The 115,343-nt window shown below is 35.9% G+C and carries 93 protein-coding genes and 1 other RNA gene (1 of these 94 running past the window's edge); 57 read left to right on the top strand and 37 right to left on the bottom strand.

From position 1 onward, the window contains the following. The 5 genes from C8N37_RS19315 to C8N37_RS19295 form a co-directional block, all read left to right on the top strand. Positions 1-16, top strand: partial view of a hypothetical protein gene (locus C8N37_RS19315; RefSeq protein ID WP_108160466.1) — the end only. 1,733 nt of this gene lie to the left of the window's left edge; only the last 16 of its 1,749 coding nucleotides appear in the window; the start codon falls outside the window, past its left edge; the stop codon is at positions 14-16. 274 nt (positions 17-290) lie between these two features. Next, a complete protein-coding gene (locus C8N37_RS19310) occupies positions 291-1,046 on the top strand; it encodes a hypothetical protein (RefSeq protein ID WP_108160465.1) in 756 nt (251 codons plus the stop codon). A gap of 98 nt (positions 1,047-1,144) precedes the next feature. Next, entirely contained in the window at positions 1,145-1,513 is a 369-nt protein-coding gene (locus tag C8N37_RS19305) for a hypothetical protein (protein WP_108160464.1), read from the top strand. Positions 1,514-1,624: 111 nt separating this feature from the next. Next, positions 1,625-2,116: a hypothetical protein gene (locus tag C8N37_RS19300; protein WP_108160463.1), complete on the top strand. Its 492-nt coding sequence runs from the start codon at positions 1,625-1,627 to the stop codon at positions 2,114-2,116. A gap of 244 nt (positions 2,117-2,360) precedes the next feature. Further along, on the top strand, positions 2,361-4,727 hold the full coding sequence (locus tag C8N37_RS19295) for a glycoside hydrolase family 3 N-terminal domain-containing protein (RefSeq protein ID WP_108160462.1): 2,367 nt from the start codon (positions 2,361-2,363) through the stop codon (positions 4,725-4,727). A gap of 103 nt (positions 4,728-4,830) precedes the next feature. Here C8N37_RS19295 and C8N37_RS19290 read toward each other — a convergent pair whose 3' ends face one another. The 8 genes from C8N37_RS19290 to C8N37_RS19255 form a co-directional block, all read right to left on the bottom strand. Then, positions 4,831-5,862, bottom strand: a complete 1,032-nt coding sequence (locus C8N37_RS19290; protein WP_108160461.1) for a sialidase family protein — start codon at positions 5,860-5,862, stop codon at positions 4,831-4,833. A 268-nt stretch (positions 5,863-6,130) separates the two neighbouring features. Continuing rightward, positions 6,131-7,714, bottom strand: a complete 1,584-nt coding sequence (locus C8N37_RS19285; RefSeq protein ID WP_108160460.1) for a SusD/RagB family nutrient-binding outer membrane lipoprotein — start codon at positions 7,712-7,714, stop codon at positions 6,131-6,133. 11 nt (positions 7,715-7,725) lie between these two features. Continuing rightward, positions 7,726-11,052 carry a SusC/RagA family TonB-linked outer membrane protein gene (locus C8N37_RS19280; protein ID WP_108160459.1) on the bottom strand — a complete coding sequence of 1,109 codons (3,327 nt, stop codon included), beginning with the start codon at positions 11,050-11,052 and terminating at the stop codon, positions 7,726-7,728. Positions 11,053-11,074: 22 nt separating this feature from the next. Then, on the bottom strand, positions 11,075-12,250 hold the full coding sequence (locus tag C8N37_RS19275) for an ROK family protein (protein WP_108160458.1): 1,176 nt from the start codon (positions 12,248-12,250) through the stop codon (positions 11,075-11,077). A gap of 318 nt (positions 12,251-12,568) precedes the next feature. Further along, positions 12,569-14,005, bottom strand: coding sequence for an alpha-L-fucosidase (locus C8N37_RS19270; RefSeq protein WP_108160457.1), 1,437 nt, complete (start codon positions 14,003-14,005; stop codon positions 12,569-12,571). Positions 14,006-14,084: 79 nt separating this feature from the next. Further along, the gene (locus C8N37_RS19265) at positions 14,085-15,671 is read right to left on the bottom strand and encodes a SusD/RagB family nutrient-binding outer membrane lipoprotein (protein WP_108160456.1); all 1,587 of its coding nucleotides are present in this window, start codon (positions 15,669-15,671) and stop codon (positions 14,085-14,087) included. Between the two features lie 11 nt (positions 15,672-15,682). Then, a complete protein-coding gene (locus C8N37_RS19260; protein WP_108160455.1) occupies positions 15,683-18,931 on the bottom strand; it encodes a SusC/RagA family TonB-linked outer membrane protein in 3,249 nt (1,082 codons plus the stop codon). A 23-nt stretch (positions 18,932-18,954) separates the two neighbouring features. Beyond that, entirely contained in the window at positions 18,955-20,130 is a 1,176-nt protein-coding gene (locus C8N37_RS19255) for an ROK family protein (RefSeq protein WP_108160454.1), read from the bottom strand. A gap of 323 nt (positions 20,131-20,453) precedes the next feature. On the opposite strand from C8N37_RS19255, the gene C8N37_RS19250 reads away from it, so the two are divergent. From C8N37_RS19250 to pnp, 3 genes are all read left to right on the top strand, one after another. Beyond that, a complete protein-coding gene (locus C8N37_RS19250; protein ID WP_108160453.1) occupies positions 20,454-21,668 on the top strand; it encodes an acyltransferase family protein in 1,215 nt (404 codons plus the stop codon). A gap of 207 nt (positions 21,669-21,875) precedes the next feature. Further along, positions 21,876-22,154: a 30S ribosomal protein S15 gene (rpsO, locus tag C8N37_RS19245; RefSeq protein WP_021191167.1), complete on the top strand. Its 279-nt coding sequence runs from the start codon at positions 21,876-21,878 to the stop codon at positions 22,152-22,154. 284 nt (positions 22,155-22,438) lie between these two features. Continuing rightward, the gene (gene pnp / locus C8N37_RS19240) at positions 22,439-24,610 is read left to right on the top strand and encodes a polyribonucleotide nucleotidyltransferase (protein WP_108160452.1); all 2,172 of its coding nucleotides are present in this window, start codon (positions 22,439-22,441) and stop codon (positions 24,608-24,610) included. A gap of 98 nt (positions 24,611-24,708) precedes the next feature. On the opposite strand, the gene C8N37_RS19235 is transcribed toward pnp, so the two are convergent. Beyond that, positions 24,709-25,035: a DUF493 domain-containing protein gene (locus C8N37_RS19235; protein ID WP_108160451.1), complete on the bottom strand. Its 327-nt coding sequence runs from the start codon at positions 25,033-25,035 to the stop codon at positions 24,709-24,711. 68 nt (positions 25,036-25,103) lie between these two features. Then, a complete protein-coding gene (locus C8N37_RS19230; protein WP_108160450.1) occupies positions 25,104-27,386 on the bottom strand; it encodes a GH92 family glycosyl hydrolase in 2,283 nt (760 codons plus the stop codon). A 150-nt stretch (positions 27,387-27,536) separates the two neighbouring features. Here C8N37_RS19230 and C8N37_RS19225 point away from each other — a divergent pair, with 150 nt between their 5' ends. Next, positions 27,537-28,541 carry a LacI family DNA-binding transcriptional regulator gene (locus tag C8N37_RS19225; RefSeq protein WP_108160449.1) on the top strand — a complete coding sequence of 335 codons (1,005 nt, stop codon included), beginning with the start codon at positions 27,537-27,539 and terminating at the stop codon, positions 28,539-28,541. On the opposite strand, the gene C8N37_RS19220 is transcribed toward C8N37_RS19225, so the two are convergent. After that, on the bottom strand, positions 28,525-29,010 hold the full coding sequence (locus C8N37_RS19220) for a methionine-R-sulfoxide reductase (protein WP_108160448.1): 486 nt from the start codon (positions 29,008-29,010) through the stop codon (positions 28,525-28,527). The two genes, C8N37_RS19225 and C8N37_RS19220, sit on opposite strands and share 17 nt — an antisense overlap. Positions 29,011-29,367: 357 nt before the next feature. On the opposite strand from C8N37_RS19220, the gene C8N37_RS19215 reads away from it, so the two are divergent. The 16 genes from C8N37_RS19215 to C8N37_RS19140 all read left to right on the top strand — a co-directional run bounded on the left by C8N37_RS19215 (position 29,368) and on the right by C8N37_RS19140 (position 46,454). Further along, positions 29,368-30,630, top strand: coding sequence for a c-type cytochrome (locus C8N37_RS19215; protein ID WP_108160447.1), 1,263 nt, complete (start codon positions 29,368-29,370; stop codon positions 30,628-30,630). A 38-nt stretch (positions 30,631-30,668) separates the two neighbouring features. Further along, positions 30,669-33,674, top strand: a complete 3,006-nt coding sequence (locus tag C8N37_RS19210; RefSeq protein ID WP_108160446.1) for a TAT-variant-translocated molybdopterin oxidoreductase — start codon at positions 30,669-30,671, stop codon at positions 33,672-33,674. Between the two features lie 29 nt (positions 33,675-33,703). Next, positions 33,704-35,179: an NrfD/PsrC family molybdoenzyme membrane anchor subunit gene (nrfD, locus tag C8N37_RS19205; RefSeq protein WP_045755004.1), complete on the top strand. Its 1,476-nt coding sequence runs from the start codon at positions 33,704-33,706 to the stop codon at positions 35,177-35,179. Positions 35,180-35,184: 5 nt separating this feature from the next. Next, on the top strand, positions 35,185-35,721 hold the full coding sequence (locus tag C8N37_RS19200; RefSeq protein WP_108160445.1) for a DUF3341 domain-containing protein: 537 nt from the start codon (positions 35,185-35,187) through the stop codon (positions 35,719-35,721). After that, entirely contained in the window at positions 35,705-36,343 is a 639-nt protein-coding gene (locus tag C8N37_RS19195) for a c-type cytochrome (RefSeq protein WP_373866218.1), read from the top strand. The genes C8N37_RS19200 and C8N37_RS19195 overlap by 17 nt, the downstream gene beginning before the upstream one ends. Before the next feature lie 19 nt (positions 36,344-36,362). After that, positions 36,363-37,598: a quinol:cytochrome C oxidoreductase gene (locus tag C8N37_RS19190; protein WP_108160443.1), complete on the top strand. Its 1,236-nt coding sequence runs from the start codon at positions 36,363-36,365 to the stop codon at positions 37,596-37,598. Between the two features lie 42 nt (positions 37,599-37,640). Further along, a complete protein-coding gene (locus C8N37_RS19185; RefSeq protein WP_108160442.1) occupies positions 37,641-38,972 on the top strand; it encodes a cytochrome c oxidase subunit II in 1,332 nt (443 codons plus the stop codon). A gap of 28 nt (positions 38,973-39,000) precedes the next feature. Beyond that, complete coding sequence (locus C8N37_RS19180; protein WP_186812860.1) at positions 39,001-40,866, top strand: cytochrome c oxidase subunit I; 1,866 nt, start codon at positions 39,001-39,003, stop codon at positions 40,864-40,866. A 76-nt stretch (positions 40,867-40,942) separates the two neighbouring features. Continuing rightward, positions 40,943-41,986: a COX15/CtaA family protein gene (locus tag C8N37_RS19175; protein WP_108160441.1), complete on the top strand. Its 1,044-nt coding sequence runs from the start codon at positions 40,943-40,945 to the stop codon at positions 41,984-41,986. A 76-nt stretch (positions 41,987-42,062) separates the two neighbouring features. Further along, a complete protein-coding gene (cyoE, locus tag C8N37_RS19170) occupies positions 42,063-42,971 on the top strand; it encodes a heme o synthase (RefSeq protein WP_108160440.1) in 909 nt (302 codons plus the stop codon). Beyond that, positions 42,971-43,558 carry a cytochrome c oxidase subunit 3 gene (locus tag C8N37_RS19165; RefSeq protein ID WP_108160439.1) on the top strand — a complete coding sequence of 196 codons (588 nt, stop codon included), beginning with the start codon at positions 42,971-42,973 and terminating at the stop codon, positions 43,556-43,558. The genes cyoE and C8N37_RS19165 overlap by 1 nt, the downstream gene beginning before the upstream one ends. A gap of 9 nt (positions 43,559-43,567) precedes the next feature. Continuing rightward, on the top strand, positions 43,568-44,302 hold the full coding sequence (locus C8N37_RS19160) for a cytochrome c oxidase subunit 3 (RefSeq protein WP_108160438.1): 735 nt from the start codon (positions 43,568-43,570) through the stop codon (positions 44,300-44,302). Positions 44,303-44,328: 26 nt separating this feature from the next. Beyond that, complete coding sequence (locus C8N37_RS19155; protein WP_108160437.1) at positions 44,329-44,706, top strand: cytochrome C oxidase subunit IV family protein; 378 nt, start codon at positions 44,329-44,331, stop codon at positions 44,704-44,706. Positions 44,707-44,711: 5 nt separating this feature from the next. Further along, positions 44,712-45,440, top strand: coding sequence for an SCO family protein (locus C8N37_RS19150; RefSeq protein ID WP_108160436.1), 729 nt, complete (start codon positions 44,712-44,714; stop codon positions 45,438-45,440). A 1-nt stretch (position 45,441) separates the two neighbouring features. After that, positions 45,442-45,984: a DUF420 domain-containing protein gene (locus tag C8N37_RS19145; RefSeq protein ID WP_108160435.1), complete on the top strand. Its 543-nt coding sequence runs from the start codon at positions 45,442-45,444 to the stop codon at positions 45,982-45,984. A gap of 8 nt (positions 45,985-45,992) precedes the next feature. After that, positions 45,993-46,454 carry an ABC transporter ATPase gene (locus tag C8N37_RS19140; protein WP_108160434.1) on the top strand — a complete coding sequence of 154 codons (462 nt, stop codon included), beginning with the start codon at positions 45,993-45,995 and terminating at the stop codon, positions 46,452-46,454. An 81-nt stretch (positions 46,455-46,535) separates the two neighbouring features. Here C8N37_RS19140 and mtgA read toward each other — a convergent pair whose 3' ends face one another. After that, a complete protein-coding gene (mtgA, locus tag C8N37_RS19135; RefSeq protein WP_108160433.1) occupies positions 46,536-47,264 on the bottom strand; it encodes a monofunctional biosynthetic peptidoglycan transglycosylase in 729 nt (242 codons plus the stop codon). Positions 47,265-47,526: 262 nt separating this feature from the next. On the opposite strand from mtgA, the gene mutS reads away from it, so the two are divergent. Beyond that, positions 47,527-50,136, top strand: a complete 2,610-nt coding sequence (gene mutS / locus C8N37_RS19130) for a DNA mismatch repair protein MutS (RefSeq protein ID WP_108160535.1) — start codon at positions 47,527-47,529, stop codon at positions 50,134-50,136. On the opposite strand, the gene C8N37_RS19125 is transcribed toward mutS, so the two are convergent. After that, the gene (locus tag C8N37_RS19125) at positions 50,133-51,335 is read right to left on the bottom strand and encodes a hypothetical protein (protein ID WP_108160432.1); all 1,203 of its coding nucleotides are present in this window, start codon (positions 51,333-51,335) and stop codon (positions 50,133-50,135) included. The two genes, mutS and C8N37_RS19125, sit on opposite strands and share 4 nt — an antisense overlap. Positions 51,336-51,432: 97 nt before the next feature. On the opposite strand from C8N37_RS19125, the gene C8N37_RS19120 reads away from it, so the two are divergent. Together C8N37_RS19120 and C8N37_RS19115 are read left to right on the top strand one after the other, a co-directional pair. Next, the gene (locus C8N37_RS19120) at positions 51,433-52,140 is read left to right on the top strand and encodes a tRNA1(Val) (adenine(37)-N6)-methyltransferase (RefSeq protein WP_108160431.1); all 708 of its coding nucleotides are present in this window, start codon (positions 51,433-51,435) and stop codon (positions 52,138-52,140) included. A gap of 1 nt (position 52,141) precedes the next feature. Next, a complete protein-coding gene (locus C8N37_RS19115; protein WP_108160430.1) occupies positions 52,142-52,636 on the top strand; it encodes a metallophosphoesterase family protein in 495 nt (164 codons plus the stop codon). Between the two features lie 9 nt (positions 52,637-52,645). On the opposite strand, the gene C8N37_RS19110 is transcribed toward C8N37_RS19115, so the two are convergent. Then, positions 52,646-52,981 (bottom strand): MerR family transcriptional regulator, encoded by a 336-nt coding sequence (locus C8N37_RS19110; protein WP_108160429.1) that lies wholly within the window; start codon positions 52,979-52,981, stop codon positions 52,646-52,648. 230 nt (positions 52,982-53,211) lie between these two features. On the opposite strand from C8N37_RS19110, the gene C8N37_RS19105 reads away from it, so the two are divergent. Beyond that, positions 53,212-53,553, top strand: coding sequence for a hypothetical protein (locus C8N37_RS19105; protein WP_108160428.1), 342 nt, complete (start codon positions 53,212-53,214; stop codon positions 53,551-53,553). A gap of 74 nt (positions 53,554-53,627) precedes the next feature. Here the strand turns inward: C8N37_RS19105 and accD are convergent, their stop codons facing one another. The 5 genes from accD to dprA all read right to left on the bottom strand — a co-directional run bounded on the left by accD (position 53,628) and on the right by dprA (position 57,592). Further along, complete coding sequence (gene accD, locus C8N37_RS19100; protein WP_045752497.1) at positions 53,628-54,470, bottom strand: acetyl-CoA carboxylase, carboxyltransferase subunit beta; 843 nt, start codon at positions 54,468-54,470, stop codon at positions 53,628-53,630. 121 nt (positions 54,471-54,591) lie between these two features. Continuing rightward, positions 54,592-54,689, bottom strand: an RNA gene (gene ffs / locus C8N37_RS19095) — signal recognition particle sRNA small type. An 84-nt stretch (positions 54,690-54,773) separates the two neighbouring features. Then, positions 54,774-55,001, bottom strand: a complete 228-nt coding sequence (locus C8N37_RS19090; RefSeq protein WP_108160427.1) for a DUF6814 family protein — start codon at positions 54,999-55,001, stop codon at positions 54,774-54,776. After that, complete coding sequence (locus C8N37_RS19085) at positions 54,994-56,475, bottom strand: MFS transporter (protein ID WP_108160426.1); 1,482 nt, start codon at positions 56,473-56,475, stop codon at positions 54,994-54,996. Before C8N37_RS19085 ends, C8N37_RS19090 begins: the two co-directional genes overlap by 8 nt. Positions 56,476-56,500: 25 nt before the next feature. Then, positions 56,501-57,592 (bottom strand): DNA-processing protein DprA, encoded by a 1,092-nt coding sequence (gene dprA, locus C8N37_RS19080; RefSeq protein WP_108160425.1) that lies wholly within the window; start codon positions 57,590-57,592, stop codon positions 56,501-56,503. A 213-nt stretch (positions 57,593-57,805) separates the two neighbouring features. Between dprA and C8N37_RS19075 the strand changes: the two genes are divergently transcribed. Continuing rightward, on the top strand, positions 57,806-58,036 hold the full coding sequence (locus C8N37_RS19075; protein WP_108160424.1) for a hypothetical protein: 231 nt from the start codon (positions 57,806-57,808) through the stop codon (positions 58,034-58,036). Between the two features lie 249 nt (positions 58,037-58,285). On the opposite strand, the gene rsmG is transcribed toward C8N37_RS19075, so the two are convergent. Together rsmG and C8N37_RS19065 are read right to left on the bottom strand one after the other, a co-directional pair. Further along, entirely contained in the window at positions 58,286-58,921 is a 636-nt protein-coding gene (rsmG, locus tag C8N37_RS19070) for a 16S rRNA (guanine(527)-N(7))-methyltransferase RsmG (RefSeq protein WP_108160423.1), read from the bottom strand. 23 nt (positions 58,922-58,944) lie between these two features. Next, a complete protein-coding gene (locus tag C8N37_RS19065; protein ID WP_108160422.1) occupies positions 58,945-60,090 on the bottom strand; it encodes a glycosyltransferase in 1,146 nt (381 codons plus the stop codon). Positions 60,091-60,291: 201 nt separating this feature from the next. Here C8N37_RS19065 and tgt point away from each other — a divergent pair, with 201 nt between their 5' ends. From tgt to C8N37_RS19050, 3 genes are read left to right on the top strand one after another with little or no spacing between them, the layout of a single operon-like run. Further along, positions 60,292-61,422: a tRNA guanosine(34) transglycosylase Tgt gene (gene tgt, locus C8N37_RS19060; protein ID WP_108160421.1), complete on the top strand. Its 1,131-nt coding sequence runs from the start codon at positions 60,292-60,294 to the stop codon at positions 61,420-61,422. A gap of 22 nt (positions 61,423-61,444) precedes the next feature. After that, positions 61,445-62,524: an LptF/LptG family permease gene (locus C8N37_RS19055; RefSeq protein WP_108160420.1), complete on the top strand. Its 1,080-nt coding sequence runs from the start codon at positions 61,445-61,447 to the stop codon at positions 62,522-62,524. Positions 62,525-62,536: 12 nt separating this feature from the next. Next, entirely contained in the window at positions 62,537-63,448 is a 912-nt protein-coding gene (locus tag C8N37_RS19050; RefSeq protein WP_108160419.1) for a DMT family transporter, read from the top strand. 130 nt (positions 63,449-63,578) lie between these two features. On the opposite strand, the gene C8N37_RS19045 is transcribed toward C8N37_RS19050, so the two are convergent. The 3 genes from C8N37_RS19045 to gltB all read right to left on the bottom strand — a co-directional run bounded on the left by C8N37_RS19045 (position 63,579) and on the right by gltB (position 72,781). Next, positions 63,579-66,524: a VIT domain-containing protein gene (locus C8N37_RS19045; RefSeq protein WP_108160418.1), complete on the bottom strand. Its 2,946-nt coding sequence runs from the start codon at positions 66,522-66,524 to the stop codon at positions 63,579-63,581. Positions 66,525-66,793: 269 nt separating this feature from the next. Next, complete coding sequence (locus C8N37_RS19040; protein ID WP_108160417.1) at positions 66,794-68,251, bottom strand: glutamate synthase subunit beta; 1,458 nt, start codon at positions 68,249-68,251, stop codon at positions 66,794-66,796. Between the two features lie 15 nt (positions 68,252-68,266). Then, positions 68,267-72,781, bottom strand: a complete 4,515-nt coding sequence (gene gltB, locus C8N37_RS19035) for a glutamate synthase large subunit (protein WP_108160416.1) — start codon at positions 72,779-72,781, stop codon at positions 68,267-68,269. A 322-nt stretch (positions 72,782-73,103) separates the two neighbouring features. Between gltB and C8N37_RS19030 the strand changes: the two genes are divergently transcribed. From C8N37_RS19030 to C8N37_RS18995, 8 genes are all read left to right on the top strand, one after another. Continuing rightward, the gene (locus C8N37_RS19030; RefSeq protein WP_108160415.1) at positions 73,104-74,201 is read left to right on the top strand and encodes a mandelate racemase/muconate lactonizing enzyme family protein; all 1,098 of its coding nucleotides are present in this window, start codon (positions 73,104-73,106) and stop codon (positions 74,199-74,201) included. A 131-nt stretch (positions 74,202-74,332) separates the two neighbouring features. After that, positions 74,333-75,313, top strand: a complete 981-nt coding sequence (locus C8N37_RS19025) for a deoxyhypusine synthase family protein (RefSeq protein ID WP_021188785.1) — start codon at positions 74,333-74,335, stop codon at positions 75,311-75,313. A 9-nt stretch (positions 75,314-75,322) separates the two neighbouring features. Further along, a complete protein-coding gene (locus C8N37_RS19020) occupies positions 75,323-75,880 on the top strand; it encodes a hypothetical protein (RefSeq protein WP_108160414.1) in 558 nt (185 codons plus the stop codon). A gap of 65 nt (positions 75,881-75,945) precedes the next feature. Then, a complete protein-coding gene (gene rdgB, locus C8N37_RS19015) occupies positions 75,946-76,524 on the top strand; it encodes an RdgB/HAM1 family non-canonical purine NTP pyrophosphatase (protein WP_108160413.1) in 579 nt (192 codons plus the stop codon). After that, positions 76,521-77,486, top strand: a complete 966-nt coding sequence (locus tag C8N37_RS19010) for a glycosyl transferase family 90 (RefSeq protein WP_108160412.1) — start codon at positions 76,521-76,523, stop codon at positions 77,484-77,486. Before rdgB ends, C8N37_RS19010 begins: the two co-directional genes overlap by 4 nt. 195 nt (positions 77,487-77,681) lie before the next feature. Continuing rightward, a complete protein-coding gene (locus tag C8N37_RS19005) occupies positions 77,682-78,506 on the top strand; it encodes a helix-turn-helix domain-containing protein (protein WP_108160411.1) in 825 nt (274 codons plus the stop codon). A gap of 80 nt (positions 78,507-78,586) precedes the next feature. Next, on the top strand, positions 78,587-79,165 hold the full coding sequence (locus C8N37_RS19000; RefSeq protein WP_108160410.1) for a DUF417 family protein: 579 nt from the start codon (positions 78,587-78,589) through the stop codon (positions 79,163-79,165). A gap of 155 nt (positions 79,166-79,320) precedes the next feature. Further along, complete coding sequence (locus tag C8N37_RS18995; RefSeq protein WP_211322312.1) at positions 79,321-81,993, top strand: multicopper oxidase domain-containing protein; 2,673 nt, start codon at positions 79,321-79,323, stop codon at positions 81,991-81,993. Between the two features lie 115 nt (positions 81,994-82,108). Here the strand turns inward: C8N37_RS18995 and C8N37_RS18990 are convergent, their stop codons facing one another. Continuing rightward, complete coding sequence (locus C8N37_RS18990; RefSeq protein ID WP_244914481.1) at positions 82,109-84,430, bottom strand: OstA-like protein; 2,322 nt, start codon at positions 84,428-84,430, stop codon at positions 82,109-82,111. 127 nt (positions 84,431-84,557) lie between these two features. Here C8N37_RS18990 and tilS point away from each other — a divergent pair, with 127 nt between their 5' ends. The 7 genes from tilS (at position 84,558) to C8N37_RS18955 (ending at position 89,208) form a co-directional block, all read left to right on the top strand. Further along, positions 84,558-85,883 carry a tRNA lysidine(34) synthetase TilS gene (gene tilS, locus C8N37_RS18985; RefSeq protein WP_108160409.1) on the top strand — a complete coding sequence of 442 codons (1,326 nt, stop codon included), beginning with the start codon at positions 84,558-84,560 and terminating at the stop codon, positions 85,881-85,883. Between the two features lies 1 nt (position 85,884). Further along, positions 85,885-86,379: a hypothetical protein gene (locus C8N37_RS18980; RefSeq protein ID WP_108160408.1), complete on the top strand. Its 495-nt coding sequence runs from the start codon at positions 85,885-85,887 to the stop codon at positions 86,377-86,379. Positions 86,380-86,471: 92 nt separating this feature from the next. Next, on the top strand, positions 86,472-86,795 hold the full coding sequence (locus C8N37_RS18975) for a DUF4834 family protein (RefSeq protein ID WP_021188792.1): 324 nt from the start codon (positions 86,472-86,474) through the stop codon (positions 86,793-86,795). A 35-nt stretch (positions 86,796-86,830) separates the two neighbouring features. After that, positions 86,831-87,934, top strand: a complete 1,104-nt coding sequence (recF, locus tag C8N37_RS18970; RefSeq protein ID WP_108160407.1) for a DNA replication/repair protein RecF — start codon at positions 86,831-86,833, stop codon at positions 87,932-87,934. Beyond that, a complete protein-coding gene (locus C8N37_RS18965) occupies positions 87,927-88,253 on the top strand; it encodes a DUF721 domain-containing protein (protein ID WP_108160406.1) in 327 nt (108 codons plus the stop codon). The genes recF and C8N37_RS18965 overlap by 8 nt, the downstream gene beginning before the upstream one ends. 23 nt (positions 88,254-88,276) lie before the next feature. Then, on the top strand, positions 88,277-88,849 hold the full coding sequence (locus tag C8N37_RS18960; protein WP_108160405.1) for a Crp/Fnr family transcriptional regulator: 573 nt from the start codon (positions 88,277-88,279) through the stop codon (positions 88,847-88,849). Positions 88,850-88,893: 44 nt separating this feature from the next. After that, on the top strand, positions 88,894-89,208 hold the full coding sequence (locus C8N37_RS18955) for an SRPBCC domain-containing protein (RefSeq protein ID WP_108160404.1): 315 nt from the start codon (positions 88,894-88,896) through the stop codon (positions 89,206-89,208). 125 nt (positions 89,209-89,333) lie between these two features. Here C8N37_RS18955 and C8N37_RS18950 read toward each other — a convergent pair whose 3' ends face one another. From C8N37_RS18950 to sucC, 3 genes are all read right to left on the bottom strand, one after another. Continuing rightward, positions 89,334-89,954 carry an L-threonylcarbamoyladenylate synthase gene (locus tag C8N37_RS18950; protein ID WP_021188797.1) on the bottom strand — a complete coding sequence of 207 codons (621 nt, stop codon included), beginning with the start codon at positions 89,952-89,954 and terminating at the stop codon, positions 89,334-89,336. A gap of 100 nt (positions 89,955-90,054) precedes the next feature. Further along, positions 90,055-91,500, bottom strand: a complete 1,446-nt coding sequence (gene asnS, locus C8N37_RS18945; RefSeq protein WP_108160403.1) for an asparagine--tRNA ligase — start codon at positions 91,498-91,500, stop codon at positions 90,055-90,057. Positions 91,501-91,684: 184 nt separating this feature from the next. Continuing rightward, complete coding sequence (gene sucC / locus C8N37_RS18940) at positions 91,685-92,878, bottom strand: ADP-forming succinate--CoA ligase subunit beta (protein WP_108160402.1); 1,194 nt, start codon at positions 92,876-92,878, stop codon at positions 91,685-91,687. Positions 92,879-93,051: 173 nt separating this feature from the next. On the opposite strand from sucC, the gene C8N37_RS18935 reads away from it, so the two are divergent. The 4 genes from C8N37_RS18935 to C8N37_RS18920 all read left to right on the top strand — a co-directional run bounded on the left by C8N37_RS18935 (position 93,052) and on the right by C8N37_RS18920 (position 96,040). Continuing rightward, on the top strand, positions 93,052-93,708 hold the full coding sequence (locus C8N37_RS18935; RefSeq protein ID WP_186812875.1) for an ABC transporter ATP-binding protein: 657 nt from the start codon (positions 93,052-93,054) through the stop codon (positions 93,706-93,708). Between the two features lie 148 nt (positions 93,709-93,856). Continuing rightward, complete coding sequence (locus tag C8N37_RS18930; protein WP_108160400.1) at positions 93,857-94,345, top strand: ATP-grasp domain-containing protein; 489 nt, start codon at positions 93,857-93,859, stop codon at positions 94,343-94,345. 5 nt (positions 94,346-94,350) lie between these two features. After that, positions 94,351-94,896 carry an HAD family hydrolase gene (locus tag C8N37_RS18925; protein ID WP_108160399.1) on the top strand — a complete coding sequence of 182 codons (546 nt, stop codon included), beginning with the start codon at positions 94,351-94,353 and terminating at the stop codon, positions 94,894-94,896. 136 nt (positions 94,897-95,032) lie between these two features. Further along, positions 95,033-96,040 carry a LacI family DNA-binding transcriptional regulator gene (locus C8N37_RS18920; RefSeq protein WP_094771777.1) on the top strand — a complete coding sequence of 336 codons (1,008 nt, stop codon included), beginning with the start codon at positions 95,033-95,035 and terminating at the stop codon, positions 96,038-96,040. 76 nt (positions 96,041-96,116) lie between these two features. On the opposite strand, the gene lpdA (C8N37_RS18915) is transcribed toward C8N37_RS18920, so the two are convergent. Further along, positions 96,117-97,505: a dihydrolipoyl dehydrogenase gene (lpdA, locus tag C8N37_RS18915; protein WP_108160398.1), complete on the bottom strand. Its 1,389-nt coding sequence runs from the start codon at positions 97,503-97,505 to the stop codon at positions 96,117-96,119. Positions 97,506-97,760: 255 nt separating this feature from the next. On the opposite strand from lpdA (C8N37_RS18915), the gene C8N37_RS18910 reads away from it, so the two are divergent. Further along, positions 97,761-98,054, top strand: a complete 294-nt coding sequence (locus C8N37_RS18910) for a DUF3817 domain-containing protein (RefSeq protein WP_108160397.1) — start codon at positions 97,761-97,763, stop codon at positions 98,052-98,054. A gap of 20 nt (positions 98,055-98,074) precedes the next feature. On the opposite strand, the gene C8N37_RS18905 is transcribed toward C8N37_RS18910, so the two are convergent. The 7 genes from C8N37_RS18905 to C8N37_RS18875 all read right to left on the bottom strand — a co-directional run bounded on the left by C8N37_RS18905 (position 98,075) and on the right by C8N37_RS18875 (position 107,204). Next, positions 98,075-98,482: an acyl-CoA thioesterase gene (locus tag C8N37_RS18905; protein WP_108160396.1), complete on the bottom strand. Its 408-nt coding sequence runs from the start codon at positions 98,480-98,482 to the stop codon at positions 98,075-98,077. A 67-nt stretch (positions 98,483-98,549) separates the two neighbouring features. Continuing rightward, positions 98,550-99,956 carry a dihydrolipoyl dehydrogenase gene (gene lpdA / locus C8N37_RS18900; RefSeq protein WP_108160395.1) on the bottom strand — a complete coding sequence of 469 codons (1,407 nt, stop codon included), beginning with the start codon at positions 99,954-99,956 and terminating at the stop codon, positions 98,550-98,552. Positions 99,957-100,136: 180 nt separating this feature from the next. Then, positions 100,137-100,742, bottom strand: coding sequence for a plastocyanin/azurin family copper-binding protein (locus tag C8N37_RS18895; RefSeq protein WP_244914479.1), 606 nt, complete (start codon positions 100,740-100,742; stop codon positions 100,137-100,139). Beyond that, on the bottom strand, positions 100,711-102,315 hold the full coding sequence (locus C8N37_RS18890; RefSeq protein ID WP_108160394.1) for a response regulator: 1,605 nt from the start codon (positions 102,313-102,315) through the stop codon (positions 100,711-100,713). The genes C8N37_RS18895 and C8N37_RS18890 overlap by 32 nt, the downstream gene beginning before the upstream one ends. Before the next feature lie 7 nt (positions 102,316-102,322). Continuing rightward, on the bottom strand, positions 102,323-102,889 hold the full coding sequence (locus tag C8N37_RS18885) for a chemotaxis protein CheB (RefSeq protein WP_108160393.1): 567 nt from the start codon (positions 102,887-102,889) through the stop codon (positions 102,323-102,325). 62 nt (positions 102,890-102,951) lie between these two features. Beyond that, on the bottom strand, positions 102,952-103,761 hold the full coding sequence (locus C8N37_RS18880) for a CheR family methyltransferase (protein ID WP_108160392.1): 810 nt from the start codon (positions 103,759-103,761) through the stop codon (positions 102,952-102,954). An 11-nt stretch (positions 103,762-103,772) separates the two neighbouring features. Continuing rightward, entirely contained in the window at positions 103,773-107,204 is a 3,432-nt protein-coding gene (locus C8N37_RS18875) for a response regulator (RefSeq protein ID WP_108160391.1), read from the bottom strand. 390 nt (positions 107,205-107,594) lie between these two features. Between C8N37_RS18875 and floA the strand changes: the two genes are divergently transcribed. From floA to C8N37_RS22980, 4 genes are all read left to right on the top strand, one after another. Further along, positions 107,595-108,584, top strand: coding sequence for a flotillin-like protein FloA (gene floA, locus C8N37_RS18870; RefSeq protein WP_108160390.1), 990 nt, complete (start codon positions 107,595-107,597; stop codon positions 108,582-108,584). Positions 108,585-108,737: 153 nt separating this feature from the next. After that, a complete protein-coding gene (locus C8N37_RS18865) occupies positions 108,738-110,033 on the top strand; it encodes a DUF3472 domain-containing protein (RefSeq protein ID WP_108160531.1) in 1,296 nt (431 codons plus the stop codon). A gap of 483 nt (positions 110,034-110,516) precedes the next feature. Next, a complete protein-coding gene (locus tag C8N37_RS22985) occupies positions 110,517-111,035 on the top strand; it encodes a KdsC family phosphatase (protein ID WP_147051554.1) in 519 nt (172 codons plus the stop codon). A 3-nt stretch (positions 111,036-111,038) separates the two neighbouring features. Then, complete coding sequence (locus tag C8N37_RS22980) at positions 111,039-111,617, top strand: Maf family protein (RefSeq protein WP_147051555.1); 579 nt, start codon at positions 111,039-111,041, stop codon at positions 111,615-111,617. A 34-nt stretch (positions 111,618-111,651) separates the two neighbouring features. Here C8N37_RS22980 and C8N37_RS18855 read toward each other — a convergent pair whose 3' ends face one another. Beyond that, positions 111,652-114,570, bottom strand: a complete 2,919-nt coding sequence (locus C8N37_RS18855) for a TonB-dependent receptor domain-containing protein (RefSeq protein WP_244914478.1) — start codon at positions 114,568-114,570, stop codon at positions 111,652-111,654. Positions 114,571-115,343: the final 773 nt, after the last annotated feature.

The following is a 115,343-nucleotide window of genomic DNA, read 5'->3' as shown; positions in this document are numbered from 1 at the left end:
TGCGCAAGTAAGTTAGGGGATGGCGAAATCTCTTCGATGTTCTTTATTGAAATTTCTTAAAGATTTTCGTTAGGGAAAAAGAATTCTGAGGCACCTATATTATATATAAATCAAATGTGAGCTCGATCGCTGTACGGATTATGAGTTTCCTGTTCTATCTCTCAAAACAGAGTTGGACATATTATGGGGGCTAAAGGGAACTGCTCCATGAACAAGAAGTAAAGCAAGGAGTTTTGTATATGGGTCTATTCTTCAGATATAAAACTATTATTAATTAAAATCAAATAATTATGAAAAATACAGATTCGGAACCTATCGTAATACCAACGAGTTTTAGATATGCTTGTGAACTTTTTGGTATTTCCGTGCCGGATTTTTTACAACTGTATGTGAATCATTTTTCATATATCGATCAGAACTTCCATGACAACTCGGTCTATAACTTAGTGACTAAATCTTTTGATTATATACGCCATGAAGATGAAGGACAAAATCAACCATTATCTATTGAACTGAATGAAATAGATCGGGCTCGAGGTGTGAAGCTCATACAACGTCAAATCAAATTGTCCATCAATAGAAATTATAGTTATTCGCAAAGGAGAAGCAAAGGGAGGTTGTTGACTCATCAACTTTATGAGATCTTTTCTAAGGGAATTGAATTAAAGGAGGTTGTTTATCTTGATGAGGAGACCACGATTACTTTGAATAAAGATTTAATGTTTAAATCAATGCTTACAGGTATTTCGGCTACACAGTTTTTAAATCGAATCATGAAATGTGTGGCTATTCCTGAGCATTTGGCGAGAATGCATTTAAATAAAGCTGTCTATAATCCAGTTTTAGGGGTATACATGCGTGTATATGACGGCTATGGTAGTATTTGTGATCAGGAATATCAAAAATCTCCTAAATGTCGATTACTTATTATGGAAATTCAGGAGTTGGATAAGCGCTATTTCTTTTGTCGAGATCTACAGCAACGAACTATTTTTTATCAAGAATGGTTGGATAACTATCTAAAAATTGATCATTCAATTTATTAGCATTGAATTGTTGATAAACTTCGATTTGTTTTGCCGAATCACTGTAAAAAACGCCTAAAATGCTATTACAAATATAACCTCATTTAAAATTTATTCTTATGAAAAACTTAGAAACTATTAAGCTTACCCAAGAGTTTAAGCAATTTTGTGATATTTTTAATTTTACGCCCGAGGAGGTGCTTCAAGCATTTATTGATCAAGTTGATATCGCACAGTATATGTGTTTTCCTTTGGATCCAGATCGATGGGCTAATTTGTTTATGATGGAATATCTGCTTAAGTATACAGATTCGGAGGATACGCTAAGAGCATATGGCGAATTTGGAGAAAAGTGGGTTAGGATTATGGAAGCTGGAGGTAATAATGTTGTTGAGCATACTAGAAAACTTTTAGAGGATTGGCATCAATCAGTTTTGGAAGATCGTATTAACAAAATTATGAATGGAGAGTCGGATGATGATCAATGAAACTATGCGTCGCGCTATTGTAGCTTCATAAACAAGCGCTCTAGTCCTTTGCCATTTTTTTGTAGCAGTTTTTGCAAGAGCTACGTTATCAGGATACTAACACTATAAACTATGATAAAAAAAATAATCTATGCGATTGTTCTCTTGTCTTTATTGACAAACTGTGGAAAAGATAAGGGTACGCCAATTTATGATGATCCGAAAGACATTCAAAAAATATTATCTACCTATATCTGGCAGCCCATACATGTTAATGAGGGTTCTGAAAATCAGTTGGTCAACTATAAACCTGATGACTGTGAAATGGACAATAGCTATCGTTTTTTGTTCGAAGAAAAATCCAATCAGATGAAGTTAGATAGAGGTAGAAAAATTTGTGAAACGAATGCGGGGATTCTCGAACAACTTGTCTTTAAAGGAAAAAATACAAATGCTTTTACTTTCAATGAAGAAAAATCTACAATCAAATTTTCTGATAGTGATGAGTATTCTTCCTATCTCTTAGCTATTGAAGGAACTAGATTGATCATCACTTATCAAAATAATAATCCGGCTGCGTTTGTTGTTCCTGTAAAATATTATTTTAAAGGAGTTAAGGAGTAGGGGAACGGATTGGAGTTCATATTTTGATCAGGAATATGGTTTTAATAATTCTAATATAACATAAAAGGATGATGAGTAGCGTGCTCAAAATGTTGAGTTACTATCTGGACTACTTCAGAGCAGCCATCCTTTTTTATATCGTGTATTTTTCTTGATATTATTTCACTGGAGTGCTTTTTTTTAAAGCTAAAACGTTATTTTAGTGGTTTACAAACCGACTACTTATTGTTTTTATAAATTTAGAATGAAACTTAGCAGCATTTTTTTTAGTGGAATGATCTTTTTCACCATTCCTAATCTACAAGCACAGCAAATCCCTTATAAAAATAGTAAGATCCCCGTTGAGAAAAGGGTTCAGGATCTTTTAGGCAGAATGACAAAGGATGAAAAAGTTGGTCAGTTGTCTAAATTATTGGGCTGGGAGATGTATGATAAAGGAACTCATGGTGTTTCGGTTAGTGCTAAATTAAAAAAAGCGGTAAAGGATCAACATATTGGTTTGCTATGGGCGACCTTTCGTGCTGACCCTTGGACACAAAAGACTCTTTCAAATGGATTGAGTCCAGTTGAAGCGGCTCGTGCGACAAATGCGATTCAACGCTATATGTTGGACAGTACACGCTTGGGTATTCCGTTGTTGTTATCGGAGGAGGCGCCGCATGGTCATATGGCTATCGGTGCTACTGTTTTTCCAACAGCTATTGGACAGGCAAGTACTTGGAATCCTAATTTGATTCAACAGATGGCGGCGACTATCGCAAAGGAAACTTATGCGGTAGGTGGTAAAAATGGCTATGGTCCTGTATTGGATCTCGCTCGTGACCCACGTTGGTCGCGTACTGAGGAAACTTATGGTGAAGATGCTTATCTGATCGGTCAGATGGGGAAAGCAATGATTAAAGGGTTTCAAGGTGATATGCTTGGTCAAGAGGATAAAATTATTGGAACACTTAAGCATTTTGTTGCCTATGCTGTCCCAGAGGGGGGGCATAATGGTGAGGCTGTTTCTATTGGTGAAAGAGCTTTGAGACAACATTTTTTGTACCCTTTTGAACAAGCTGTAAAATCAGGGGCTGGTTCAGTGATGACCGCCTATAATAGTATTGATGGTATTCCTTGTTCGTCTAATCCGTGGCTTCTGAAGGATATTTTACGTCAGGAATGGGGATTTAATGGCTTTGTTGTTTCGGACTTATTGAGTATATCGGGATTGAATGGTGGGCATGCGACAGCTTCTACTGGTGCTGAAGCTGCTTCACAAAGTTTACATGCAGGTCTAGATGTTGATTTGAGCGGTACTGGATATGGTACTAATCTGCAGCAAGCAATAAAGGATGGACTTGTTGAGGGTTCTGTGCTGGATACTGCTGTCGCTCGGGTATTGCGTATGAAATTTAATTTAGGCTTGTTTGATCGTCCTTTTGTGGATGAAAAACTGGTTGGTAAGAAGGTAGGAACGGAAGCAAATCGGGCTATAGCTCGAAAAGTAGCGCAAGAATCTATTGTATTGCTTAAGAATGAAGGTAATCTTTTGCCGCTTAAAAAAACAATTAAGCGTATTGCTGTTGTTGGACCTAATGCTGATAATGTCTATAATCAATTGGGGGATTATACTGCTCCTCAAGCTGATGGTAAAGTGAAGACCGTATTGGATGGTATTCGTGCTGCGATGGGCAAAGGTACTCAGATTGATTATGTGAAAGGATGTGCTATCCGGGACACTTCAAATAGTCATATTCAGGAGGCAGTGGCAGCAGCTAAATTGTCCGATGTTGTAGTCGTTGTACTAGGAGGTTCTAGTGCGCGAGATTTTAAAACTTCTTATCAGGCTACTGGTGCCGCAAATGTGGATATCAATGCGGTGAGTGATATGGAAAGTGGTGAGGGTTTTGATCGTGTTTCATTGGATATGATGGGTGATCAATTGCGATTGATCCAGGAATTAGGGAAAATTGGTAAGCCTATTGTCTTAGTGACGATCATGGGCAGACCTTTGAATCTCAATTGGGCTGCGGTACATGTGCCTGCTATCGTAAATGCTTGGTATCCTGGGCAAGAAGGTGGATTGGCGATTGCGGATGTGCTCTTTGGAGATTATAATCCAGCAGGTCGTCTACCTGTATCTATTCCTCGCTCTGTAGGACAATTGCCGGTACATTATAATCATAATAAACCGAAGCACCATGATTATGTCGAGATGACGGCTAAACCTTTATATGCATTTGGCTATGGATTGAGCTACAGCAAATTTGATTATTCTAATCTTTTGGTTGATCTGAAAGAGGAAGAAAATGATTTTGTGTGTACAGTTTCTTTTGATGTGGAAAACAAAGGGAAGTTTAATGGTGATGAGGTGTCTCAATTGTATGTAATAGACGAAGTTAGTTCTGTCGTGACGGCTGTAAAGCAATTGAAACGTTTTGAACGTAAAACGATTGGAGCGGGAAAGCGTGAGCAAATTTCTTTTCAGCTCACGAAAGAGGATCTAAAATTATGGGCTGTGGATAATAGGTGGAAAACGGAGAAGGGAAAATTTAAATTACTGATTGGGTCTGCATCGGATGATGTGCGCCTTGAAGGGGTTCTTGAATTGAAAAAAGATTATTTGTAATCTAAAATAGAAGATGTTCCGAAATGGGAAGGGTATTTTTTGCAGAGATAGTGTCCTTCTTTTCTAAAACAATAAGTGTGGCTTTCTTTGCCACACTTATTGTTTATTTTAAGACGATGTGCTTAATACTCTTTCTATTCCAAGTGTAGGTAATGTGAATCAAACCTTGTGGGTCTTGTATGATGGTCGGGTAGGAGTATTCATCTCCATTTTGACCGTCTTCTAATATCAATACGTCTCTCCACTTGAGACCATCTTTTGATAATGCTACTCGAAGCTTAGTACGCCCCTCCCACCAATCTTTTCCGGCAAGATCTGGATTATAAACGATCATAAACTGACCATTTTTTAAACGTATGGCATCTGTTGCAGCATTTGGATTAAGCAAATTTGTAGCTTGCCAAGGTTGCCAGGTCTCTCCATTATCATTGGAAAAGGAACTCATGACTTTGTTTTCTTTACTGCGACATAATACTTGAATTTTTCCATTCTTATGTTTTAAAGTACTAGGTTGTATGACCTGAACTGGACTTTCATGATTAATTTCAACGATCGACCAAGTGTTTCCACGATCTTTACTGATCTCTATATGTGCTTTCCAGATTTCATCTTTTGACTCGGTGCTTGACGGTGATAATATTATTCCGTTGTCTAAAGTGATTGGTTTATTTTTGATTGGCCCAAGAATATTTGCGGGTAGTGCTTTTGCTGTTGACCATGAATTTCCTTTGTCGAGCGAATATTTAGCATATCCTTTCCATTCTCTAGGGTTTAGTCCAATTTTATAATAGAGATATAGCGTGTCAGACTGGGGATGCTGATATAACACGGGATTCCATGTTGGATACTGTTTTTCATTAAGAGTACCATCGGCAACCTGAACTGGTGCTTCCCATGTTCCATTGGTATAGTGAGAAGTCCATATGACTACATCGGGGTTGGACTCGTGTGTTCCACCAAACCAAGAGGCAATTAAACTATCTTTACCTATCGATTCGATAGTCGAAGCATGGCATTGTTTGAAAGGAACCTGACCTTCTTTGAAAATCTGAGATGATGTTAATAATACGGGTTGATAGCTTCTACATGAACAAATTATAAGTAGGATGACAATGGATAGGGCTAGTTTATTCATAAATATATGTGTGTTGGCATTTGATGTATTCAAATTGTAAAGTTTTGCAATTTGAGTCTTATATCCAAATTTATCTATTCTTTTTGTTCGATTTATTTTTATTGTTTATCAAGTTGAGTGCTATCCTATATTCCGATCGTTATTTTTGGATTTAGAGAATGAAGGATTATTTATTAGTTTTTGTGATTCTTGTAAAATAGTCATCTTGATAAAAAAGTCTAAAACAAAGAAAGCCACGTGAGTGGCTTTCTTTGAGTAGTTTATTTTTTTAATTAATGTCCCAGAAAAGTTTTATGGTTTGCTTATCTTGATCTTTTACAACAGTGTAATTTTGCTGATTATATGCTATTTCAGAAGTTGGCAAAGTCCATTTTACGGGAATAACCTTATTAATGTCTGAGTTTTGAACAGGTATATTAAATTCAGGATAATTTAATCTTCTTACTTCAGACCAAGCTTCGACAGCTTGGAGTAGATTGAAATGAATCCATTTCTGTGTAGCGATTAGCTGTATTTTATTAGATGTAGCATCCCAATTGAGGTTTGATAAATAGGTTTTGATCTGTTCTTCTGTTGGAGCAGTCGCCGCAGGTGTGGTATTATCATCACTTCTACTACGTACCATCACATATAAACTAATAGATTCTTTGACTGCATTTTCAAAAGTTGTTTTTGCAGCGTTTAAGTTTCCTTTTTTACTATAATACTCCGCTAATAACAAGTTAGCTTCCGTTGCACTCATCAGTATTCCTGGAAAGAATTTGTTGCGAGAGTAAGTTGAACGATTGTAAATGGAAATAGTTCCGTTGCGGGCTAAATCTAATTGAGATGAACTTGGTAATGATTGATCTAATCCTGTAAATTTATTATTTGCTTTTGCTCCTAATTCAAAGATAAATGGCAATCGTGGGTCAACTTTAGTATTCATCTCGTCAATCATTTTCTTGCCAGCTAAATTTGCGTACCATGTTCCCTCTGCTTCAAATGCGTCTTTTATGCCATCTGACGTAATCTTTGATCCTGAATCAAAAATATCAATTTGTGAATTTTCACTATTCACTAATGGTAGTGGGAAATCATTTTGATTTTCTATTATTTCTTGAATTTCAGTTGCTGCTCTTGATGAAAATTGTGAACTAGCTGATACACGATATAACATACGTAATCTTAAAGCATTACAATATTTTTGCCATAATATTAGTTTTCCATTATTAATAATATCCTGTGCTTCGAAAGATCTAACAATATTAGTTGGTACAGTGATGTTTTTTAATTCAGTACTAATACTTTTTAAATCATCTAGCATCGTTGTATAAATATCTGTAGCTTTATCGTATTTGGAATATGATTTAGTATAATCGCCTCCATTTGTACTTAATTTTCCTGCCTCAGTCCAAGGAATATCACCATATAAATCGACCATTTGTTGTGTTTGATCATAGTACAATACCCGAGCAGTTAATAAGAATATACGTTTTTCATTTTTTTCAACATCAGTTAGCCCGGTGTAAAGTTTTTCTAATTCTTTGAATTGTGTCAACCCTTTATAATATTGGATCCATCTATCCTCGGTGGCGGCAGCTCCAACTGTTAGTTGATTAGCTTCATTGATCCATCCGCTAGTTTGGATATATCTATTGATTGTTGGTCTTAAAGTAACAAATAGATTTCTATATGTAGGAATTATTAATTCTTTAAATCCGAAAATAGTTCCAGTATATTGTTTCTCGACTGTTGTTTCAGTTACTTTTGATGGATTTCTATATAAATCGTCAAATGAACTTTTTGAACAAGAAGAAATGGTTGTCAGTGCCATTGCACTTAATCCCATCATAAGAATATGTTTTTTCATGTTTTTCTTTTTTAGAAGCTAGCACGTAGCATTAAACCATATGTTCTTGTTGCAGGGCTTGTTCCTGCATTAGAAACATTATTAATCCAGTTGGATCCACCTGTCATTTGTTCTGGATCTAAATCTTTTATACTTCTGTAAATAAAGAATAGATTACGTCCAAAGGCAGAAAGTTGAATGTTTTTAGCTTTTAATTTATTGGCTACTGCGGTAGGTAATCGATATCCCAATGATATCTCTCTCATTTTAATATAATTATTTTTCTGAACGTATAATTCGTATCGTGAATTTGAATACTGCGGACCGCCCCAGTTATAAGTTTCATTATAGTATGTTCCTTGAGAAATTATATTGCTGTTTTTTGTACCGTCTGTACGTACCCCATCCATAAGCATACCGTCATGATAAACTGTTTCTCCATTTGGACCTTGTGCGGCATTTGTTGCAATACCTTGTGTCCCTACTTTATAGTAACTTAAACCACCGTGTTCTGCATCCATACCAGTTAAACTTTCTTCTAGTAGTCCTCTACTAATCATCCAATTAATACCAGTTGGCATGACATGTCCTCCCCATCTAAAGTCCAGTAATGCATCTAGTGTAAATCTTTTATAAGTAAAAGTGTTAATAAAACCTCCAGTAGCCTTAGGCATTGCATTACCTGCCTTTATCCAGCTATTTGCATCAACTTGATAGATACCATTGTCCTGTACAATTTTATTTCCATTGTCATCCATTTTTAGTGGATGTACCATGATATCTCCCATGGGTTGCCCAACTCTGGATACAAGTTGAGCAGCTTGACCATCATAATCTCTATGTAGTAATTCGCCTGCCCCACCAGGTAATTCTTTGATAATGTTTTTGTTCATGGAAAAATTTAGAATGGTATTCCATTTGAAGTTCTCATGTTGTATAGGAGTACCACTTATTGCAAACTCCCATCCAGAATTGCGAAGGGAACCAACATTGGCAAGAATAGATGATGCACCAGATGAGTATGGTAATGTATAATTTAAAATTTGATCTTTAACCAAACCATTATAATAGGTTATATCTAATCCCAATCTGCCGTTTAGCATTTTGGTTTCAATACCAAATTCTACTTCATTTTTGGTCTCGGGTTTTATATTTTCATTTCCAAATGCTTCTGTTGGTACAGTTGTATATAGTACAGCTGGCCCATTTGCTACCTGTGATCCAAGTGTTTCTTGGGTGTAAAATAGTGCACTCTTATAGATATCTGGATAATTTCCTACAACTCCCCATGATCCTCTCAATTTAGCGTAACTAAATAGACTAGGAAGTTGAAAAGCATCTGAAAGAATTAAACTTGAATTTACTGAGGGGTAGTACAATACATTATTTTTAGGATTCATTGTTGATATTGTTTCCCTTCTTAAAGTACCTTCTACAAACCAGTAATCTTTGACATTTAGATTTAACGTACCAAACATTGCTTCACGTAGCATATTGTTCTTGTAATTATATTTATCTGATCTGACAGGTTGATTAACTGAGGCATTTACATCAAACCAATTTCGAACACTTAGTCCAATTTTTGTTTCATTTTGAACATAAGTATCTTCTGTTTTAGTTGCGGTATAACCAGCTACTGCACCTAGTTTAAAATCTGATGTGATTTGTTTACTATATGAAGCTAATAAGTCAGTATAATATATGTTTGCATTTTGATTACCTAAGGAATAGAATCCTGAGTTTTCATAAGCTAGAGGTCGCTCGTTAGGTTGTTTGTCTTCTGTTTTTTGAGAAGTTACATCTGCAGAAAATCTACCACGGATGAATAAATTGTCTGTAATGTTATAAGTAGCTGTATAAGAACCAATTAACCTGTTGGAATATTCATCATATTGTTTAGCTCTTGTATTCCAATAATAATCTAATACGTCTGATCTATAGCCAAAGTGTTTTAAGTTTTCTGATGGTGTTAAACTTTGATTTGTACCCGTAACAAATTTGTAACCGAGGCTAGTCTGGTATTTTTCAGCATACCAGTCTGGGTTATCAAATGTAGAGATCATCCCCGTGAAATTGTTTATTAGACGATCTGTTAGGAGGGGTCTATTATGTGTATGTTGATTAACAAAATTGACAACAATATCATTTTTTAGTTTTCCCCAAAGTGTAAATGAGTTGTTTAGATTGAAAATATTTTTTTTATTGTAAGATCCAAAAGAAGTCATTTGGTTATCTTGTCTCGTAATTGAAAATCGAGTACTTGAATTCTCTGTAGTATTTCCAATTGCTAAGTTGAAGATCGTATTGTTAGGATTATTAAAAAGTTTCCCATATGAATTTTGCGCAGTATATGGTCTTACCACTCCATCCCAAGATACAATATTTTGGCCATCGAATTTTGGACCAAAATTAACAGTTGCATCCATTACGCCACGATTAACGCCATTAACAGCATCCTCAGCACCATAATAATAAAACATATCATCAGATTGATTAATATTATTATATGATTTATTAAAACCTGGTCCTCTTACGTCTTGAAATCTAGGTAAATAGGCGATTTGGTCATGTGTATAAGTTGCGTTGAAGTCAATAGTAAAACCTTTTCCGGCTTTTCCTGATTTTGTAGTGACTAAAACAACTCCATTCATCGCTTCAGATCCATATAACGCTGCTGCAGAAGCACCCTTCAAAATACTGATGTTTTCAATATCCTCCGGATTCAGATCTTCTAAACCGTTACCGCGAGCACGTTGGTCACCCCAATAATCGGAGTTATTAAAAGTTGTTTGGCGCATTGGAACTCCATCAATTATGACTAAGGGCTGTGAGTTTCCTGTAATGGAGTTTGTTCCCCGAATATTGATGTTAATCCCTGAAGTTGCTCCACCTGGCGCCGCTGAAATACGGACACCTGGTGCTTTACCGTATAATGCTCCGGCAAAGTTAGGACTTCCTGTTTTGGTAAGTTCTTCAGCTCCAACTGTACTCATGGCATAACCCAGCTCTTTTGGAGCTCTTTTAATCCCCATTGCTGTTACGACTACTTCATCTAATGCTGATGCATCATCTGCTAAAGTAACATTAATCGTTTTAGTTGAGGCAACAATAATTTCCGTTGTTTTATAACCAACGTTAGAGAATCGTAATGTTTCCCCTTGTGCGGCTTGAATGGTAAAACTACCATCTGCAGCTGTTTGTGTTCCGCGTGCTGTTCCTTTTACGGAAACCGTTACGCCGGAAACAGGTCCTGTAGCATCTGTTACCTTTCCTATAACAGATTGCTGTGCGAATAGGGTAGAGGCACTAAATAAGGTGCATAACGCTAATCCCGCACTTTTTGTGTAAAAATAACTCATACGAATTGGTTGAATAATTTAATTAGTTGGTTTTTATTAGTGTTTGTATTAAGTTTTCGATAATAAAGGCTGCTGTTCCCACACTCTGAGCCTGTTTATTGGTTTCTGATATTCTGATTTGTGTTGCTTGGGCCAATCTTGGTATACAAAATTCGTTGATGGCTGTTTGGATTTGAGGCATCAGGATTGTCCCTGCTTTTGCGCCTCTTCCACTGATGATAATGACCTCTGGATTGAGAATATGGATTAATGTTGCTATCCCTTTTCCTAACATATAACCAATTTTACCTAAGTTGGCAACAGCAAGTTGATCGCCATTGATAGCACTTTCTAATAATGCGTCTCCTTGCGCCAAAAGATTGTTCTGTTGTTCGGATTCTAAACTGGATTTTTCCCCAGCGTTTAGTGCTGCTTGGACATTTTTCACCGCTGCAGTTAATGATGCTTCGACTTCTAAACAACCTTTTTTTCCACAGGAACATAATTCGTTGCTATCACTAAGTGGTATGTGGCTAAATTCTCCAGCGTAACTGCTAGATCCTTTGAATATTTGTCCATTTACGATCATACCTAGGCCAACACCCCAATTTAAATTGATGACTAATGAACTTTTTATATTTTTGGCCGCACCAAATTTTTGTTCTGCAAAAGCGATACAAGTAGAATCGTTTTCAATAATCGTTGGCATATTAAAATGCTCGCTGATATGTTTTTTTATGTGGTATAATTTTGATTGTTTATCAAAAGAATCATTGATTCCCTTTTCCGTATCTACAAAACCGGGCATACTGATGCCGATGCCTAGGAAATTTGATGTACGGATGTTAGACGAAATGATCAATGCTTCTGTTAGACCGATAATGATATCTAGGGCTTTGTCTTTATTTTTTAGTGGATTGTAAATGTCAACGTTTTCTGCTATGATATTGTTCTCTAAATCAAAGATATAAATGGACGTATAATACTGGTCTAAGGCTATAACTAAAGTATACTTTAATAAATTATTATTGATCTTAAATTGAATAGCTCTTCTGCCGCCGGTTGAAGCAGCGAGATCATTCCCCTCAATTAAATTCATCTCTAATAATGAGTTTACGGACTTGGTAATCAGGGGTATACTTTTGTTAAAAGTTTTACTGAGCTGTGCAATCGATTGCAGCTTTTGAAAGTAAATGGCTTTTATAATTTGATCGTTCATAATTTGGATTGGTTTTCCGTAATAGTAAAGTTACAACAATATTATTAAAAGATGCAAGAACTTTTTACTTTTTTTTAAGAAGTTAATTTTCTTGTGCACGGGAATTAATATGATTTAATTATTATAGAAATATTTAGATTAAGATTTGACTCAACGTAATGCATGAAGAGAGGTATTAGCTAGGTTTTTCAAAATATTATTTTGGTAATAATTTTTATGAATTATATGGATAAATAGTGAAATACGAGTGCTTATTAAAAAAAATGCCTACTGTGATTTATAACAGTAGGCTTTGAAAATGATTTTGGAATTAAAAATTTACTTACTCTTTATTTGAATTACGGTTGCATAATTCAATTTAGTATTTGGGTTTATCACTGTTATTTGATTATCTTTTTGTGACCATTTTAATTTTCCTTTATGACCCAGTATGGCTATATCTTTAATTTTGAACTGATCGGGTAGATTAAAGACATATTGCGCGGGTTGTTGATAACTTTCACCTTCTACGATATGAAACACATTGACCGTTTTACTATCCTTACTTCTGGTATAATAATAGTCTCCTTCATGGAAAGGTGCAATAGGTCTGGTCGCATATACGGCCCCTTGATTAATCTGTATCCATGCTGCCAATTCTTTTAATCGATCGTAAGCTGCTTGATCATAGTCTCCATTTGGTCCTGGGGCAATATTCAGCAGATAATTACCTCCTCTTGCAATAATTTTGATGAGTGTTTCTACAATTTTCTTAGTTGGTTTATATTGGTCATTGGGAACATAACTAAAAGAATCTCCCATGGTAATGCAACTTTCCCAAGGTATGTCTAGGGTGTGTTCGGGGATCGCTTGTTCTGGAGTAACATAATTTTCCCATTTGCCGGGTACAGTGCGATCGACGACAATAATACCGGGTTGATTTTTACGAGCCATAGTACCTATACGATCCATATCTATATCTTGTTCGACTTTAATGGTGCGTTGCCATTCTACAGATGGATCAATTGTTTTAAATGGTCTTACCCATCCGCCATCTAACCAGAGGATATCTACTTTTCCATATTCTGAAGTGAGTTCATTAAGCTGGTTATACGTGTAATTTTTAAATTTCTCCCATCTTTCGGGATGTTTTGCGGGATCATAATTTACGTTTCGGTCTTTAGGCGGGAAATAGTTCCACCAATAAAAATCGGTATGCCAATCAGGTTTGGAAAAATAAGCCCCTATTTTAAAACCATCATTTCTGAATGTGTTGAATATTTCTTTGGTGATATTTGCTTTTGGATTTGTTGAAAATGGTGTATTTGGAGATGTTACTTTGTAATCCGACTCTTTTGTATCGAACATCGCAAATCCATCGTGATGTTTGGTGGTGAATACCACATATTTCATTCCTGCAGCTTTTGTTGCATCGGCCCATTTTTTAGGATCGAAATCTGTTGGATTAAATGTTTTTTGTAGGTTTTCGTAATTCTTTACATAATCGAAATAGTTTTTTCCATGTTCAGGTTTGCGCTGTGTCCAGCCTTCGTCTTCGGGACATAAGCTCCAGCTTTCGACAATACCCCATTGACTATATGTGCCCCAATGCATGAAAAGGCCGAATTTCATGTCCTGCCATTGTTCCAGATTTTCGATGACCATGGGGTCGGTTGGTTTTTGATAACCTGAAGATACATTATGTGCTTGACCAAGTGCTAGGGTGGAGGTTGTCGCCATGAGCACAGCTGTTATGATCGTGTTGAGTTTTTGCATGTTTAAATATAAATAAAATGCTCATAAAGAAAGCCACTTTAAGTGGCTTTCTTTATGAGCTGTTTTTGAATATTAGGTATTAGTTTACATCCCAGAAAATCTTGGTGTCGCGCGTATCTTTTGCACGCACTGCTTGATAGTTTTCTGAATTGTTGGTCATTTCTGATGAAGGATATGTGAGTCTTACCGGTGGAGCTTGTAAACCATTTAAGGTCGAGACTGGGAATGCGGGTAGAGTAGGGTATCCTGTTCTACGGTATTCTGACCACGCCTGTTCTGCTTGTAACCATCCAAAATGCAACCATTTTTGTGTACCAATAAGCTTTAATTTCGTGATTTTATCACCTGAAAATGCAATATTCGATTCTGTGATCAATTTATTTATTACTTCGCTGCTTGGTTTAGTCAGCTTAACTTGATGGGAGCTGTTTGCATTTAAGTAATAATAGAATGATATTGATTGTTTTACTGCTGTTTCATAAGCTGTTTTTGCAGCAACATCTGTACCCCATCTTTCCTGTGCTTCTGCTTTGATTAAATTGGTCTCAGAAGCAGTCATCAAAACTCCTGGTAATTTTGAGTTTATCCACGCTGTAGCAGAATCAACCACCGCATATTTCGTGTACTGTGCATTTGCCTGAGCTGCAGTAAAAGTAATAGGCATTGCTTGGAATGTTTTGTTAGCAACAAATTTGCCTTGTACTGTTTCTCCAAACTTATCAAATAATACTTCCATTCTCGGATCATCTGCTGTTTTTAAGACTGTATTTAACATATAGTCTGGTGCATAGTGACTTGGTAATTCTCTCACCGCGTCTATTAGACTTGAGGTATATGTGGTAAGAGGTTGTAATAAAATATCATCAGATCCAGCATTGTACTCGCCGTTATTGGATCCATCAACTATAGGATACTCATTGGGATTATTGAGTATTTCCATAATTTCTGTTTTTGCTCTATTTTCATCAACATTTGAAATTCGCATTAATAAACGTAAACGCAACGAATTTGTATACTTACGCCATTTAATCAGATTTCCGGAGTTTAAAATATCTGCACGATTAAACTCATTTGTGCTTGTTGCAGTTTTGAAATAGGTATTGACTTCTTTTAATCCAGTTAAAAAAGTATTGTATAATTCTTTTTGATCGTCAAATTTACCAAGTTTAATGACATCTGTAAGGGGCAAGCTTCCTGCCTCTGAAAATGGAATGTCACCAAAATTATCAACCAGTTTTGATGCTTGATCGTATAATACGACCTTAGCTGCGTACATAAATAAATCACGGCTAGCTTTCTCTTCAGCTGTTAATCCATTGTATGATCTTTCCATGGCTCGGTAGACACCTATCATTCCAGGGGCATAGAAATCTCTCCAATAATCATTTGTATAAGAATCACTTTGCTGATACATGGTATTCTCATTTTCAAAATATGCTGTTTGTGTATATCTTGCATGGTGCGTGAAAATAAAGGTACGGTAGTGCCAGTATTCTGATCTGAGACGGGAGTTATTTAAAATCTGCGTTAAAAAAGCAGCAATATTTGGTTCTGTCGTTTGTTCGGGATCCGTGTATCGGTCTTCTAATTCGGTTTTACAAGATTGAAAACTGAATAAGGTTAATAGAAGACTTGCAAATAACAGGATATGATTAATTTTTTTCATTTCTTTTTGTATTAAAATTTAGCATTTAAAGAGAAACCGAAACTTCTAGTAGCTGCATTTGAACCGATATCAATGCCTTGTGAATACCAGTAGTTTCCAACAGGTGCTTCTGGATCTATGTCTTTGATAGATCTGTAAAAGTAGAATAGATTTCGACCGATCAGAGACACGCGTAAACTATTTAATTTCAATTTTTGAGTTACTGATTCCGGTATATTATATCCGATGACCACTTCTCTTAATTTGATGAAATTATTGTCAAGTACTGCTGCTTTTTCATTCCAAGCATTGTTTCCCCAATAAAAGTTATTCATGTAATATTCTGCTCCAGAAAGCTTGACTTCATTTTTTGCTCCTGTGTTGACATTGACTCCGTCTAATGTAATACCCGATTCACGATATTCCAATGTGCTCTCCAATCTTCCGGCTCCATATGCATATTTATGTGGTGTCGAGATCATTTGACCACCAAATCTATAGTCAGCTGTAAAATCTAAGCTGAAACTTTTGTAGTTAAATGTATTGGTCAAACCACCAATTGCTTTTGGCATGATGTTTCCTGCTTTTACATAGGTTGATTTGTCAATTACATAATTTCCATCATCAGATATTAGTAACTCACCTTTTTCATTTGTCGCACGAGGAAAAACGTAAATGTTTCCTAAGGTTTCACCTGGTCTCGCTTCCATACGGATAGAACTTTGATCTGCATCGTAGAAAACTAGTTTTGGTACTTGATCAATAAGTCTGTCTAATTTTGATTTGTTGTTTGAGAAATTTAATCTTGTGTTCCAAGAGAAATTATCATTTCTGATAGGAGTACCACTTAATGCAACTTCCCAACCTTTATTGGATATCTTACCCACATTGAGAAATTGTGTGGAAGCTCCAGTGGTGTAAGCCGTTGATAATGGCATGATCTGATCATCGATAGCATTTGCATAATAGCTGATGTCTAAACCAAGTCTGCTCTTAAAGAATTTTAAATCTAAACCGATTTCTTTTTCCGTTTTTTTCTCAGGTCTTAAGTCTTCATTTCCATAAGAAGAATTTGGAGCCAATGCTGGCACAGGTCCATTTACGGTGATTAATGAAGTTTGTTTAAATGCTAAATTAGAGGCATAGATAGGTGCGTCGTTACCTACAACTCCATAAGATGCCCTAATTTTTCCGTAGTTAAAGAAATCTGGCAGGTCAAATGCTTCTGAAAAGACGAAACTTGTGTTTACTGACCCGTAGTGATATGGGTTATTTTTTGATGGTAAGGTCGATGAATATTCTTTACGTCCTGTACCTTCTAAGAATAGGTAGTTTTTATAAGAAAGATTCAGTAATCCAAAGTATGCATATTTGACCAGCTCTTTTCTCACGTGTGTTGTTACTGCTTGACCAAATGTATTATTTAGACTGAACCAGTTGGCGGATACAAGTCCTCCTTCTGTTCTAGACATCTGATCATCATAATTTTCCATACGTGACTGAAAACCTCCGCTCACACTAAAATCAAAATCATCTGAAATTTTATCTGCATAGGTTAGTAAGGCGTCTCCGTAGATGATTTTATATATTCCTTTAGAAACTTCAAATTTACCTGTACTATTTGTCGCATTGTACTGTACAGCATATTCGTTATGCTCTTTATTTTCGATATTTAATCCTGTAAAATCTGTTCCCAGACGACCTCTAAATTTGAGTTTGTCTAATATACCCCAATTTAATGTTGTGCTTCCTAAGAATCGATTTTCTTTTTCTTCATAAATATTTCTTTTTTGCTGCCAGAAATAGTTAAGTAGATTCACACCTCGATAATTGACTGGGAAAGCTTCTGGTCTATTTGATCCAAATGGATTGTATCGAAATCCATCAGAGGTTTGATATAATTGATTCTTCATTTTTTCGACATCTTCTGCGCCACTGAAAAAACCACCATATGAGGCTAATACATCACCCATTAGACCGGGTCTGTTTTTAGTAATCGTACTGATATAGGATGCTACTACATCTAAATCTACGCGATCGGCAAGCTTTATCGTGCTGTTTAAATTGAAGGTACTTTTATTCATTTTGCTTCCAGGAACAATTGCCTTGTAGTCCATATTGGAAGCAGATAATCTATAATTGATTTTCTCAGATTGATTGGAAAGGCTTAAATTGAAGTTATTATTGTGTCCAGTGTCAAATATATCTCCATAATTACCTTTATTGGCTGAATATTTTCTTAAGGAACCATCCCACCAGCGTACATCTTGTCCGTCATATTTTGGTCCAAATTGTCCCCAAGCATTATAATTTAGTAGTCTATCTCCAGGAAATAGTGCATTTGTCATCCAACCTTCTTCAGTTCCTCCTGCTTGCACATTTGTCGCTGCATCATATCCTGGACCATATTCATATTGTAGTCGAGGTAGAAAAGCTGCTGTTTCAATAGAACCTGTATAGTTAAAGTCGATACCAAGTCCTTTACCTTTGACTCCTTTTTTTGTTGTGATCACAATTACACCGCTCGCGGCATCGGAACCATAAAGTGCTGTTGCACTAGCTCCTTTTAAAATCGTCATGGACTCGATATCGTTAGGATTTAAGTCTAACATGCCGTTTCCACGTATGCGGTTATCTCCCCAGATGGCTTGTGACCCTGGATCTGTTATACCTCCAGTATTGTTTAAACCTTTTGAACCAGCTTGTTGATCATTTCTGATCATGACACCATCTACAACATATAAAGGCTGTCTGTTATTTGCAAGCGAGTTGATACCACGTATCTGTATGTTAACAGCACTTGAGGCTCCTCCTGGTGCAGAATTGATTTGTACACCTGGTGCTTTACCATATAGTGCTGAACCGATATTGGTTGTTCCAGCTTGTGTTAGTTCTTTGGAACCGATGGTAGTGGAAGCATATCCTAAAGCTTTGGCATCTCTTTTAATACCCATTGCTGTCACTACGACTTCTTCTAATGCTGAAGCATCTTCATTTAAGGTGACATTAATCGTTTTAGTTGAGCCAACAATAATTTCTGATGCTTTGTATCCAATGATCGTAAATCGTAAAGTTTCACCTTGTGAAGCTTGAATTGTGAAAGTTCCATTGGGACTGGTTTGGGCAGCGCGAGATGTTCCGATGACAGAAACTGTTACACCGGAGAGAGGTCCTTTAGCATCGATGACCTTTCCTGTAATGGTTTGTTGTGCGAACAAGGATGTTGCACTAAATAAGGTGCATAATGCTAGTCCCGCACTTTTTTTGTAAAAATAACTCATACGAATCTGTTGAAAATTTTAATTTAGTCTGTTTTTATAAGGGTTTGTAATGTGTTTTCTATGATAAATGCCGCGGTGCCTAAGCTTTGGGCATGTTTATTTGTTTCGGATATTTTTAATTGTGCGGTACTGGCCAAACGAGGAATGCAAAATTCATTGATTGCTGTCTGAATTTGTGGCATAAGGATGTGACCTGCCTTAGCGCCCCTTCCACTGATAATAATTGCTTCGGGATTGAGTATATGAATTAAAGTGGCGATGCCCTTTCCTAGCATATAACCAATTTTTCCAAGGCTTGCGATAGCCAATTGATCGCCCTGAATGGCATTTTCTAACAAAGCATCCCCCTTTGCTAATAAGTCTTGATATTTTTCGGTTTCTAAACTTGATTTTTCTCCCGAATCTAAGGCGATTTCTACATGTTTTACTGCTGCGGTGAGTGATGCCTCGACTTCTAAACAACCTTTTTTTCCGCATGAGCAAAGTGCGTTGCTATTGCTAAGGGGGATATGGCTGAATTCCCCAGCATAACCACTGGATCCTTTAAATAGGTGCCCATTTACGATCATACCTAATCCTACTCCCCAATTTAAATTAATCACTAATGCGCTTTTCATATCTTTAGCAGCACCAAACATATGTTCTGCAAATGCAATGCAGGTGGAGTCATTTTCAATCATGGTAGGAATCTTAAAATGCTCTTCAATATGTTTTTTTATATGATGAAGATTACAGTTCTTATCATATGAGTCATTTATCCCTTTCTCATTATCTACAAATCCAGGCATACTGATACCCATTGCGATGAAATCATCTAATGGAATTTGAGATTTGGTGATCAATTTCTCCGTATGTTCAATGATATTTTGTAAAGCGATTGTGTGGCGAGATAATGGGTTGTACTGATCTGTGATCTGTGCAATAACGTTGTTTTCGAGATTGAATATATAAATGGATGTGTAGAATTGATCAAGAGCGATAATCAACACGTGATGCGAAAGGTTATTGTTAAGTTTAAATTGAATAGCACGTCTTCCACCTGTAGATACTGCAAAACCACTTTCTTCTATCAAATTCATGTCCAATAGGCTATTTATGCCTTTAGTAACAAGTGGTACGCTTTTATTAAAAGTTTTACTTAGTTGTGCAATCGATTGTGTTTGATGGAAGTAAAGTGCTTTTAAAATTTGACTATTCATTATCTTTATATACTCGTGTGATTATTTTGAATTAGTAAAGAAATAAAAATTTTTTCAAAAAGCCAAGACTTTATAATTATTTTTAATAAGTATACTACTCTTATTTATTTTTATGATTGTAAAAATGTTTTTTGTTTCCAAAATTTTCAAAAGTTTCTAACGAATGTAAATCTTAATAAAGGAATTTTGGATGGTGTTTATGAGATCTTACCAACTATTTTGGTCTTACCGATCAACATGCCTTAATTTTTAATATTTACAAAGTAAAACGAGGCTTTTTTTCTGTTTTAAAAAGAATATCTTTGGCTTAAACAATCTAGATTATGAAACAACGATATTATTCACTTGATGTATTTCGAGGAGCAACAGTTGCTCTGATGATTATGGTCAATAATCCCGGAACATGGGCACATATGTTCGCTCCTTTACAACATGCCAGCTGGCACGGTTGTACACCTACTGATTTGGTTTTTCCGTTTTTCTTATTTGCTGTCGGTAATGCGATGTCTTTTGTAATCCCCCGTCTTCAAGAGGCAGGTGATGCTGTGTTTTGGAAAAAGGTAATCAAAAGAACCGTTTTAATATTTGCCATTGGTTTATTTTTGAATTGGGCACCTTTTGTTCAATGGAGTGGGGATGCACTGGTGTTTAAGCATTGGGTAAACCCTGATGATGCTGAGAAGGGAATCCGAATTTTAGGCGTTTTACAACGCATTGCTTTGGCTTATTGCTTTGCGTCGATCTTAGCTTATTATTTTAAAGAGAAAGCGTTGATCTGGATTTCAACGTTTATCCTATTGGCTTATTGGGCGATATGTGCTTTTGCAGGACAGGTTGGAGATCCCTATAGTTTAGCGGGCTGGTTTGGTACTTCTATTGATGTCAAGCTATTGGGAGTAGCACATATCTATAAAGGTGAAGGTGTGCCTTTTGATCCGGAGGGTTTGATGAGTACTTTACCCGCTATTGTGCAAGTGGTATTTGGTTATTTGGCTGGTACATTTATTAAAAAACAGGGACAGGTGGATTGGCTATGGTCTAAAGTTCCTACGAGTAATGAGCCTCATTTTAAATTGCTTTCGGGTTTATTTGTTACGGGTTTTATATTAATTGTCTTGGCTTGGATCTGGTCATTAGGTTTTCCAATCAATAAGAAAATATGGACAAGTTCTTATGTCTTATATACTACGGGGCTTGGTATGATGACTATCGGAGGGATGATCTGGTTTATTGAGGTGCAGGGAGTGAAAAATGGTTTAACTAAGTTTTTTGATGTTTTTGGTAAAAATCCACTCTTTATATTTGTTCTGAGTGGTGTTCTACCTCGTTTGGTCGGACTTATTCGTATTCCTAATGGAATAGGGGAGGATGGTGCACAAGTGTATACGAATGGTTTTACTTGGTTTTACACTCATATTTGTAAACCTTTGCCTGGGCCTCCTGAAGTGGGATCATTTTTTTATTCTTTATGTTTCCTTGCTTTCATGTGGGTAATCTGTTACTATTTGGATAAAAAGAAAATCTACGTTAAAGTTTAATGGTGACACTGATGATCTTTTGCGGTTTATGATTGTCTTTGAATCATAGGATTTAAGGATACTTTGAACTAAATTTAGCAAATCTGCGTAATCTATTTTGAAGGGCTACTTGAATTTTAATCTGCATTTAATTTGCAAAGTAAAGTTTAAGTACTACCTTTGCAGTCAATTAACAAAAATTTTTAACGCTTTAATATTATTTCAGAGATGTATTTAAGTAAAGAGTACAAAGCAGATATCTTCGCAGAATTTGCAGGTTCGGCAACGAACACAGGTTCTACAGAAGGACAAGTAGCTTTATTCACTAAGAGAATTGCTCACCTAACTGAGCATTTGAAAAAAAACAGAAAAGATTTTAACACACAACGTGCGCTACAAATGTTAGTAGGTAAACGTCGTTCATTATTAGCTTACCTGTACAAAACTGACATCAACCGTTACCGTGCGATCATCAAAGGTCTAGGTTTACGTGATATCATCAAATAAGCTTTTAGTATAAAACTTTAGAAAAGCCGTCTCCTTTGGGACGGCTTTTTTTATTGCTTATTTTTCTAAATTCCAGATTTTGACATCTTGACGTTTTAACTTAATTTTCTATATGAGGTTAGCATGATATGCTTTGCTGTTATTGATCGATTATAATTGCGTAGAAAAGCAGCTGATCTCCGTTTGATTATGAATATTTTACCTTATCTTTGCGGGGAAATTAAATATTTTTATATATTAGGTACGCTGCCAAAAGATGAAAAGCGTATCGCAAATAACAACGAATGAGTTATAACGAAATCAAAACAGTAATCGATATGGGCAATGGCTCCCAGATCGAGCTTTCTACTGGTAAATTGGCTAAACAGGCTGATGGTGCAGTAGTATTAAAACAAGGTGACACGATGATTCTTGCGACAGTAGTTTCTGCTAAGGAAGCGAAATCTGGGGTTGACTTTTTGCCTTTATCTGTTGACTACCAAGAGAAATATGCGGCTACAGGTCGTATTCCTGGTGGTTTTTTACGTCGTGAGGCACGTTTGTCAGATTACGAGATCTTAATCTCTCGTTTAGTCGACAGAGCTTTACGTCCATTATTCCCTGAAAACTATCACGCAGATACGCAAGTAATGATCTCTTTGATCTCTGCTGATAAAGATATTATGCCAGATGCATTGGCAGGTCTTGCTGCTTCTGCGGCTATTGCAGTTTCTGATATTCCTTTCAATGGTCCTATTTCTGAAGTTCGTGTAGCGAAAATAGATGGTCAATTGGTAATCAATCCAAAAATGTCTGAATTAGAAAGAGCAACTTTAGAATTTATCGTTGCGGGTTCTGCTCAAGATATTGGTATGGTTGAAGGTGAATGTAGTGAAATATCTGAAGCTGAAATGGTAGAAGCTATTGCTTTTGCACATGAGGCGATCAAAAAACAAGTTGCTGCTCAAGTTGAATTGGCAAATTTGGTAGGTAAGCATGTAAAACGTGAGTATAACCACGAACCTACAAATGAGACATTAAGAGCTGAAATTTTCAGTGCTACTTACGATAAGGTGTATGCTGTTGCTGCTTCGGCATCTGCTAAACATGATCGTTCTGAAGCTTTTGCAAAGATTGCTGAAGAATTTAGAGCTACACTTCCTGAAGAATTGGATGAGGATACTAAATTCTTATTCAAAAAATATTTTCATGATGTACAATACGATGCTGTTCGTAATTTAGTATTGGATGAAGGAAAACGTCTTGATGGTCGTGATGTACGTACTGTACGTCCTATCTGGTCGGAAGTAAATTATTTACCTGCAGCTCACGGTTCTGCTGTATTTACACGTGGTGAAACCCAATCATTAACTTCGGTTACTTTAGGTGCTAAGGATGCAGAGCAAATGATCGACGGTGCTTTTATCAACGGTTATAACAAATTTATTCTTCACTACAATTTCCCTGCATTTTCTACAGGCGAAGCTAGACCGAATAGAGGTCCTGGTCGTCGTGAAGTAGGTCACGGAAACTTGGCTTTGCGTTCTTTGAGACAAGTGCTTCCTCCAGTAGCTGAAAACCCTTATACCATCCGCGTTGTTTCTGATATATTAGAATCTAATGGTTCTTCTTCTATGGCAACAGTATGTGCTGGTACTTTGGCTTTATTAGATGCAGGGGTTAAATTGAAAGCACCGGTTTCTGGTATTGCTATGGGTTTAATCTCGGATGAGAAAACAGGTAAATATGCTATTCTTTCGGATATCTTAGGTGATGAAGATCACTTGGGAGACATGGACTTTAAAGTGACAGGTACTGAAAAAGGTATCGTTGCTTGTCAAATGGACTTAAAGATTAATGGTTTGAAATGGGAAGTGTTAACCCAAGCTTTGGATCAAGCGAAAGAGGCTCGTCTTCATATCTTAGGTGAGATGAAGAAAACCCTTGATGGACCTCGTGAAGATTACAAACCTCATGCACCTCGTATCGTTCAGATCATTATTGATAAAGAATTTATCGGTGCTATTATCGGTCCTGGAGGTAAAATTATCCAAGAAATGCAACGTGAAACTGGAGCTACTATTTCTATTGAAGAGGTAGATGGTAAAGGTATCGTACAGATTTTTGCTGATAATAAAGCTGCGATTGATGATGCAAGTATACGTATTAAGAATATTGCGGCAAAACCTGAGGTTGGTGCTACTTACGAAGGTAAAGTAAAGTCTATCATGCCTTTTGGTGCTTTCGTTGAAATCATGCCAGGAAAAGATGGTTTATTACACATCTCAGAGATTGATTGGAAACGTTTTGAGACTATGGATGGTATTTTCAAAGAAGGTGATCAAGTAACGGTTAAATTGTTGGATATCGACAAACAAGGTAAATTGAAACTTTCTCGTAAAGCTTTATTACCTCGTCCTCCTCGTGAAGATAAACCTGCTGCTGAAGCTCCAAAAAATGATGCTCCACAAGCGTAAGTTTCAAAAAACTTAATCATATAAAAAAAGCTCACTGAAAAGTGAGCTTTTTTATTTTGCAAAACAGGCTGTCTAATTGACAGCCTGTTTTCGTTTTGTTATAACATAATAACGGATTCTATTGTTGATACTTGTTTGTAATAATCAATTACTTCATCAGCATTATTGACAAAAGTCTCTACGGTGATGGATTTGTATTTACCACCTGATGATTCTTTTTCAGCGTATTTGGTGCTCGCATGCGTAAATACCTGTTTTACCTGCTCTATTTTCTCCAAATCGGCTTTTACAATGAATTTGAATTTGTACAAGGATGGAAATTGTTCTACAGCAATCAATTTTTCTTTGAAATTTGTATAGAAATCTTGCTGATTATTTCCGTCTTCAATATCTTGGATATTGATGTTGTTGTTTAATTCTGACATTTTTAATCTCCTTTTGTTGATTATTATCAAAAGCTATTCCATAAATGGTTGCCTGACAGACTTACAGTCTAATTGTCTACTGCAATCGGTCTATCTTGTGGAGCTTTTCCCCAATTTTTATTTGGAGTGCTACTCATTTCAATTTCAATGTTTCCGCCTTTTAATATTTCATCATATGTAATAAACGATTTTGAGTAGGCTACCCCATCACGTTTGATACTTTTGATATAGCTATTTTTCTTGGCTTGATTTTTAACTTTTATGGTTAATTGTTTTGCATTAGGAAGTGTAATGGTCGCTTTTTCCATCATTGGAGAACCGAACACATAAACTCCACTGATCGGATTTAAAGGATACATTCCCATTGCTGAAAATACATACCATGCACTCATCTGTCCGGCATCGTCATTTCCACATAAACCATTTGGCTTGCTTGTATAGAAGTTCATCATTGCTTTACGTGCAAGTGCTGACCCTTTCCAAGCTTCTCCCGCGTAAGCATATAAATAGGGTACATGGTGATTGGGTTCGTTGCCTTGTGCATATTGCCCAATTAAACCTGTAATATCATTGGATGCTTCTTCACCCAATTCGGATGACATTGTTGTGAATTCATCTAATTTTTTTAAGAAGTTTTTATCTCCACCAAAAAGATTGATCAATCCTTTAACATCTTGTGGAACTAGCCAGGTATATTGCCAAGCATTTCCTTCACAGTAGTCATTTTCACGGTGCTTGGCCATTAATGGATTGAATGGTCTTCTAAATTCGCCGTTAACTTTTCTACCTACAAAATGACCTACTTCTTTGTCAAAATATTGTTCATAAAGTTTATATCTTTTTTCGAAGTAAATGGCATCTTCTTTTTTACCTAATTTTTCTGCTAATTTAAATGCGCTGTAATCGGCAATTGCATATTCTAATGCCCATGCCACAGATTCATTATCCATGCTGTCGATCGGGATGTATTTTAGGTCACGGACATACTTTAATCCATGTTCATAACCCATTGCTGTTGTTTTTACTGCTTCCCAAGCCAGTTCATAATCTTTTTCATCCAAGATCCCTTTTATGACTGCATCGGCTACTACAGGTATTGCCGGTAATCCAACCATGGTATTTGTTTCATTACCTTGTAAATGCCATACGGGTAATTTTCCCTGTTGCTGATATATGGCAAGCATCGTTTTGATGAAATCTTGATTGATTTTACGATCTTCTAGCAAGTTCATCAATGGATGTAATGCACGATAGGTATCCCACAGTGAAAATACGGTATGATTGGTAAAGTCTTGTTTTTCGTAGACTTGTTTGTCTGTCCCTAAATAATCACCATTGACGTCATTAAAGATGGTTGGTGCAAAATAGGTGTGGTACAAGGCGGTGTAAAAAATGGTCTTTGTATCTGCATCTCCTTCAAATTGAATTTTATTCAACGTGCTGTTCCATTTGTCGTTTGCTTGTTTTTTTACTTGGGTGAAATCCCATGTAGGAGTTTCAACCTGTATATTTTCTAAAGCGTTTGTTGTACTCACAGCTGAAATACCAACTTTAATTTCAATGGTTTTATTTTTGATTGCATCAAAAAATAGGGCAGCTTTTATTGCTTGACCTTTTACTGTTGAAGTACCGAATTTTTGATTTTTATCATCGTAAAATTCTACTTTTTGAATAGGTACCGATGTTTTTAAGGCAAAATAAACTTTTTGATCACTTGCCCATCCTGTAGAAAAGCGATAGCCAACAAAAGTGCTATCATTGACTTGCTTGATATAAGAATCGGTTGTTTTGTCCCAATTCATTTTAAAAGAAAGATCAATGAATAAGTGAGCATTGTCTGACTTGTTGTACACGTATTGATGATAACCTACACGCTCTGTGGCCGTCAAATTTGCTTGTACTTCGTAGTCGTCTAGTAGTACACTGTAGAATCCAGGTTGGGCAATCTCATTTTCTTTTTTGAAGCTCGAACCGTAGCCTGTATTCATTTTGTTGAATTCGGCTTGTTGTAATTGTACTTTTCCGGTAGCGGGTACAATCATAATGTCATTGAGATCTCCAATTCCAGTTCCACTAAGATGGGTGTGTGTAAAGCCTAGTATTTCTTTGCTTTTGTAATTGTAACCGCTACACCAGTCCCAACCATTAAATTGATCCCATGTTTGTGCTATTTGTGATGGGCCTAATTGTACTGCTCCAAGTGGAACATTTGCGCCCACAAAGACATGTCCATGGTCTTCGGAACCGATAAAAGGGTTGACAAATGATGTCAAGTTTTGTTGTGCTGCTAAACCTAATGGTGTGAATGCAAGAATACTTAATAAAATTTTATTGTAATTCAATCGAATCATAAGTAATTAGTTTGGTCTTATTTAGGGGCGAAATATAGTATTTTTTTTGCTTAATAAATCCTTTTAGCTTAAATATTTTTACAATAAATAGCTTTATTACTTTATTTTTTTTTAGATTAGTAACTCAAATTTATAAACATATACGACTTAATGAAGAAGAGAATTTTGATCAGTGACATCGCAAAAGCTTTAGGGGTTTCGGTTACTACAGTATCTTTTATATTGAATGACAAAGCCAAAGAAAAGCGCATCAGCGAGTCATTGACGAAGCGTGTTCTTGATTATGTGAAAAAGGTCGGCTATAAGCCTAATGAACTTGCTAAAAGTTTACGTACTGGTAAAACCAAAATTATAGGTTTGATTATTGAAGATATCTCAAATCCTTTTTTTGGAAATATAGCACGCCTGATTGAAACAAAAGTCTATGAACAGGGATACCGTATTATTTATTGTAGTACGAACAATGATAGTGAAAAGACTAAAGAGTTAATCGGTATGTTCAATGATCGACAAGTGGATGGTTTTATTATTACACCTTCTGAGGGTATAGAGGAGACAATTTCCAATTTAATTCAGTCAAATGTACCTGTTGTTTTGTTTGATCGATACTTGCCTGAAGTGGAGACTGATTATGTTATTGCCGATAATTTTCAAGGTGCCTTTGATGCGACTGTTCATTTTAATGAGCAGGGATATAAACGGATTGGTCTAGTTTCGCTTTACTCAGATCAAACGCAGATGCGTGATCGCTTAGGTGGTTACATGAAAGCGATGGATCAGTTTAAAAAGCAAGCTTATATCAAAAAAATACAATTGGATGCTTCGGAAGCAGAGGCGATAGATGAATTGCATGAGTTTGTTGTTGACAATAGACTGGATGCTGTTTTATTTGCGACCAATTATCTTGCGATCACTGGACTCAAATCTGGTAAGAAGCATAATTATAAACTACCGGCATTAATTGCTTTTGATGACCATACTGTTTTTAAATTGCACGAACCTGCTATTACGGTGGTTTCACAACCTATTGAAGAGATTGCGAATCATATTATCAATATTCTACTGCTAAAATTGCAGGGTAAAGCCAAAGCAATAAAACATTTGACATTACCCTGCGAGTTGAAAGTGCGGGAATCTTCTATTTTGAAGCGCTAGTATCTGCAACAAATTTCATAGAAATTGAATTGACACAGTGACGGATGTTTTTATCGGTTAATCTTTCTCCGGTAAAAACATGCCCTAAGTGTGCTCCGCAAGTATTACAAAGAATTTCAGTCCTTCTTCCATCGGCATCTGTTTCTTTGCGAATTGCTCCTGAAATCTCATCGTCAAAACTTGGCCATCCACAATGTGAATCAAATTTGTCTTCTGAACGGTACAGAGAGGCTTCACATCTTTTGCAAATGTATGTTCCCATTGCCTTATTGTCTAATAACGTTCCTGTATAGGGACGTTCGGTACCTTTGTGAAGAATAACATATTCTTCTTCGGGGCTTAATTTGTTATATTTTGCTGAATCTTCCATTATTTTAAAAGTTGATGTATGTTTTTGAGCTGGAGTAGTATGTCTATGACGTGAGGCTGTTAAAAAAATCACACTACATAAAATTAACAATTTTGCCATGATATCATCATATCTGTAAAGTTACAATTCTCTAATCAATTCTTTGTCAATCTACTGTTATGAAGAACTTATAAAAGGAGCAATTTAAACAGTAGAGCTCTTTTTTTATGTCATATTGATGTCTTATATTTGAAGTTTATCGATTTCCGCCTCGAAGTACAAGAGGTGGTTTAAATCTGCCTTAAATAGTCGTTTTGAAATAATTTAGAACGATTATAAATTGATAAATAACGTCACAAAATTGTCAGGGATTTATTAATAAGTTATACTTTTGTGGCATTACTAGGCAGAGTGTGCTTTGTCTAGAATGGTGTTTAAATTTTTATATTCACAAATAAATAGTATAAAGTGTTAAATATGAGAAATATCTCATCCGTTTTGGGAAAACTTGCGAGGGTAGTATCAATGAGTTTGGTGCTGTTGTTTGCCGTTGCGACGCTGCATGCGCAAGATGTCAAGGAAGGTGAAAAAATCTTCAAAGCTAAATGTACGAGCTGTCACAAAGTTGATAGGAAGGTCGTCGGTCCTGCCCTAAAGGGTATTACTGAGACCAAGTCTGAAGAGTGGTTGATTAAATGGATCAAAAACTCTCAAGCGCTGATTGCTTCTGGTGATAAAGATGCAATTGCGATTTTTGAGGAGTATAATAAATCCGTGATGACTTCTTTTACAGATTTATCTGATGATCAGATTAGGTCTGTATTGGCTTACATTAAAGCTGAGTCTGTTGAGAAGCCTAAAGATGCGACTAATCCTGGTGAAACTGCGAAAGATGACAATGCTAATTTATTTATGATCTTCGGGTTATTAGGCATAGTTGTTTTGGCCATTGTTGTGATCGTTGTTTTAAACCGTGTAATCCGTACCTTAGAAAGAGTTATCGCGACTAATCAAGCTGCTGTTGAGGCGGAAGAAGAGCCTAAGACTAGTAAAAAATTCTTGGCATTTGCTCAGGGTTTTGTTAAAAACAAGAAATTGGTCGGATTTGCCGTATTGATGTTGGTTGCATTGTTAGCTGTTGGAGGTTGGAAAACTATGTGGAATGTTGGTGTTCATACGGGTTATCAACCTGTTCAACCTATTAAATTCTCTCACCAATTGCACGCTGGTATCAATAAGATTGAATGTCAATATTGTCATGGTGGAGCCTTTAAATCTAAAAATGCTTCTATTCCTTCAGCGAATGTTTGTATGAACTGTCATAACACGATTACAGGTTCTGAGCATTATGATGGTGAGACTTCGCCAGAGATTGCTAAAATCTATCGTGCATTGGATTGGAATCCAGAGACTCGTACTTATGGTAACAACCCTAAGCCGATTCAGTGGGTTCGTATTCATAACTTGCCAGATTTTGCTTACTTTAATCACTCGCAACACGTTACTGTAGCGGGAGTGGAGTGTCAGACATGTCACGGTCCAATTGAAACCATGGAAGAAGTATATCAATATTCTCCTTTGACCATGAAATGGTGTGTGGATTGTCATAAGGCAACAGATGTGAAATCAGATAACAAATACTACGAAGACTTAATCAAAGCGCATGAAAGCATCAAAAAAGGTGAAAAAATGACAGCGGCGATGATCGGTGGTCTTGAGTGTGGTAAATGTCACTATTAATAATTATTCAGAAATACGCAATCTTATATACAGCTTAAATGGATAGCAATAAAAAATATTGGAAAGGTTTGGAAGAATTGAAACAAACACCTGCTTTTGTTGAAAAGAGTAAGGGTGAGTTTGCCGAATCTATTCCTGTAGAAGATGTCTTAAATGAAGCAGGGTTGAGTACAAAAACTCCACGCCGTGACTTCTTAAAAGCATTAGGTTTTGGTGTTGGGGCTGTTACTTTAGCAGCATGTAACAGTACACCTGTGCATAAAGCAGTTCCTTATTTAATTAAACCTGAGGAGATTACTCCTGGTATTCCTAACTTTTATACTTCGACTTTTAATGGTCAAAGTATCTTAGTCAGAACACGTGAGGGTCGTCCTATTAATGTAGAGGCTAACCCGAATGCAATAGGTTTAAATCAAGGTACAGATTCAGGAACTGCAGCATCAGTTTTAGATTTATATGATGAGTCTAAATTAAAAACTGCTCAATTAAAAGGACAAGATGTTGAATGGTCTAAATTAGATAGCACTGTTATCGCTGCATTAAACGCAGCAGCTGCTGCTGGTAAACAAATTACTATTGTTTCTAGTACAGTAAATAGTCCTACTACGTTAGCTGCTATTGCCAAGTTAACGGCTAAGTACCCGACAACTAATTTAGTTCAAGTAGATGCTGTTTCTTACAGCGCAATCATTGAAGCTAACAAAAATGCTTTTGGAAAAGCGGTTGTTCCTTCTTATAATTTTGATAAAGCAAATGTTGTTGTTTCGGTAGCAGCTGATTTCTTAGGAACTTGGTTAGCGGGAGAGGAACATACACAACAATATGTTAAAAACCGTGACTATAAATCATTGAAAAATGGTAAAATGTCACGTCATATTCAGTTTGAGTCCGGTCTTAGTATGACGGGATCAAATGCCGATGTACGTATTGCCATTAAACCTTCGGAAGAAGCTGCTGTATTAATCTCGTTATATAATGCGGTTACAGGTTCTTCTTTAGCTGGTGGTATTACTGCTAAAAGAGCACAAACTGCAGTTACTTTAGCTGCTAAAGAATTGTTAAATAATAAAGGTGCTGCAGTTGTGGTAGCTGGTTCGAATGATATTAATATTCAAACTCTAGCGAATGCAATCAACAGTGCTTTAGCTTCATATGGATCTACAATCGATTTAGATAATTTCTCTAAACAACATCAAGGTTCTGATGCTGCATTTTCTCAATTCCTGACAAATGCTAAGGCTGGTCAAGTTGGTGTAGCGATGTTCTTAAACAGTAATCCTGTTTATGATTATTTCAAAGCTGAAGATGTAAAAGCAGCATTGAAGAAAGTTGATTTTACTTTATCTTTCTCTCAACGTGCTGATGAAACAGCTTCGGAATTGACTGCTATTGCTCCTACAAATACATTTTTGGAGTCATGGGGTGATGCTTCTCCAAAAGAAGGTCTATTCTCTATTGTGCAGCCAACAATCAATCCAGTATTCAATACCCGTCAAGCAGATCAATCTTTATTGGTTTGGGCTGGTGATACGACTGATATCTATACATTTGTTAAAAATCTTTGGTCTTCTACTATTTTAGTTGGTAGTACGAAGAACTGGAATAACGTTTTACAAACTGGTTTTGAATATAAGGGTGCTAAAACAGCAGCTTCTTATTCATTCTCTGGTAATGTAGAGGCTGCCGCTAGTGCTGCTATCGCTGCTGCAAAAACAGTAGTCGGTGATTTCGAATTGAAATTATATGAGCCAAGTGCTTTGCGCGATGGTAGATATGCAAATAATGCTTACTTACAAGAGGTTCCAGATCCAGTTTCTAAGGTAACTTGGGATAATTATGCTGCTTTAAACCCTAAAGATGCTGAGAAATTAGGATTGGGTGAAGATGCAACAATTACTGTTGAAGCAAATGGTTACAAAGTGGAGTTACCAGTTGTTCAACAACCTGGACAGGCTTTGGGTACCGTTTCAGTAGCTATCGGTTACGGACGTACTAAAGTTGGTAAAGCGGGTAATAACGTTGGTAAAAATGCTTATCCTTTTGCAAGCTTAGTAAATGGTACGATTCAATTTGTAGCGAAAGCAACTCTTGCAAAATCAAATACCATCTATCAATTAGCACAGACACAAACACACCATACTATTGAAGGTCGTAACATTGTACGTGAAACTACTTTCGCTAAGTATTTAAAAGATCCTAACTCTGAGTCAGGTCGCTTTACGGATAAACACAAAACATATGATTTGTGGAACAAGTACGAGCAACCAGGTCACAAATGGGTAATGGCAATCGATTTGAATGCATGTACTGGTTGTGGATCTTGTATTGTTGCTTGTAACGTAGAAAATAATATTCCTGTTGTAGGTCGTGATGAGGTTCGTCGTCGTCGTGAGATGCACTGGTTACGTATTGACCGTTACTACACCATTGAAGAGGATGGTAAAGAGTATACGAAGGAAAATGAAATTCAACACATCAATGATTTCGAAAATGTAACTGTTGTTCACCAACCGATGTTATGTCAACATTGTGCACATGCACCATGTGAGACTGTATGTCCAGTATTAGCTACTGTACACTCATCAGAGGGTCTAAACCATATGGCTTACAACAGATGTTTCGGAACACGTTACTGTGCGAATAACTGTCCATATAAAGTACGTCGTTTTAACTGGTTTAACTATTGGAATGATTCACGTTTTGACAACTACTTGAATAATGAGTTTACGCAATTGGTATTGAACCCAGATGTAACAACACGTTCACGTGGGGTTATGGAAAAATGTTCAATGTGTATCCAACGTATTCAAGCTGGTAAGTTACATGCGAAAATGGAGAACCGTAAAGTAAAAGACGGTGATATCCAAATGGCATGTCAACAAGCATGTTCTGCAAATGCAATTATCTTTGGTGATGCTAATGATCCAGAATCGGAAGTATCTAAAGCATTACGCAATGAGCGTGTTTATTACGTACTTGAGGAAATCAATGTACAACCGGGTATCGGTTATATGACAAAAGTTAGAAACACTTTTGAGGCGTAATCTTGTTCATTATTTGAAATAAAAATACTATGTCATCGCATAACGAATCAATATTAAGAGAACCATTAATGACCGGTAAGGACATTACGTATGCTAAAATTACGGATGATATCTTACTACCGGTTGAAAATAAACCGAATAAAGCATGGTGGATTGGTTTCACTGTCGCCGTATTAGGTGCTTTATTATGGGTAGTCAGCGTTAGTTATACCTTCTGGACAGGTATCGGCGCTTGGGGTCTAAATAAAACTGTAGGCTGGGCTTGGGATATCACTGACTTTGTATGGTGGGTTGGTATCGGTCACGCTGGTACATTAATTTCGGCCGTATTATTAATTTTCCGCCAAAACTGGCGTAATTCCATTAACCGTTCAGCAGAGGCCATGACGATTTTTGCCGTTATCTGTGCTGCAACGTATGTTGTTGCCCACATGGGGCGTCCTTGGTTGGCTTATTGGATTTTCCCATTGCCAAATCAGTTTGGATCTCTTTGGGTTAACTTTAACTCACCATTAGTATGGGATGCATTTGCGATCTCTACTTATTTCACGGTATCCTTGGTATTCTGGTACTGTGGTTTGTTACCTGATATCGCGACTATCCGTGACCGTGCTACTGGCCTTAGACAAAAAATTTACTCTGTGCTATCTTTTGGATGGAATGGATCTGTAAAGACTTGGCAACGTTTTGAGATCGTGTCATTAATTTTGGCAGGTATCTCTACTCCATTGGTACTTTCGGTACACACGATTGTATCTTTTGACTTTGCAACTTCTGTTATCCCAGGATGGCATACAACAATCTTCCCTCCATATTTCGTTGCTGGTGCGATCTTCTCTGGTTTTGCGATGGTGCAAACTTTATTGTTGATCTTACGTAAAGTCATGAATTTTGAGAATTATATCACGATGTTCCACATTGAAGCCATGAACAAAATTATCATGACAACAGGTTCTATCGTAGGTATTGCTTACTTGACAGAGTTGTTCATTGCAATGTATTCTCAATCTGAATACGAGATGTACGCTTTTGAAAACCGTATGTTTGGTCCTTATGCTTGGGCTTATTGGTCAATGATGACATGTAACGTAATTTCACCACAATTATTCTGGTTTAAGAAAATTCGTACAAGTATTCCAATCTCCTGGATCTTATCTATTGTGGTAAACATTGGTATGTGGTTTGAGCGTTTCGTAATTATCGTGACTTCATTACACCGTGATTATTTACCATCATCTTGGGCGATGTTTTACCCAACATGGACAGACGTTGGTATTTTCGTTGGATCTATCGGTTTATTCTTTACGTTGTTCTTATTGTTCTTACGCTTCTTACCGGGTATCGCAATCGCGGAAGTGAAGTTATTGTTGAAAAGCTCAAGTTTACAACATAAAACTAAATTGGTTAAAGAAGGTGCATTCCCAGCAGAACAAGTGGAATACTTTAGAGATTCTTTAGGCAAATATGATTCGGTAACAGAACAAGAAATTAAAGAGTTAAAATAATAGCAATGGGCAATACAAAATATATATTAGGTAGTTTTGCTGATCCAGATGATATGATGCATGGGATCGACAAATTGCAGAAAAATAATGTAAGCATCTATGATTGCTTTACTCCAATGCCAATTCACGGTATTGAAGCTAAATTGGGCGTTAAACCTTCGCGTTTACCAATTGCAGCATTTTGCTTTGGAGCATTAGGAACCTTACTGGGATTTAGTTTATTGTATTATACAATGGTACATGACTGGCCAATGAATATTGGTGGTAAGCCTTCATTCGCAATCCCGAACTTTGTTCCAGTAACATTTGAGGTTACTATTTTAATTTGTGCTTTGGGTATGGTCGCGACTTTCTTTTACCGCAATCATTTATTCCCAGGACGTACTCCTCGTGTTATGGATTTAAGAGCTACAGATGATCGTTTTATCATCGCTATAGATGCTCATGAAAACACAGACCATGCTTTGATCGATACGATATTGAAAGAAACGGGTGCTGTAGAAGTTAAGTACAATGATAGAAAATATGTTAGTTATGAATAAGAAGAATTTACTAGTTACAGTATGTGCAGCTCTGTCGTTGACAGCAGTCGTTTCTTCTTGTGGTGACAAGACTACTCGTAGTACAGGTTGGGAGTTTTCTCGCAACATGTATGATCCGATTGCGTACAATCCTGATCAACCAAACGAGAATTTTAAAAATAAACAAACTGCGCAAACACCACCAAAGGGTACAGATCCAATTGGTTTTACCAGATTTGAATATGCCAATACTTTAGAAGATTATGAACGTGCGGGTCGTGAGTTTACTAATCCGTTAGAGGTATCACAAGCAAGACTTGAAAAGGGTCAAGCTTTATTTACTACTTACTGTGCTGTTTGTCACGGTCCTGAAGGTAAAGGTGATGGTTCTATTACTAAAGACCGTGAGATTACAGATTCTAAAGGCACACGTAAGCTGGAGAATTTTCCTAATCCACCGTCTTATCACAAAACAGATGGTGCGAGCTCTTCACGTGGCGGTATGATGGCTGATTTGACAGATGGTAAGATTTACCATACGATTTATTACGGTCACAACTCAATGGGATCGCATGCATCGCAGTTGTCTCCTGAAGAACGTTGGGAAGTCGTTATGTACGTTCATGAATTACAAAAGAAATAATCTAACATCAGATAAATAAATGGGAACTCACAATCATCATCACGATTATAATTTCAACGAGCGATACGAGTTTGCTGGTAAAGCAAAAACATTCAGTATTATCGCAATCGTTGTTGGTATAGCTGCAGTAGCCTACGGAATGCTTATGGGCGATCATATTCTAGTAGAGCGTACTTATGCTAACTTATTATTGATGGGTTATTATTTTACATGTGTATGTGCTGCCGGAGCTTTTTTCGTAGCCTTACAATATGTAACACAATCTGCTTGGTCAGCTGGTCTCGTTCGTATACCACAGGCAATGGCAGGTATTTTGCCTATTGCATCAATCATTTTACTAGTGATTGTTGGATTAGGATTAAGCACTCACAATTTATACCATCACTGGTATGCAGAGGGTCTTACAGATCCTAATAGTCCGAACTATGATAGTATCATCGCTGGAAAGTCATGGTATTTGAATTTTTCAGGTTTTTTAAGTCGCCAAGTAATTTTCATGGGACTTTATAGTATTTTTGCTATTATATTGGCAAAATTATCATACAAAGAAGATTTAGAGGGCGGTTTGAATTCTTATAAAAAAAGTTTTAAATTGTCGGCTATATTTTTAGTTATATTTGGTTTTACAACTCCAATTTGGTCATTTGATACGATCATGTCATTGGAAGCACACTGGTTCTCGACCATGTTTGGTTGGTACAATTTCGCAGCAATGTGGGTTAGTGGTCTTTGTGTTATTACAATCGTCTTAATTGTATTGAAGAAAGCTGGTTATATGAGTTGGGTAAACGAAAATCATTTACATGATTTAGGTAAATTGATCTTTGGTTTCTCTATCTTCTGGACATATGTTTGGTTTGCACAGTTTATCTTAATCTGGTATGCTAACATGCCTGAGGAGACTGTTTATTTCTATAAACGTTGGGAACCAGAATATAAACCATGGTTTTGGTTAAATATTATCATCAATTTCCTTGCTCCTTTATTATTACTAGTAGATCGTGATGCTAAACGTAAGCAAAATGCTATGTTATTTGTTGCTATCTTATTATTGGCCGGTCACTGGTTAGATTATTATATCATGATCATGCCTGGTACAGTTGAATCACACCGTGGATTTGGTATTGTAGAAATTGGTACAGCACTTGGCTTTGTTGGTTTATTTACATTCTTGGTAATGAGCAAATTGAGTAAACAAGGTTTAGTTGCTAAGAATCATCCTTTCTTGGATGAGAGTTTACATCACCAAATATAGTTTCGCTTTTAAAGGGATATTACGTAAAATCGTTATAAAGAAATGAGCTTTAAATTAAATAATAGATTCAAATCCATCTCGGGTTTTGTACTTGCAATCGGATTGTTCTTTGCAGTCCCATCCTTCGCAAGTCAAGATACTGTAGTGGTAGATACGACTAAAGCTACGGAAGCTGTTGCAGTTGATGCAGCAGCTACTGGAGCGAATGTTGTTGATTCGGCGACGACTGCAAAGACAGAAGTAGCTGCGTCCGCAGATGCGTCTACAACAAAGGTTGACGCTGCTAAGGAAGAGAAAAAAATAGACCCTCAAGTCTATAAAAACTTCATTTATTATGTTTTATTATTTTTAGTTATCTGTACAGTAGTTGCTGTTATTGGTAAAGTTATCTCGATCTATGAGTTAACAAATAAAATGAATAGAAGACATAATCCTTTAGCTTCAAATACGTTTCAAGCATCATTATTATTCATCTTCTTATTTGTTTTCTTAGGAGGTGTTTATTATTCATACTCTCACCATGGTGGCATGGCGTGGAGAGATGCTGTAACTGAACATGGGGCTAAAATAGATACCATGTTTATCATTACTACAGTTATTACAACTTTTGTATTGGTGATAACTCACATTTTATTATTGACGTTCACGTTCATCTATAGAATGAAGAAAAATGGTAAAGCATACTATTTACCTCATAACAATACGATTGAAAAAATCTGGACGATCGTTCCTGCTGTTGTTTTGACTGTATTGGTATTGTTCGGTTTCTTTACTTGGAGATCAATCACCAATGTACCAGAAGATTTACAAAAATCTGCTCTTCAGATTGAAGTATTAGGTGAGCAATTTGCTTGGAGTGTACGTTATCCAGGAGCTGATGGTGTCATCGGTAAACGTAATTATAAAATGACAACTCCAACGAATCCTTATGGTATTGATTTCAATGATAAAAACTCTTGGGATGATATTCAAGGTTCGGACATTGTAATTCCAGTTAATAAGTCTGTTCGTTTTCATATCGTTTCAAAGGATATTATTCACTCGTTCTATATTCCTGACTTCCGCGTTCAAATCAATGCTGTACCAGGAATGACAAATTACTTCCAATTTACTCCTACGGTAACTACAGAAGAAATGCGTGAGCGTATGAATGACTACAAATATGATTATGTTATGTTATGTAACAAAATCTGTGGTTCAGGTCACTATAATATGCAGAAAAAGGTTGTCGTTGTTACTGAGGCTGAGTATAAAGAGTGGTTAGCAACGCAAAATAAATATTTTACTGAGGATTTACAGAAAGAGTTTGCCGCTAAAGATGCTAAAACTCCGCAGTTAAAAGATAGCGTAAACGTTACGGCTTCATTAAATTAATTAGAATAATTGAATTTTAAAAACGAATATGTCAAGTACAGTTATTTCTCATAGCGCTGAGCATCACGATTCGCACGGACATCATCATCAAGAGTCATTCATCTCGAAGTATATCTTCAGTGGTGACCACAAGATGATTGCTAAGCAATTTTTGATCACAGGTATTTTCATGGCGGTATTTGCTATGATTTTATCCATCTTATTCCGTATCCAACTTGCTTGGCCGGATAAAGAATTTCCAATTTTGGAAGTATTCTTAGGTAAATGGGCTGCAGGTGGTCGTATTGCTCCTGAATTTTTCCTTTCTTTGGTCACCATTCACGGTACCATCATGGTATTCTTCGTTTTAACAGCGGGTCTATCGGGTACTTTTAGTAATCTATTGATTCCTTATCAAATTGGTGCACGCGATATGGCGTCTCCTTTCATGAATATGTTGTCATACTGGATGTTCTTTGTAGCTTCAGTTATTATGATTGCTTCTTTCTTTGTTGAAAGTGGACCTGCTTCTGCTGGATGGACCATCTATCCTCCACTATCTGCAGTGCCAACGGCAATTGCTGGTTCGGCTACAGGTATGACTTTATGGTTGGTCAGTATGGTGTTATTTGTAGCATCACAATTAATCGGTGGTATCAACTACGTGAGTACAATTTTGAATATGCGTACTAAAGGTATGGATCTTTGGAAAATGCCTTTAACAATCTGGGCATTCTTCTTAACTGCTATTGTAGGTATGTTATCTTTTCCTGTATTAGTATCAGCAGTTGTTCTATTGATTTTTGATCGTTCATTCGGTACTTCATTTTATTTATCAGATTTAGTTGTTCAAGGTCAGATCTTACCGAATGAAGGTGGTTCTCCAATTTTGTTTCAACATTTATTCTGGTTCTTAGGTCACCCTGAGGTATATATCGTTGTTATGCCTGCATTAGGTTTGACTTCTGAGGTTATCTCAACAAACTCTCGTAAACCGATCTTTGGTTACCATGCGATGGTTTATTCGTTAATTGGTATTACAGTTTTATCATTTATCGTTTGGGGTCACCATATGTTTGTGACAGGTATGAATCCTTTCTTAGGTGGAGTATTTATGATCACTACATTAATTATTGCAGTTCCTTCTGCGGTAAAAGCATTTAACTATATGGCGACATTATGGAGAGGTAATATTCGTTTCACTCCAGCTATGATGTTTGCGATTGGTTTAGTGTCATTCTTCATCTCTGGTGGTCTTACCGGATTGTTTTTAGGTAATGCTGCTTTAGATATCAACTTACATGATACGTACTTTGTTGTAGCCCATTTCCACTTAGTAATGGGATCTGCATCTATTTTCGGTATGTTATGTGGTGTTTATCACTGGTATCCGAAAATGTTTGGTCGTATGATGAACACAAAATTAGGTTATTTACACTTTTGGATGACTTTCATTGGTGCATATTTGGTGTTTTTTCCAATGCACTTCATGGGTATAGATGGAGTTCCTCGTCGTTATTATGCTTTTACAGAATTTGCTTTCATGGAGAAATGGGTGTCTGTAAACATGTTGATTACTTGGGCTGCTATCGTTGCTGGTTTGGGTCAAGTGGCTTTCTTGTTCAACTTTTTCTATTCGATTTTCTTTGGAGAAAGAGCTCCTCAAAATCCATGGAATTCAAATACGTTAGAATGGACTACTCCTGTAGAGCATATTCACGGTAACTGGCCAGGAGAGATTCCAACAGTACACCGTTGGCCATATGATTACAGTAAGCCAGGGCATCATGAAGATTTTATTCCTCAAAGTGTACCTTTCTCTGAAACTATGAGTTCTAATTTCCTTCATGATTTTGAAGGTAATGAAGAAGCAGAGCGTATCCAAACAGAATGGGATGCTCAAAATAAAAAATAATTAAACATGATGTTTGGAGTAAATTGTGCGAAATGATTTACTCCAGATATTATTTGTAACATAAAACGGTTTAAATATGTTTCCAGCTGCTGAAAAGCGTTATATTCGATCTAATTTCATCACTATTGTTGTTTTGTTTTTAGTCATTGTTGCTGGAGGTGTAGTGCGAAGTACCGGCTCTGGAATGGGATGCCCCGATTGGCCAAAGTGTTTTAATCGAATTATTCCACCTACAGACGTGTCGCAATTACCGGTTGGTTATGAAGAGCATTATATCACAGGTAGAGCTAAGAAGAATGAGCGATTTGCGAAGATGATTGAATTTTTCGGTTATCGTGATTTAGCAAATAAAATTCGTCATGACAAAAGTATTCTGGAACATGAGGATTTTAATGTAGCAAAGACTTGGACGGAGTATATCAATCGTTTAGTTGGGGTTGTTGCTGGTTTTTGTTTATTGTTTACCGCTATTTATTCTTTTACTTACATTAAATCTAAGCGATCAATTTTTATTTGGTCCGTGATTAACGTATTTGTTGTTGTTGTTCAGGCTTGGTTGGGTTCTATTGTCGTTTCGACTAATTTAACTCCTTGGGTAATCACGGTGCATATGCTTTTGGCATTGGTTATTGTGTCTATTTCCATATATACTTATTTTAAGGCGACGACATTACGTGATAAGAGTATCTTGGTAAATCGTGATTCTAAAGGATTAAAATTGCTTGCCTCCATATCTTTAGTTTTAATGGTGGTGCAAGTTGTCTTCGGAACGGAAGTACGTGAAATTGTTGATTCGTTGACAGCTTTGGGTGTACCTCGAGAAGATTTTATACAACGTATTGGCCAACATTTTGAAATACATCGTTGGCTTGCATATAGTTCTTTGATTTTAGTAATTGTATTGTTCTTTTTAGTGCGTACAAAATTTAGTGGAAGTACAGTTCAAGCAAAATATGCTACTCTACTTTTCATTTTAGTTGGTATTCAGATGTTGTCGGGAATTATTCTGGCGAGATTTGCGATTCCGGCTTTCGCACAGACAACTCACTTAGTTATTGGTAGTCTCTTATTTGGATGTCAATATTATCTGATGTTGTTACTAGGAAAATCACAACGTTAATTGAATGAATGAAATGAATGTACACATAAAGTAGTTTTACTTTGTACACTCAAATAAAAAGAGGACATTTGTCGCTATGAAAGAATTTATTTCTGATTTCAAGAAATTAGTTAAGTTAAGACTGACATTAACGGTTGTTTTTTCGGCATCTATCTCTTTTTTGATTGGTGCTAAGCAGCTTGGTGGAGATATTCTATGGATGAATTGGTTGTTACTGACATTGGGAGGATTCTTAGTGACTGGTGCAGCAAATGGATTCAATGAGATTATCGAAAAGGATTTGGACAAATTAATGACTCGTACTGCTGATCGACCATTACCTTCTGGAAGGATGACGACCGGTCAGGCCTTGATTCTGAGTTTATTTATGGGAATCTTGGGAACTTTGGTTCTAGTTCGTTTGAATTTTGTGGCTGGGTTATTATCGGTATTCTCCATTTTGTTATACGCTTTTTTGTATACACCATTAAAAAGAAAATCACCAATCGCTGTATTTGTAGGTGCTTTTCCTGGCGCATTACCACCATTAATTGGTTATTTTGCGGCATTTAGCCAGGATGATTTAGCGATCTACAGCCAAACGAATGAGAGTGCAATCGTGATGATTCCATTTATCTTATTTGGTATACAATTTTTATGGCAATTTCCACATTTTTGGTCTTTGGCTTGGGTGATTGATGATGATTATAAACAGGCTGGATTTAGATTGCTTCCGACTACAAAGCGTGATAAGATCTCTGCATTTATGGTATTTCTATCGGCATTACTGATGATACCTGCAGCATTTCTTCCTATGTATTATGGTTTTGGAGGATGGATCTTTACAACTGTTTCCGTAATTGGAGGTATTGTATTTGCTTATTATGGCTTTTTGCTGTTTAAGAATCAGGATATACCTTCAGCTAGAAAAGTGATGTTTACCTCATTTTTTTATCTCCCAATTACGCAACTGATTTTATTATTTGACTTTATACCTTTGAAATAATGTTAAATCAAGGAGAACAACCAACTGACGAGAAGTTAGTATCACGTAAAGCTCAAAAATTTAGCCTATGGTTAGGTATGTTGGGTATGTTTATGATGTTTGCTGCCCTTTCAAGTGGCTTTATTGTCTATACGGCAAGTGGCGTTGATAAAGGGATCAAAACATTGTTGCCCGATACATTTATCTATAGTACTGTAGTTATTGTCTTGAGTAGTCTTACTATACATTTAGCTTATAAAGCGGCACAAATGGGTAATTTGGCCAGACAAAAAGCTTTACTTTTTGTAACCCTATTTTTGGGTATTTTATTTTTCGTGCTTCAAGTTCATTCGTGGGAAGTATTGGCCAGTCGAGGCGTTTATTTTGTTAATAATAATGCATCGCAGTCTTTTGTCTATATCTTTACCGGGATGCACCTAGCGCACATTATTGCGGGAGTGATCGTATTGATTACCGCTTTAGTAGGAGTGTATAAACCACTTCCTGCAGATGGCAATCAATTCCGCATGAATCTAGCCAGTATTTTTTGGCATTTTCTCGATCTTTTATGGATTTATATATATGTTTTCTTACTTTTGAATCAATAATAGTAAACAATGAGTACAACTGTATCACAATTGGATGAGGTAAAAACCGGTCCATGGAATGGTGGAAAATCACCTTGGAATTTGGAATACGGAAAAATCATGATGTGGTTTTTCTTGGTTGGGGATGCCTTTACATTTTCTGCGTTTTTGGTTTATTACGGAACGCAGCGATTTGCACATAGTACATGGCCAGATGCGGATAAGATCTTCCAATCTATACCAGGTATTGCTGAGCATGGACAACCTTTAGTTTTCGTAGGTATCATGACCTTTATTTTAATTATGTCTTCTGTTACTATGGTATTAGCTGTAGAGGCAGGGCATCGTAATTCGAAAAATGAAGTTGTTAAGTGGATGCTTTGGACTATATTAGGTGGTATCTGTTTCGTAGGATGTCAAGCTATAGAGTGGACTCACTTACACCATGCAGGTTTTTGGTTTGGTCAAAATCCAGGTACTGGCTTGGAAGGTGATGCAATAAAAGATGCTTTGCAGCCATATTTTACACATGATATCTCGTATACGTCAGCACTACAATTTGCTAATTTGTTCTTTACGATCACTGGTTTCCACGGTTTTCACGTTACTGTAGGTATTATCTTAAATATTATTGTATTGTGCATGACTTTAAATAATACTTTCCAGAATCGTGGGTCATATTTAATGATTGAAAAAGTAGGTTTATACTGGCACTTTGTGGATTTAGTTTGGGTGTTTGTATTTACATTCTTCTATTTAGTATAATTAAAGTTTTTAAATTTAGAAAAGCTATGTCACAACATCACGATAATATTGCTCACGATGAGCATGGGCACGCAGAAGGAATGGATAAAAAAGGTATATGGAGAATTTTCTTTGTCCTTTTAGCATTAACTGCTGTTGAATTCTTAATTGCATTAGGATTTGTTCATCACTGGCAAATTCTAGCAAAAGGTGCTTTGGTTAATACAATTTATATTGTACTAACATTAGTAAAAGCTTATTATATTGTTGCTTACTTTATGCACTTGAAATTTGAGAAATCTAGTTTTATTGTTACTGTAAGTATTGTATTTATTTTCATTATTTATTTTATCATTTTAATGCTTACAGAAGGTAACTTCTTATTAAATGAATTGCATCCTCACCAATTGTGGGAAAATAAATAACATAAATGAGTAAAAATACTGGAAAAAATAAAGGTATTCAAACGATCATGATCCTGGCAATAATCTTATTATTGCCAGGTTTTTTGTATGTAGTACTGAATAAAAGTGGCATGGCAAATTCGTACGCTACGCTACCGATTTTTGGAGATAAAGAAGTTCCTGGTACGACACATCGTAAATGGGGGAGAGATATCATGGATACTTTATATCATGAAGTCCCAAAAATTTCTTTTATGAACTACGATGGTAAGCAAATCTCACTTTTTGAGAATGACAGTGCAATATCTATTGTACATCTTTTTTATTCAAGAGACAAGTCATTTTCAACAACCCTAATTAATAGTCTAAATAGAGTTTCAGGTGATTTTAGGAATAATAGAAGAATTAAGTTTTATTCCATTACTGTCGATACATTATATGATACTCCAAAAGTCTTAAAAAATTACATTAAGAATATCGATCCTTCTGATAAAAGTTGGTACTTTGTCAGTCATCCTTCTTCGGATATTTTAAAATTTGCTCAAACGGGTCTTTTACAGGATGCTTTGGCTACGGGTGATCCGAATAAACCTTTTGTAATAGGTTCTTCTTATATTTTAATTGATTCAAAAAGAAGAATAAGAGGATTTTACGATATTACCATGAAAAAGGAAGTGGAGCGCCTGAATGATGAGATTAAATTGTTAGCGGTGGAGGAGATCAGAAATAATCCACCTAAGATTGAAACAAAATAAAATGGGACAGACTGCAGAAGAAAAAAAATATAACAAGTGGATTATCGTTTTATCGGTTGTTATTCCGCTTGTGGTGGCCGCTTTATTTGGCGTTAATTTGCGTAAATTGGGCTATGATGTTGAACCGTTGGGTTTTTTACCTCCGATTTATGCTACGATAAATGGTATCACTGCTATTTTGTTATTTTGGGCAGTGGCAGCTATTAAAAAGGGAAATAAGAAATTACACGAGCGACTAATCAAAGTTTGTGTTTGTTGCTCTGTAGCTTTTCTAGGGATGTATGTTGCCTATCATATGACTTCTAATTCGACATCCTATGGTGGGGAAGGTATTTTACGTCCAATTTACTTTTTTATTTTAATAACGCATATTGTTTTGTCTGTGATTATTATCCCTTTTGTATTGATTACTTATGTGAGAGGTATTACTGGATCTTATGAAAGGCATAAAAAAATTGCGCGTATTACCTATCCAATGTGGTTGTACGTAGCGGTAACGGGTGTGATCGTTTATTTGATGATTTCACCTTATTATGTTCACTAATTAAATTTATGAGTATGACTAGTGCATGGGTATATCAATCTAATCGTTTTTTTACAGATGAAGAAGCGATTTTGATTCAAAAAAGATTGGCAGATTTTGCTGCAGGATGGAAGGTTCATGGTGAACCGTTATCTGCACAAGCTGAGGTTAAGTTTAATTTATTTATTGTTCTTTCAGTTGATGAACAGATAGCTGCAGCTTCTGGTTGTTCGATCGATAGTTCTGTTCGTTTTTTAAAAACTCTAGAAGAGGATTTTAATATTCAATTATTTGATCGTATGTATGTTGCTTACAAAATCGGTGACCAACTTTATGCTGCTTCTAGAAGTGAATTTGAAGAGCTAGTCAAGACTGGACATATTAAAGATGATACTATCGTATATGATAATACCATTACTTCTTTGGCTTCTCTTGATGATAAATGGGAAATACCTTTTGGTCAAAGTTGGCATAAGCGTGTATTTGGATAATAATAAAAAAAGCGATGATTGATCATCGCTTTTTTTATATAATTTATTATCATCTATTTTTTAGATTAACTGCTTTTTGGATTATTCGGGTATTTGATAATGATCCATGTACCGAACGATACCATTTGCTCTACGATTGACATATGTAGATGGATTTCGGGCATCCCATTGTCTTGGATTGGGCAAAATTGCAATGATCAAAGCAGCTTGCTTTTTTGATAATGTTGATCCTGATTTTTTGTAATAGTATTGAGATGCCGCCTCGGCACCGTATACCCCTTGTCCCATTTCGATGACATTGAGATAGACTTCCAAAATTCGTTTTTTACTCCAGAATGTTTCGATCAAAACTGTAAAATAGGTTTCTAAACCTTTTCTAAGCCATGATCTTTTTGGCCAAAGGAATACATTTTTTGCCACCTGTTGACTGATGGTACTTCCTCCACGTAGGTTTTTTCCATCTTTGTTCTTTTCTATTGCTTTTTGAATGGCATCGGTATCAAATCCCCAATGCGTCATAAAATGAGCATCTTCACCAGCTATTGCTGCACGTTTTAAGTTGTCTGAAAGCTTTTCGTAATTTAGCCAATCTTTCTCTAACTTAAATCCTTTGTCGGCAGCCTGAAGCTCAAAACCTCGTTGAATCATGAGCCAGGTAATGGGTGGATTGATAAATTTAAGTGCCAATACCCAAAATAAGGTTATGGCAAAGAAACCTCCAATGATACGTAATGACCAAAATTTTAATATTTTTTTCCAGCCTGTTTGAATCTTTTTTTTCTTAACCTGATTCGTTCTTTTAATTGCCATATCTTTTGAAAAACTATGCAAAGGAACGAAATATTTTGTCCAATTGTTATGATAGATATGGTTTGTACTATGCTTTTTTTTAAGAATATGTTTTTTTGAGTAAGCTCAAGTGATAGGTATGATATTTCAATTGGCGAGGGGAGCGATGAAAGTTGGGTTAAAAGGTAAAAAAACGGATTAAGTTTTCATATTCTCCTTGATCGTTTGTCTAATCAGGTAGATTATGCTATTTTTACGGCTTATTATCATAAACGAAATCCAATTGGCAAAGGCAGAAAAAAAGGTAACTCCATTAATGCAACAATATAATGCAATCAAGGTTAAATATCCTGGAGCTTTGTTGTTGTTCCGTGTAGGCGATTTTTATGAAACATTTGGTGAAGATGCGATTAAGGCCGCTAGTATTTTAGGTATTGTACAGACCAAAAGGGGAAATGGAACTGAATCTGAAACGGCTTTGGCCGGTTTTCCTCACCATTCTTTGGAGACCTATCTACCGAAACTTGTTCGTGCGGGCCAACGTGTTGCAATCTGCGATCAGTTGGAAGACCCTAAGCAAACTAAAACCATTGTTAAACGTGGCGTAACAGAATTGGTTACACCTGGTGTGTCTTATAATGATAATATTGTTCATCAGAAATCGAATAATTATTTAGCATCGATTTTTATTGATAAAACGCAAATTGGAATTTCTTTCTTGGATATTTCTACAGGAGAATTTTTGGTGGCACAAGGTACTCAATCTTATATTGATAAGCTTTTGCAAGGTTTCAAACCTACCGAAGTTATTATGTCCCGCAAGCAGTCTAAAGAGTTTTTGGATCTTTTTGGTAACCAATATTATACTTATACGCTTGATGAATGGCCCTACACTGGTGATTATGCCTCGGAAAGTTTATTGAAACACTTCGAAGTTAATTCGATGAAAGGTTTTGGTATTGATCGGATGCCCGTTGGAATTGTTGCTGCTGGTGTTGCCTTGCATTATCTCAATGAAACTGAACATCGGAACCTACAGCATATTTCAAATATTGCACGTATCGAAGAAGATCGCCATATGTGGTTAGACCGTTTTACTGTGCGAAATTTGGAATTGATCAGTTCTGCTAACGAAAATGCAACGACGTTATCAGATGTATTGGATCAAACGGCTTCTCCCATGGGTGCTCGTTTATTGAAAAGATGGATTGTGATGCCGTTGAAAGATCGTAAATCTATTCAGGAAAGGTTGGATGTAGTTGCCTATTTCACGGAACATAAAGAATTGCGTGATGCTTTGATTCAGGAGATCAAGTATGTGGGCGATCTGGAAAGGTTAATTTCCAAAATTGGTCTTCAGAAGGCTTCGCCTAGAGAGATTGTACAGCTGAAACGTGCATTGTATGCTATTGAGAAATTAAAGGAGTTGACCAATCAGGAAAATTCGGAGGCGTTGCGTGTCATTGCTGAACAGTTGAATGTATGTGGGATAATCCGTGATAAGATTGAGAAAGAAGTTTTTCCTGAACCTCCGGTGGCTCTCAATAAGGGGAATGTCATTGCTGATGGGGTTGATGATGAATTGGATCGTTTGCGTAAAATAGCTTTTGGTGGTAAAGATTATTTAATTGAAATTCAAAAAAGAGAAGCGGAGGTAACCGGTATCCCTTCCTTAAAGATCGCTTTTAATAATGTTTTTGGCTATTACTTAGAGGTAACCAATACACACCGTGATAAGGTACCTACAGAATGGATTCGTAAACAGACTTTGGTCAATGCCGAACGCTACATTACTGAGGAGCTTAAGGAATATGAGGATCAGATTTTAGGTGCTGAGGAAAAAATCCAGGTCATTGAGAATCGTCTTTATGCCGAATTGTTAATTGCTATTGCGGCTTACATTAAACCGATTCAATTGAATGCCCAGTTACTAGCGAAATTAGATGTGCTTTTGAACTTTGCTGTTATTGCAGAAAAGAATTATTATGTTCAACCGGAGATTTCTGAAAGTAAGGTATTAGATATAAAAGGTGGTCGTCACCCCGTTATCGAAAAGAAAATGGCCATTGGTGAAGATTATATCACGAATGATGTTTACTTGGATAATACGACGCAGCAGATTATTATCATCACTGGTCCCAATATGGCCGGTAAGTCAGCGCTTTTGCGCCAAACTGCATTAATTGTGCTGATGGCTCAGATCGGTTCTTTTGTGCCTGTAAAGGAAGCAAAGATAGGTCTTGTGGATAAAATATTTACCCGGGTAGGAGCATCTGATAATTTATCGTCCGGTGAATCAACATTTATGGTTGAAATGAATGAAACGGCCAGTATCATGAATAACCTCTCTGACCGGAGTTTAATTTTACTGGATGAGATCGGTCGGGGGACAAGCACTTATGATGGTATTTCTATTGCTTGGGCTATCGCTGAATTTCTTCACAACCATCCTGCAGCTAAGGCCAAAACATTGTTTGCTACTCACTATCATGAATTGAATGAATTGACGAATTCTATGCCGCGTATTAAAAATTACAATGTGACGGTTAAGGAGGTCAATAACAAAGTGATATTCTTACGTAAGTTAGTTCCTGGCGGGTCAGAGCATAGCTTTGGTATTCATGTTGCTAAATTGGCAGGTATGCCTCCAAAATTGCTTTCTCGGGCCAATGAAATATTGAAGCGATTGGAGCAGGAGCGAACAGGTGGGGAACAGATCAAGGATAGTATGCGCAAAATTCAAAAGCAGGCTTATCAATTGCAGATGTTCTCAATTGATGATCCTGTTCTTGAGAAAATCCGTGATATGCTGAATAATTTGGATGTAAATACGTTGACTCCCGTTGAAGCACTTATGAAGTTGGACGAGATCCAACGGTTATTGAAGAATTAAAAGCGAAAAAATAATTCAATGCTTCCATAATGATTATAGATGTTACTCATGAGTTTACTATCCCATTGGTATGGGGTATAATGATAACCAGCTTCTAATCCAATATAATTTTTCCCTTTTAATTGTCGCATACCGGCTATACTTAGTCCAAGGTGCATGGTATTAACGGTGTACAATTTTTTTGAATTTCCACCGTATATATAATCCCCAAAAGAATCGTAGTATCCATCGGTATAAATGTCTTCAGATATTCCAGTATCCACCATATCTATTCCTAAATTAAGTTTTGGGATCACAATAAATTTGGTGTTATCGTAGATTTTATATCCAAGAGCACCTCCGAAAAAAAGACCAAAGTCAGCATTTACAGATTCGGTGGTACCGTAATAATTGTAATCAAAATTTTTATCATTGCTATTGATCCGTACTTTAAATCCACCTTCAAGAATAAATGATTTGGCTAAAGAGCTCATGATGGAAAACCCCATTGACATGTTTGGACCAAACGTCGTATTTGAACCTCCTAGTGGCCCATATACTCCTATATAAGGTAGAAAACCGATTCTTGATTTGTTGTAGTAATCTGCTACAGCTATAGGGTCTTCTTGTTCTTCTTTGATACTATTTTCAGTATGATCTTTGATGATCGTTTGTGTGTTGTTTTGCTCGGTTTCATTAATCGATGCCTGTTGATTTTTCAATAATTCGTTGTTTGAGAAAAGATTTAAGATATCAACTTCAGCATCCGAAAGGACATAGGACTGTGACTGTAATAATGCTTTTGATCGGGTTTTGATCAACAGGTCAATGGGGTGCCTTAATGGAAAATAATTATATTGCTGTTTATTGGATTCATATTGGTAAATGTAATCCTCTCTTTCGGAATCACGAAATCGAACGATTAATTGTTCATCAAAACCGTTTTCAATATATTTTTCTATCGCATTGCCACTTTGCTGTTTTGCTATAATTAGATTTATAATTTTGATACGTTGACCTAATTCGGTGAGACCACAACTTTGCTCAATTTGTGCTAATATTGGTGTTAATTGAGCATATTGATTTGTATTTAATAATTTGGTTATTGGCTCAAGAGAATTGTGTATAGTAGATTCACATTTTTCTTGTGCCGCAGAAAATTTGAAATTAATGAATAATGAAATGATACTGAAGAGTATGACAAATATATAACGATTCATATGGACTTGACTTGATAGGTTAAAGTAACGAAAATTTATTTAAATTTTATGTTGATCTGTACAACACAACGGTTTTAAAACAATTATCTTTGTGGAGATGGCTTCTATATTTCAATTTAAAGAGTTTGCGGTGGATCAATCAGATTGTGCGATGAAGATTAATACAGATGGTGTATTATTAGCTGCATTGGTTCAAGTTGATTCTTCATCCCGTATATTGGATATTGGTACAGGAACTGGGGTGATAGCTTTGATGTTGGCACAGCGCTATGTCAAAAGCGAGGTGGTCGCTGTGGAGATTGACCCCGCGGCGGCAAAACGTGCGGCCTCTAATTTTAGAAATTCTATCTTTGGAGATCGTATGGTCATGCATGCTTGTTCATTTCAACATTTGGATGATACTAAGCCGTATGATTTTATTATTTCTAATCCACCTTTTTACACGGATTCTTTGCATAATCCAGATGCAAGAAAGAAATTGGCTAGACATACCAATTTAGAATTTTTCAATGAATTATTGCAATTTTCAGCTCGATCTCTATGTGTAAAAGGATGCTTGGCTTTGATCGTACCTACGCTATTGGCTGATGAATTGAAAGCAATAGCCGAAAAATTGGATTTGAGATTAGAACGGGAGATCTTGATTCGCTCTTTTGAAGAGGATGTTGTCATTCGTAAAATTGTTATTTATCAGAAGGGTTATTTTGGAGATGTTGTAGTCTCTGATTTTATTATTTATCAAGAAAAGGGTATTTATTCGGACATGTATAAAGCTGCTTTGCAACCTTATTTTTTAGCTTTTTAGTATGACAAAGATTGGATTGATTTCTGATACGCATTCTTATTTAGATGAAGCTGTATTTAAACATTTCGAGCATTGTGATGAAATATGGCATATAGGTGATTTTGGGAACGCGAGCGTTGCTGATCAACTCGAGGGCTTTAAACCACTACGTGGAGTCTATGGTAATATTGATGATCAAGAACTAAGACTTCGATTTCCTGAAGATTTGAGATTTACTTGTGAGGAAGTTGATGTGTGGTTGACGCATATTGGAGGGTATCCTGGTAAATATGCTCCACGAATTAAGAAAAAGATAACCGAAGATCCTCCTCAATTATTTATTACAGGTCATTCACATATTTTGAAGGTAATGTATGATCAAAAATTAAAATGTCTACACTTAAATCCTGGCGCCGCTGGAAAACAAGGATGGCATAAGGTGAGAACACTGATGCGATTTGAAATTAATGGGAATAAAATCGATCATTTAGAAATCATCGAACTCGCAGGTAGATAAACCTAAAGGTTATAAGCTATCGCGTACTTCCAATAAAAAGCTTTTCAATTTTTCTAAAGAATCAACAACGCGCTGATTTTCTTTTGCTTCGGATTTATTGGTGCGTAGATATTCACGAGCGCCCTGAAGTGTATATCCTTTATCTTTCACCAAATTGAAAATAATTTTCAAATTGGCGATATCATCTTGGGTAAATAGACGATTTCCTTTTTTATTCTTCTTGGGTTGAATAATATCAAATTCACGCTCATAAAAACGAATTTGGGATGCATTGACATGGAACATTTCTGTCACTTCACCCATCGTATAATACAATTTATTAATTTCGCGCTCTTTGTAAGGCATACTGATTTACTAAGTTATATATAACAAACTTAGATAAATTTACTTAGATAAGCAATTGTATTGTGTATCTATGAGAAATTTATTCGTTTTCATATCGATTCCTGTTTTTTTATATAATGCTTTGTTATTTTTATATTATCTGTTGAACTGTTTGTTGCAGATCTGTCTTAGTCAAGGGTGATATTCATTTGTTGAGCTGTAACAAAATTGAATTTTAAATTTAAAGAGTTATGATTTTGGTTAGTCGTTTTTGGACAAAAATATTTTCATTGGGGAAGGCTGATGCCATTACTATTTATCCTTTTATTTTTTTGAAAAAGCGCATGTTTAAAGATAATCAACAATTGATCAATCATGAGAAGATTCATATTAGGCAGGCTGCTGAGCTACTAATTATATTTTTTTATATCAGCTATCTACTTGAATTTCTATTTCGATATGTACAATACCGTGATTTTTATACCGCTTATTTGAATATTTCTTATGAGCGTGAGGCTTATGCTAATGAGGCTAATTTTGACTACTTGTCGCAGCGAAAGTTCTGGGCCTTTGGCCAATATTACAAAAAATAAGAGCGCTATTAGTAGCGCTCTTATTTTAAAGCTAGCATGTCTGCCAGATATATTTTTTATTGAATAGATTTGGATTATTTTACCAATCTTAAATAGGTAGATACTTTATCTTTCAATTGTCTTCTATCCACAATAAAATCCAAGAAACCATGTTCTAAAATAAATTCTGAAGTTTGGAATCCTTTTGGAAGATCTTTTTTGATCGTCTCTTTGATCACGCGAGGTCCTGCGAAGCCAATTAGAGCTCCAGGTTCAGCGATATTAATATCACCTAGCATTGCGTAAGAAGCAGTTACTCCTCCTGTTGTAGGGTCTGTCAGTAAACATACATATGGTAAGCCTGCTTTAGCTAATAATGCTAATTTTGCGGCAGTTTTTGCCATCTGCATCAATGAAAATGCAGCTTCCATCATACGGGCACCACCTGATTTGGAGATCAGCATAAAAGGAAGTTTATGTTCGATACAATAATCTATGGAGCGAGCAATCTTTTCCCCTACAACAGATCCCATTGATCCTCCGATGAAGGTAAAGTCCATACAGGCAATCACTAATTCTTGACCATCAATCTTACCATGACCAGATCGAATAGCATCTACCAAACCAGTTTTCGCTTGACTTTCCTTTAAACGTTCTGTGTAGGGCTTTGAATCAAAGAAATTTATTGGATCTCCTGAGCTTAATGTAGGGAATAATTCAGTAAACTCGTTATTATCAAAAATGATTGAAAAATAGGCTGCAGAACCAATTCTAAGGTGGTATCCACAGTATTGACAAACGTAATTGTTTTCGATTTGTTCAAGGTTCAACAACGGTTTTTTACATGAAGGACATTTGTTCCACAATCCGTCTGGCGCCTCTTTTTTATTTTCTGTTGCCGTGTTTATTCCGGCTTTATCTCTTTTAAACCAACTCATACGATAGTTCTAATTCAGTTACAAATAAACAAAATTATTTTGTTTAGTAGAAGTATTCCTTAAAATTGCTGTGTATTTACGATTTGTGAAAGGAAGCTAACCCGAAATTTTGGGCATAAAAAATGGGTAAGCTCCTTTTATCGCACCGCTCAACCAAATACCCTTGCTTTGTTCCCAACCTGGGGGAGTCAATGGGAGCTGGTCGTAAAAGACTTACCCGTCACAAAAGTAGAAAAAAAATCCTTCTAAAGAAAGATTTTTTGCTATTTGTGCTTACTGGCTTGATAGTCAATAAGAATAATTTTAAGTCTTGTCTTTTGCATACTCGCCACAAAGCGAATAATAGCCAAAAAGTCCTAATCCTATGGATATAATCGGGGTCAAAATAAACATGATGATGATTCCGAATACCAGATCTTCTTGGTGACCAATCTTTATTTTAGGAATTGCGAGTTCAAAAAGGCAGAAATATGCAGTGAACAGGGCTAGGGCAATCCATAGAATGCCTAATACTTTTTTTAGATTATCCATTATTGAGATGATTAGGTTTATTTTTTATGTATAGTGATCCGATTATGAAGCATACGGCTGCAATAATGATTGGATACCATAATCCTGCTAGATAAAATTCAGGATCTTGAGCGACTTGTGCATTGGTGGTCAAGTAAGTCGAAATTGCAGGTAGTAGACCTCCGAAAATACCATTTCCGACATGGTAAGGAAGTGACATCGATGTGTAACGTATTTTTACTGGAAACATTTCAACCAAAAAAGCCGCAATTGGACCATAGACCATGGTAATGTAAATAATCTGGATGAAGATCAATGCCGTTAACCATATGCGATTTTGACCATGTACCGTGATATTCTTCTTGATAATGGTTTCTTTAGTGTTTGTTAGTTCACTTGTTTCTTGCATTTGAGTTCCATCTGTGAATTGCTTTATGGTTAGTTGTTGATTATGATTTAATTTTTTGATTTCACTTGAACTTATTTCTTTTGTTGAGGTATCTGCTAGTTGGTACATCGCTTTGTAAATAGGACGGTAGGTACAAAGTGCGAATAGCATCCCTAATAGCATAATCCATTTTCTTCCGACTTTATCACTTAACCAACCAAAAAGGATAAAAAATGGTGTTCCGATCAGCAATGCTGTTCCTAAGATCATATCTGCTTCGTCAGAATTGAGATGCATAACGGTTTTCATGTAACTCATGGAGTAGAATTGTCCCGTGTACCATACAACTCCCTGTCCCATTGCTGCACCAAATAAAGCTAGTAGTACAAATTTAAGATTGTAACGATTACCGAAGCTTTCTTTTAAAGGGTTTTTACTGGTCGTACCTTCTTCTTTAGCTTTTGCAAATTCGGGTGATTCGCTCATATTCTTACGGATAAGGTAAGAAACATAGACCATAAATATAGATAAAATAAAAGGTACACGCCATCCCCATGCATCAAATTGCTGTTCGGTAAGGACGTATTTTGTTACTAGTATAACAACTAATGAGATAAATAGACCGAAAGTTGCTGTTGTTTGTATCCAAGATGTCCAGTAGCCACGTTGTCCTTCTGGTGCATGCTCAGCAACATATGTTGCTGCTCCACCATACTCACCTCCTAACGCAAGTCCTTGCAACAGGCGAAGGATCAGTACTAAAAGCGGGGCAACGAATCCGATGCTTTCATAACTGGGTATACAGCCTATAAGAAATGTTGCACCTCCCATCAATAAGAGCGTTACCATGAACGTATACTTTCGTCCGATTAGATCGCCCAATCTACCGAAAAAGAGTGCTCCAAAGGGTCTTACGACAAAGCCTGCGGCAAATGTAGCTAAGGTGGATAGGAAAGCAGCAGTAGGGTTGTCTGCTGGAAAAAATTTGGTTGAAATGACGATGGAAAGACTTCCAAAAATAAAGAAGTCATACCACTCGATGAGGGTTCCCATAGAGGAAGCTCCGATTACTTTCCAAATTGTTTTGGTGTTTGTATTTTCTTTCATTTAGATTTATAGGGTTGTTTAGGTTTTAAATTTTATATATTTTACCAGGTAAGGAGGTGATGTGACCATTCATTTCCATTTCAAGTAAGATCATTGCAAGTTTACTTTGAGGCCAATTGCAGTAACGCGTGATCTCATCAATTCCAGCTTGATGTTTATCTTGTAAGAAAGAATAGAGACGAAGTTGATCGCTATTTAAATCGGGAGGTATGAGTGGTAATTGTACACCGATTTGTTCTTGTTGAGGTCCCCAATTCATGAGATAACAGAGATCTTTGATGTCTCGAATTAGATGTGCACGGTTTGTCTTGATCAAATAATTGCATCCGGCTGAATAAGGGTGATCTATGGCTCCTGGAAAAGCGCATACATCACGATTATAGCTATTAGCTATTTCAGCAGTGATTAGGGCGCCTCCTTTTGTGGCAGCTTCTATTACGATGGTTACATCGGAAATCCCTGCAATGATACGGTTGCGCATAGGAAAGTTTTGGCGATCAAGATTACTGTCTGAAGGGAATTCGGTCAGTAAGCCTCCTTGCTGTAGCATGGCTGTCGCTGTTTCTCTGTGACTAGATGGATATATACGATCTAACCCATGTCCTAATACGGCTACTGTTGGTATTTGATGTTGAATAGCAGCTCGATGTGCCATGATATCAATCCCATAGGCGAGCCCGCTGACAATCGTTGTATTCAATGTTTGCATTTGTTCAATAAGCATCTCACAAATTTTACGACCATAATTTGTAGCGTTTCTTGTCCCAACGATACTAACCATACGTTCTTTATTGACATCAGCATTGCCTTTGAAATATAGAACAAGGGGTGCGTCTTCGCAATTTTTTAATTTCTGAGGATAATCTGAATTGCCGATCCACAGAACTTGTATGTGGTGTTTTTCAACAAATGCAATTTCTTTTTCGGTTGCTTCTTGATATTTTTTTGCTGCTATTTCGTTTGCTGTTCTACTGCTTACACCTGGTATTTTTGTTAAGACGCTAGCTTTTGTTTCTAAAATCTCTTGCACAGAGCCACAGTGCGCGAGCAAAGTGCGCGCAGTTTTAGGTCCTACCCCTTTAATTTTGGTAAGTGCTATTTGATGATAAAAGTTCATAGTTGGTACCTTAAAGATAGGCTTTAGTTCTGTGATTTAAAACTAAAAATTGATATATTCTAGTATATTTCAGCTGAGTGGCATGATAGATTTATTCTACTTACTTGATTAAATTATGGTTGAACATGTTACTCTGAAAGGGGAAAAGGAAATGGCGTGAGGTATTGAATTACTCAAGAAAACCAATAACTTTGTCTATTAAATTTTTGCAATATGGAAATGAAAGAACCTTTTGATATAGAAATTGAAAATGTTGTTTACTCGGTATTCCCGGAAGAAGAAGATACTTATGTTATTTTTAAAGAGGGGGTAGAGTATGTGCAGATTATTAAAGATACAGAGAATCTGTGGTTGAAAACTAATCCAGAGACGGGCTTACCCATGTTTGGTATGGACGAAGAGATCAATGCGATCGGCAAGAAAATTATCGAAGAATTAGGTTAATCATTAAAGATAGATAGACAGTTAAACCAGGTTAAAATCGGATTTAACTGGAGACTCGTATCTAATTTAACGGAGACTCATTGGCTTAATTTCGTATTTATTATCAACCGTTCTACAAATTTGTGAAAATATAAAACCCTTAGGATCAGGTTGCTTATATGCGAAATAGTTTAAAAACTACTTCTATTTTGTAGTCGTTATTGATTAGCCTTTGAGTCTCCCTAAACGGAAAGGTTTGCAACCCTAAAATTACATTGGAACGTAAACCACAAATTTTGTTTCAAAGAAATCTTCTTTGAAATAATTTGATAATGGGTGCAATTCGGCCTTTAAGCGAGACTCTTTAATTTCTTCTGCTAAGTCTCCACCTTTGAGGTATAAAATTCCGTTTGGAATTCCGTTTTTATCCTGTTTAAGGAACTTATTTCTTATCCAAGGTGCAAAGTCTGCTAATCTTGTTACGGCACGTGATACAACAAAATCATATTTATCGTCCAATTGCTCTGCACGAATATGATCTGCTTCAACATTTTGCAGTCCTAGTGCTGCTGCGACTTCGCGAACAACTTTAATTTTTTTACCAATAGAGTCTACTAAGTGAAATTTCACTTCTGGAAATAATATGGCTAATGGTATCCCTGGGAAACCTCCACCTGTTCCTACATCAAGGATGCGTGTGCCTGGAGCAAAAGTCATGGCGTATTTTGCGATGCCTAAGGAATGTAATACATGGTGTAAGTAAAGGCTTTCAACATCTTTACGTGAAATAACATTGATTTGGTTATTCCAAAAAGGGTAAAGTTCTGCCAGTTGTGCAAATTGTGTTTTCTGAACTTCTGTTAAGTTTGGAAAATACTGATATATGATGTCTACTGTAGGATTCAATGTGATTGTTTTAAAAATGAATATTATTTCCAGCTTATGGATTTCTTTTTCCGGTTAAATAAACCGTTGATGCAAATATAGAAATAGTAGATGATGTCTAATAATGGCAACCACCAAATGAGATCAAAAACTTCTAATTTTCGATATATTGATTTGAAAACAAAGATCTGTGTTATTAATCGGATGAGGTATGCGGCTACTGGTACGTACCAATAATCTGGAAAGATAATTGTCGTAAGAATAATTGCAAAGTAGAATAAGAAGGACGTGATGAGTTGCATACCCAACATGCGCTGATGTCTTTTTTTGTAAATCACCGAAGCTCCTGAGTGCCTTGCTTTTTGTTTATAATAGCTTTTCCAAGTTGTTTTAGGTTCAGAATATACTATGGCATCAGGATGAATAGATATGACTACATTTTTTTTTGTGGCATTTTCATTCACAAAAAGATCGTCATCTCCAGATTTGATGTGCATGTGTGAGGCAAATCCTTTTTTGCTAAAAAATAACGTTTTTGTATATGCCATATTTCTTCCAACTGCCATATATGCATTCTTCTTTAGTGCATACGATAGATAACTTATTGCGGTATGTGTTGTCTCAAAGCGGATGAGCTTGTTTAAGAGTCCCTTATATTTGAAATAAGGCGAGTACCCGATGACAATTTCTTTATTAGTCTGGCTTAGCGCTCCTGCTGTTTCTTTTAACCACTTGTTAGAGTTTGGATGGCAATCTGCATCGGTGAAGACTAGTTTTTCGTAAATGGCTGATTTGATACCGAGTGTCACAGCGAATTTCTTTCCGTGTTTAAGACGAATATGTTCTTTTATATCAACAATTTTAAGGTTTTCATATTTTTCTTGAAAATCTTTTAAAATCCATTTGGTTTCATCAGTCGAATAATCATTGACAACAATGACTTCAAATTGAGGATAATCTTGGTCTAGAATGGATGCTAAAAACTGTTTGAGATTTTTCTGTTCGTTATGTGCGCAGATGATCACAGAGATAGGATCAAATTGATCTTGATCTTGATAAGAGTGCACTTTATGACGGCTTAGTTTTCCGTACACAAAAATAATATAGTACAGCTGGATGAGCAGTAATAAACAAATGACGCCGAAGGCGATATAGGGGTAATAGATGGCGTATTGTTGTATGATAGACATAGGTTGCAAAGATAGTATGTTCGAAGGATATTTACTTTAATAATGTTTTTTCTGGCGTAAATGTTAAAATCTTGTAAAAGGGCAGTCTTTGCATTGGTTTTTATAGTATTTTTGCAAAGATTTTAAAAAAAACAAGCTGGGGAATTTGTTTTCTGAAATAGTAAAAATCATCAAATTAGAGTCCCCAAAAATTAAAGATTAATGAAATTCACCCTTCAAGTACAAGATAAATTTTCTAAAGCGCGTGCAGGTGTTGTTGAGACAGCTCACGGAAAAATTCAAACGCCTATTTTTATGCCGGTTGGTACAGCTGGTACGGTCAAAGGTGTGCATCAGCATGAGTTGAGAAATGACATTAAAGCTCAAATCATTTTGGGAAATACCTATCATTTATATTTACGACCAGGCCTGGATGTTTTGAATAAGGCAGGTGGTCTTCACAAATTTAATGGTTGGGATCGACCGATTTTAACAGATTCTGGAGGTTACCAAGTTTATTCTTTGTCAGACAATCGTAAGATACGGGAAGAAGGTGTGACGTTTCGGTCACATATTGATGGTTCAAAGCATTTATTTACTCCTGAAAATGTAATGGATACGCAGCGGGTCATCGGTGCAGATATAATCATGGCTTTTGATGAGTGTACGCCTTATCCTTGCGACTACGGCTATGCACGTCGTTCTATTGAAATGACTCACCGTTGGTTAAAAAGATGTTGTGATCGTTTTGACAGTACAGAACCATTATATGGATATGACCAAACGCTGTTCCCAATTGTTCAAGGATCAGTATATAAAGACTTACGTGAAAGATCTGCTGAGAAAATTGCTTCTTTCAATCGTGAAGGAAATGCAATCGGAGGTTTATCGGTAGGAGAGCCTGCTGAGGAAATGTATGCGATGACGGAAGTTGTGTGTAATATTCTTCCAGAAGATAAACCTCGTTACCTGATGGGTGTAGGTACGCCAATCAATCTACTTGAAAATATCGCTTTGGGTATTGATATGTTTGACTGTGTCATGCCGACGCGTAATGCACGTAATGGTATGATTTTTACACGTCACGGAACGATCAATATCAAGAATGAAAAATGGAAGGACGATTTTTCTCCAATTGATCCAGATAGTGATCTTTACTCCGATCAAGTATATACAAAAGCATATTTACGCCATTTGATCCGTTCACAAGAACTTTTAGGTGCACAGATTGCTTCTTTACATAACTTACACTTCTATTTATGGTTGGTCAATGAGGCACGTGAGAAAATTGTAGATGGTACATTCTACGATTGGAAAAATAAAATGGTCAAAGTATTGGGTCAACGTTTGTAATTTTTTGCATCTTAGTAGCATTATGTTTTCTATAATCGATCGTTATATTATTAAAAAGTACTTGAGCACCTTTGTGTTCACGATGGCTATATTTACGGTCGTCATGGTCATTTTTGATATTTCAGAGCGGTTGGATGATTTTTTGAAATATAATGCTCCTATGGACAAAATTATATTTGAATATTATGCTGGATTTATTCCGTTTTATTTGAATTTTTTATGTCCTTTGATCAACTTTATTGCTGTCATCTTTTTTACTTCAAAGATGGCAGATCAAACTGAAATAGTTCCCATATTAAGTGCTGGATATAGTTTCAACCGCCTTTTAAGGCCATATGCTTTTTCTGCTACGTTGATATTTGCTGTTTCATTTATATTCAACTTGTATATTATTCCTCGAACGAATAAGATCAAGATCGGGTTTGAAAATATTTATGTGAAGCCATTGAAGGATAATACAAAGGTATCCACCCATATGCAAATTGATAAAAATAGTTATGTTTATATCGATAATTTTGATAATAATGCTCAGGTTGGCTATAAATTTGTCTTAGAGAAATTTAAGGGTGATACTTTATTGGAAAAGTTAATTGCTGAACGTATCACATGGGATTCGGTTACGACCAAATGGAAAATACATGATTATTCGAATCGTATCATTAATGGTCTGCATGAACGTATGGATAAAGGTACGGTCAAAGATACGACCTTGGATATGAAGCCTAGTGATTTTGAGCTGTATGACAATATATTCACAGCAATGGATACTAAGGAGCTTAATGAACGTATTTATAAGGAAGAAATTAGGGGTACTGGCATGATGACGGATCTTAAATTGGAAAAGTATAAGCGTTATGTGTATCCATTTTCAGCATTTGTATTGACTTTGATGGGTGTTGCCCTTTCGTCAAAAAAGGTAAGAGGAGGTATTGGATTGAGTCTGGGTGTTGGTATTGGATTGAGTTTCACTTATATTGTATTTATTCAATTTGCCAATATGTTTTCATTAAAAGGTGGGCTACCACCTTTGATTGCGGTATTGATCCCCAATGTGACGTTTTTAATTATTGCAATCTATTTGGCCATAAGAGCGCCAAAATAAACAAGTCCCTATATGTCTAAAATAAAAATTAATCAGAATGTTCTCATTCTGCATTTAACGATCCTAATATGGGGTTTTACTGGTATTCTAGGAAATCTGATTTCTATCTCGGCGATTCACCTTGTCTGGTATCGGGTTCTCATCGCTGCTATTTCTTTATTTATCTATCTCGTCGTTAGTAAACAACAGATTCTTGTATCTCGAAAAGATTTCATTTCTTTCATCATGGTCGGAGGTGTAGTAGGATTACATTGGGTTCTGTTTTTTTATGCCATTAAGGTATCTACGGTGTCGGTTGCTTTGGTTACTTTATCTTCTTTGACATTGTATACTTCTATTTTGGAGCCTCTGATCAATAGGAAAAAGATAGCCATGATGGATATGATCGTTGGAGTAGTGATTATCATGGGTATATATATGATATTTCAATTTGAATCTAATTATATTGAGGGTATTGTTGCGGGTTTGGCTTGTGCATTTTGTGCGAGTATTTTTTCTATTGCAAATGCAAGAATGGTAAAAAAATCGAGTGCTACATTAATCACTTTTTATGAAATGCTAGGTGCTTTTTTCTGGGTGTCAGTTTTTATGTTATTCAGTGGAGATTTTAATGAAAAGATGGTTCTCAATCAGTCGGATTTAATTTATCTATTGATATTAGGTGTATTGTGTACTGCCGTTGCTTATGTGTTAGGTGTTGCTGTGATGAAAGAATTGAGTGCTTTTACAGTTGCTTTAACAACGAATCTGGAACCTGTTTATGGAATTTTATTGGCCATGCTGATCTTCGGTCAAAAAGAGACGATGAGTTTAGGTTTTTATGGAGGTGCTGCTATTGTTTTAGGTGCAGTCTTCTTTTATCCTTACTTAAAAACAAAAATCGAGAAACGGAAGCAGGATTTGGTTATTAGAAAAATCTATTAATTATCTATTTTAGCTTTATATATCTGCTCTTGTTGCAGAACGGAATTTAATGGATATATTGCGTATCCTGATCAAAAAAGCGTGCTTAAAACTGATTTTAAGCACGCTTTTTTTTGACCTTAGCTCTTGATTAAAAATCAAAAGTTCCGATGGTCACATGTTGCTCTTTGGTTTGATCTAAGTACAGGGTGATGATTTTGCGTTCCTGTTTTCCGGAGCTATAATAGGTGAAGATTTCTGCCATGACTGCTGTTGGACCTGCTAGCGTTAACGAATTATCATTATAAAAATCTACTTCGACTTTATATTTTCCTTTGACTGCTCTTTTTAATAGAAATTGTTCAGGGCCGTATCCTCCTGTAAAATCATTACTTAAACGTCCTCCCATTGCAGTGCTATTATTACTGTAAAAGCATTTTTCTCCATGTGGATCTGTGACCCAAAGATCAATATCTGTATTATTTGAATTCCAATTGATCACCACACGAATATCAACAGGAAGATCTGCTATGAGTTGTTTGCTGATGTTATTGCTATTGACATGAGTCTGGTTTAATTTTAATAAATTATTCATCTCCATCACAATAATTTCTTCAATACCATCGTCGCGATCGGCTGCTTCAGGGGAATAACTTTGCGTTAGGATACTATATAATTGATCAAAAGCTTTTTGATATTGTTTATTATCTAATAATGCTAAAGCATAATCGCGGTGGCTCTGCGGATCCATAGGACGCCAGTCTAAGATTTTCTTATTTATGTAAAGTTCATATTGATATTGTTCCCATTGTTTAAGTGTGTAAGCTATTGTCTTAAATAAATCTGCATTTTCAATTTGAAGATCTGCAAGTGAGCTCAACACCAATAATGCTTTATCTTTTGTGCCTTTTCGATAGAAAAAATTAGCAACGTCAAAATAGAAGGTCGGAGTTCCCAAATATGCCTGGCGAAGTTCGAGATATGTTTGGTAGGGATTCGCTGATTTTTCTAAGACCTGCAGATATATATTGTCATTTTTAATATCAGGAATGGTGATTTTTGCACCAGCAGTTGTTCTGTCACTCACATCACTGCCGGAATAATGCTGTTGATCAGAAACTGGGTCTTCTAAATCGCTTAACACTATTTCCTCCAGCTTTGAAGATCGATCATCTGCTAAAACCATCTGTCTGCTTTCTGATGATATCATTTTTGATGTTGCAGCTTGTGCATTATTGATTGGATGAACTTCGGGCACTATAAATGTCTCTTCTACGATCCTGCTAGGCTGTGGATAAGTTTTCTTTGCTTTGAAGTCGGTCTGCCACCATTTTTTTAATTCTTGGACAGAGGTTTCAGCCTGTGCCAATAAATCATGCATACGTTCCTCTCGAAGAAAGCTTTGTTCTTTGGTCAGTTTATGATAAGCTGGAAGCAATTCTGTTGGAGGCAGGATGGCATATCGTACATAATCTTCCACGGTTTCCAATACAATTAAACTTGTGTTACGGGTAACAATACCAAATTGCTTACCAAGTTCTTCAATGCGTTCTTTATTTTCCGAATAATCAACATCTAATGTTGCAATCTTTTTCTGAGCCCAGATTTTATGAATATCCAACTCATTTTCTTGATAATTGATGTCAATCTTGACTTCTTGAGTTGGCCGATTCCCGTAGCCAAAGAGTAAGGTAATTTGTTTTAGATTGTTGTTTTTTCCGAGACCTGTGATCGCGATATGATCCTGTACTTCTGTATGGATAGCTGGATATATTTCTGAGAAATCAGCTTGCTCTTTAATCCCTAAAAATTTTAAATTTTCTGAACTTAATTTCTTAATACCGTCAATAGGCGATGTATTCAATAGATTGATCGTTTTTGCACCAGTTTTTTTGCTAATGGCTTGGAGGATGCTGTAATCTGCAATAGCGGAGGAAGAGATACAATATATTGGTTTGTTGATGGTTACTTGATTTGACCCAAATGTGGATAACCCTTCGGTAAAGAAAAGATATTCCTCCGCTTGCAGCACTTGATCATTTAATTTTGAATAGTCTGTTCCGCCATCATAAGTTAAATTAAAGAGATAATTTTTTAGAGCAGTCCAATTTCCCTGTTCTATGTGAAATGTTCCCGCTTTTACATAGCTGATATTCAGTAAGCCCAGGTCTACAGTTAAATTCTTTTTTTGTTGTATGATGAGATCCAGAAGTGCTAATTCTTTTTGAATGTCTTTATCTTTAGCACTTAAAGAATTGTCCCAGATGATCCCAATTTTGTTTTTCCAGTCTTTTTCTTTTGAAGGAGCATTGATAAATATATTACTAAGGAAATAGAAGGATTGATCTTGATTAACCTGTGTTAAAATTTTGCTCTCATTTGGTTGCTTAGGTAGTCCAATTACTAATGATTTCTCAGGTATAAAATTGTTTTTAGCTATGGTTGCTTGATAAATGTGATTTTTTTCTGAAAATATGAGTGATCCATCTGGTTTGCTGATCAATGTCGGTATCTGGTCTGTTTGGTAGATATTTACCTGAAGTTTAAACTGTTCGATAGCTTGTTTATAGGCTAAGGGTAAATGGTATTGAAAACCAGTCGTAGCATGGAATTGTAAATTCTCTTCATAAGTTATGCTAATGGTTCGTTGACCTTTTGCAGGTATTGGGTATATTCTGGTCTTAAAATTATTACCTTCTACACGCTCTAATAATCCAGGATCTACACGACGAGATTCAATACTTTCGAAGACTTCAGTCCCTTTGCTCTTATCAACCGCAACAGCTTGACGTAGTTTTCCATTAATATCAAGGGCATATCCTGTTACCGCAACACCTTCAGGCATGGGGAATGTCAGTATGCCCTCCAGATCTCTGTTTTCATTATTACGGAAGGTCATTGTCATCGTTGTTTTCGCGATGTTACCAAAAATATTAACTAGAATAGCGAGCTCCTGTAGATTAACATTTGCCTGATCTTTGGGATCATTTGAAATTTTTAAGCTGGGAATAGGTCTATTGGGATTATTCTGTGATTTAATATTCTCTCCCTGAAGTAGGAGACATAAAATCAATGCTATTATGAGGATCTTATTCATATCTTTTTGAATTAGCTTGCTGTGTTCATTTAAGATGATGCATCTTAGTAACGAATTCCATAATTAACCGCAGGATTAAAAAACTTCATGTAGGTTGAAAATCTTAGTCCAGGTTACCATGAATAAAAGCTTTTGAGATCAGCGAGTGCCCATATGCTACTCATTTTTGAGATGAAATAACCGGATGAGTCAGTGACAGGAAGTGCTATAAAAGAATAAACCCCGTAAATAAATTTACAGGGCTCATTCTTTTCTATTTAGGATTGGTATTAAGCATATTGATGAATCGCTTCTTTGCTTTCAAGTTCCGAATGACCCATTAGGAATTCGTCTACTTTTCTAGCACACTCACGGCCTTCAGATATCGCCCATACAACTAATGATTGTCCTTTCCTACAATCTCCAGCTGTAAAGATCTTATCTACCGAAGTCTGGTAAGCTTTATCTGTCGCTACTATATTTCCTCGGCTATCGACTTGAACACCCAGTTTTTCTGGCAATTGTTGCTCTGTATGTTGATAACCGACAGCTAAAAGAACAAGATCTGCAGGAATTTCTTTAGGCTCTGATTGACCTAATTTTGTTCTTCTACCGAAATCATCTACTTCGTATTCGACCTCTATGATCTGAACAGCTTTGACATTTCCACTGTCATCACTGATGAAGGCTTTTGTTTCGGTCGCCCAAAGTCGGTCACAACCTTCTTCTTGTGATGATGAAGTATTGAAGGTGATTTTATCTGATGGCCACGGATTATTCTTCAATCGCTCCTTTGCAGGGATTGGTTTACGTGCGATCTGGGTAATGCTCTGTGCCAGTTGTCGATTGGAAGTACCGATACAATCCGATCCAGTATCACCGTCACCGACGACGACTACATGTTTTCCTTGGGCGATGATGTGCTCTTCCGCGTATTCAATACCACTCACTTTTTTATTCTGCTGTTTCAGAAAGTCCATCGCGAAGTGAACACCCTTTAATTCTTTTCCAGGAATATCCAAATGCCAAGGAACAGTTGAGCCTGTTGCTAAAATAACAGCATCAAAAGAAAGTAACTCATGGGTGGAGATGTTTTTGCCAACCTCAGCATTTACGTTAAATTTAATACCTGATTCCTGCATCACCGAAATCCGGCGGTCAATAATTTTCTTGTCTAATTTAAAATCTGGAATGCCGTAACGGAGTAAGCCACCCAATTGATCATCACGTTCAAAAACGACAACTTCATGACCAGCTTTATTGAGTTGTGCGGCTGCAGCTAAACCCGCAGGTCCTGATCCAACAATAGCAATTCGTTTATCTGTTTTGATATAGCTTTTGTTAGGTTTTACGTAACCTTTATTGAAAGCAATTTCAATAATATGTTTTTCAATTTCTTCTATGGTAATTGGAGAACTATGTATGCCCAGTACACATGCCGATTCACATGGTGCCGGACAAATTCTTCCTGTAAATTCTGGAAAGTTATTTGTTGAGGTCAATATGCTGTATGCATCTTCCCATTTTCCATCGTAAACGGCATCATTAAATTCAGGTATTACATTGCCCAAAGGACATCCTGAGTGACAAAATGGAATACCGCAGTCCATACAACGTGCTGCCTGTGTATTGAGTTGACTATCTGTATAACCTTTATTGAACTCCTGAAAATTCTGTATTCTGTAAGCTACCGGTTCTTTTTGCGGAAGTTCACGATCGTATTCTTTAAATCCTGTTATTTTTCCCATGATTTTTCCTCCTGATTATGCTTCAACTAATTTTGTACGTAATACCTGTTTGTATTCTTTAGGGAATACTTTGATAAAGCTGTTTTTCTCAGCAGTCCAGTTTTCGAGGATATGTTGTGCAATTTTGCTGTTTGTGAGTAAAATATGTCTTTTTAGCAATGCAATAATTGCTGTTTCATCTTCTTGTTCCAATGGATCGAGATCCACCATTTCGGTATTGCAGTTGTCTCTAAATGTTCCTTGTTTATCATAAATCCAGGCGATACCACCACTCATACCAGCGCCGAAATTTCTGCCCGTAGACCCTAAGATAAGTGCACGTCCCCCAGTCATATATTCACACCCATGGTCGCCAAGTCCTTCTACTACTGCCGTAGCACCTGAATTACGAACGGCAAAACGCTCACCGGCTTGTCCATTGATAAAGAGATGTCCTGATGTAGCACCAAATAGAGCAACATTACCGATGATGATATTTTCATGTGGAATCAATTTGCTTTCTGCTTTTGGATAGATCGCTAACTGTGCTCCAGATAAACCTTTACCAACATAATCATTTGCTTCGCCTTCTAATTCAAATGATAGTCCTTTTGTTGAGAATGCACCAAAACTTTGTCCCGCAGAACCTTCAAATTTGTAATTGATGGTATTATCAGGTAAGCCTTCGGATCCGTATAGTTTAGAAATCTCATTCGACAGTAGTGTACCGATGGTACGATCTGTATTTTTAACCGTGAAAGTTCCAAAAACTGGAGTTTTGCTTTCTAAGGCCTGTTTTGCTTGTTTCAATAATCCCCAGTCTAAGATCATACCCATGCCGTGATCTTGTTCTTCAGTATTGTAAAGAGACTGATTAGGATCGTTGGGTTCCACATATAAAATACCAGAGAAATCAATTTTGGAAGCTTTCCAATGATCTATGTTCTCACGTTTTTTCAGGAACTGTGCTTTTCCTACCATTTCATTGATGGTACGGAAACCCAATTCTGCCATGGTCTCTCTGATTTCTTCGGCCATGAAGCGGAATAGGTTGACAATGTCCTCTGGTTTACCGGTGAATAGTTTTCTTAATTCTGGATCTTGTGTAGCTACGCCTACTGGACAGGTATTCAAGTGACACTTACGCATCATGATACATCCGCCAGCAATAAGTGCGGCAGTAGATACTCCCCATTCTTCTGCTCCCAGTAAAGTTGCAACAATGATGTCGCGTCCAGTTTTTACCTGTCCATCTGCTTGTAGTACAATACGGCTTCTAAGCTTGTTTTTTACCAAAGTTTGGTGTGCTTCTGCTAATCCCAATTCCCAAGGAAGACCTGCATGCTTTGTCGAACTGATTGGAGAAGCTCCTGTTCCTCCGTCAAATCCCGCTATAAGAATAACGTCGGCATGTGCTTTTGCAACACCCGCAGCAATGGTTCCAACACCCGCTTTTGATACGAGTTTGACATTGATACGTGCAGCACGGTTTGCATTTTTTAGATCAAAGATTAATTGTGCTAAATCTTCAATCGAATAGATGTCATGATGTGGCGGTGGGGAAATTAACCCTACACCTGGCGTTGAATGTCTTGTTTTAGCAATCCATTCATTAACCTTAGGTCCAGGAAGCTGACCGCCCTCTCCAGGTTTAGCACCTTGAGCCATCTTGATCTGTATTTCGTCTGCCTGTGTCAGATAGTTGGATGTTACGCCAAACCTTGCGGATGCTACTTGTTTGATTGCAGAACGCATGGAGTCACCATTAGGAAGGGGCTGATAACGGAGTTCATCTTCGCCACCTTCGCCTGTATTTGATTTTGCACCGATGCGGTTCATGGCAATTGCCAGCGTGCTGTGTGCTTCATGTGAAATGGAACCAAAAGACATTGCTCCTGTAGCGAAACGTTTTAAAATTTCGCTAGCGGGTTCTACTTCCTCTAAAGGGATTGCTGTTCTATGTTTTGCAAAATCCAATAAACCACGCAGGGTGAACATCTGTTCTTTTTGGTTGTTTATTTTTTCAGCATATTTTTTATAGGTAGCATAATCGTCATTTCGACAAGCTTGTTGCAAAAGATGTACGGTGTCTGGGTTCCAGAGATGTCCTTCTCCTCTTCGTTTCCATTGATAAAGACCACCTTCAGGAAGTAACGTTTGTGGAGTACGGCTTTCTTTGAAATTCACCCAGTGTTTTGTCAGCACTTCCTGCGCAATATCATCTAAGTCTAATCCTCCGATACGGGATACAGCACCGCAAAAATACTTGTCTACAACAGTTTTGTCTAAACCTAATACTTCAAATATTTGCGCACCATGATACGACTGTAGGGTCGATATGCCCATTTTTGAAAATATCTTTAATAATCCCGCATTTACTGCTTTTACATAGTTTTTAGAAAGTTCAGGCCAAGTTAATTCAGTTTCGATTTTGCTTTGTTCTTTCATGGTGCGAATACTCGCAAGAGCCATGTAAGGATTGATTGCGGTGGCACCAAATGCGAGTAAACATGCGAAATGATGTACTTCCCAAGCATCTCCAGCTTCTACAACAAGACCGACAGCTCCGCGGTTTCCTGTTTTGATTAAATGGTGATGTACTGCAGATACAGCTAGTATGGATGGAATAGGCGCATGTTGTGAATCAATGGCACGATCTGAAAGTATTAATACCTCGAATCCATCACGTACAGCATCATCTGCATAACGACAAAGGCGTTCTAATCCAGCTTCAAGAGATCCATTTTGACCATCTGCTCTGAAGTATGATTGTAAGGTTTTTGCCTGAAATACACCCGTGTCTATTGACCTTAGTTTTTCTAATTCTTTCGACGTTAATATCGGATGTTCAAGTGTTACGCAGTGACAGAATTTTTTATCTTCAATGAGTATGTTACCTGCATTTCCAATGAATGTGGCCAGACTCATGACCAAGCGTTCTCTTATTGGGTCAATAGGAGGATTTGTGACTTGAGCAAAAAACTGCTTAAAGTAACTGGATAGGTGTTGCGGTTGATCGGAAAGTATAGCTAATGGTACATCAGATCCCATGGAACCTGTCGGCTCATAGCCGGTCAGTGCCATGGGTGTTAAAATTGTTTCTAAGTCTTCTCTCGAATACCCGAAAGTCTGTTGATACTTAAATACCGACTCTTTAGACAGATAGGTATAGGTAACACGAGGCTCAGCCAATTCTGTTAATTTTATTTTATAACTGTCTAACCAATCGCCATAAGGTTGTTGACGTACTAAGTCACCTTTTACCTCTTCGTCGGATAAAATTTTACCTTGTTCCATATCGACTAAGAAAATTTTACCTGCCTGCTGTCTTCCTTTTTTGATAATGGTTGATTCATCAATGGGTAGAGCTCCTGCTTCTGAAGCAACGATAACACGATGATCTGAAGTGATGGCATAACGTAACGGACGCAATCCGTTACGATCTAGGGTTGCACCAATGGACTTTCCATCGGTAAAACAAAGAGCAGCTGGACCATCCCAAGGTTCCATTAATGTGGCGTGGTATTCATAAAATGCTCGCTTTAATGGATCCATTTGTGTATTGCCATCCCAAGCCTCAGGTACTAGCATCAGCATCACATGAGAAAGGCTACGTCCACTGTGTAATAAAAGTTCTGCAACATTGTCTAGACATGCAGAATCAGATTGACCACGATCTACGACAGGTAAGAGGATCTCCATCTCTTCTTCTGTAAAATAAGGGGATGAAAGGGCACGCATGCCTGCGTAAAACCAGTTCAGATTTCCGGTCAATGTGTTGATCTCACCATTATGCGCTAACATACGGAAAGGCTGTGCTAAAGACCAGGAAGGGAAAGTATTGGTTGAAAAGCGGGAGTGTACTAATCCAAATGCAGAAACAACTCTTGGATCGCGAAGGTCTTTAAAATATGTGCCAACTTGGTAAGTGGTTAACTGACCTTTATAAATAATTGTTTTGCAAGATAGGGAAGCGAAGTAAAGCGGTAGTGGGTATTCTTGATACTGTTTGATTTTTTGGATAATCAAACGTCTTAGGACAAATAATTTGCGTTCAAATTCTTCCGTGTTATGTACTGTCTCGGGTCTGTCTATGAAGAATTGAACAATTTCTGGTTCAGCGCTTAATGCTGTTGGGCCTATACCTGCTCTACTTACTGGTACATCCCGAAATCCAAGGAATTTCATATCCCTTTCAGTTGCCGCTTCTTGAATAACTGTTCTGCAAATTTTGTTCATTTCAGGTTCTTTGGGAAGGAAAACCATTCCTGCTCCATAATATCCTGGTTCTTTAAGTTGTATACCCAGATTGATACATTCTTCCCAAAGAAACTCATGCGGTAATTGGATCATAATACCTGCGCCATCTCCACTCTCTGGATCACAGCCACAAGCTCCACGATGCTCCATATTTTCTAACATGGTCAAGGCATCTTTTACCTGTGCATGTGATTTTATTCCTTTAATATGTGCTACAAAACCAACCCCACAGGCGTCATGCTCAAAACTCGGGTCGTATAGCCCTTGCTGCTTTGTGTTACTTTCAATCATCTTCCTATTCAATTATTACTTTGCTAATATATGAATAAAATCATTAAAATATTATAGATTTTATAAATTATTTTAAAATAGGTTGTGTTATTTGTAAATAAATACTCTTTTATTGCTGATATTGTATTTACGTGTGATTTGTAATTCAATTTTTTCATACCCTGTAGTTCATTTTTATGTGATTGGTAATGGTTACCATTGGAATTTGTACGGTAAGCTATCTTAAATCTTGTGTTTAGCTGCACTACTTTTTGATATACTTTATTTATATTAGCCTTTGTTATTTCCTTCTTAATGGAGATAAAAGCATATATTTTTAGCCATGAAAATCACTGAAATAGAAATTTATAGATTAAGCATTCCTATGGAGCCTTTTGTTATTGCAACGGGTACTATGGATTTTGCGCAGAATACTTTTATTCGAATTCATACGGATACCGGAATCTTTGGGGTTGGTGAATGTTCAGCTTTTCCAATGATTGTTGGTGAAACACAAGATACTTGTTTAGTCATAGCACGCGATTTTGCTCAAATTTGGAAGGGAAAAGATCCTCTGGAACTTGAAGTGCGTCTTGCCGAGTTAGATTTGTATGTCGCTGGTAATACGACGATCAAATCGGCTTTTGACATGGCATTATATGATATTGCTTCTAAAAATGCTGGCGTCCCACTTTATGAATTTCTAAAAGGTATCCCACGTGAAATCATAACCGATATTACGTTAGGTATTGCGAGTCCAGAAGAGATGGCAGTCAAGGCAAAAGAACTGTACGATGAGGGGGCTGTCATGTTAAAAGTAAAATTAGGAAAAGACCCTAAGACTGATATAGCACGTATCCGAGAGATACGTAAAGCTGTTGGTTTTGATATACCTATCCGAGTTGATGCAAATCAAGGTTGGTCTTATGAAGGTGCTGTGGTGGCTTTACAAGGGCTTGAACCTTTTAAAATTCAGTTTTGTGAACAGCCTATGCGTACTTATTTGGATCATTTGCTTCCAGCACTTCGTACGGAAACTACCGTTTTAATTATGGCTGATGAATCGGTGTATTCACATCATGATGCTGAGCGACTTTGCCGTGGTGATGCTTGTGATTATATCAATATCAAATTTTCAAAATCTGGTGGTATTCATGAAGCATTAAAAATTGCTGCGGTGGCTGCTGAGTTTAATATTCCCTGTATGATAGGGGGGATGCTTGAAAGTCGATTGGCTTTAGCCGCGAAAGTTCATTTTGCTTATGCAGCGCCGAATGTCAAGTTTTATGATTTGGACACTTGTATGGTAGGACATTTGGAAGATCCTGTTAGTGGCGGGATTCAATACAAGGGTTACCATATCCATATTTCTGATTGTCCAGGAATTGGTGCGGATATTAAACAAGAATTTTTGGATCGTTGTGAACGCTGGGTGATTTAATGATCTCAAATTTTTAACATTTGTTAAAAAATGATTGAACAGCATGCTGTTTGCCAGTCCTCTCGGCTTATAATAAATAATATTCAGTACCTTTGTAGCACTTATTATTGTATTAAAAGTAGCAAAATATTATGAGTACACAAAAAGGTCCTATTTCTCAGTTTATTGAGGAAAATTACCTTCACTTCAATGCTGCGGCATTGGTGGATGCAGCTAAAGGTTATGAGGCTCATCTATTGGAAGGTGGTAAAATGTTAATTTCTTTAGGTGGTGCAATGAGTACTGCTGAATTGGGAATTTCTTTAGCTGAAATGATCCGTCAAGATAAGGTACACATCATTTCTTGTACAGGTGCTAACCTAGAAGAGGATGTGATGAATTTAGTTGCACATTCACATTATAAACGTGTTCCTAACTATCGTGACTTGACTCCAGAGCAAGAAAGAGAATTATTAGATCAACATTATAATCGTGTTACAGATACTTGTATTCCTGAGGAGGAGGCTTTCCGTCGTTTACAAAAACATCTGGAAGATGTATGGCATGCCGCTGAGGCGAAAGGCGAGCGTTATTTACCACATGAATTTTTATATCAAGTTGTAAACTCTGGTGTATTGGAGCAATACTATGAGATCGATCCTAAAAATTCTTGGATCGTTGCTGCAGCGGAGAAAAACTTGCCTATCGTTTGTCCAGGATGGGAAGATTCGACTACGGGTAACATCTTTACTTCTAATGTAATCAAAGGTAAATTAAATGTTCATACGGTGAAATCTGGTATTGAATATATGATTTATTTAACAGAATGGTATCGTGCTAACTCTTCTGGTAAGGGTGTTGGTTTCTTCCAAATAGGTGGTGGTATCTCAGGTGATTTCCCTATTTGTGTCGTTCCGATGATGTATCAAGATTTAGAGTGGGAAGATGTTCCTTTCTGGTCTTACTTCTGTCAGATCTCTGATTCAACAACTTCTTATGGTTCTTACTCAGGTGCTGTTCCAAATGAAAAGATCACTTGGGGTAAATTAGATATTGATACTCCAAAATTTGTAGTTGAATCTGATGCAACTATTGTTGCTCCTCTGATTTTCTCTTACATTTTGGGTAAATAATAAAGGATTATGTCGAATTTATTGACTTCAGATCCCATAGCTTTACAGGCATTTATGTCCGAGACTATTTTCGCGACAGCGGATGCTATTGGTAATCTTTCGGTTGAAACGGAGTCTGTATCTTCATCTTTAATTCTTCCACAGGTTCCTGCTCATCAGGAATCTGTGGAGGAATTTATCTATCAAGGTTCCAAAACGAAAGGGATCTTGTTTATTTTAAGATATCCAAGTTTTCCTTATTTTTCACCAGAGGCTGAGGATGCTTTCGTTAAAACAATTGGAGCTTTAAAATTAACACCAGCTGATGTTGCTGTCGTGAATTTGGCTAATGCTCATAATCCTAATGAATTTAAACGGATCATGACTTTCTTTTCGCCTAAAAAGATTATTCTCTTAGGTGTTGAACCTAAATCTTTGAAATTGCCGGAAATAGCGCATAATTCGTATATGCATGGTCGTATTGCTACTGTATTTAACACCTATAGTTTCGAAGAGATGTTTTCAGATACAGTTAAGAAAAAGGCTTTTTGGATGGAGTTTAAATCTTTAATTCAACATCAAGGATAGTCTTTATCTTCGATTATTAGCTATTTTCCCTTTATATTTTTACATTTGAATAAAATCTTATTCGGATGATTGAACTTATTTTTGCTACTAATAATGCTCACAAATTAGAAGAGGTGCAAGCTATGGTGGGGGAACAATTTTTACTTAAATCTTTAGCTGATATAGATTGCCATGATGATATTCCTGAGACTGGAGTTACTTTTCATGAAAATGCCAAACAAAAAACTGATTATCTAGTTCATAAATATGATGTCAATTGTTTTGGAGATGATTCTGGTCTTGAAATAGATGCTTTAAATGGTGAACCTGGAGTGTATTCTGCACGTTATTCAGGTACACGAGATATGGAGCAAAATATCAATTTGGTCTTGGAAAACTTAAAAGACTCCGTCAATCGTAATGCTCGTTTTAAGACGGTAATTTCCCTATACTTAAATGGTCATCAACACTTTTTTGAGGGCAGTGTCGAAGGCCATATTATTGATAAACGAAAAGGTATTGATGGATTTGGTTATGATCCTATTTTTGTACCTCATGGTTATGCTCATACATTTGCAGAAATGACAGCAGAGGATAAAAATAAAATTAGTCATCGTGCTATTGCTATTGAGAAAATGGTTGAGTTTCTGAGCAAAAAGTCATGAATATTAAACGAGTACTTTTTAAAAATAAGAATTTTAAATTCGGGTATTATTTAAGAGCATTTTTTCGTGAATTATCATTTTTACCTTGGTACCGATATAAAAGGAAAATGCTGAATGATGATTTGGTATTATCTGACCAAGATCTTTGTGCTCGTTTAAATTATTATAATCAATTGGATCATGATCAAAAATTAGGATCTGCTGCATGTAGATTGAAAGATTTGAAGAGACCAGATCGTGGTTCTGTTTATTACTTTGATTTAAAGCAATATCTACGATATTTTAAAAATGATCTGATGATCGAAATGATACCGGGAGACGTTGTTGATGTTCCTGAATCTCCTGCAATTGTTAAGAGTAGACCTATTATAGCAGATAATAACAATTCTGTTCTTTTGAATTTGGATAAAGTGAGACATTTTAATTTTATCAACGATGAAATTCCATTTCGGGACAAAAGTAATATGCTACTCGGGCGCGCTACGGTTTATCAGGAACATAGAAAAGCTTTTTTCCAACTTTTTTTTAATCATCCAATGTGTGATCTTGGAGATGTTGCCAAAAAAAACAAGCATACACCCTGGTTTAAGCCAATGATGTCGATATCTGAGCATTTACATTATAAATTTATATTGGCATTGGAAGGTAATGATGTTGCTACAAATTTAAAATGGATCATGTCTTCTAATTCAATTGCAGTGATGCCGACTCCAAAATATGAAACTTGGTTTATGGAAGGCTTATTACTACCTGATGTGCATTATATACATATTAGAGATGATTATTCGGATTTAGAGGAAAAATTAAGTTTTTATATTTCACATCCTGAAAAAGCGGAGGAAATTGTTGTGTCTGCACATCAATTTGTTGATCAGTTTACAAACAAAAATATGGAAGATTTAATTTCCATTATGGTTCTTGATAAGTTTTTTAAGCAAACAGGTCAAAGATCACTACTTTAGTTGCTTAGCTAGTTTTCTTTAGTTTACAGGACTGGATATTGATGCTGCTCAAATCGATTGAATATTAGGGCATTAGTTTTAGCGAAATTGAACGGATTAGAAATTCGTAATGCTCTTATTACATGAGGTATTTCGTTTTCAAAAAAAAATAAAATCCTCTGAGAATATTTAATAGGTGATCAAAACCATTACTCCATGTTAATCGATATTCAATATCTTAATTCCACTGCTTGTGAAGGTGATGTTCAATCTCCTTTTTACCAAATTATTATGCTTAAAGACCATGGTAATTTTTCTGTTGATTTTACAAATTATGTTTGTCCGAATTATTCTTTAATTTTTTTGTCGCCTTATCAACATTTTCAATTTCAATTTCAAGATCTAGATTCGAGATCGATCAAGAAGCTAGAATTTCATGGTGATTTTTATTGTATAGAATATCATAAGAAAGAGGTTGGCTGTAACGGTCTATTATTTAATAATATTTATTTATCCCCTTTTGTGACAGTTACGTCTGCTTTATTTGAGGAAATAGAATCAATTTTTGATAAAATCGTCCTCGAGAGAGCCGAAGATAGTGCTTTTTCTGAATCTGTACTCAAGTCTTATTTACAGTTGGTTTTGGCTTTGTGCAGTAAAGTGAAGTCTCCACAATTGATCAATAGTCGCGTTTATCACGATGAATTAACGGTTGGGTTAAAATTTCAAAAATTGCTGGAAGCATTTTTTTTAATAGAGCGATCCGTGCAATTTTATGCATATGAACTTGCTTTGGGATTGGATTCGTTTAGTAAAAAAGTTAAGAAAGAATTGGGTAAATCTCCTTCTCAATTTATTCAAGACCGTGTTGTATTGGAAGCAAAAAAACTGTTGCACTTAACTTATTTATCAATTAAAGAGATTGCCGCAAAACTTGGGTTTGAAGATGAGTTTTATTTTAGTCGATATTTCAAGAAGAATGTCGGAATTTCTCCCTCTTCATTTCGAGAGCGTGTGGGGATCTCCATCGTGGCTAAATAATCTATTAAATTTACGGATTTGTCCATGCTATTGCTGCTTTATTAAATGGAAATTTGTACATATAACAAATATAGACAACTATGTACGGACTTATTTCTTTTTTAGCAGGGCTACAAAATCAATTTATTAATTTTTTGCGTTTCGCAGTCTTTCTTGTAATGGTGTGGATAGGAGGTTTAAAGGCATTTCAGTACGAAGCTGATGGTATTGTTCCTTTTGTAGCCAATAGCCCCGTTATGTCTTTTTTTTACAGTAAGAAAGCGCCTGAATATCAGCAGTATAAAAATCCAGAAGGCAAAACAATTCAAAAAAATGTTGATTGGCATCAAGTAAACGGCACTTATTTATTTTCTTATGGTTTAGGAACTGTTATTGTAGGTATTGGAATTGGTGTTTTATTAGGCATATGGTTCCCGAAAATAGGATTGCTTAGTGGTGTTTTGACATTTGGGATGTCCTTTGTGACTTTATCATTCTTGATGACAACCCCAGAAACATTTGTATCGAATCTAGGTGGTGATTTTCCTACACCTTATTTTGGGTTTCCTTATTTATCAGCATCTGGACGATTGGTTATTAAGGATATTATTATGCTAGGATCTGGACTTGTCATTGCGGCAGATAGTGCTAAAAGAATAACGCTATCTATAAATCGCTGACATCCTGATTTAAATTGTGTAAATTTAACCTAAAATGTTATAATCCTAAGGCGTAAATAAAGCGTTATTTTTGTCATGCAGATTTAATCAATTGCTTCTCTTTTTGAAGTCTAGCAATTTGTCAGAAATGTTGAATTATCATTAAAAAATGCGCTATGACCTTAAAGTATATAATTCTCATCGTTGGTTTATTTGTTTTCTTTTCTCTGACTTATGCCCAACATGATCATAAACAAATTCAGGATTCAACTGCCACTTACGTATGTCCAATGCACCCTGAAGTGACCTCTTCTAAACCAGGAAAATGTCCAAAATGTGGAATGGAACTAGTCAAAAAGAATCTCAATCAGCAAGACTCGAATCATCATCATGCTGTTGCTGTTAATCCTTATCTGGGAACTAATGATCGTTACACCCCTTTTCAAAATTTTGCTGTTCCAGTAGCAAATTCTACTACAGATCCATCTAAAATTCCTGCATTTACTATATCAAATCTTGAAAAAGATATTGAAACGAAAGCCATCACAGGTGCCCGTGCAGGTTTGCACCTGCCTAAAGGATCTGCTGATGTTAAAACTATTCGTTATGATTTATTCGTTACCGATTCAATTGTCAATTTTACGGGTAAAAAGCGTCAAGCAATTGCTGTCAATGGCAGTCTTCCTGCTCCTACTTTAGTTTTTACAGTGGGGGATACGGCACTTATTTATGTACATAACCAAAGTGATGAACCGACCAGTGTGCATTGGCATGGTATATTTTTACCTAATCGAATGGATGGTGTAGCACATTTGACACAACACCCCATACCACCTCACAAGACGTATGTATACAAATTTCCGGTACTGCAAGATGGGACTTTTTGGTATCATAGTCATTTTTCTCTTCAAGAGCAAATTGGGCTGTATGGTGCGTTGATTTTTAACAAAAGAACGGAACCTGATATTCCCACAATACCGGTTGTGTTAAGTGATTGGAGTGATATGAATCCACATGAAATCAATCGACGGTTACATGCGGGTAATGATTGGTTTGCTATTAAAAAGAAAACAACACAAAGTTATAGTGAGGCGATTAAAGCGGGAAGATTGGGCGTTAAATTGACGAATGAGTGGAAGCGAATGACGGCGATGGATGTGAGTGATGTATACTATGAAAAATTTTTACTGAATGGTGCTCCTGAACATCATTTATCCCAATTTAAAGCTGGTGATCAGGTTAGGTTGAGAATCGTTAACGGTAGTGCATCCACTTATTTTTGGCTTAGTTTTGCTGGAGGTAAACTAAAAGTAATTGCCAATGATGCTAATGATGTAACACCTGTGGAGGTCGATCGTATGCTAATTGCTCCTTCAGAAACGTATGATGTGGTGGTTACTATACCTGAGAATATGAAGTATGAATTTTTAGCTACAGCCGAGGATCGTACGAATCATGCTTCATTATGGCTTGGCTCAGGTATGGATATGCCGGCTGATAAATTGCCTAAATTGGAATATTTCGAAGGAATGAAGATGATGAATGGTATGATGAAGATGAACGGTGATATGAAACCAATGGGCCATGAAATGAGTTTACAGCAGGTCGATATGAATGCGGTCATGTATCCAGAGTTGAAGAAGTCGATATCAAAGGATCATCATGCTCATAGCGAAAAAGTGTATGTATGTCCCATGCATCCAGATGTTATTTCTGATAACCCAGGTACTTGCCCCAAATGTGGGATGGAGCTGGAGTTGAAGAAGGGCGTTGAAGGGAAGCAATCAGAGCATGACCATACTGCGTCTGCAAAGGGTGATTTGATCACCTTAAACTATAATATGTTGGAATCGGTAGAGAAAACAACGCTTCCTGATAGACCTTGGAAAGACCTAAGTTTTGAGTTGACTGGTAATATGAACCGTTACGTATGGACGTTGAATAATAAAACGGTATCAGAATCGGATAAAATTTTGATCAAACGTGGTGAAAATGTTCGAATAAAATTGTACAATAATTCTATGATGCGGCACCCTATGCATCTTCATGGACACGACTTTAGATTGATCAATCAATATGGTGAGCGTTCACCTCTTAAAAATGTGGTGGATATCATGCCGATGGAGACATTGACATTAGAGTTTGCGGCAACGGAAGATGGTGATTGGTTTTTTCATTGTCACATTCTTTACCATATGATGAGTGGCATGGGAAGGATCTTTACTTATGAAGATTCTGAACCGAATCCCGAAATTCATGATCCAGTGGCAGCATATAAGATGGTGCAAATGGATGATCGGATGTTTACTTTATCAGGTGAGGGTAGCCTACAAAGTAATGGTACTGAGGGATTGGTTACTTATTCAAATACACGTTGGCAGATTTCTCAAATGTGGAATGTCGGTTATAAAGCTTCCCAGGGATACGAGAGCGAAACAACTGTGGGACGGTTCATTGATAAAATGCAATATGTGATGCCTTATGTTGGTTTTGATTATCATTATAAAAAAGTAACTGGTCATGAAAAAAACTTGTTTGGCGATACTGAACGTAATATGTTTGGCCAGAAGGCGAACAAAAGTAATCGTAAAGTTCCAGTATTTGGTATTGCTTATACCTTACCTTGGTTGGTGATCGCTGATATGCGCGTGGACACCAATGGTAAACTACGTTTTCAGTTGGGAAGAGAAGATATTCCGCTCACTCCACGTCTACGAATGAATTGGATGGTTAATACAGATAAAGAGTATACTATTGGTTCTCGTTATATATGGACAAAATATATTTCATTGGGAGCTCACTATGATAGTGATATGGGTTTAGGAGCTGGCGTGGTGTTTACTTATTGATGAGGACAATTCCTATTTACATAAAAAAGGTCTGATTATAGTAATCAGACCTTTTTTATGTAATAACTTCATTCAGGAGATGAGATTTGTAAAATCTGCTTAAATCGGATTTCTGTTATTTTTTAATAGATGTTTGAGTTGGAGAGACGGGTCTCGGTTCAACTTGGTTGATTTTTTCCTTTAATTCGATTTGTTTTTTCATCGTTTCTGGAACGTTATCTTCCATCTCTTTTTCTATATTTTTAATCGTTTTCTCTTTAGGTTTTCCCTCTTTACTTTCTGCGTCGGGAACTTTAATCTCTTCCTTCGCAACAGATCGTTTTCTATTTAGTAAATCTTCTTTTGACTTGGGTCTATCTTCTGGCCTCCAAATAAATCCAGGTAGAAATTCTTTGTCTTGCGTTAACTGAGCAATTGGATAAACTTTGCCATCGACCTTTCGAATGGAAACATATTCTTTCAATTTATTATTTTCCATGTAAATCTTAATACGGCTACTTCTGTCGTGGAATAATTCTGTGGCGACATTGGTTTCTTCATTGACGACATAAATGATGTTTTCGGCATTACCATCAACGAACATGCGTTCTAAACTGTTTTTATCAAAGAATCCTGTTATTTTACGGCCTTTTAGCTGATTGTATTTAGCAGAATCTAAAGTAGCATTTACCATAAAAGCATTGCCTACAATTAATGTATTATCCAGTTTCTGATTCACAAATTGTAAAAATATCGTATCACCAGATATTTGAGATTTTTCTGCCCAAATCATCGGTTTTCCCATTAGTCTGAACATAGAATCTGCCATGCCATAGTAAACAGAATCTGCTACAGCTTGAAAATCGGATTTAAACATGCGCACATTATGGTAAGCTTTGACAATACGGGTTTTTGCCGTGTCTGGAGGTGCCGCAGGTTTTTCATGATTGTTTTTCGCAGCTGTTAGAGCTTTATTAAAGATCTGATCGCTATAATCTGCTTTTGGGACGACTGCATTTTTTCGCAAAATACTGTCAGCCTTGCTATTTTTCTCTAATTCAAAACGATTTAAATCTTTTACAACGGGTTTTGTTGTTGTTTTGGCGGTATTCGGACTTCCCTTTTTAGGCTCCTGTTTGGTTTTTTCTTTTAAGACAGCTTGCTTGTCTTTAATTTTCTTTTGAGGTGCATCGATATTGATTTCCTTTTTTCCTAAGGTATCACCTTTCTGCTGTAAAGAATCTAAACCTGCTGTAAAATCGGTATCCGTACTATCATTATCGTCTCCATAATCTTCATCTACCTCTACATCGAGCTCACCACCGTCACGGCTTAGTTTGAAGTTTTTGGGTATATAGGTGCTTCGGAGAATCATTTTTGAGAACAGGGTATCTGCAGTCATAAAGATAGAATCCATCTGTACAGAGTCCTTAGGTACAACTACAGGATCTAATTTGACTAATATATTCTCTCCCTTGTTATCATCTATTGAGACAACTTCTTCTTTAACTTTTTTATCTTCTTTTTCTTTTTTCTTTACCTCTTTTCTGTTGGAAGGATTGGCTTTTGTATTTCCCGTATTTGTTGAATCACTTTGCGTACTATCTTTTTTGACGACGGAGATGATCAAAGGTTTGTCGGTCATCGTGATGGATTCATCAGACTGTCGATATAGTCCTTTGTCTCCATAGGCATAAAACTTATCGGTCGTGTCGACAAATACAACATTACGGATCGCTTCTCCTTCGCCAGTTCGTCGGTCATAATGCAACGTATCTCCTTTTAGCATTTTACTGCCTTCGGTATATAGATTTTTCTTTGTGAAGTTTGCTACGCCGGTATTGGTATTATAATCTCCTTTTTCTGTATAAAGATTTTCGCCTTTATTCCCTTTGATATTCGTAGGGGTATAGAAGTAAGTCATACTGCTAGGCGAATTATACTTCATGGAATCCGTGTATATTTTGACATTTGGTGTGCGCACTACCACTTTTTTATTAAAAAATGCATCTTGTGTATTTTCGAAATAAGTCGCATTGGTACTCGTAATGGTGTCGGTACCGCTTGTGATACGACCGCCGCCATAATAATTTCCGACACTACTTCTCATGTTGTACTGCAAATGATTGGTCGTAAGTATCGAAGACCGACTGACCATACGAACGTTTTGCGTTAACGTTGCATTTTGTGAAGCCGCATCATAATGAAGTTTATCCGCAAATATTTGCGTCCCGGTAGGCTGTGTAATGATCACATTGCTGTAAGCTTCAAAAAATTGTCTACCTATTTCGTCTTTATGTAAATAACCGCTATCTGCAGAGAGTGTAGATCCTTTGTGTTCAAATACTGGGCGATAAAACATGGCATTATTAGACATACCAGTTATCATATTTGAAGATGACAATAAACGGAGTTCATCTTGCTGTTGTGCAGATGCTAGCATGAGGCCCAGGGCCATAAATATAAAGGACAAAAGGTATTGTTTCACAGAGACAAAAATATGTATTTTAATTGAACTTGTTGATTAATGGTAATTTTTCATTTAAACAAATATATGCTCAAAAAATATACATTATCTTTGATATATGAATTTGCTGGAAAGATTAACATTTTTTATCAAAGATAACAGCCTTTTTGAGGCTGATGATAAGATCTTGTTGACAGTGAGCGGTGGACGCGATTCGATGCTTTTGACTTTTTTATTGGCAAAGGCCGGTTATCAGATAGCTATTGCTCATTGTAATTTTAAATTACGTGGTGCAGAATCTGATCTGGATGAGTGCTTGGTTCGGGATTTCGCTGAAGCGCATGGTATCCCTTTTTATGTGAGGCATTTCGATACAGAGCAGATAGCTTCCGAAAGAGGAATTTCTATACAGATGGCTGCACGCGAACTGCGGTATTCCTGGTTTGAAGAATTAAGAGAAGCGTTAAGTTTTGACAAAATAGCTGTTGCACAGCATTTGAATGATCATATTGAAACGGTACTGTTAAATCTATCGCGTGGAACAGGCCTTCAAGGCCTACAGGGCATTCAGGCAAAACGCGACCGCCTGATTCGTCCATTACTGTTTCTTAAAGCAGAGGAGGTATTGCATTATGTCCAGGAATATCAGATTCCATACCGTGATGATCAATCCAATTTTTCAACAAAGTATGCGCGTAATAAGGTACGTATCGACATCATTCCGCAATTTAAAAAGATGCAACCTGATTTTGAACGTATTTTTGAACAGAACATTGCTCACTTTAAGGAAAGCTATGCTTTATTGCAACAATTCGTAACACCGCTACGTAATGACCTTTTTATAAAGGAACACGAAGCTTGGATTATTGAAAAGGAAAAGCTTCGAAAATATGTAGCGGATCTTCCCTTGTTGTATGAATTATTTTCACCATTTTGTTTTAGTAAAAGTGTGCTGGCCGATCTGCAATCTTGCTTTGATAAAGAATCAGGTCGATTGTTTCAATCTGAAGGTTACGATTTGTTACTTGATCGCGAATTTCTGATTATTCGTGAAAAGGAATATAAGCAGGAAGATGAAACTGTTATTACTTCAGAAACTAAATCTGTATCTTGGAGAAATTATTGTTTTAGATGTGACTATAGTCATGACGTTTCTATCGTTCGGGATAAGCAGATTGCAAAAATAGATGCTCATCTTCTGATTTTTCCTTTGACCTTAAGGGCTTGGAAAACGGGTGATTATTTCTATCCTTTGGGAATGACGGGCCGTAAGAAATTGAGTGATCTTTTTAATAATTATAAGGTGAATGTTTTTGATAAGGGAAATGTTCCAATTTTAATAAACGGTAATGGGGATATCATCTGGGTTGCAAACTATCAACTTGATAATCGCTATAAAATAAGTGGAAATACAAATAAAGTGTTTATTTTAAGCTGTAAATAACATGATAAAAGAAGGACTTCTATATACTGAAAATCAATATTTGGGGCGGGACCGTGTTTGGATAAGCGTACGGCTGGTACTGGCCTTGTTTTGTTTTACAGCAGTTTATCTTAATATAGATCAATTACTTTCCAGTCAATTGTTTTTTTTAGTCGGAATAGCGATCATTATTACCTCTGTAGTGATGATGTATCTATTGCTGTACCGTATTGAAGTTTTTGAAGGGAAGGTGATGTTGAGTGGTTTATGGACTACTCGTTTAGTCAAAATTGAATTGAGTTCAATTGTAAAGGTCGAAAAAAAACCATTTAGTAGGTTTTTCTTCAATAATCCTGTCTATAATCTACATATCAATGGTAAGATTAAATTTTATGCAGGAGGGAAAGATGCTGTGTGGTTAACGGATAAAGATGGTTTGGTATATGTAATTGGTACGCAACGTCAAGAGGAATTATTCCGTGCTATTGAGACAGCAAAGTCTAAAGCGAATCCTTAAAAATTGTTAAATCAAAATATACTGACATTTGTAAGACAACTGATTTCAAAGAGTTTCTTTATTTTTGATAAAATGACAACGAATATAAAGTTATGGCAGGATTATTAAAATTTTTATTGATTGCATTCGCTGTATGGTATTTAGTTAAATTCTTAATTCGATTAATATTACCATTTGCAATGCGTAAGGCTGCAGAAAAGCTTATGAAAAAAGCGCAGCAACAAGGTGGCTCTACCTATACCAATGGTGGTGGCTCGTTCCATTATGAAACATTTGGTCAAAATAATAACAGTTCGCAATCAGCTCCAAAAACAGATGGTCGTATATCGGTAGATTATGTTCCACCTAAACAAGAGTCAAAAAGAAAAGTGGCTGATAACGCTGGTGAATTTGTGGATTTTGAAGAAATAAAATAGATGAGTTGCTACGCTAAATAGCGTATCTTTGTGCTATGTGGTTGCGTCAGCTTTCAGTTTTAAATTTTAAAAATTATTCAGAGTCTTCTTTAGAATTCTTACCGGAGGTAAATGCTTTTGCGGGGGATAATGGTGTTGGTAAAACCAATCTTTTGGATGCTATACATTATCTTTCCCTATGTAAAAGCTATTTTAATCCCATAGACTCGCAACATATTAAACAGGGCCAAGACTGGTTTATGTTGCAGGGTTCATTCGAAAAAAACGAATTTCAAGATGTTATTTCCTGTAGCATCAAACGTAATCAAAAGAAACAGTTCAAGAAAAATAAAAAAGATTATCCTAGATTGGCTGATCATATCGGTCAATTTCCTTTAGTGATGATTTCTCCTAATGACAGTATGATTATTACGGATGGTAGTGAAGAGCGCCGTAAATTTATCGATAATGTCATCTCTCAGACCGACAATAAATACCTCGATAAGCTTATTATTTATAATAAAATCATTGCGCAACGTAATATGCTATTAAAACAGGCGAAGCAAAGTGGTGTATTGGATCTGGGACTTGTTGAGGTTCTAAATATGCAACTTGAGGAGGTCGGTACTGCAATATATGAGAAACGTGTGGCTTTTATGGCTGAATTTCAACCGGAATTTGATCGTCATTATTTATATCTCACTGAGAATGCAGAGACTGTTCAGCTTGTATATGAGTCTCCTTTAATGCAGGAATCATTTTTGAATATTCTAGAGAAAAACCTTGATCGTGACCGGGTACTGGAAAGAACTTCGGTTGGTATTCATAAAGATGATTTGATTTTTACTATACACGGAGGTATGCCTTTAAAAAAATTTGGATCCCAGGGACAACAGAAATCGTTTTTAATTGCACTAAAATTGGCTCAGTATTCTTTTTTTCAACAAAAGAAAGGTTTTAAACCTCTTTTACTTTTGGATGATATATTTGATAAATTGGATGATAAGCGTACGCATAAGTTGATGCAGATGGTTTCGGATGATGAATTTGGTCAAATTTTTCTTACTGATACGGATGCAAAAAGAATTAAGCGAATTTTTGATGCTATTGCCAGTCCAGTACGTATCTTTGACATAGCAGGAGGTGAAGTTTATGTATGATAAGAAGTATAAGGGTGCATTAGAATATATTCGTTCTAGTGATGATATCACTATCAAAGAAGCGGTTGAACGTCTTCTTGATGCATACAAATTAAAACGTAAATTTGAGGAAACTTCTATTTTGGCTGTGTGGCCCACATTGATCGGTAAAGCTATCGCTAATCGTACAAAACAAATTTATATAAAAGATAAAAAGCTATTTGTAAAAGTCGAATCTGCTGTTATAAAAAATGAACTCGTCTTAATGCGTAAGCAGATACTTGGACGTGTCAATGAACATGTGGGACGCGTTATTGTAGAAGAGCTGGTGGTTCTATAATTTAAAATGATTATCTTCAATAGATAAATACATTTTTTCAATCCCGAATTATTCAACTATTTTATATCCCGGATGCAAGCCTTACGCCTATATTATCTTCTTTCTTCGAAGAAGATCTCACAAAAGGAACTTATTTTTTAGAACAGTATAAACGTTGTGACCGATTGAGTTTTATCCAATCTGGGGTTGTAAGGGTGTTTAAAGAAACTTCTTCGGGAGAGGTCACGCAATGGATAGGACAGGAGGGGTACTTTGTTACCGATTTATCGTCATTTCTTTTTGATCAACCCGCGCGTTGGAGTATCCAGATGTTGACCGATACTAAATTGCTTTCTATTTCTAAAAAGGATTATCTTCAATTTGAAGCACATATCCCAGACTGGAATCGTTTAGAGAAGAGATTTGTTGCCAAGTGTTTCTTACAGTTAGAAGATCCTATTTATAATTTTATAGCCCACACAGCTGAGGAACGTTACCATTTATATTTTGAACAGAATAAAACATTGTTTAATCGTGTTCCTCTTCAATATATTGCTTCTGTGTTGGGAATGTCCCCCGAAACGTTGAGTCGTATAAGAGCAAAGATAAATTCTTGATAAAAATCAAGGGTATGGTTATTGGAATATACTAGTTTTGGTATATGAAAGCACATATCGAACATACAATCACTATTAATGCCTCAATCGAATCGGTTTGGGGTGTGCTGACTGACTTTGATCAGTATAATGCCTGGAGTCCTACAATTAAGCAGTTTTTTTCTGCTCCACGTGTTGGTCAAAGATCAAAGGTTAGACTAGAGCAGCCCGATGGACCAAGTATGACCATGAACCCGATGTTTTTAGATATCACTCCTCTCAAAGAGCTTCGTTGGAAAGGCAGTCTTTTTGTCTCGGGTTTATTTGATGGCGAACACTATTTTATGCTCGAAAAAAAACTGATCAGGAAACAGTTTTAATTCAAGGAGAATACTTTTCAGGAGTGTTGGTCTATTTTTTTCGAAAGATGATCTATGGTGTAACCTCCAATGGTTTTAAGTCTTTTAATGAAGCTTTAAAAAAATAGGTGGAGAATAGGAATATCTTATAGATATTCCTCTAAGTTTCCTTTGCCAGCTCTGATAACTTCAAATTCGCCCTCTGTAAGGTCTACTACTGTAGAAGCAACATTATCACCATAACCGCCATCAATAACTAAATCGACTAGATTTTCATATTTTTCATGGATCAACTCTGGATCTGTTGAATACTCTAGAATGTCATCTTCATCCCTAATAGAGGCTGTAACAATGGGGTTACCCAGCACACGTACGATTTCGCGGACGATATTATTATCAGGCACCCGGATACCTACAGTTTTCTTTTTGGAACTTAATAATTTAGGAACTTGACTGCTGGCATTAAAGATGAATGTAAATGGGCCTGGAAGGGCTTTTTTTAGCACTCTAAAAACGGTTGTATCAAATGGTTTTGTATACAAAGATATATCTGTCAAGTCATAGCAAATAAAAGATAGATTGGCCTTGTCTGCCTTTAATCCTCTAATTTCACAAACTTTTTCTATTGCTTTCTGATTGGTAATGTCGCATCCTATACCATAAACCGTATCGGTGGGATAGATGATGACTCCACCTTTTTTTAGAACGTCAACTACTTGCTGTATTGACTTTTCATTAGGGTTATTATCGTAAATTCGGACTAACATAATGTTGAGATATAGTACTAAATTACAAATTATTTATAGATAAAAGAAAAACGGTCAAAACTGGATATGTTTTGACCGCTTGCTATCGTATTGCTATCGATTAAAATTCTGCGTTGTTCGGTGTACGAGGGAACGGAATAACATCTCTAATATTGGTCATTCCTGTTACAAATAATACCAAACGCTCGAATCCTAGTCCAAAACCGGAATGCGGAGCTGAACCATAACGACGTGTGTCTAAGAACCATTCCATTTCTTCGGCAGGGATATTGACTTCAGCCATACGTGCTAATAACTTATCTAAGTTTTCTTCACGTTGTGATCCTCCGACCATTTCACCGATACCAGGGAAAAGAATATCCATCGCGCGGACTGTTTTGTGTCCATTCGCATCTACATCATTTTGCTTCATATAAAATGATTTGATCTCCGCTGGATAATCAATTAGGATCACCGGTTTTTTATAATGTTTCTCTACTAAATAACGTTCGTGCTCGGATTGTAAATCAGCTCCCCATTCATCAATTAAGTATTTAAATTGTTTCTTTTGATTTGGTTTACTGCGTCTTAATATATCAATCGCTTCTGTATAGGTTACACGTTCGAAATCATTATTCAGTACAAACGTTAATTTATCAAGTAGATTTAATTCTGCTCTTTCTGCTGCAGGTTTATTTTTCTCCTCTTCTAATAAACGTGTTTTTAAGAATTCAATTTCTTCAGGACAGGTATCCAGCGCATACTTGATTACATACTTCAACAAATCTTCTGCTAAATCCATGTTATCTTCCAACTCATAAAATGCCATTTCTGGTTCGATCATCCAGAATTCTGCTAAGTGACGGGTTGTATTAGAATTTTCAGCTCGGAAAGTTGGACCAAAAGTGTAGATATTTCCAAGGGCCATAGCGGCTAATTCACCTTCTAATTGTCCAGATACAGTTAGATTAGTTGATTTTCCAAAGAAGTCTTCTTTAAAATCAATATCACCATTTTCCGTACGTGGAATATTGTTAAGATCTAATGAAGTTACACGAAACATTTCACCCGCACCTTCTGCATCAGAACCTGTAATAATTGGTGTATGCATGTACACAAAGTCTTTTTCATTGAAAAATTTGTGTACAGCAAATGCCAAGGCATTGCGTACTTTAAAGACAGCATTGAAAGTTGTTGTACGGAAGCGCAAGTGAGCGATTTCACGTAGAAATTCTAAGCTATGTTTTTTAGGTTGCAAAGGATATTTTTCAGCATCTGAATCACCTAAGATCGTCAACTCATTTACTTTGATCTCAACTTTTTGACCTTTACCCTGTGATTCAATTAAATTTCCTTTTACGCGTAATGCAGCACCTGTTGTGATTCTTTTTAATAAAGCATCTGGTGTGTTTTCAAAATCAACTACTGCTTGGATGTTGTGAATGGAAGATCCATCATTGATTGCTATAAATTGATTGTTTCGGAAAGTTTTAACCCAACCTTTAACAATAACTTCATGCCCAAATTCAGTGGCATTTAATAATTCTTTTATACGAGTATGTTCCATTTTTATTGTGGCATTTCAAATCAGGTCTAAATAATAGATCAGGATCTTATTTTTTTGTATGAAACTCAAAAATAGGGTATAATTTATAAAAATCCTTTATTTATTTAGAAATATTCGGTATTTGTTTTAATTAAAAAAGCCTCTGAGAATTTCAGAGGCTTTTGATATTGTTTTAAAGGGAAGATTATCCTTTTAATACTTTAGTTACTAATTCAGCAGCTTCTTGTAATTGAATTGCAGAATAAACTTGTAAGCCTGAATCATCGATTAATTTTTTCGCTTCAGCAGCATTTGTACCTTGAAGACGTACGATAATTGGCACAGGAATATTTCCGATTTCATTGTAAGCATCGATTACACCTTGAGCTACACGGTCACAACGAACGATACCACCGAAGATGTTAATTAAGATTGCTTTTACATTTGGATCTGATAAAATGATATTGAAACCAGCTTTTACCGTTTCAGCGTTTGCAGTACCACCTACATCTAGGAAGTTAGCAGGCTCACCACCAGCAATTTTGATGATATCCATCGTTGCCATTGCAAGACCAGCACCATTTACCATACAACCTACGTTACCGTCAAGTTTTACATAGTTTAAGTTAGATTTACCAGCTTCAACTTCTGTAGGATCTTCTTCCGTTACATCACGTAATGCTGCATAATCCGGGTGACGGTATAATGCATTCTCATCTAAGTCTACTTTGGCATCTACAGCTAAGATTTTATCATCAGATGTTTTTAACACAGGATTGATTTCAAACATAGAAGAATCTGTTGAATCGTAAGCTTTATATAAAGCAGCAACGAATTTCACCATTTCTTTATGTGCACCACCAGTTAAGCCTAAGTTGAAAGCAATTTTACGTGCTTGGAAAGCTTGTAAACCAACTTTAGGGTCGATTTCTTCTTTGAAGATTAAGTTTGGAGTTTTCTCTGCTACTTCTTCAATATCCATTCCACCTTCTGTAGAATACATAATGATATTACGACCTTTAGCACGGTCTAATAACACAGATACATAAAATTCTTTAGTTTCACTTTCACCAGGATAGTAAACATCTTGAGCAACTAATACTTTATTTACTTTTTTACCTTCAGCACCAGTTTGAGGAGTTACTAATTGCATACCAATGATATCTGTAGCACGTTGTGATACTTCTTCTAGGTTTTTAGCCAATTTAACGCCACCACCTTTACCGCGACCACCAGCATGAATTTGAGCTTTGATTACAACCCAGTCAGAATTGTATTCTTCTTTCAATTTTTTAGCAGCTTCTACAGCTTGCTCTGGAGTTTCAGCAACAATACCTTCTTGTACTCTTACGCCAAAACTTTTAAGTATTTCTTTTCCTTGATATTCGTGAATGTTCATTGCAAAAATGTTTGTGTTGTAAAAGTATTATTTTTTAAGCGAATGGTCAAGTTCTGAAGCATAATTTTAGGTTAAATTGACTTTATTTAAATACTATTTGGCTGATATGGTGTAATTGTGTATTGATTTATTCAAAGGTTTTGTTCGTAAAAAATATTTAACTTTGTGATATGATGTTACAAGCCAAAAGTATTTTCAAATCATATGGTCCTTTACCTATATTAAAAGGGGTGGATATCGAAGTTGCAAAAGGTGAAATCGTAAGTATTGTTGGTGCCTCTGGAGCTGGTAAAAGTACGCTTCTTCATATTATTGGTACTTTGGATTTGGCAGACAAAGGTGAATTGTTTATCAATGGTACTAATATCAGTGGCTTAAGTGCAAAAAAACTCAGCGCATTTCGCAATGAACACATCGGTTTTGTTTTTCAATTTCATCATTTACTCCCAGAATTTACAGCTTTAGAGAATGTCTGTATTCCAGCTTTTATCAAAGGTGTAGGACGTAAAGAGGCGGAGATTCGTGCCATGGAGATATTGGATTTGCTTGGTGTAGCACATCGTGCTAGCCACAAACCAACGCATATGTCTGGAGGAGAACAACAGCGGGTATCGGTTGCACGTGCACTGATTAATAATCCATTTATTATCCTTGCCGATGAACCTTCTGGTAATTTGGATTCTGAGAATGCAACGGCTTTACATCAATTGTTTTTCGATCTTAGGGATAAATTTCAACAAACTTTTGTGATCGTTACACATAATGAGGAACTGGCTCGTATCTCTGATCGTACTATTCATATGCGTGACGGGAATGTGATCGCATTATAATAATATGTGGGTCATCATGAGAAACTGAGCGCATGCTATAATGGTGTATCTAGTGCTCATGGAGGCTTCATCATTTTTTAAAACCGAGTGAAACGAGCTCAATTAATACCAATAAAGCTAACACTCATTAATTAAATAATTTATTCTGATGAAAAAAAGAATATTAATAACCTTTGGTACTAGAGGGTTAGGACAGCGTATTGCTAAGCTATTAGAACATGAATTTGATGTGTTTTTTGCGAGTTCGGAAGAAATTCCATCGCTATTATTAAATTCTGGAAAATATTTTAAAATACCAGCTGGGCTGATGCCTACATATGCGCATGAAGTGTTAAAAATAAGTTTGGACAAAGATATTGATTATGTTTTGCCTTTGGGTGGTTATGAATTTGAACCTTTAGCTGAGGCCAAAGTTTTATTTGAAGAATATGACATTAAAGTAATTGTACCTGCCCATGATGTACTACCAGATTACTTTGTGATTGAAAATCCAACCAAGGAATTATCTTTGGTTTTATTAGTTGGCGGTAAATCTTTACTTGATGATTTTGAAACGGTTGATTCTTCCATCGACGGCTTGTTTGTTATTTCTGATTCAGGTGATGATTTCGCTCTGTGTGCAGTTGCAAAAGTTTAAGTTTTATGTTAAAATATCACGACTTTCCTACAGATAAAAAAGTTTTTATTTTTGAATTGGATGAAGTTATCTATCCAAAGCGGGATTATTTATTACAGATTTATTATCTTTTTGCTAACTTTTTGGAGTTTACGGAGACTTTTCCTCCTCAAGCTGATTTAGTTTCTTTTTTGAAGCAGCATTTGGAGCAGGATGGCGAAGAGCTAATTTTTGAACATGCGGCAGATACTTTTCATTTCGATCTGAAATACAAAGAGCATTTTGAACGTCTTTTTGTCAATGCGGTATTGCCGGTCAAATTATTGATGAAAGAAGGAATACGTGAATTGTTAAGTGCTATCGTTGCAGATGGCAAACAGATTTGTATTTTGACAAAAGGTAATCCTTTGATGCAATTGAACAAAATAAAGCATATTGAATGGGGGGTATTGGCTTCTAAATTAAAAGTGTATTTTGTCGATGAGTTGCAGTTCCGTAAGCTGGAACCTTTGGATTACATCGCAGATGAACTTCAAATAGCTAAAAATGAATTCGTGTATATAGATGGTTAGTTTTTCGATTTAGCTATTGATAATCAGTTGTTTGTAGTGTGTGTTTAAATCTACTTTTCTTAAATAAAACTCTTTTTCTAAAAATATGCTAAAAAATGTTATATTTATCGGAATGTAAATTTAGTGAGATTCGACTATGAGTATGCAAGGGGATAAACCAACCACAATCAAAGAAATAGCTAAGAAGCTAAAAATTTCGCCATCTACTGTATCTCGAGCATTGAATGATCATCCAAGTATTGGGTTAGTGACGACCATGCGTGTGAAAAAGGTGGCGGAGGAATTGAATTATGAGCCAAACCAAACGGCTATATTTTTTAAACAGCGAAAGACGTTTACAATCGGTGTTTTATTACCAAGCCTTTCTGAACCATTTTTCTCTTCTGCAATTAGTGAAATTGAAAATGTCTCTAATGACCGTAAGTATACCGTAATCATGGGACAATCATTGGATGATGCTGAAAGGGAAGAAAGGATATTGAAAACATTTAAGAGTCATCGTGTTGACGGGGTTTTAATGTCAGTAGGAAAGAACACAACTAACTTAGAGTTTTTAGAAAAATTAGAAAACTCCGGAACACCAATTGTATTTTTTGACTGTGTACCCGATATTCCTAAAATCAACAAAGTAGAGAGTGATCTTGCAACTGGTATGAATGAAGCTATTGATGCTTTTGTTGCCCGTGGTCATGTTAAAATAGCTCTTATCAATGGTCCCCAATTGCTTCCTGCAAGTGAAGAACGCAAAAATTCTTTCTTGTCAGCATTAAAGCGTAATGGCTTGGATTATGATGAAAAATATATCGTAAATACAGATCTGACTACGGAAGGGAATGAAGCAGCTATGGAGAAACTATATGCTTTGCCAGAAAGACCAACTGCTGTTGTTTCTTTTAATGATTTTGTGACTTTGGATGTGATGAAGGCTGCCCGAAATAGGGGATTGGTTTTAAATCATGACATTCATTTTATCAGCTATGCTAATTATCCTTTATGGAAATATATGGAAAACCCTCCAATGGGATGTATCGAACAATTTCCAGGTAATCAAGCAAAGAAGGCTGCTGAGATTTTATTTGAGAAAATAAATAATGCAGACTTGGCTCCACAACAGATTGTTTTCAAATCAAGATTGATTATGTAATCCATCTTATCTATACTAAAACAGGAAAAGGCTTATCATTTGATAAGCCTTTTCCTGTTTTAGTATAGAGCTGTTGTTATAAATGAATCACTTCATCGTAAGCATCAGCACAAGCTTCCATGATCGCTTCACTCATTGTTGGATGAGGATGGATTGCTTTAATCATTTCATGACCAGTAGTTTCTAATTTTCTTGCTACAACAATTTCAGCAATCATTTCAGTAACATTTGCACCAATCATATGTGCTCCTAAGAATTCACCATATTTTGCATCAAAGATAACTTTGACAAAACCATCTTTCGCTCCTGAAGCTGACGCTTTACCTGAAGCAGAGAAAGGGAATTTACCAACTTTTACTTCGTAACCAGCTTCTTTAGCAGCTTTTTCAGTATATCCTACAGAAGCAACTTCTGGGGAACAATAAGTACATCCAGGGATGTTATTATAGTCTATTGGCTCTACATGAAGACCTTTGATAGCTTCGATACATAAAATTCCTTCTGCAGAAGCCACATGTGCAAGAGCTTGTCCTTTTACAATATCACCGATAGCATATACGCCGTCAATATTTGTTTTATAATAATCGTCAACCACAACGCGACCACGATCTGTTTTTACGCCAACTTCTTCAAGGCCTAAGTTTTCAATATTTGGCATGATACCTACTGCTGATAATACAACTTCAGCTTCGATCACTTCCATACCTTTTGCGGACTTAATATTTACTTTGCTTAAATTACCTGAAGTGTCAACAGATTGTACTTCAGATGAAGTTAAAATATTAATACCTTGTTTCTTTAAGCTTTTTTCTAATTGTTTTGATATTTCTTCATCTTCAACCGGAACAATTCTGTCCATGAATTCTACAACTGTTACTTTTGTACCAATTGCATTGTAGAAATACGCAAATTCGATTCCGATGGCTCCTGATCCAACGATAACAAGGGATTTTGGCTGTTTTGGAAGAACTAATGCCTGTCTATATCCAATGATTTTTTTACCATCTTGAGGCAAGTTAGGTAATTCACGTGAACGTGCTCCAGTAGCTAAAATAGTGTGTTTGGCTGTATATTCTTTTGAAGAACCGTCTGCAGCTTTTACATCGATTTTACCACCAGTTTTGATCTTTGCAGTACCATTGATGACGTCAATTTTATTCTTCTTCATTAAGAATTGAATACCTTTGCTCATTCCATCAGCTACGCCACGACTTCTTTTAATTATTGCATCAAAGTCAGGCTCACCGCCTTGTACATTGATACCATATTCAGCAGCATGATTTAAATATTCAAAAACTTGTGCACTTTTTAATAGAGCTTTAGTTGGTATACAGCCCCAATTTAGACAAATACCTCCTAAAGATTCGCGCTCGATGATAGCAGTTTTGAAACCTAATTGTGAGGCTCTAATGGCAGCAACATATCCACCAGGACCACTACCAATTACAATGATGTCGTAATTCATAAAATAATTATTGTGTAGTTGAATGCTCAATCTATTTTGAAAATTTCAAGATATTCAAAATAGCAAAGCTTGTTCAAAAGTACGCATTTTTTCTGAATGTTATAAATTACATCGACATTAAATTGGCAGATTCTAATAAACAAATGCGATAAGAATTTTAATTATGTCAAAGCAGGGTCAAACCATTAATTATAAAATATTCATCTCATTAAATAATTCTATTTTTGAGATTACACATTTTTAAATCAAGTTTTTATGCTCCGTATTTTTAGACAAATTGCACTTTGGGAAGCTATTTCAACTATTTGTTTGTTTTTCTTTGCTATGCCGCTGAAGTATTTTTTTGAAACACCCGAAGCGGTAAAAATCGCTGGTTCAATACATGGATTTTTTGTGGTTATTTTTGTTATTATGTTAATTATGTGTACCGTGGAGTATAAATGGAACTGGAAACGTCCATTGGTTTATTTATTGGCTTCATTAATCCCGATAGTAGGTTTTTGGGTGGAGCTAGATGTGAAAAAGATAATAACGGGTCAAAAGAAATAGAAAATAAAAAAGGATGATAGTTAACTATCATCCTTTTTTATTTTATCAATGCCTACGTAAGCATAAGTAATTTCGGTTCTTCCATGTGGGGTCGGTACTCCTTCTTTATTGAGATTGACAAATACTAATTTGTCAATAGAGAGTATGGTTTTTCGTGTAATTTTGTTTCTTACCTCACAGCGCATTGTGATGGATGTTGTTCCAAAATTAATTGCTTCTATTCCTAGTTCTATAATGTCACCTTGTTGTGCGGAGCTTACAAAATTGATTTCAGAAATGTATTTTGTAACTACATATGAATTTGCAAGTTGCACGATAGCATATATAACAGCTTCTTCGTCGATCCATCTTAGCAGAGTTCCTCCAAATAGTGAACCATTAGGATTTAGATCTTCCGGTTTTACCCATTTTCTTGTATAGAAGTTCATGTATTTTTTTTAAGCGAAGTAAGATCTTAAAAAAAGGGAAAATTAATATTTTCCCTTTTTATATTTTTTAAGCGTGAATTGCTCTATTTGAAGTGGCTGCCAATGCCGCTTCTTTTATTGCTTCTGTGTATGTGGGGTGAGCATGGCAAATGCGACCAATGTCTTCTGCTGAGGCACGGTACTCCATCGCTACTACAGCTTCTGCGATCATATCTGCTGCTCTTGGTCCGATCATATGTACACCAATAACTTCGTCAGTCTCAGCATCCGCTAATATTTTCACAAATCCATCTGTATCCATTGAAGCTTTAGCACGGCCAGAAGCTTTAAATGAGAAAGATCCAGTCTTATATTTTACACCAGCTTCTTTTAATTGTTCTTCTGTTTTACCAACTGAAGCAACTTCAGGCCATGTATATACAACACCTGGAATCAAATTATAATCGATATGTGGTTTTTGACCAACGATTCTCTCTGCAACGAAGATACCCTCGTCTTCCGCTTTATGTGCAAGCATAGCACCCGTTACAACATCTCCAATTGCATATACACCTGGAACAATTGTTTCTAAATGATCATTTACAGTGATTTTTTTACCTCTTTCTTCAACAGTAATACCGATATTTTCTAAACCTAGGTTTTCAGTATATGCTGTACGTCCTACTGCTACTATACAATAATCACCTTCCAAAGAAATGATCTCTCCTTTTGGATTCTCAGCTGTTACAGTAACTGTTTTACCTTTCGAAGTTGCGCCTGTTACTTTGTGACCAGTATAGAATTCCATTCCAACTGATTTTTTTAAAACGCGCTGTAATTCTTTTCCTAAGCCACCATCCATCGTATTGATGATCGACTTTGCAAATTCTACAACAGAAACTTTAGAACCTAGACGAGCGTAAACTGAACCTAATTCAAGCCCAATAACACCACCACCAATAACGATTAAGTGTTTAGGGATTTCTGTCAGATTTAATGCTTCTGTAGAAGTAATGATCCTTTTTTTATCTACCGGTAAGAATGGTAAAGAAGTCGGTTTTGAACCTGTAGCAATAATTACATTTTTACCTGTGATCTGCTCAGAAGTGCCATCTTCTTTTGTAATTTTAATGGTGTTTTTATCTACAAAGGAACCAATTCCTTGAAAGCTTTCAACTTTGTTCTTTTTAAAAAGGTAAGTAATACCTGCAGTATTTTGATTGATAACATCATCTTTGCGAGCAATCATTTTTTTCATATCAACCTTTAAATTACTTAAGCTGATACCATGTGCTTCGAAGGAATGTGCAGCATTGTGATAATGTTCTGATGAATCTAACAAAGCTTTTGAAGGAATACAACCTACATTTAAACAAGTCCCTCCAAAAGTGCTATACTTCTCAATGACAGCAGTTTTTAACCCTAATTGTGCACAACGGATTGCTGCTACATATCCGCCTGGTCCACTTCCAATTACTATTACGTCGTATTGCATCGATTACGTTTTAAATGTTTTAGCAAATTTAGTTATAATTAACATTATAGGAAACCTATTTTTGTTAAAAACATGTATAAATTTGAAATAATGGCCTCTTATTATTTTAATAAAAAAGGTTTCATCATAAAAAAGGCATCCCTTGTTTTAGGAATGCCTTAAAGTAATATTTCATATTGATTATTCTGCAACAATTTTCCCTTGCATGACACCGTAGTGTCCTGGGAAGCTACAGATAAAATCATAATTTCCTTTTTCTAATGTAAAAGTAATTTTATCTGTTTCACCAGGTCCTAATAACTTAGTATGCGCAATTACAGATGATAATGCCGATTTTGGTACATATTCATCCGCTTTTGCTGCTGCCGCTTCACCACCAAATGTAGCTAAGTCAGTTCCTGGTTTTAAGATAACGACATTATGACCCATTGATTCTTTTGGCATTGAACCTGCATTTTTGAATGTTAATTCTACACTTTCTCCTGCCTTAACGCGGAATAAATTTTTGTCAAATTTCATTGCATCATTACCTTCTAATACTAATGTGTTAGAAAGTTCAACATTTTCTATTCCAGGGATTGTTTCTGCTACTGTAGCATCTGAAGTGGTTTGCTCAGCTGTTGAACTGTTTTCTTTTGTTGTTGAATTGCCTCCGCAAGAAGCAAAAGATATTGCTAAAGCAATGACTGGTAAAACAAATAATTTTTTCATTATGTTATTATATTTTTTACTAAAAATAGGCAAAATATTGCGTTTAATTGTTTCTTTTGCGTAATAATTTTTCAATTATGGCATGTAAATGGTTTGGATCAAATGGTTTTCCGATAACTTTGTTTGCACCTGCCTCAAGTGCTTCTTGTTGCTCTGCCTCTAATACAGATGCTGAAATCGATATGATAAGAATATTGGCAATATCAGGATTAGTATGTTCTCTTATTCTTCTAATCGTTTCAAAACCACTCATAATAGGCATATGAGAATCCATAAAAATGATATCAAATTTTTTCTCTTCCACTTTTTCTAATGCTATTTTCCCATTACTTGCTGTTTCAATCTGACAATTCCAAGTTCTTAGAATATTGGCCAACATGAAACTGTTGAGTTCATTATCTTCTGCAACTAAAATTTTTAAATTGTCAAAACTGCTTAGTTCTGAATATAATATTTTTTCGGGTTTCGTTTTTTTGACCGCTGTTGTTCGATCAAACCAGCACTCAAAAGTAAATGTGCTACCTTTTCCATAATCGCTCGAAGCGATCACTTTTCCTCCCAGTAATGTGGCAAGTTTTTTTACAATAGCTAAGCCTAGTCCTGTTCCTCCAAATTTTTTGGTGATCCCATCTTCTCCTTGTTCAAAAGCAAAAAATATTTTTTCCAATGATTGTTCTGGTATTCCTATCCCGGTATCCATAACAATAAATTGTAGATATAATTTGGATTCACTGCTACCAATTAGATTAATACATAGATCAATACGACCATGAGCAGTAAATTTGAAACTATTTGATATGAAATTTGTAAGAATCTGTTTAAGTCTTAGTGGATCTGCTAAGAAGAAACTATCAATTTTATCATCTATTTTGATGGAGAAATTTAATCCTTTGTGAATTGCTTTGTGTACAAATAGATTTTTTAAGTCGTCAGTAATATCATGAACTGAAGTTGGTTCGAGTTCGAGTTTCATCATGCCTGAATCAAATTTTGACAAGTCTAAAATATCATTAACGATATTAAGTAAGTTGAGGGAGGCACTGTTTAGTTTGTTGACCCAATCTTGTTGTTCTATAGATAGGGGTGAGTTTTTGAGCATTTGGGCAATACCCATTACCCCATTGATGGGGGTGCGTATTTCGTGACTCATATTGGCTAAAAAAGTTTCTTTAGATTTTCGCGCTAATTCTGCTTCTTCTTTTGCTCGTATCAATTCTTCTTTAGATTTCTCTAAAGCATTATTTTTCTCTTTGATTTCATTTTGAGTTTGTACTTGCTGTACGAAAGATTTTACTTTAGCAATTGTTATTTCTGGGCTTAATGGTTTATATAGATAATCTACTGCACCGCTATTCAATCCTTGGATGAGATATTTTTCCTCTTTGGAGATTGCTGTGACCATAATCGCAATGATGTGACTGGTCTTGGGGTTATGTTTGATGAGCGATACAAATTCAAAACCGTTTATTTCGGGCATTTGTACATCCACTAAAGCAATATCGATATTTTGTTTATAACATAAGCGAAGGGCTTCATTAGGATCCTGACTACTTATGATATTGATATTTTCGATATCATTTAAAAGTGCTGTTAAACTAATGATATTTTCGATTTTATCATCAACTATTAATAAGTTTATGTTTTTCATTTATTAATCAATTTAATTGATGAATGTACTTGACAATTTCTTCTGTTGTATAAATATGATGCTGCGCATTTATATCGATTGCTGCTTGAGGCATTGTTGCAACTTCGGCAGAATCTGGATGCTGTACAACACAAATTCCACCATTATTTTTAATTGCTAATAAGCCTTTTGCTCCATCTTGATTAGCTCCAGAAAATAGTATAGCAATGCAGTTTTCTTTATAAATTTCAGAAGCAGATTCCATTGTAACATCTATGGAAGGTCTTGAGAATTGGACTGGCTCAGAATTATCCAATGCAAGTTTGAAATCTGGTTCAATTAATAAATGATAGCCTGGAGGAGCAAAGTAAACTTTTCCACCCTCAATTGTTTCTTTGTCCTCTGCTGATTTTATTGGTATGGCAAAAGTGTTTTTTAAAACAGATTCAAAATTAGATTCGAACTTTGGGTTTCGGTGGACAATTACAAGTATTGGGATAGGAAAGTCTTTTGGTATTGTTTTTAATAAATTTAAGATCACTCCAAAGCCACCTGCAGAACCTCCTAATAGTAATATTTTTTTTCCCTTTTTCATCAGGTTAAACTGTTTTTATAAGTGATGCAGCAGTCATGAGTATTGTATTCATGATGTTTTCATTACGCTATTTTCTGATAAATATTGTTTTTTTTATCAATTAATTTAAATAGATGTGCACGCTTATAGTTTATCAATGATTCTTTTGAACCCAAACAGAGAAATCCTAATTTACAAAGCGAGTCATAAAATAGATCGAATACTTTTTCTTGCAATGTTATATCAAAATATATTAATACGTTGCGGCAGGTAATGACTTGAAATTCATTGAAAACACCATCTGTAATAAGATTATGAATAGAAAATAAAAGGTGTTTCTTTAAATCATTTTGAATGGTTGCGGCATCGTACATGGCGGTATAATATTCTGATAATGAATGTTCAGCTTTTGTTTTGATGAAGTTTTCAGAATACTCTTTTAATTTTGTTAAGCTATAAATACCTTGCTTAGCTTTCTCTATCACAAGGTGATTGATATCAGTTCCATATATAAAAGATCGACTCAGTAATTTTGATTCTTTCAATAAAATAGCTAGTGAGTAAACTTCTTCTCCTGTAGAACATCCTGCACTCCAAATCTTGATGTGCGGATAAGTCTCTAGGTATGGAAATAGCTTCGTCTTTAGGGCAATATAAAATTCTGGATCGCGAAACATCTCTGTAACATTAACCGTCATTTCTGGTATAAAGTAATTCAGAAAGCCTTCTTGATTAATCAAATTTGATTTTAAACCGACAAGATCAAGCTTATTAATATCCATAATTCTAGTTATTCGTCTTTTTAAAGATGCTTTGGAATATCCAGATATATCCAAATCGTGAAAGTTCTTAATGATTTCTATAATTTCGTCTAATTCGGTAAAATTTAGCATATCTCATTTATTTAACTAACCCAAACACGGATCAATGAAATTAATTTATCAATATCAATTGGCTTACTGACATAGTCATTAGCTCCAGCTTCAATTGCTTTTTCTTTATCTCCTTTCATTGCTTTGGCCGTAATAGCAATAATAGGTAAATCAAGATATTTTCTATTTTTACGAATATGCCCAATAGCTTCATAACCATCCATTACGGGCATCATGATGTCCATAAGTACCAGATCAATTGTATTATCTCCGTTAAGGATATCTAAGGCTTCTTGCCCGTTGTTGGCAATTTCTACTTGAATATTATAACTTTCAAATGCACTAGTCAAAGCAAAAATATTCCTCATATCATCGTCTGCCAATAGAATAGTTTTATTTTCTAGAGTTTTTTCAAGCTTAAAATCTTTTGTTTTATTCGTAATACGACTTTTATCTTCTGGTTCTTGATTGATTTTATTCAGGAATAAGCGAACTTCATCGATGAGGCGATCATTAGATTTAGCCGATTTAAGAACCATAGCTTGTGAATGTTTCAAAATTCTGGCAGTTTGTTCGGAGGTCAATTCCATTGCAGTATTGATAATAATTGGTGTTTCCCTATACCTATCATCTGATTTTATTTCATCTAGTAATTCAACACCTGATTTATCTGGAAGATTTAGATCTAAAATTATACAGTCATATTTATTCGCTTTATTTGCTAATAGCTCAAGTGCTTTGTTAGCGTCGTAAGCTTGATCAACTATTATCTTTTCTTCTTTGAGCCCATGTTTTATAAAGTCACTTTGAATATGTTGATCCTCAATTAATAAAACTTTTTTTACCGAGTTTTCAAGCATCGCTTGAATTTTTTTAAATGTTTTTTCTAATGTTTCTTCAGATACGGGCTTAGCCATAAATCCAATTGCTCCAGCAATAATAGGTTCATTTGCCAAATATGTACCAGCAGACATCATATGTACGGGAATGGAAGATGTATTCGGATTGGCCTTTAGAGATTTAAGTACATTCCAACCATCTATTTTGGGTAGCATAATATCTAAAATGATCGCTTTTGGTTTTAGAAAAAATGCTTTTTCTAATCCCTCTTCTCCATCATGAGCTACTATGACCTGGTAATGGTGCGCTTCGGCATAATCTTTTAATATTTCGGCGAATATCAGATCATCTTCAATAATGAGTAATGTATTTGAATTTTCATTATTAATATTGGCTAATTCATTTTCAGTAATTATTGAAGGAGTGGAAATATGTGTAATTTCCTGAATATCCTCTTTCGTAATTTCCTGCATTTTTGCGATACCTGCTGATTCACTTAACGGTAGAGTAAAAGTGAAAGAGCTACCAGCTCCAACTTTACTTGTTAACGAAATTTTTCCACCTAATAATTTTGCTGTTTCTCTACAAATTGACAATCCTAATCCTGTACCGCCATATTTGCGGCTCGTGGACCCATCTTCTTGTTTAAATGCTTCGAATATTAACTTTTGTTTATCAGCAGCAATACCAATACCTGTATCTGTAACTTTAAAAGAAAGGTTGTCATCTTTAGTCAAGTCAATTTCCAATGCAACCTCTCCATTTGCATGGGTAAATTTGAAAGCATTAGAAAGCAGATTTTTCAAAATTTGTTGTATCCGATATTCATCGGAAAAAAAATGAATGGGTACATTGGAAGAGCTTTTTATTTTGAAATTGATTTTTTTATCTTCTGCTGTATTTTTAAAGAACGCTTCGATATAATCGATCAAATCTTTAGTATCTATGTTTTCTTGAGATAATTCTACTTTTCCGGACTCTATTTTTGCTAAATCTAAGAGGTCGTTAATGAGATGAAGAAGATCTGTTCCTGCATTGTGAATTACATTGGAGTACTTGATCTGCTCAGTTGTTAGATTTTCGTGTTTATTATCTTGCAACAATTTGGCTAAAATCAAAATACTATTTAGTGGGGTACGGAGCTCATGGCTCATGTTTGCCATAAATTCGGACTTGTAATTGGATGCTAGTTCGACTTCCCTAATTTTTAAAGCGATATTGTCTTTTGCTTTCTCCAATTCATTATTTTGTTCTTGGAGTAATTTCGCTTTTTCATCCAATTCGTTATTTGTTTGCACTAACTCTTCTTGTTGTACTCTGAGTTCTTCTTCTGATGCTTCTAGTAAGTTTGTTTTGTAACCGAGTTCTTCATTTGTCGTTCTTAATTCCTCTTGTTGGGCTTCTAACTCTTCAGTCTGTTGTTGTAATTCTTCGTAGAGCTCGGCCATTTTAGTATGCGCTTGTGCCACTGTTAGACTGATGGCGAGTATTTTGCTTACACTATTTAGATACTCGATATGTTGTTGTTCATTTTTGTTATCTATTTGACAGATTAACTCGATGATGCCGATGGATTCATTTTCATATACGACAGGGATAAGATATAAGATTGTTTCAAATTTATTGATTAAAGAAGATGAAACTTGGTATTTATCAGCACTAACATCACGAATTATCTGCAATTTTTTATCGGTCATGACATCGCTTAAAATGCCATCACCTTGTAAGATCATGTTTTTTATATTAACCTCTGCTGGGATCCCTTTTTTTGCTAAAAGATAGAAATTGGTACTGTTTTCTTTTTTTACATATATAGTTCCTGCTAATGCGTTAGTCGTTCTACAAATGTTATTTAAACCAATAGTCGCGATCTCTTTTTCATTATAATCACCCCTTAAATCTTCGTCTAATGTATTAATGTTGTTTAAGATAGTATTACTTTTTTCGACTTCAGCTGAAAGTTTTAATAATGCAGCATTTGATTCTTTTTGATCTACGTTGCTCTTTTTTAAAGTCTTAAAAACATTCAGTACGACAATGAAAATATAGATCATAATCGCAAGGCCAATGAAGATCAAAAAGTAGGTAATAAACATGATCTTTTCTAATCGATCTGTTGATTTTTGTATTAATTCTTTTCTTTTATCAATCAGCTCTTTAGAAATTATGGATATTTGATTTTGAATATCTGATCGCTTGTTGTTGATATTTAAGACATGATACCTGTTCTTTTTAGTAAGCTCAATATCACGATCGAAATCGTAAAATTCCAAAAGTGAATTTTTTAGATTATTTAATTTATTGCTATCAAAAATAAAGTATTTGTCTTTTTTGCTTAAGTTTTTTATAATGTCTAGGGGTACATTGATTTCATTTAAATAAGGTGTCAGTGCACTTTCTTTTTCTTCAGTATGGTATTCAAGTTTTGCATGATTGACTTTAGCAACACTGTTTTTGACCTTATCAATAAGATCAAATTTGACCTCAGCATTTTGAATAACATCTCGTTCGTAAGACGTGTTTTTTTCCAGTTGGATAAAAAGAAATATTGACGCTGATAATATGATGAGAAATGAAAATATAATTCCAATGATAAGTTGTTGTTGAAAACGTAGCTTTTTCATTCTAGTAAAGCGATTAAAATGTTGAAAATGCGTTAAATAAATCTCTAATTGATATTAGAGAAGAGGTAATTATTGTTTGATTTTTACATGCTAGTTTTGAAGTATTCTTTTTTAGAATACTTTATATTTTCCTAATACGTAGCATTTTTTATCATTTTAATTATTGAAATCTCAATAATTAAAATGATAAAAAAATGATTAGTAAAAGTAGTAAAAAATGACTAAGTAGTGTTAGTTTTTAATGTTAATTTTTCAGGTAAATGTTTGTGATATTGACGTTAAAATTTATTGCTTTTTGATTATTTATCTTCATTTTTCAACTTATTATAGTACTATTTTGGACATTATTTAATATCTTTAAGAAAATTACTATTTAATTAATCTAATCAAATGGATCCGAATTTTTCCCTTGCTTTAATGATTGTAGGCTGTATCGTGGCCTTATTTCTTTTGCTTTACTTATTACCTGTCAATCTTTGGTTTACCGCCCAGCTTTCTAATGTGAAAATTAGTTTATTGAATTTGGTATTGATGAGATTGCGTAAAGTACCTCCATCTTTGGTGACAAATGCGATGATAATCTCGACAAAAGCGGGATTAAATATTACATCTAATGAAATTGAAACTCATTATTTAGCTGGTGGAAACGTCAATAGAGTGATTAAAGCTCTGATATCTGCCGATAAAGCTAATATCCCGCTGAGCTTCAAGCTCGCTACCGCTATTGATTTGGCAGGTCGTGATGTATTTGATGCTGTTCAATTGTCCGTTAATCCACAAGTAATCAATACACCCCCAGTAGCAGCTGTTGCAAAAGATGGTATTCAATTAATAGCAAAGGCAAGAGTTACAGTGCGGGCTAATATCAATCAATTGGTCGGAGGAGCAGGTGAAGAGACTATCTTAGCCCGCGTAGGTGAGGGGATTGTTACCACTATTGGATCTTCAGAAAGTCATAAGCAGGTACTTGAAAATCCAGATCGTATATCTAAAACAGTACTTTCAAAAGGACTGGATAGCGGAACGGCTTTTGAAATATTATCTATTGATATTGCAGATATCGATATCGGTGAAAACGTAGGTGCAAAATTACAAACTGATCAAGCTGAAGCAGATTTAAAAGTTGCCAATGCAAGGGCTGAAGAGCGCAGGGCAATGGCTGTCGCCAATGAACAAGAGATGCGTGCTAAGGCGCAGGAAGCAAGAGCAAAAGTTATTGAGGCAGAAGCACAGTTACCATTGGCGATGGCAGAAGCTTTTAGAAATGGAAATTTAGGTGTAATGGATTATTATAAGATGCAGAATATTCAAGCAGATACAGACATGCGATCTTCTATTTCCAAGCCAGGTCATGATACTAGAGGACCTCAGAAGGATTAAACTCTGATGTAACAGTTTTTTTATACGATTTAACAACCGATTGCAGTTATATTGCAATCGGTTGTTTTTTTTCTACGCGTTTTTGACAGTTCGATTTTCTTATTCCTATCAGTATATTTAATGCTATAATTAATTATTATAGACATGAAATCAATGAAAAAGTTATTAATTCTATTTCTCTTTTTAAATTTAGCCTCTGTATATGCACAGACAACTCCTGTAAAAAAGCAGAATTTTATACCCATAGGTGGTAATAGTTGGGAATACCCAAAAAACAACTACAAAGAATCGATCGTGAAAAATGGAAAGATTGAAAAATGGAAAGATAAAAACAGTTCGGTCAAAACATTTGTTCGTTTCGGTAAAACCGGTCATGTCGATGTTGCTGTTCAAGTAGCCGCAGCTAATGAGGGAGGTGAATTCATTTTTACATTAGCAGGTAAAAGTGTTCATATTAATATCAAACCAAATCAAAAAGGGTTAATAGCTATTGCTGATTTTACCATTGCAGATACTGGGTACTATGCGATGGAACTAAAACCAAATTCTGTTGCTTCGTTGTATCCAACTATAGATGGTTATGTCTTGACAGGTACTGCTTCAGAAGACCGTATGAATTTTGTTAGAAACAATGAGGATAACTTTTTTTATTGGGGCAGAAGAGGTCCATCCACGCATATGGGGTATGAACAACCAAAAGATAAACAAATAGAATATTATTATAATGAAGTTACTGTTCCTAAAGGTAATGATATTGAAGGTTCATATTTTATGTCTAATGGATTTAATGTCGGTTATTTTGGTATGCAAGTTAATAGTAGTACCGAACGTCGGATCTTATTTTCTGTCTGGAGCCCTTTCACAACTGATGATCCTAAAGAAATACCTGATGATCATAAAATCATACTCAAAACTAAAGGAAAATCCGTCCATACTGGTGAATTTGGTAATGAAGGCTCCGGTGGACAAAGTTATTTGAAATTTAACTGGGTAGCTGGCAATACATATAAATTCTTGTTACGCGGAAGACCTATAGAAAATAACTATACTGCATATACCGCCTGGTTTTATGCTCCAGAAGTAGGAGAGTGGCAGATTATTGCCGAATTTGAACGTCCACAAACAAGTCAATATTTAACGGGATTTCATTCATTCCTAGAAAACTTCAGTCCTGAACAAGGTATTTATCAAAGAGAAGTACACTTTTCTAATCAATGGGTGGTTGATAACCAAGGTAATTGGTATTCATGTACTGATGGTAGATTTACCGTTGATAACACAGGACGAAAAGGCTACCGTATGGACTATTCTGGGGGGGTAAATGAAGAAGGATTTTACTTGAAAAATTTTGGTTTTTTTAATAAATATGTGCCTGCTGGTACTAAGTTTAGTAGAAAGTCTACAAGCCAAAAGCCAAAGATTGATATCAAATCACTACCACTTAAATAAAAATATATTTTTATAATGATAGCTGTAAACAATTTGTTTGCAGCTATTTTTTTGACTGCTAGTTGTTTAAAAAACAAAACCCTGATGATGGGCATCAGGGTTTGTTACTAACCAATTATAAACCTAAATTATGAAAAGACATTTTAAATAAATCATCATCTTTAACTGATGATTTGATACTACAAAACTAATGATAAACATTTGATTTAATGTTATATGAATGTCATTTGAAATATTTGTTGATGACATGCAACATTAGTTTTTTGTAATAGATAACCCTAATTATCTTCTACAAAGATACACCTAAATAGCTGTTTCTTCCAAATGTTTTTTTGATAAAGTTGTTAGCACAACAAGTGTTATGACATTAATATGATTTTTTGTCTAATTGTGATAATTACTTGTCTTTTTATCAAGAAAAAATCAGCTTTATCTATAGTGTTTTCAAGATATATATTACTTATTTTTGAAAAAAAAGAACTTATGATTTTTGATAATCTAAAAAGGGTGAAAGCTTTTGTGTTGGATGTGGATGGAGTATTGACAGATGGTCGCGTACTTGTAAACGAATCTGGACATCAGATGCGTACTTTTAATATTAAGGATGGTTATGTCATGCAACTAGCTGTTAAACGTGATTATCCAATTATCATTATTACAGGGGGCAATTCTACTGGAGTTGTGAAAAGACTGGCAGGCCTTGGGATTCAAGAAATTCATTCAGGAATTGCTAATAAAATTGAAAAGTTGAAGGATATTTTGATTTCTTATGAATTGACATTTGATGATATTCTTTATATGGGCGATGATATACCAGATCTCGAATGCATGCAACTTGCAGGATTAGCGGCGTGCCCAGCTGATGCTGTAGAAGAGATTAAAGCTATTTGCCACTATATTTCTCCAAAATCTGGGGGCCATGGAGCAGTTCGAGATGTCATGGAAAAGGTAATGAAAATACAAGGAAAATGGCAAGTTGATACTACTGTCAAAAGTAATTAAGTAATGATAAATTTAGAATATAAACAAATAATATTGGGTTCTCAATCACCTAGAAGAAGCCAATTATTAAAGGAATTAGGTTTAGAGTTTGAGGTAATTGTTCGCGAAACGGATGAAGTTGTAGACTCTAAATTAAAAGCTAGAGATGTGGTCTGTGCAATTGCACAAAAGAAAGCAGAAGCTTTTGGTAATGATTTTATTGATGCATGGGTTATTACAGCAGATACTATTGTAGTTACGTCAGGACAGGATATATTAGGGAAACCTAAAAGTAGAAATGAAGCATTTCAAGTATTGAAAATGATGTCCGGAAATATTCATGAAGTGATTACTGCTGTCTGCATTTTGAATAATGAAAAATTAACCACTTTTTCGGAATCAACTGAAGTAGAATTTTATCCATTAAGTGATGAAGAAATTACTTATTACATCGATAAATATGAGCCTTATGACAAAGCGGGCTCATATGGTATACAAGAATGGATAGGACGTATGGGCATTAAAAGTATAAAGGGAGAATATACGAATGTGGTTGGCTTGCCAACAGCTCGGCTTTATCAGGAATTAAAAAAACTAATATAAAAAGGGACCATTTAAAAAATGGTCCCTTTTTATATTAGTTGATATGAAATCTTACCCCAGTATAGAACATTCTACCTGTTAATGGGCCCCATAAAAGTGAGGTGTCAAAATAAGATCCAAATGGATCATCTGCCCCTAAGATAGGATTATGTTGAAAATAGTTTGTTAAATTTTCACCACCTACATATATGGTGAAATTTTTGTGTTTACCAAAATCTTTACTTACTTGTGCATTCATCGTTACATAGGCATTTGATTTTGTTGCTACCTGATATTCAATCGGGTTTTCAATTGTCGATGGGATTCTTTTATCTCCTACGATGTTTAAGGTGTAATCAAAACTCCATCCTGACGGAAGTGAATACGCTAGATTGGTAAATCCTCTATGTTTAGCCAATAATGGTTTACTTTTTCTACCACTTTCAAAATCAGTTTGAACATCTAACAAGCGATATGCAAGCCTAGTTTCTAGACGAGGTAAAGGAGAGAATCGTAATTCTGCTTGAATACTATTAGAATATGATTTACCATTTAAGTTATAAAAGGAGATTTCTCTTGGGTTTTCATAATCCACCACGACTTGGTTATCGAAACTATTTCTAAACAATTCAACTGATGCTGTTGCTTCTCTATTGAATAATCTGAAACTTTGATCGATTGTAAATCCAGTATTCCACGACACTTCTGGTTGTAAACCATATGCGTTTTTAAAATTATTTGGAGATTTGATGATCAAGGTACGGCTACTTGCTAAAGCAGACATGTTTTCGGCAATGATATTCGCTGTTCGTTGTCCTCTACCAGCACTTAAACGCAATGTGTTACCACTAAAAGGTGTATATCTTAGATTTAAGCGAGGTGTAGTGAACCAGCCATATAGCGAGTTGTAATCTTGTCTTAAACCAACAACTGCATCAAACTTTTCATTTGGACTAAACGTATATTCTACAAAAGCACCGGAAACCGTTTCTTTTCTTTTGAAATTCTGAATAGCTAAATATAGCTCATCATAGTTATCATAATTTACAGAAGCTCCTACACGGTATTTGTGCGCTACAGTTCCAAGGACATCTTGGAATATTAAGTTAGCATATCCGTTTTGCTGTTCTCCATTATAATTTTTTAAACCAAAATAACTTTTTTGATTATAATTGGATCCAGCAAGTTGTAAACCGATACTGCGATGTCTATTTTCTGGAAATACATAACCAATTTTAGCAAAACCTTCGATTCTTTCAATATCAAATCCTAAACCGTATCTGTTTGTTGTTCCTTTATCTGTTTTCTTGTTAAAATCCGTTTGCCCACCTGTACGATCATCATTTAAATATTTGATTCCAAATTGAGCAATTAATCCTTTTCCGTTTTCATAATTCCAGCGATTAACTCCTGAAAAAAGATTTCCTACCGGTATATCACGAAATCCATTGCCACTAAAATTCATCTTCTTATTATACATGAAATTATCATGTAATAGAAAAGAGGTTGACCAATTGTTATTGATCTTTTTTGCTAAATTTAAGTTCACATCTGTTCTGCCCATATTATTTGCATAAGCATTGAAATACAGTCTGTCCGAATTTTGAGGTTTTTTAAGTTCCACATTGATTTGTCCAGCCATGTTTTCATAACCATTAGCCACAGAACCAATACCTTTTGCTATTTGAATAGACTCAATCCAACTTCCAGATATAGAATTGAGACCAAGCGGGGCTGCAAGGCCACGGGGACCTGGTAAATTCTCGACCGTAAGTTGTGTATAAATACCACTTAATCCAAGCATTTGAATTTGCTTTGAGCCTGTTACAGCATCATTGCTGACAACATCGACAGAGGCATTTGTCTCAAAACTTTCACTTAAGTCACAACATGCAGCTTTAAATAATTCTTTGGTCGTTAGTACCTCTACTCGAGCTGGGTTCATCCGATTGATAAAGTTTGATCTTCTGCTACCTGTTACGACTACTTCTGCTAACACATTGCTTTTAGCATTGATCATCACGACCTCATGTAAGTCTTTTACAGTAATGGTATCTGATTGCATACCAGCGAAACTAACAACGATTTGTTTGAAGTTTCCATGATGTTGTAATTTGAAAACCCCATTTTCATTTGTTCTTACATTTTTACTTTTATCTTCTAACCAATGAATATTAACACCGACAATAGGATTTAGATCACCTTTTTCATTCTCTTCCACAACAACACCGGTTACAATATGGTTGTGGTCATGAGAATCAGTTTTTTTAGCTGTTGCTTCTATTAGATTTCCATTCTCCATCCTGGGATATAAACAACATTCGTGTAATTGTTCATATACTTTATCATCTGCACGAAGATTATCTACATCGTGTCCAACTGCAGCTATACCTTTTTTAATTGTTTCTAAAGGGGCTTTTTGAGCATTGTATTTCAGTATGAGTTCTTTCGTATCCACGCTCCATATTGCTGAAGTAACACCATTGATAGATGCTGCGGTCTCTATTCGTTTTTTACACAAAGCACAATTTCCAGCAACTTGAAGTTTTGCGGTGCTGTCAATAGCAGTTGTTGTATTTAGATTAGTGCTAGAAACTGTGGATGCAGGAGAAACTGTTGCATTTTCAAGTCTTGGATACAAACAACATTCATGGAGCTCTTGGTATGCTTTGTCATTCCCACGGACATTTTCCACATCATGCCCCACATCTGCGATACTTTTTTTAATAACTTCTAATGTCGATTTATTACTGTTGTAAGTTAATGCCAATTTTTGAGTGTCCTCGTTCCAAATTGCCGAAGCAACACCAGAAATTTTGGCTGCCTTTTCAATACGCTTTTTACACATGCCACAGTTACCTGCTACGTGTAATGTCGTTGTACTATCTTGTTTTGCAAAGTGAAACTCTGCTTTTAATGAATTTGATAGAAGAAAAAATAAGGGTATAAGTGCGTATTTTAATATTTGTTTCATGATTTTTAAAAAAAAGATTAAATAGTAGCTTACTTTATCCATACAGGATAAAGTTCACTTTAGAACATCTCTAAGAGATCAATAAAATTTTTAAAAAATCAGATTCTGAAGTTACAATTGAATAAATAAGGAGATATATCCGAATCGGATATTGGCTTATTGGAGGGGAAAATACATGTCGAATTTGCAATGCTTTCAAAATAATTTTGATTCAGTATGATCCAATTCAAAACAAGTATTGCAGGACTAATCACGGGATAAACTTTAGCACTATCAGATGAAAAATGATTGTCGTCCACGTTTTTTAAGTCAACTGAAACATTTTTACATTTATTATCCTCGGTGGAGGTATGTTTTTCTTCTGTTGAGATTTTGTGACAGCTATCATTTTTTGTGCAAAATGCACATTCTGTATGTGATGCTTCTTTTTTATTAAGAGAAATGGATTGTGTCTCTCCGTGACAAAAATGAAAATAAACAGTCGCACTAGTCGCCGTAAGGGAATAGTGAAAAATCAAAATAAATATGATTAACTGTTTCATTTGGACAAAGCTAATAAACAACTAGCGCTCTAAAAAATTCTAGTTGTCATATTATTGCTACAATATTTGTCCTAAAGATAGTTATAAGTTAGAAATAAAAAAGTCCTTGCGGGGACAAGGACTTTTTTATTAACCTTGTCCCGTCCTGAAATAAGTTGACATCTAACTCAGCTTATTATGAAAAAAGAACTAAAGAACAATTTACGACGGAGTCAGCGAGATTATAGCCTA

Origin of the sequence: Sphingobacterium faecium (assembly GCF_003054045.1) — a bacterium.
GTDB lineage: Bacteria > Bacteroidota > Bacteroidia > Sphingobacteriales > Sphingobacteriaceae > Sphingobacterium > Sphingobacterium faecium.
The sequence above is the reverse complement of the archived record's forward strand: the minus strand, read 5'-3'. Positions and strand labels throughout refer to the sequence as shown.

Excerpts from the sequence above, each read along its gene's own strand:
- C8N37_RS19310 (WP_108160465.1), top strand. The coding sequence starts at position 291 with ATGAAAAATACAGATTCGGAACCTATCGTAATACCAACGAGTTTTAGA.
- C8N37_RS19305 (WP_108160464.1), top strand. The coding sequence starts at position 1,145 with ATGAAAAACTTAGAAACTATTAAGCTTACCCAAGAGTTTAAGCAATTT.
- C8N37_RS19300 (WP_108160463.1), top strand. The coding sequence starts at position 1,625 with ATGATAAAAAAAATAATCTATGCGATTGTTCTCTTGTCTTTATTGACA.
- C8N37_RS19295 (WP_108160462.1), top strand. The coding sequence starts at position 2,361 with ATGAAACTTAGCAGCATTTTTTTTAGTGGAATGATCTTTTTCACCATT.
- C8N37_RS19290 (WP_108160461.1), bottom strand. The coding sequence starts at position 5,862 with ATGAATAAACTAGCCCTATCCATTGTCATCCTACTTATAATTTGTTCA.
- C8N37_RS19285 (WP_108160460.1), bottom strand. The coding sequence starts at position 7,714 with ATGAAAAAACATATTCTTATGATGGGATTAAGTGCAATGGCACTGACA.
- C8N37_RS19280 (WP_108160459.1), bottom strand. The coding sequence starts at position 11,052 with ATGAGTTATTTTTACACAAAAAGTGCGGGATTAGCGTTATGCACCTTA.
- C8N37_RS19275 (WP_108160458.1), bottom strand. The coding sequence starts at position 12,250 with ATGAACGATCAAATTATAAAAGCCATTTACTTTCAAAAGCTGCAATCG.
- C8N37_RS19270 (WP_108160457.1), bottom strand. The coding sequence starts at position 14,005 with ATGCAAAAACTCAACACGATCATAACAGCTGTGCTCATGGCGACAACC.
- C8N37_RS19265 (WP_108160456.1), bottom strand. The coding sequence starts at position 15,671 with ATGAAAAAAATTAATCATATCCTGTTATTTGCAAGTCTTCTATTAACC.
- C8N37_RS19260 (WP_108160455.1), bottom strand. The coding sequence starts at position 18,931 with ATGAGTTATTTTTACAAAAAAAGTGCGGGACTAGCATTATGCACCTTA.
- C8N37_RS19255 (WP_108160454.1), bottom strand. The coding sequence starts at position 20,130 with ATGAATAGTCAAATTTTAAAAGCACTTTACTTCCATCAAACACAATCG.
- C8N37_RS19250 (WP_108160453.1), top strand. The coding sequence starts at position 20,454 with ATGAAACAACGATATTATTCACTTGATGTATTTCGAGGAGCAACAGTT.
- rpsO (WP_021191167.1), top strand. The coding sequence starts at position 21,876 with ATGTATTTAAGTAAAGAGTACAAAGCAGATATCTTCGCAGAATTTGCA.
- pnp (WP_108160452.1), top strand. The coding sequence starts at position 22,439 with ATGAGTTATAACGAAATCAAAACAGTAATCGATATGGGCAATGGCTCC.
- C8N37_RS19235 (WP_108160451.1), bottom strand. The coding sequence starts at position 25,035 with ATGTCAGAATTAAACAACAACATCAATATCCAAGATATTGAAGACGGA.
- C8N37_RS19230 (WP_108160450.1), bottom strand. The coding sequence starts at position 27,386 with ATGATTCGATTGAATTACAATAAAATTTTATTAAGTATTCTTGCATTC.
- C8N37_RS19225 (WP_108160449.1), top strand. The coding sequence starts at position 27,537 with ATGAAGAAGAGAATTTTGATCAGTGACATCGCAAAAGCTTTAGGGGTT.
- C8N37_RS19220 (WP_108160448.1), bottom strand. The coding sequence starts at position 29,010 with ATGGCAAAATTGTTAATTTTATGTAGTGTGATTTTTTTAACAGCCTCA.
- C8N37_RS19215 (WP_108160447.1), top strand. The coding sequence starts at position 29,368 with ATGAGAAATATCTCATCCGTTTTGGGAAAACTTGCGAGGGTAGTATCA.
- C8N37_RS19210 (WP_108160446.1), top strand. The coding sequence starts at position 30,669 with ATGGATAGCAATAAAAAATATTGGAAAGGTTTGGAAGAATTGAAACAA.
- nrfD (WP_045755004.1), top strand. The coding sequence starts at position 33,704 with ATGTCATCGCATAACGAATCAATATTAAGAGAACCATTAATGACCGGT.
- C8N37_RS19200 (WP_108160445.1), top strand. The coding sequence starts at position 35,185 with ATGGGCAATACAAAATATATATTAGGTAGTTTTGCTGATCCAGATGAT.
- C8N37_RS19195 (WP_373866218.1), top strand. The coding sequence starts at position 35,705 with ATGTTAGTTATGAATAAGAAGAATTTACTAGTTACAGTATGTGCAGCT.
- C8N37_RS19190 (WP_108160443.1), top strand. The coding sequence starts at position 36,363 with ATGGGAACTCACAATCATCATCACGATTATAATTTCAACGAGCGATAC.
- C8N37_RS19185 (WP_108160442.1), top strand. The coding sequence starts at position 37,641 with ATGAGCTTTAAATTAAATAATAGATTCAAATCCATCTCGGGTTTTGTA.
- C8N37_RS19180 (WP_186812860.1), top strand. The coding sequence starts at position 39,001 with ATGTCAAGTACAGTTATTTCTCATAGCGCTGAGCATCACGATTCGCAC.
- C8N37_RS19175 (WP_108160441.1), top strand. The coding sequence starts at position 40,943 with ATGTTTCCAGCTGCTGAAAAGCGTTATATTCGATCTAATTTCATCACT.
- cyoE (WP_108160440.1), top strand. The coding sequence starts at position 42,063 with ATGAAAGAATTTATTTCTGATTTCAAGAAATTAGTTAAGTTAAGACTG.
- C8N37_RS19165 (WP_108160439.1), top strand. The coding sequence starts at position 42,971 with ATGTTAAATCAAGGAGAACAACCAACTGACGAGAAGTTAGTATCACGT.
- C8N37_RS19160 (WP_108160438.1), top strand. The coding sequence starts at position 43,568 with ATGAGTACAACTGTATCACAATTGGATGAGGTAAAAACCGGTCCATGG.
- C8N37_RS19155 (WP_108160437.1), top strand. The coding sequence starts at position 44,329 with ATGTCACAACATCACGATAATATTGCTCACGATGAGCATGGGCACGCA.
- C8N37_RS19150 (WP_108160436.1), top strand. The coding sequence starts at position 44,712 with ATGAGTAAAAATACTGGAAAAAATAAAGGTATTCAAACGATCATGATC.
- C8N37_RS19145 (WP_108160435.1), top strand. The coding sequence starts at position 45,442 with ATGGGACAGACTGCAGAAGAAAAAAAATATAACAAGTGGATTATCGTT.
- C8N37_RS19140 (WP_108160434.1), top strand. The coding sequence starts at position 45,993 with ATGAGTATGACTAGTGCATGGGTATATCAATCTAATCGTTTTTTTACA.
- mtgA (WP_108160433.1), bottom strand. The coding sequence starts at position 47,264 with ATGGCAATTAAAAGAACGAATCAGGTTAAGAAAAAAAAGATTCAAACA.
- C8N37_RS19125 (WP_108160432.1), bottom strand. The coding sequence starts at position 51,335 with ATGAATCGTTATATATTTGTCATACTCTTCAGTATCATTTCATTATTC.
- C8N37_RS19120 (WP_108160431.1), top strand. The coding sequence starts at position 51,433 with ATGGCTTCTATATTTCAATTTAAAGAGTTTGCGGTGGATCAATCAGAT.
- C8N37_RS19115 (WP_108160430.1), top strand. The coding sequence starts at position 52,142 with ATGACAAAGATTGGATTGATTTCTGATACGCATTCTTATTTAGATGAA.
- C8N37_RS19110 (WP_108160429.1), bottom strand. The coding sequence starts at position 52,981 with ATGCCTTACAAAGAGCGCGAAATTAATAAATTGTATTATACGATGGGT.
- C8N37_RS19105 (WP_108160428.1), top strand. The coding sequence starts at position 53,212 with ATGATTTTGGTTAGTCGTTTTTGGACAAAAATATTTTCATTGGGGAAG.
- accD (WP_045752497.1), bottom strand. The coding sequence starts at position 54,470 with ATGAGTTGGTTTAAAAGAGATAAAGCCGGAATAAACACGGCAACAGAA.
- C8N37_RS19090 (WP_108160427.1), bottom strand. The coding sequence starts at position 55,001 with ATGGATAATCTAAAAAAAGTATTAGGCATTCTATGGATTGCCCTAGCC.
- C8N37_RS19085 (WP_108160426.1), bottom strand. The coding sequence starts at position 56,475 with ATGAAAGAAAATACAAACACCAAAACAATTTGGAAAGTAATCGGAGCT.
- dprA (WP_108160425.1), bottom strand. The coding sequence starts at position 57,592 with ATGAACTTTTATCATCAAATAGCACTTACCAAAATTAAAGGGGTAGGA.
- C8N37_RS19075 (WP_108160424.1), top strand. The coding sequence starts at position 57,806 with ATGGAAATGAAAGAACCTTTTGATATAGAAATTGAAAATGTTGTTTAC.
- C8N37_RS19065 (WP_108160422.1), bottom strand. The coding sequence starts at position 60,090 with ATGTCTATCATACAACAATACGCCATCTATTACCCCTATATCGCCTTC.
- tgt (WP_108160421.1), top strand. The coding sequence starts at position 60,292 with ATGAAATTCACCCTTCAAGTACAAGATAAATTTTCTAAAGCGCGTGCA.
- C8N37_RS19055 (WP_108160420.1), top strand. The coding sequence starts at position 61,445 with ATGTTTTCTATAATCGATCGTTATATTATTAAAAAGTACTTGAGCACC.
- C8N37_RS19050 (WP_108160419.1), top strand. The coding sequence starts at position 62,537 with ATGTCTAAAATAAAAATTAATCAGAATGTTCTCATTCTGCATTTAACG.
- C8N37_RS19045 (WP_108160418.1), bottom strand. The coding sequence starts at position 66,524 with ATGAATAAGATCCTCATAATAGCATTGATTTTATGTCTCCTACTTCAG.
- C8N37_RS19040 (WP_108160417.1), bottom strand. The coding sequence starts at position 68,251 with ATGGGAAAAATAACAGGATTTAAAGAATACGATCGTGAACTTCCGCAA.
- gltB (WP_108160416.1), bottom strand. The coding sequence starts at position 72,781 with ATGATTGAAAGTAACACAAAGCAGCAAGGGCTATACGACCCGAGTTTT.
- C8N37_RS19030 (WP_108160415.1), top strand. The coding sequence starts at position 73,104 with ATGAAAATCACTGAAATAGAAATTTATAGATTAAGCATTCCTATGGAG.
- C8N37_RS19025 (WP_021188785.1), top strand. The coding sequence starts at position 74,333 with ATGAGTACACAAAAAGGTCCTATTTCTCAGTTTATTGAGGAAAATTAC.
- C8N37_RS19020 (WP_108160414.1), top strand. The coding sequence starts at position 75,323 with ATGTCGAATTTATTGACTTCAGATCCCATAGCTTTACAGGCATTTATG.
- rdgB (WP_108160413.1), top strand. The coding sequence starts at position 75,946 with ATGATTGAACTTATTTTTGCTACTAATAATGCTCACAAATTAGAAGAG.
- C8N37_RS19010 (WP_108160412.1), top strand. The coding sequence starts at position 76,521 with ATGAATATTAAACGAGTACTTTTTAAAAATAAGAATTTTAAATTCGGG.
- C8N37_RS19005 (WP_108160411.1), top strand. The coding sequence starts at position 77,682 with ATGTTAATCGATATTCAATATCTTAATTCCACTGCTTGTGAAGGTGAT.
- C8N37_RS19000 (WP_108160410.1), top strand. The coding sequence starts at position 78,587 with ATGTACGGACTTATTTCTTTTTTAGCAGGGCTACAAAATCAATTTATT.
- C8N37_RS18995 (WP_211322312.1), top strand. The coding sequence starts at position 79,321 with ATGACCTTAAAGTATATAATTCTCATCGTTGGTTTATTTGTTTTCTTT.
- C8N37_RS18990 (WP_244914481.1), bottom strand. The coding sequence starts at position 84,430 with ATGGCCCTGGGCCTCATGCTAGCATCTGCACAACAGCAAGATGAACTC.
- tilS (WP_108160409.1), top strand. The coding sequence starts at position 84,558 with ATGAATTTGCTGGAAAGATTAACATTTTTTATCAAAGATAACAGCCTT.
- C8N37_RS18980 (WP_108160408.1), top strand. The coding sequence starts at position 85,885 with ATGATAAAAGAAGGACTTCTATATACTGAAAATCAATATTTGGGGCGG.
- C8N37_RS18975 (WP_021188792.1), top strand. The coding sequence starts at position 86,472 with ATGGCAGGATTATTAAAATTTTTATTGATTGCATTCGCTGTATGGTAT.
- recF (WP_108160407.1), top strand. The coding sequence starts at position 86,831 with ATGTGGTTGCGTCAGCTTTCAGTTTTAAATTTTAAAAATTATTCAGAG.
- C8N37_RS18965 (WP_108160406.1), top strand. The coding sequence starts at position 87,927 with ATGTATGATAAGAAGTATAAGGGTGCATTAGAATATATTCGTTCTAGT.
- C8N37_RS18955 (WP_108160404.1), top strand. The coding sequence starts at position 88,894 with ATGAAAGCACATATCGAACATACAATCACTATTAATGCCTCAATCGAA.
- C8N37_RS18950 (WP_021188797.1), bottom strand. The coding sequence starts at position 89,954 with ATGTTAGTCCGAATTTACGATAATAACCCTAATGAAAAGTCAATACAG.
- asnS (WP_108160403.1), bottom strand. The coding sequence starts at position 91,500 with ATGGAACATACTCGTATAAAAGAATTATTAAATGCCACTGAATTTGGG.
- sucC (WP_108160402.1), bottom strand. The coding sequence starts at position 92,878 with ATGAACATTCACGAATATCAAGGAAAAGAAATACTTAAAAGTTTTGGC.
- C8N37_RS18935 (WP_186812875.1), top strand. The coding sequence starts at position 93,052 with ATGTTACAAGCCAAAAGTATTTTCAAATCATATGGTCCTTTACCTATA.
- C8N37_RS18930 (WP_108160400.1), top strand. The coding sequence starts at position 93,857 with ATGAAAAAAAGAATATTAATAACCTTTGGTACTAGAGGGTTAGGACAG.
- C8N37_RS18925 (WP_108160399.1), top strand. The coding sequence starts at position 94,351 with ATGTTAAAATATCACGACTTTCCTACAGATAAAAAAGTTTTTATTTTT.
- C8N37_RS18920 (WP_094771777.1), top strand. The coding sequence starts at position 95,033 with ATGAGTATGCAAGGGGATAAACCAACCACAATCAAAGAAATAGCTAAG.
- lpdA (WP_108160398.1), bottom strand. The coding sequence starts at position 97,505 with ATGAATTACGACATCATTGTAATTGGTAGTGGTCCTGGTGGATATGTT.
- C8N37_RS18910 (WP_108160397.1), top strand. The coding sequence starts at position 97,761 with ATGCTCCGTATTTTTAGACAAATTGCACTTTGGGAAGCTATTTCAACT.
- C8N37_RS18905 (WP_108160396.1), bottom strand. The coding sequence starts at position 98,482 with ATGAACTTCTATACAAGAAAATGGGTAAAACCGGAAGATCTAAATCCT.
- lpdA (WP_108160395.1), bottom strand. The coding sequence starts at position 99,956 with ATGCAATACGACGTAATAGTAATTGGAAGTGGACCAGGCGGATATGTA.
- C8N37_RS18890 (WP_108160394.1), bottom strand. The coding sequence starts at position 102,315 with ATGAAAAACATAAACTTATTAATAGTTGATGATAAAATCGAAAATATC.
- C8N37_RS18885 (WP_108160393.1), bottom strand. The coding sequence starts at position 102,889 with ATGAAAAAGGGAAAAAAAATATTACTATTAGGAGGTTCTGCAGGTGGC.
- C8N37_RS18880 (WP_108160392.1), bottom strand. The coding sequence starts at position 103,761 with ATGCTAAATTTTACCGAATTAGACGAAATTATAGAAATCATTAAGAAC.
- C8N37_RS18875 (WP_108160391.1), bottom strand. The coding sequence starts at position 107,204 with ATGAAAAAGCTACGTTTTCAACAACAACTTATCATTGGAATTATATTT.
- floA (WP_108160390.1), top strand. The coding sequence starts at position 107,595 with ATGGATCCGAATTTTTCCCTTGCTTTAATGATTGTAGGCTGTATCGTG.
- C8N37_RS18865 (WP_108160531.1), top strand. The coding sequence starts at position 108,738 with ATGAAAAAGTTATTAATTCTATTTCTCTTTTTAAATTTAGCCTCTGTA.
- C8N37_RS22985 (WP_147051554.1), top strand. The coding sequence starts at position 110,517 with ATGATTTTTGATAATCTAAAAAGGGTGAAAGCTTTTGTGTTGGATGTG.
- C8N37_RS22980 (WP_147051555.1), top strand. The coding sequence starts at position 111,039 with ATGATAAATTTAGAATATAAACAAATAATATTGGGTTCTCAATCACCT.
- C8N37_RS18855 (WP_244914478.1), bottom strand. The coding sequence starts at position 114,570 with ATGAAACAAATATTAAAATACGCACTTATACCCTTATTTTTTCTTCTA.